Here is a 110,988-nt window from a genome sequence, read left to right as displayed (position 1 = left end):
CATGGACGTCCACCACGCCAGGGCCTTCCTGGCCGTCGCCGAGGAGCTGCACTTCGGCCGCGCCGCCGCGCGACTCCGCATGGCCCAACCGGCCCTGAGCCGGCTGATCAAGGCGCTGGAGAAGGACCTGGGCGCCCCGGTGTTCGAGCGCAGCACGCGCCACGTCTCCCTGACCCCGGCCGGTGCGGCCCTCGTGGAGGTGGCGCGGGAGCTGGTGGCTGTCTCCGAGCGCGCCCGGGACACGGTGCGCGGCGCCGTGACGGGGGAGACCGGCGTCGTCCGCCTGGGCTTCGCCGGCGCCTCCATCAACCGCAGCGTGGCACGGCTGGCGCGGGAGGTGCGGGCCCGGTGCCCGGGGGTGCGCCTCGAGCTGCACAGCTCCCAGTTCTCCCCGCAGGGTCTGGAGCGGGTGATCAGCGGGGACCTGGACCTCTCCGTGGGTCGGTGGGACTTCCTTCCCGCGGACGTGCGCTCCTACCTGGTGGGGCGGGAGCGGCTGATCGTGGCGATGCCCAGGACGCACCGGCTGGCCTCGGCGTCCTCGGTGGCCATGGCGGACCTGGCCGAGGAGGAGTGGATCACCCTGCCCGGCGGGTCCATGTCCGCCCTGAGCAACCGCCTCCAGAGCCTGGCCCGCACCGCCGGGTTCGTGCCCCGCGTGCGGGAGCACGCGCCCGACTCGTGGACGCAGACCCTGCTGGTGGACGCCGGCGTCGGGATCGCCCTGAGCCTGGACTCGGTGCGGGACAACATCGGCGCCGACGGCGTCTCGTGGCTGGCCCTCGAGCCCGGCGGCGCCCCGCTGGACGTGCGGCTCATCTGGCGGGAGCACGACCACAACCGGGCGGTCCAGCGCGTCACGCGCATCGCGGCCGCCCTGTTCCCGCCCCGCCTCGCCTCCGCCTGAGCCGTTCACTCGGCCGGGTACTCGTACCAGCCGCGGCCCGTCTTGCGGCCGAAGTCGCCCGCCTCGTACTTCTGGGTGATGGACGGGGCCGGCAGGGAGGCGGGGTCGCCGGTCTGCTCGTACTCGGCGAGGCGGATGAGGTAGACGACGTCGATCCCCACCAGGTCCATCAGCTCGAAGGGGCCCATCGGGTGCCCCAGGGCGGTCTTGGCGGCCAGGTCGATGTCCTTGAAGTCGGCGACGCCGTCCTCGTACAGGTCCACGGCCTCCCGGCGCAGCGCGTTGAGTAGGCGGTTGGCCAGGAAGCCCGGGACCTCCTTCTTCAGCTTCACGGGCGTCTTGCCCAGCGACTCGACGAAGGCCACGGCGGCCTCCACGGTCTCCGGGTCCGTGCCCTCGTGGGGGACGACCTCGACGCACGCCATGACGAGGGCCGGGTTGAAGAAGTGCAGGTTGCACACCTTGCCGGGCCGCTCGGTGGCGTCGGCCACGCGGGAGGAGACGATGTTGGAGGAGTTCGTCACCAGCAGGGCGTCCGGCGGGCACACCGCGTCCAGCTCCGCGAAGATGGACCGCTTGATGGTGAGGTCCTCCACGGCGGCCTCGATGACGAGGTCGGCGTTCGCCGCCACGGCATCGCGGTCGGTCGTCAGGGTGAGTCGCTCCCACGCGGCGTCGACGTCGGCGCGCTCCCGGCGGCCCTTCTCGACGTCGCGGTCCAGGCGCTTCGTCAGCTCGGCGCGGGCGTGGTCCAGCTGCTCCTGCCTGATGTCCACCAGGGCGGTGGTGTAGCCGGCCAGGGCGACCACGGCGGCGATCTGCGAGCCCATGGTGCCGGAGCCGAGGACGACGGCGCGGCGGATGTCGATGGTCATGGGTGTTCCCTTCGTAGCGGTGTCGTGGTGCTGTCAGCGGTACTGCGGGGGGCGCTTCTCGAAGAACGCGGAGGTGCCCTCGTCCCGCTCAGTGTGCGCGTAGAGGACGCTCACGGCCAGCCTCTCCAGCAGCAGGCCGGTCTCGCGGTCCGTGTCGAAGGCGTGCTCGAGCACGGTCTTGGCCAGGCGGTTGGCGAGGGGGCCGCGCGCCGCGATCGCCTGCGCCGTCTCCTTCGCCCGGGCCATCAGCTCCTCCGGGGGGACGACGGCGGTCACCAGGCCCATGCGCAGGGCCTCCTCGGCCGGGACGCGCCGGCCGGTGAGGATCATCTCGGTCGCGTTGCCCACGCCCACGAGGCGCGCCAGGCGCTGCGTGCCCCCGGCCGCCGGGAGGATGCCCAGGCCCGTCTCCGGGAGGGCGAACTGGGCGCGCTGGGAGGCGATGCGCACGTCGCAGGCCAGGGCCAGCTCGCAGCCGCCGCCGAACGCGTAGCCGTTCACGGCCGCCACGGTGGGCGTCTCCATCGCGTGCAGGCGGGAGTAGAGGCCCTGCATGCGCCCGACGAGTCCGTCCACGGGGCCGCGCTCCGCGAGCTCCCGGATGTCCGCGCCGGCGACGAAGGCCTTGTCCCCGGCACCGGTGACGACGAGCACGTGGATGTCCTCGCGCTCCTCCACCTCGTCCAGGACCTCACGGACCGCGGCCTGGACGGCCTGGTTCATCGCGTTGCGCGCCTCGGGGCGGTTGATCGTCATCGTGCCGATCCCGTCCTCGGCGGTGAACAGCACCAGGGGCTCGGTGGGGGTCGCGGGGTCGGGGCTCATGGGATCTCCTTCGGGGCAGGTCGGGTCGGGTCGGTGCGGGGAGCCGCGGTGCTCAGGCGTGGGCGGGGGCCGGGCGGTCTGCGCGGTCGGTGAGCCCGTCGGGGTCCACCACCGGCTCCGGGGGCAGGTCGCCGGGGACGGTCAGCCGGACGAGCACCACCACCACGGCGGTGAGGGCCAGGCCGAGCAGCGTCACCCACATCTGCGGCAGGAACATCATGAAGCCGCCGACGACGAGCGCCGCCCGGGCCCACAGGGGCACCCGGCGCTCCACGAAGGCCAGGTGGCCGCCCAAGGCGCCGGCGATGGCGTAGACCGCCACCAGGCTGAAGACGAACGCCACGGCGACCCGCCCGGGGTCGTCCTGGGCCACCAGGGCCGGATTCAGGGCGAAGCCGAACGGCACGATGTACTTCACCGCGCCCAGGCGCATGGCCTCGACGCAGGTCGCCATGGGGGACGCCTTGGAGATGCCGGCCGCCGCGAAGGCGGCCAGGCCCACGGGCGGGGTGATGTAGGAGACCGAGGCCCAGTAGATCACGAACAGGTGCGCGGCGAGGGGGTTCACCCCGAGGGCCACGACGGCCGGGACCATCACGATGGCCAGGAACACGTAGGCCGCGGAGATGGTCAGGCCCATGCCGAGCACGAAGCAGACGGCGGCGCCGGCGATGAGCAGCAGCACCACGTTGTCCCCGACCAGTGCCAGCAGGTCTCGGGAGAGGGACAGGGCGACGCCCGTGGCGGAGAGTCCGCCGAGGATCAGACCGACGCCGGCGATGATGCCGATGATCTGCGCGAGGGTGCGGCCGCAGTCCACCGCCAGGTCCAACCACTGGCGCCTGCCCATGCGCACGCGGGGGCTGAGGACGGCGATCAGCAGCAGGACTCCGGTGATCCAGTAGGGGACCTGCGCCTCGGAGTCCAGGATGAAGAGCAGGACGGTCAGCAGGACCAGCGCGGTCAGGTAGGGCCATCCCTCGACGAGGGACCGGCCGAGGCGCGGAAGGCGGTCCCGGGGGACCCCCCGCAGGCCGTGGACGGCCGAGTAGGCGTCCACCTGCAGGAAGATGCCGAGGAAGTACAGGATCGCCGGGATCGTCGCGGCGACGAGGATGGTGGTGTACGGCACGCCCACGAACGACACCATGAGGAACGCCGCCGTGCCCATGATGGGGGGCGTGATGGAGCCACCCGACGAGGCGGTGGCCTCGACGGCTCCGGCGACGCGCGGGGTGAACCCGGAGCGCACCATCGCCGGGATGGTCATCGGGCCGGTGGTCAGCACGTTGGACACGGCGGATCCGGACATCATGCCCATGGTGGCGGAGGACGCCACGGCCACCTTGGCCGAGCCGCCGCGGTACCGCCCGAAGAGTGCCGTGGAGACGTTGTGGAAGAAGTCGGCTCCGCCGGTGTGCTGCAGGACCGTGCCGAAGAGGAGGAATCCGACGAGGATCGTCCCGGCGGTCTGCAGGGGGAGGCCCAGGATGGACTCGGTTCCCATGGCGTGGATCTGGGCCAGGGTGAGGGCGTCGTAGTCGATGCCCTGGAGGATCCCGATGGGGATCTGACCGGCGATCATGGGGTACAGGGAGAACACCAGGGCCAGCGCCGCGACGATCCACCCCGCCGACCGCCGCAGCACCTCCACGATCAGGAGCCAGAACACGACCGAGAGCACGGTGGCGGTGAGGGGGGCGTTCCACTCCCACCCGTATTCCTGGATGTCCAGGCCGTTCGCCGCGAAGTACAGACAGCAGACCTCCACGAGGAGGATGAGTGCGACGTCGTACCAGGGGACGCCGGTGCGCCGGTCGGTCATCTGATCGGTGGTCTGGTCCGCCTCGACGATCCGCATCGCCCCGGTGCCGGGCGGAGGAGCGGTGCGCCGCTCCTTTCGTCCTCCGCGGCGGTGTGTGGCAGGGGTGACGATGAAGATGATGGGGAGGAAGGTGGCGAGGAGGAGATACAGGAACGTGTTCTCCAGCCGGGTCACACCCCCCAGATTCCAGAAGAACACCTGGTTCATGGTCGCGAGGACGCCCAGTACGGTCAGGACGACCGTGACGACGCTCCAGAACGGCGTGAGCCGGGGGTTGCGGCGGGTGACCGCGATGGCGTCGGCGGGGGTGGTCGTGGTCATGCGTCGTCTCCCTGCGTGTCGGCGGCGGACGCGTCGTCCTCCGGGAGGTCCTCGATGGGGGGCAGGTCCGGAAGGTTCTCCTGCTTCCAGTCGAACCACTTCTGGGCGGCGGCATCGTCCTTGCGGTGCTGCTCGAGGAACGGCGGCCAGGCGTCGAGGAGGAGCCCCTCCCGGTCCAGCAGGGCCTCGTGCCGACGCTGCATGTGCGGCGTCCACACCCCCAGGTCCAGGAACACCGACCGCGCGCCGTCGTGGAACGGGACGACCATCGGGTCGAACATGATCTTGTCCAGGGCGAACATCTTGGCGTCCTGCGTGGCGTCCTTGTAGCGGTCGAAGTTCTCGTGGATCTGGGTGGCCAGCTGCGCGACCTCGTCCGCCGGCCGGGTGGACAGCGTCGTCAGGGGGATCGAGTACTGCATGTTCACCGCGGACTCGCCCTTCGCGAGACCGGCGCCGCCGGTGAACCTGCCCGGGCGGGCGATGGGGGCCAGGCGCTCCCAGGACTCGAAGCGGCTGGGGTCCTCACTGCTCAAGTCGAGCCAGCGGATGGGGTACTGGGAGGCGAGCTCCTCGACGTTGGAGCCCACGACGTTCTGGTAGAGCGCGTCGAGCTGCCCGGTCTTCAGCATCTCGATCTGGCCTGCGTAGGTGGTGTTGACGAGGTTCGTGTCCGCACGGGTGAGACCGCCGTAGTTGAGGAACGCCTCGAGCTTGCGGTTGATGGACGTGGCACCCACGAGGTTGGGGTAGTTGCGCCCCTCGAGATCCTCGACGGTCTCGATGCCGCTGTCCTTCCGGACGAGCACGCCGTAGTTGCCGCGCGGCGTCCACACCTGACGGATGGGCTGAGGGCCCCACGTCGGCGAACAGAACTCGTCGTCGCCCTCGAAGGCGTAGTAGTACTCGTCGCCGGAGCGGGCGAAGTCGGCGGTCCCGTTGATCAGCGGGGCCATGCGGCCCATGCCGGTGGAGGAGGTCATGAGGCGCACCTGGCGGCCGTTGACCTGCGTGAGGGTGTTCGCCACCGCCGCGAGGTCGTTGTACGTGCCGGTGCCCACGCCGTAGGTGGACCACACGCTCTGCTGGGAGCCGTCCGTGGGGGAACACGCCGTCAAGGCGCCGAGGCCCGCGAGCGCGCCGGCGCCGCCGAGGAAGCTGCGGCGAGACAGGGACATGGGGGTTCCAATCGCTGGGGGACGTCGACCGGAGTGGGTCGGGCGTGATGACCATTGATGCACGTCAAACGTGATCCGCGCCACAGAGAGAGGGCACTGATGCGCAAAGAGAATGACTGGACAGAGATGAGAGCAAAACACGGCGGTCGCCAGAAGCGCCGAGGGCGCCTGGAATGGCGACGCAGAGGTGGCGGGGCAGTGAACGCCCGGGCACGGGGGTGCGTCAACTCGGCCGTCCCCAAATGCGGGAGAGTTCTCCACAGAAGTTGTCCACACCTGTGGGGAATGTGGACAGCGGTGTGGACAGATCGGCTTGTTGGGGCCGATTCGAGGGGGAGTTCCATCGGCGTGTGGCCCGGAGTGCGGGCGGCGGCGAGGTGGAGAAGTTCTTCTCCACAGTTCTCCACACCATAAAACCCCAGGTCACAAGCGGATTCTGGAGGTCGGGCCCGCGTTCTCCCCAGCTCTGTCCCCAGAGTGTGCACGCGACACGCCGAGTACTCCACACGTTGTCCCCAAGAGCTGTGGGTAACGCGGTTGCCCGGGTTCCGGGCCGGGCGTAGTGTCCCGTGGTATTCCCAACGCGAGGGCGGGTATTGGCCGCAGGTGACCACTGTTCAGGCGCGCATCCGTCCAGACCGTCGCCCGGGGACCGCCACGCCCCCACCTGCATGGGGGCGGGCGGCCGGGCGGGGATCTTCTTTGTCGAGGTAGAGGCGAGCCGGCGGTGCCGGCCGAGGGCCGGCGTCGTGAGGGCGCGGCCGTGGAAGGGAGCCCCCGCAGTTGACTGAAGGCTACGGAGACTCGGACTCCTACGACTCCGGCCGCGGGGCGGAGCGGTTCCTGCCGCCCCAGGACCTGGAGGCGGAGCGCTCGGTGCTCGGCGGCATGATGCTCTCCAAGGACGCGATCGCGGACGTGGTGGAGCTGCTGCGCGGGCACGACTTCTACCGGCCCAGCCACGAGATGATCTACGAGGCGATCATCGACCTCTACGGCCGCGGCGAGCCCGCCGACGCCGTCACCGTGGCGGACCTGCTGAACAAGCGCCAGGAGCTGAGCCGCGTGGGCGGTCCGGCCGTGCTGCACGAGCTCATCCAGTCCGTGCCCACGGCTGCCAACGCCGGGTTCTACGCTGCGATCGTGGCGGAGAAGGCCGTGCTGCGGCGCCTGGTCACCGCCGGCACCAAGATTACCCAGCTCGGCTACCAGGGCGACGGCGAGGTCGAGGAGATCGTCAACGAGGCGCAGTCCGAGATCTACAAGGTGGCGGAGAACCGCCAGTCCGAGGACTACGTGCGCCTCGCGGAGATCATGGAGCACGCCGTCGACGAGATCGAGGCCGCGGGCAACCAGGGCGAGGGCATGACCGGCGTGCCCACGGACTTCTACGACTTCGACGAGCTGACGCAGGGCCTGCACGGCGGGCAGATGATCGTGATCGCGGCGCGCCCCGCCGTCGGCAAGTCCACGCTCGCGCTGGACTTCGCGCGGGCCGCGGCGATCCACCACAACATGGCCACCGTGTTCTTCAGCCTCGAGATGGGGAAGAACGAGATCGCGATGAGGCTCTTGAGCGCCGAGGCGACGATCGCGTTGCAGGACCTGCGCAAGGGCACCATCCGGGACGACCAGTGGTCCAAGATCGCCGCGACCGTGGGGCGGCTGAACGAGGCGCCGTTCTTCATCGACGACTCCCCGAACATGACCATGATGGAGATCCGCGCCAAGTGCCGGCGGCTCAAGCAGAAGAACAACCTCAAGATGGTGGTGCTGGACTACCTGCAGCTCATGAGCTCCGGCAAGAAGGTCGAGTCCCGCCAGCAGGAGGTCGCCGAGTTCTCTAGGGCGTTGAAGCTGCTGGCCAAGGAGCTCGACGTGCCGGTGATCGCGTTGAGCCAGTTGAACCGTGGGTCTGAGCAGAGGACGGACAAGCGGCCGCAGGTGTCCGACCTGCGCGAGTCGGGCTCGATCGAGCAGGACGCGGACATGGTGATCCTGCTGCACCGCGAGGACGTGTATGACAAGGAGTCCCCGCGCGCGGGCGAGGCCGACCTGATCGTGGCGAAGCACAGGAATGGCCCGACGAAGACCATTGTGGTGGGGTTCCAAGGACATTACAGTCGGTTCAGCAACCTCGCACAGGATGGCGGGGGGAGTGGTGGTTTTTAAGCGTCAAACCCCAGATCCTAGGAGAAGAGTGAAGCTCATAATTTTGGACACAAACATCCTGTTTGGGAACTGGGAAATGGAGGGGGAAGAATTTGCTCTCCTGATTGGGATGGTGTCTGCAGGGATTGCAGAAGTTGGCGTGCCTGAAGTTGTCGTCAAGGAACTTGCGGCGCAAGAGGTTGCGAGTATAAAAGATTCTGCTGATAGTTTGAAAAGCTGGCTGATTTCGGCACATCCGTTCTGGTTGGGGCGCCTTAGGTCTCTCGAAGATGACACAACCCCAGGGCTGGGTAAGTCAAGACGACGTAAGTGGGTTGCCGAGGAGTTACAAAAATCCCAGGACTTCTCAACTACTGCTGTGAAAATTCAGGACTTCTTGTCCTCTAAGGGATTCAAAATCCTATCACATCGGATCTTCGATCATGCAAGGTTAGCAGACGACTACTTTCTCAGGCGGAAGCCTTTGAAAATCGATGGGTCAGGTGTTGCTGATTGGATAATCTGGGATACGGTCGTTAACTCGACTCCTGAGGGGTCTGATGTTGTGTTTGTCTCTAAAAATACGAATGACTTTGCAGCACCATTGGATTCTTCTGCAGAAAAGTCCAGGAGAACCCTTCATTCTGATCTGCTCGACGATGTCGGCAATTTCAATAGCTTTTCGTACGCAACTTCGCTCGAGCAATTACTTGCGGATTATCTGTCTGATGAGGTAGATCGATATATCGCCATCAGTGAAGTTGAGATGAATCCCTTGTTGTCCGTTGATCAGGGGGATGAAGCAATCGCTGAGGTCGAACGCTACTTGATGGCGCTAGAGGGTAAAGAGTTAGATAGCGGGGGTCAGCTGGCTGACATTTTGGCGTCAAACTTTAAAGGTGGTTGGAAGGTTCGAGTGGATGCTGTGGAGGTTTACTCGGGTGATGCGACATGGGAACCGGTTGAATTAATTGAAGACACAGAGTGTGCAGCCGCTATTCGAGGGAAAGTGGAGGTTCCTGTGCAAGTGGAGGCACTACTTGAGGTAAATCCTGAGGATGTCTCCGATTTTATTCTTATCAATCCAAGTGTCATGTCTATGGACTGGAACAAGGGTAGGCCGGTTTTTCGGGTCGGCATTGATAGAAACTTTGAGTTCGAAATTGAGGGAGATTCTAGAAGGCTGTCTGTCTTGGATTACAGGATTGCATGATGGGAGAGCGCAGCCTCTGCTCTATTGTTTAATACCCCTGTGTCGAAAGTCAGTAATTCTTGTTGAAAACCTGAAGAGACTGTGACAAATTTGGTTAAAAATTATCGAGGTGCCGGTATTGGCAAGAATATTAATTCTCGCCACAGCCAGTGCCTGCGTGTACCATATGACCCATGATCACAGGAAATCTTAAGAAGCAGGTCGACCGTGTCTGGGACGCCTTCTGGACGGGTGGCATCAGCAATCCGCTGGAAGTGATCGAGCAGATCACCTACCTGCTCTTCCTCCGTCGCCTGGACGAGAGGCAGACGCAGGCCGAGGCCAAAGCGCGGCACACGAACCAGCCGGTGGAGAATCCCGTCTTCGGCCCTGATCAGCAGCATCTGCGGTGGCAGCAGCTGAAGAACGAGTCCGCGGAGACGATGTTCGCCCGCATGGACCGCGAGGTGTTCCCCTTCCTGCGGCAGCTGGGCCAGCAGGTGGGCGGTGAGGACTCCACGTACGCACATCACATGCGGGATGCCCGGTTCACCATCCCGAACGCACGCATGCTCTCCACCGCGGTGGACCTGATCGACCAGCTGCCGATGGGCAGCCGAGACACGACCGGTGACCTCTACGAGTACCTGCTCTCCAAGATCGCCTCGGCGGGGGTGAACGGCCAGTTCCGCACTCCGCGGCACATCATCGACCTCATGGTGCAGATGACGGCACCCACCCCGGAGGACGTCATCGTGGACCCGGCCTGCGGCACGGCGGGGTTCCTAGTCGGCGCGTCGGAGTATCTGCGGGAGACGCACCCGGACATGTTCTACAACGCCCATGCTCGCCTGCACTTCAACAGGCGGATGTTCCACGGGTACGACTTCGACAGCACCATGCTGCGCATCGCCAGCATGAATATGCTCATGCACGGGGTGGAGTCCCCGGACATCGCCTACCGGGACTCCCTGGCCCAGGGCGCCAGCGACGGCGACGCCGGAAAGCACAGCTTGATCCTCGCCAATCCGCCGTTCGCCGGGTCCCTCGACGCTGACGCCGTGAGTTCCGATCTGCAGCGCGTGGTGAAGACGAGGAAGACGGAACTGCTGTTTCTGGCTCTGTTCCTGCGGCTATTGCAGCCGGGCGGCCGCGCGGCGGTGATCGTGCCGGACGGCGTGTTGTTCGGCTCGTCGAAGGCGCACAAGGACCTGCGAAAGATGCTGGTGGAAGACCATCATCTGGAGGCGGTGGTGAAGCTCCCCTCGGGTGTGTTCAAGCCATATGCGGGGGTCTCGACGGCGATCCTCTTCTTCCGCAATGACGGTCCCGGCAGCACGGACGATGTCTGGTTCTACGACGTTCGTGCCGATGGGTTATCGCTGGATGACAAGCGCACCCCGGTGGAGGCCAACGACCTGCCGGACGTGCTGCGGCGTTGGCAGAACCTGGCGGGTGAGAAGGATCGTCCGCGCACCGCCCAGTCCTTCCTGGTGCCCAAGGCAGACATCGTGGAGCAGGGGTACGACCTCTCGATCAACCGGTACAAGGAGATCGAGGTCGAGGAGGTCGAGCACCGGGACCCGCTCGAGATCCTCGCGGACCTCGAGAAGCTCGACGCGGAGATCGCCGCGGGGACCGCCGAGCTGAAGGCGATGCTGCAGTGAAGACGGTGGGAGATCTGCTCTTTGAAATTTCGGAACGCCCCGGGGGTCATGAGGAAATTCCGGTTCTTACTCTGACGGAGAAGAGGGGGTTCGTTCTTCAGGGTGAGCGTTTCAGCAAAAGGCTTGCGACAGAGGACACCTCAAGATATAAGCTTATCCAGCCTGGGACTTTTGCATTTAATCCATACTTGCTGTGGGCTGGCGCTCTCGCAATGAATGACCTAGGTTTCAGTGGGGTGGCGAGCCCACTCTATCCGACATTTAGGGTGCGAGAGGGGCTGGATGAATCATATGTCTACAGGATTCTCTCTGATCCAGGGATGGTGGCGAGGTATGATTCAGTTGCATTTGGCAGTGTGCCGAGGAGGCGTCGCACATCGGTAAAAGATTTTCTGAGTCTCCACGTTCCCGAACTGCCGTCACTCGATGAGCAGCGGCGCATCGCGGCGATCCTGGACCGGGCCGATGCGCGGCGGTCGCGTCGTCGTGCTCAGGTGGATTACCTGGAAGTTCTCATCCGTTCCAGGCTTGCGGCAGTCGTCGCGCATGCTCCCACTGGACCGGCTCTTGGGGATGTTGCTGGCTTTGTTCGAGGGGTCACCTTCAAGCCGGCTGATGTGTCGAATGAGGGTGTTCCCGTCATGCGGACGAAGAATGTGCAGAAGCGCCTTGACCTGTCTGATGTCATTAGAATCCCTGCGGATCTCGTCAGGAATGAGGACAAATACCTTCGCCCCGGGGACACCTTGGTCTCGAGCGCCAACAGCTACAACCTGGTGGGCAAGTGCTGCTTTGTCGGAGAGCTTCCGGAGCGGTCTGCGATCGGTGGATTCGTTGCGGCGCTCCGTCCCGGCCCGGACGTGGACCCCATGTTCCTCTACCACTGGTTCAACAGTGACCGGATCCAGGAGACGGTGCGCAGTTTCGGCAACCAGACCACCAATATCAGCAACCTGAACATCAAACGAACACTTACCCTGCGTCTCCCCGATGTTCCTCTCTCCGTCCAGCGCGAGTTCGCGGCCGTCGTCGCGAAGGTCGACGCGCAACGGGAGCGGATCGAGCGGGCGCTGGCCCTCGAGGACGAGCTGTTCGCGTCTCTGCAGTACCGGGCGTTCCGCGGAGAGCTGTGAACCCGGCAGGATAGGGCGCAGCCGCAGCGCGGCGGTGCGCATCGAAGGAGGAGCCGATGGCAAGCAACATGGACTGGGTGGAGCGGGCCCTCCCCGCCGTCCATCGGGATGCTGCCCAGGCCGAGGCCTACCTCACCACGGACCCGCGCGCCGCCGCCTTCTACGCCCGACGCTCCGTGGAACGGATCGTCGAGTTCCTCTACGCCACCCGTGGCCTGGACGACCCCTACAGCACTGACCTCGCCGGCCGCATCAACGCCCCCGCCTTCACCACGCTCACCGGGCGGGAGATCGTGGACAAGCTGAACTTCCTCCGCAAGGCGGGGAACAACGCCGTCCACAAGGACCTCGCCCTGGACTCCCGGGCCGCCCTGACGATCCTCCGTGAGCTCTTCCATGTGCTCGTCTGGACGGCCTTCCACCACGGGCCCCACCCTGAGGCCGTCCCCACCAAGGCGCAGTTCGACCCCGCACGGGCCCCGCGCCAGGCAGCCATGCCCGTCGAACAGCTCGACGCGGTCATCGCCCGACTCAAGGCCCAGGACGAGGCCAACGCCCGCCTTCGCGAGGAGAGCGAGCAGCAGGCCGCTGCCTACGAATCGGAGATCGCCGCCCTGCGGGAGCAGATCGCCGCCGCCCAGGCAGCCGCGGCTGCCAGTGACCTCACCGACCTCCATGCCTATGACTACGCCGAGGCCGAGACCCGCACCCTCTACATCGACCTGCTCCTCCACGAGGCCGGGTGGCCCCTCGACCAGAACCGCGACCGCGAATACCCCGTCACCGGACTGCCCACCCCGGGCGGCACCGGCCGGGTGGACTACGTCCTCTGGGGTGCCGACGGCCTGCCCCTTGCCGTCCTCGAGGCCAAGCGCACCACCCGCAGCCCCCACGAAGGCCAGGAGCAGGCCCGCCGCTACGCGGACGCCCTCGAAGCGCAGTACAGCCGCCGTCCGCTGATCTTCTACAGCAACGGCTACGAGCATTGGCTCTGGGATGACGCCGCCTTCGGCCCCGCCGGGGGCTACCCACCCCGCGAGATCGAGGGGTTCCTCACGGCGGACGAACTCGAGCGGCTGATCCAGCGCCGCACCGCTCGCCAGGACCTCGCCACCGTGCTTCCCAAAACCGAGATCGCCGGGCGCCCCTACCAGCTCGAGGCGATCCGCGCCGTCGGCGAGGCCTTCACCGCCCGCCAACGCGACGCCCTGCTCGTTATGGCCACCGGAACCGGCAAGACCCGCACCGCCATCGCCCTCGTCGACCAGCTGCTGCGTGCCAAGTGGGTCAAGCGCGTCCTCGTCCTCGCCGACCGCACCGCCCTGGTGAAACAGGCCGCCAAGAACTTCACGAAGCACCTGCCGAACGAGACCGTCGTCAACCTGCTCAACGACAGGACCGCCGAAGGCCGTATCTACGCCGCCACGTACCCCACCATGCTCAACCTGCTCCAGCGCGACGGGCAGGACGGGCCCCGCCGCTTCGGCGCGGGGCACTTCGACCTCGTGATCATCGACGAGGCCCACCGCTCCATCTACCAGAAGTACGGGGCCATCTTCGACTGGTTCGACTCCCTCCTGATCGGCCTCACCGCCACCCCCAAGGACGAGGTGGACCGCAACACCTACCGCCTCTTCCACCTCGAAGACGGCGTCCCCACCTTCGCCTTCGACCTCGCTGAGGCCGTGGAGCAGGGTTACCTGGTGCCGCCGGAGGGGGTGTCTGCCGGGACCGAGTTCCTCCGCCGGGGCATCCGCTACGACGACCTCTCCGAGGAGGAGAAGGCCGAATGGGATGCCCTCGACTGGGGCGAGGACGGACCTCCGGAGAACGTGGACTCCCAGGAGATCAACCAGTTCCTCTTCAACGACGACACCGTGGACAAGGTGCTCGAGCTGCTCATGGAGCGCGGGCAGAAGGTGGCCGATGGAGACCGGTTGGGGAAGACGATCCTCTTCGCCAAGAACCAGCGGCACGCCGAGTTCATCGAGCGCCGATTCAACGAGCGCTTCCCCGAACTGGGCGGTGGCTTCGCCCGCGTGATCACCAGCAGGACCGCCTACAGCGGCGCCCTGTTGGACGACTTCTCCGACCCGCACAAGATGCCTCAGCTGGCCATCAGCGTGGACATGCTCGACACCGGCGTGGACATCCCCGACGTGGTCAACCTCGTGCTGTTCAAGGTGGTCCACTCCAAGACCAAGTTCTGGCAGATGCTCGGCCGCGGCACCCGCCTGCGCCCGGACCTCTACGGTCCTGGCCGGGACAAGACCTCCTTCACCGTCATCGACGTCGGCGGAAATCTCGAGTACTTCAACCAGGACCTTCCCGAACGGGCGCCATCCCAGCAGAAGCCCCTCACCCAGCAGATCTTCGAGACGCGGGCCGCCGTCGTCGCGGCCCTGGACGCTCAGGCTGAAGCGGGGAGCGAACGGGAGGACAGAGCCGGTGCTGTGCGCCGCAGTCACGCCGACTGGCTGCACTCCTACGTGGCGGCCATGCCCGGGCAGAACCTCCTGGTGCGCAAGCACCGGCGTCAGGTGGAGCGCTGGTCCGACGCCGCAGCCTGGGGGCGCGTGAGCGCCGAGGACGTCCAGGAACTCGCCGAGCACGTGGCAGGACTGCCCTCCGCGGTGCGCGACCCCGACGAGGCCGCCAAACGCTTCGACCTGCTCACCCTGCGCTGGCAGCTCGCCGACCTGGACCAGGACCTCACCACGGCCGAACGGTGCCGCACGGCGATCCAGGACATCGCCGGGGCTCTGTTGAGCCAGGTGCGCATCCCCGCTGTGAAGCAGAAGGAGGACCTGCTGTCCCGCGTGGCCGAAGACCTCTGGTGGGAGGACGCGGGGCTCGCGGACGTCGAGGCCCTGCGCGAGGGCCTGCGTGACCTCGTGGCATTCCTGCCCTGGCGAACCTCGTCCCCCGTCTACACCGACTTCGTGGACACCCTCCTGGACTCCAGTGAAGTGGTGATCGTGCCGTCCAGGCCCGGCATGGACTGGGAGCGCTACCGGCGGAAGGCGAGGGCCTTCCTCCAGGGCGAGCGGGACACCCTGGCTCTGCGGAAGCTCCGCGGCAATCAGCCCTTGACGGAGGCGGACCTGGACGAGCTCGGCCGCATGCTGGTGGAGGCAGGCGGGTCGGAGCGTCCCGAACTGGACTGGGTGCGCGACCAGGCCGGGGACGAACTCGGCGTGTTCGTGCGAAGCCTGGTCGGCCTGGACCGCAGTGCCGCCGAGGAGGCCTTGGCCGGGTTCCTGGATGAGGGGCGGTGGAACGCTGACCAGACCCACTTCACTCGCATGCTCGTGGACGACCTGGTCCGCAACGGTGTGGTGTCTCCTGGGCGCCTCTACGAGGACCCCTATCTGGCGATGGGTGGGGTGGACGCCGTGTATCCGGGGGAGGCGGCCGACGCCGTGGTGGCCGTGTTGGCCGACGTCCGGCGGCGGGCCGAGGTGAGAGCGGGGAGGGTGGCGTGACGAGAGCATGCCCCTACCGCCTTCTACGAGACTGCGGCCATGGTCATAATTTTCCTGGCTGGAAAATTATGGTCCGTGGCATCCTGGGGGCATGACCATCACTTTCGGCCCGGACCCGGTGCGCACGCGGGTGCGAGAACTGCTGAGCCGCCTCGATGCAGGCACCGCCCTCGGCGACCCCGACGAGACGGCACTCGTCGACTTCAAGGAGGATCCCTCGCGTCGTGGTCCGCGGGGCGAGCTGCTCGAGGGCCGGAGGGAGGACGCGGACGCTGCCAAGTTCCTCGCCAAGGAAGCCGCCTGCATGGCCAACACGCCCGGCAGTGGCGCGCTGATCGTCGGGGTCTCCAAGACGGGGGAGCTGATCGGTACCGCCTTGGACGCCGAGTGGCTGCGCTTCCGCATCTTCGAGGTCGCCGGGCGTGCGCTCACGGTGGATGTGCAGGAAGTGGTCGTCCAGGGAACGCGCCTGCTCGTCCTCTACCCGCCGGCTGCCGTCGAGCCGATCCGCATGGAGGGGCGCATCCGCTGGCGCGTCGGGGATCACTGTGCTGAGGTCGACGCCAGCACCTGGCACACGCGCCAGATGTATCGCAGGCAGTACGACTGGTCGGCCGAGGCGTCCGCTGTTCCGGTGGCAGATGTGCGTTCCTCTGCCGTCGATGTCGCCCGTGCGTTCCTCTACGACAGCGGTGACGAGCGCAGTGAGGACCTCGCCAACGCGCCGACCCCGCAGCTGCTGCGCCGGCTGAACGTCGTCACTCCGGAGGGAATGCTGACGAACGCCGGCGTCCTCGCCTTCGTGGGGCGGGCCGAGCCGTCCCTGGACTACACCCACCACGAGGTGGCCGGCGCTGACAGCAGCATCCGCGTCCACCGCGGCGGACGCTCCCTCCTGGAGGAGCTGGCGGACGTCCTTCAGGCGTTCGAGGCCCGGAACACGGTGCGGCATGTGCAGACGGGCCTGGCCGTCGGGCAGCTGCGGGACATCCCTCGGATCGCCGCTCGTGAAGCCCTGGTGAATGGGGTCGCCCATCGCGAATGGGGACAGCCGGAGGCCACCCGCGTGGAGCACATCGGCCGCACCCTGCGGGTGACTAGCCCTGGCGGGTTCTTCGGCGGGGTGGAGCCGGGGAACATCATCACCCACCCCTCGGTCTCACGAAACAGGGCCCTCACTCAGTTGCTGGCGGACCTGCGCGTGGCCGAGCGGCAGGGCATCGGTGTGGACCGCATGGTCCGCGAGATGGTGCGTCTGGGGCATCCGCGCCCGGAGATCGAGGAGATCCCCGGGCCGTATGTCCGCACCACCTTGGTGGGCGAGTCCCTGGATGAACCGTGGATGGCGTGGTTGGGCAAGGTGGAGCCGCGCCATCTCACGCAGGACGTGTCCGCCGTCCTCATTCTGCGGCACCTGGTGGAGCGGGTGTGGATCGATGAGATCAGGGCTGCCCGGCTGACCCAGGTCTCTCCGACGGAGGCGCGATCGGTGCTGGACCGACTCAGGGCGGCGACCGCCGGTGATGCCTTCCTTGTGGAGCTCGCGGCAGGGACGCCGGACGTCGCTCCGCCCGTGTGGAAGCTGAGCGACCGGGCGGAGCAGCTGCTTGCAGCGCTGGACGCTGAGGTCGGCCGCCACCGCGCGGCACCGGCACGGCGTGCCGTGGCCATGGACTTCGCGCGTGAGCGCGGGCGGATCAGCACCACCGAGCTGGCCTCGCTGGTCGGCGGCCACGCCTCCAACATGGGCTCCACCCTGCGAGCGCTGGAGGAAGAAGGACACCTGGAGCCCTCCACTCCGTCGCGTCGAGGGCGAGGCTTCTTCTACCGCTGGGTGCAGGAGAGGGCCGCGGGCGGCCCGGCGGGCGTCGAGGGAGGGGCATAACTTTCTGGACGAGAAAATTATGGCTCGCCGGTGCCGGGGCGTGCAGTCATAAATTTCGGACTCGCCTCTCCCTCGGCAGCCGGCGCGCCGGCGGCGAGCACCTCGTGTGCCGCGATCTCCGGGCTCAGCTCCGGTGCGGTGCAGCGACTACAGCATGGACGCACACGAGCTCCCAGCTAACACTCCAGATCCTGCGGCCGAACATGAGGTCTGCGAAGATCGACGCACGGGGGGGGGGGGGGATGGAAGGCGAGGGCCGGAGAGGAGCGACGGTGAACGCATGGGTGGTCCGCGCGGGACAGCGCGGGGAGAACGAACACTGGAACATCGAACATGGGCGGGTGACCGTCGGGTGGCCGGAGGTCGGGGATCTGACCTCGACCGCCGCGCGGGAGGACGTCCGCGCCCGGGTGGAGAACGCCTTTCCCGGCGACGGCGCTGCGCGCTGGGCCAACTACACCGGCCAGCTCTGGGCATTCCGGGACTCCATCCGCCCGGGTGACCTCGTCATCCTGCCGCTGAAGACCAAGCCCGGCTACGTGCAGTTCGGACGCGTCACCGGCGCATACGCCCACGACGCGGCCGAGGCTGGCTGGCACCGGAGCCACTCCCTGCCGGTGGACTGGCTGGGGGAGCCGGTCTCCAAGACCGTGGTGGGCCAGGACCTCGTCCACACCCTCAATGGCAGCCTCACCGTGTTCCAACCGAGCCGGAACGACGCCGAACGCCGACTCGAGACCATTGCTCGAGGGAAGCCCGACCCCGGGTTCACAGAGGGGCTGTCCCGTCCGGTGGCGACCCCCGCGGACCACGCCACCACCGAGGTGACGGACCCCGAGACGGCACCGACCGTCGTCGCCATCCGGGACCGTATCCGCGCCCATGTGGCCGGGGAGTTCCGCGAGCACGAGCTGACCCACCTGGTCGCGGAGATCCTCACGGTGCTCGGCTTCCGGTGTGAGGTCTCGCCGCCCGGGCCCGACGGCGGCGTGGACATCATCGCGGGCACCGGACCCCTGGGGCTGGACGCGCCGACGCTGATCGTGGAGGTGAAGTCCGAGCCGACCCCGATCGGTTCCCGGGTGTTGCGGGGGCTGCACTCTGCGATGACACAGCACCGGGCGGACCAGGCACTCCTCGTGGCCTGGGGTGGGGTGACTCGACCCGCCGAGCTGGAGTTCAAACGAGACCGCACGACCATGCGCATCTGGGACGCCGACGCGCTGCTCGATCAGCTCTTCCTCACCTACGACCGGCTGCCGGCCTCCACGCGAGCGCGGATCCCGCTGCAGCAGGTGTGGGTGCTGGAGGACGAGGGGTGACGGCGCCGGAGGTGCTGGTGGCCGAGGCGCGGGGGTGCTGCTGAACGGGTCGGTGTTCCGGGTGTGGCGGGCTGGGGCCGCGCCTGGTGGCGTCAAGGCCGTCATAGCGGACGGTGTGGAGTTTCCGAAGGGGCGGGTCTGTATGCGACCCCCGAGGTGACGCCGTCGTGCGGGCATCGGCGAATGGCCGGCCCTCCCGGCCTGTTGGGGGGGGGTGCCTCTATGGTTTTCGTCAAGCCGCGAGAGCGACTGATGATGGTGCTGGCGGGGCGGTCGGATCTTGATACAGGGTGCCATCGCGGAGCATCGCGTAGAGCACGTCGGTGCGGTGCCGGGCCAGCGCAATCAGCGCCTGGTTGTGGCGTTTGCCCTGGGCTCGTTTGCGGTCGTAGTACGCCCTGGAAGGCGGGTGTGACAGCGAAGCGAACGCTGAGAGGAACAGGGCCCGCTTCAGGCGCTTGTTTCCTCCCCGGGCTACGTGCTCTCCGCGGATCGAGGTCCCTGAGCGTCGGGTGACCGGGGCGATCCCGGCGTATGAGGCCAGATGCCCGGCATCGACGAAGTCCTTGCCCACAACTTCAGTGAGGATGCGTGCGGCGGTCCTGATCCCTACTCCGGGCATCGAGATCAGGACCGGGTGAAGAGGGTGGGCCTCCACCACAGCCTCCACCTGGGAGGCCAGTCCGGCCCGCTGACGGGTCAGTCCGGCGAGTTGTTCGGCCAGGATGGGCACCACGGTGGCCGCGGCCTGCGTGCCGGCCACGACCACGGACTGCTCGTCCAGGGCTTGGAAGATCTGCTCCGTGAGCGAGCCCGCCAGTCGTGGGGCGTGCTTGCGCAGCCGGGCACGCACATGCCCCGCCCCGGCGGTCTTCAGCTGCGCCGGGGTGGGGTACCGGCCGAGAAGGTCTGCCACGGCGGGGTGGGTGATCCTGGGCCCGAGCACGCGCTCGAGCGCCGGGTGGATCTGGGTGAGGAGTCCGCGCAGCCGGTTCGAGGTCGCGGTGATCTGCGCGGCGAGGTCGTCATCGAAACCGGCGAGCATGGCCAGCTCTGCGATCTGTTCCTCATCGACTCGGATGGAGCGCAGCGTATGGGGCATCGTGCGGGCTGCTTCAGCGATGATCGCCGCGTCCTTGGCGTCGGTCTTGGCCGAGCCGGGGTGCAGGTCAGCGATCCGTCGCATCGCCAGCCCGGGCAGGTACGCCACCTCAACGCCCTCGCAGGCCTGGGCCACGGCCACGGGCAGGGCCCCAATCGTGGCCGGCTGGTCCACCACGAGCAGCACCGGCCCGTAGGTGGTGGTGAGCTCGGCGAGGATGCCGCGTAGGCGGGTCTCGTCGTTGGGCAGGGCCTTGTCGTAGACCTTCTTCCCGGCCGCGGTGAGGGCCACGGCGTGGTGCTCGGACTTGCCGACGTCAAGGCCGATGAACACGGCTGGGGGCTGGACTGTCATCGCGGTCGTCCTCCTGGGCTTGCGGGGGCCATGAGTGTGCTGGCCAGCTCCAGTGGTGATCACGCTCGGCATCCACGTTACGAAGGGCCCCGGTGAGGGGCTCGCGCCTCTATCAGCGATCCGTGGTCACCAGACCGGTCCTCGGTGACAACACCCCCCGGATCATGCAGTCGACTGGGGGCAACGATCATGCCGAGGACCGGCTGGCCGGCACCTGCTCATCCTGATCGATGGAGGAGCCACGAGAAAGGTAACGGGGGCTGGGAGCATCGGAGCGATCAACTCCCACTGGGCGTCGGAGAGCATCTCGAACCGGGACACGTCTTCGAGGAGGCCAGCCGACCCCTGGATTCATTGTCAGACGCGCCCGGGCCTCAGTACGCCTTGGCCTCCATCCAGGCGAGCACATCGAAGACGCGGAGGGTGGTCACCTCGGCGGGGAGGGCCGCCGCGCACCGGTAGGACTCGAGGTGCTGCCAGATGGTCCGCTCCTGGGCGGAGAACTCCGCATGGAGCAGTGCCCGGCCCACGTAACCGTCCTTTCGGGTCTCATGGAAGACGGTCCGGCGCAGGTCGGAGTCGATGATCGGGAAGAGACGCGGCCGTTTGCGCGCAAGAAGCTTGGAAGCGATGGTCGGACCCACGTCAGCGAGGCCTTCCAGCGCCTCGTAGAGCTCGTACACCGGTGCCATGTCCTTGCCGGACGGGTCCGGGTCGACGTCGATGAAGTCGCGGTCCGGACCGACGGCCTCCAATAGCCCAGCGAAGCGCTCCCTCTGGGTGATGAGCAGATGCACGACCGCATGACCCGGCACTGGCGTGTTCAGCAGGGCGGCGGAGGCGACGTCGTCGGAGGTGAACACGTTCGCAGACGCTGCGCGCGTCCCGCTCGGGTCGAACCCGTCCCATCGGCTGCCGATGAACTTGCAGGGCGTGAAGTAGTGCCCGAGGAGGTCGACGGCACGCTCGGTTTGATCGGAGACGACGGTGCGGGGCAGGTGCAGCTGGGGCGCGGTCATGGCTTCCTTTTCCAATAGAAGGCGTCACGGTGATTGTGGCTGTGGGCTCATCGCAGCGGAAGGGAGATCAGGGGTCCTCGGCAGAATGGGGTCCCATGGAGTCCACCCAGCCCTTCGTCCTCTCCCTCGGGGCCGTCCTAGCGGCCGCCAGCCTCGACCCGCACGACGTCCTGGCCATCCGCCACACCTACAAGGCATCGGGGCTGCCATCGCGGGTGGCAGCCACGCCGGAGCGCGTGCTCGCCTACACGCGGGAGCAGCACCACGTGGGGAAGTTCCCGAAGGAGCCCGCCCACCACTGGCTGATCTTCATGGGGGAGGGCGGGCGTCGTTCTCGCCTCACCGCCGTGTACGAGAACCGCGGGGAAGCCGTGGCTGAGCGCACGGAGCGGCACAATTTCTTCCGACAGATGGCCGAAGCGCTGCCGACAGCACCGGAGCGGCGTGCCGCGTTTGAGGCGGAGGGGTGAATCGCGTGTCAGGTCTGGGCCGTAGGTCCGCGGGCCCCGTCACCACTTCGGACGGCACCTGCCTGCATGTCCTCGACTCCGGCGGCACCGGGCCGGCGGTTCTCTTCCTGCACGGCCTGGCCGGGTACGCGGGGGAGTGGAGGCAGGTCACCGAGCGCCTGGCCGGGTCCTGCCGGGTCGTCGCGTTCGACCAGCGCGGCCACGGCGCCAGCACCCGGCGCCCCGCGGACCTGAGCCGCGCGGCCCACGTGGGCGACGTCGTCGCCGTGGCCGATGCGCTGGGACTGGAGACGTTCACCCTGGTGGGTCAGTCCATGGGCGCGCACACCGCCCTGCTCACCGCGGCCGCCCATCCGGCGCGTGTGGGGCGACTCGTGCTGATCGAGGGCGGTGTCGGCGGGGAGGGGCCCGAGGCCACCGCCGACGTCATCGACTGGTTTCGCGCCTGGCCCGTCCCCTTCGCCACCGCGGACGACGCCGTCGCCCACCTCGGCGGCGGACCCGCCGACCGGGTGTGGGCCGAGGGGCTCGAGGAGACGGACGCGGGCTGGGTGCCGCGCTTCGACGTCGACGTGCTGGAGGCCGCCCTGCGGCCCCTCCACGAGCGGGCCCGGTGGGAGGAATGGGCGCGGATCGCCGCGCCCACGCTGCTGATCACCGGGGAGGACGGGTACGTGCCCGCGGGGGAGCTGGACGAGATGCGGCGGCGGCGCCCGGAGGTGCGGCACGTGCAGGTGCCCGGCGCGGGGCACGACGTGCACCTGGACGCGCCGGAGCGGGTGGCCGAGCTCGTGCGGGGGTTCGCGGCCTGATTGATCTGGGGCAGGATCACCCCATGGACCACAAGCAGATCCTCCACGACGGGCTGCGCCGCCAGCGTGCGGCCCTCCTGCAGAAGCTCGAGGGCCTCAGCGAGCGCGACGCCCGACTGCCGCGCACTCCCACCGGCACCAACCTGCTGGGACTGGTCAAGCACGCCGCCGTCATCGAGCTGGAGTACTTCGGCGAGACGTTCGGCCGCCCCGCCGAGGTGCAGCTGCCCTGGGCGGCGGCGGGGCAGCCGGAGGAGGACAACGTGGACATGTTCGCCGCCGAGGGTGAGTCCCTCGAGGACGTCCTCGAGTTCGCCCGCGGCTGCTTCGCCCACGCGGACGCGACCATCACGGCCCTCGACGCCGACGCCCCCGGGCGGGTGGCGTGGTGGCCCGACGACAAGGCGGAGGTCACGCTCGCGCAGATCATGACGCACGTTGCCCTGGACGAGGCCCGGCACGCCGGCCATGCGGACATCCTGCGGGAGCAGATCGACGGGCAGGCCGGCCTGCGCGCCCCGGGGAACAACCTGCCCCCGTGGGACGCCGACCGCTGGGCCGCCCACGTGGACCGTCTGACCGCCATCGCGGAGGGGGTCGGGACCGGCGGCCTGAAGCGGAATTGATGGCACACGCCGCCCGTCCCGACGCTGGGCCTACGCTGTGGCCATGACGAGTACCCCTGCTGCTGCCGTCCCTTCCGCGCTCCGGCGTTCGTTCGATACGTGGGTTGCCGCCGGCAAGCCCGCCGACGAGCCCACCCGCTGGTCCATCGACCACTGGACGGCCCACGTGCCCGACCTGCCTGCCTGTCTCGAGTGCGAGCCGCTGACCCGCGCCGTTGTCACCGGCTACGCCGCGAAGGTGACCGCCGAGGACCGCGCCGCGCAGCGGGACGCCTTCATCGCCACGATGGTGTGGGGGTACGGGCGGGTCGGCTACGGCCCCTCCCGGGTGGAGCGCATCATGGCGCAGCCCGGGTTCGAGGACCAGCTCGCCGACGTCACCCGCATCGCCCTCGAGCAGGGCGGGCCCGCGGCCTTCGAGCATATCCGCCAGCAGCGCAAGACTGGGGCCGGCTGCCTCAAGCACCTCGGCGCGGCTTTCGGCACCAAGTACCTCTCCTTCCTCACCAAGGCTCACCGGGGGTCCGACATCGCCCCCGTCCTCGACTCGGTTGTGCGCGCCTGGTTCGCCGAGCACGCGAAGGACGTCGACGTCCGGATCGGCGACGGCTGGACCTATCCCGACAGGTATCGGACATACGTCGAGGCCATGCAGGCGTGGGGCAGGGAGCTCGGCGTCGACGCCGACGACGTCGAGCGGCTCATCTTCCTCCAGCAGCAGGACGCCACCCAGGGGTCCTGGCGGGAGAGCTGGAGCGCCGCCGCGGCGGACCCGGAGGCCGGCGAGCTGCTCGACGCTCTCCGCCTCGTGCTGGCCGATCTGGGCGCCGGGGACGACGCCGAACCCCACCTGCGGGCGCTCGAGGACGTCATCGCCGACGCGGAGGACCGGGCGCCCGACGAGGCATGAAGTCGGCCGGCCGACGTTGTGGGGGAGGGCCATGAAGGCGCTTGCTATCATCCAGTGATATCAGTCGGCCTGTCGCTCAGAAGGAGGAGCCCGTCATGGCATCGATCATCGTGCGCGGACTCGATGATGACGTGAAGCGGCGACTCGCCGCCCAGGCCCGGTCTCACGACCGCTCCATGGAGGCGGAGGTGCGCGCCATCCTCACCCGGGAGGTCGGCCGTCCCACGCTCGCCGTCGCGCTCATGGCCGCCGCGGACCAGGTCGGCGGCCTCGACGATCTGGAGATCCCGCCCCGGGGCGACGACGCCCGGGCGGTCGACTTCGGATGATCGTCCTGGACACCAATGTGGTCTCCGAGCTGATGCGCTCCGCCCGCGACCGGCGCGTCGAGGCGTGGGCACGGGGCCTCACCGTGGAGACCGCCATCACGGCCATCACCCTGGGCGAGCTCCTCGCCGGAGTGCGACGCCTGCCCGAGGGGACGCGGAAGGACCGCCTGTGCTCGCTCGTCCGGGATGTCACCGCCCCCTATGAGGCCCAGGGGCTCGTCCTGCCCTTCGATACCGCCGCGGCCGACCAGTACGCCGAGGTCCTGCAGGGGCGGCGCGAGCGCGGCCTCCCGATCGCCACGGCGGACGCCCAGATCGCCGCGATCTGCCGCGCCCACGGGGCGGTCTGCGCCACCCGCAACGTGAGGGACTTCGTGCACACCGGCGTCGAGCTGCTCAATCCCTTCGAGTGATCGGCGCCGCCATGACGCGCCTGCTCCCCGGGGACTCCCTCACGCTCGACCTCGCACCCGAGGATCCGGCCGACCTCCTCGCCCGCCTGCGCGCGGCAGGGGTCGCGATGAACGAGTCCGCTGAGCGCCTGATCGCCGACGCGCGGGTGTGTGCCGCGGTCCCCGAGCGGGTGACCGTCGTCGATCGCACGCTTGCCGAGCTCGGTCTGCCCGACGGCGGCACCCTCCCCGAGCTGCGGCGGGCCGTTGCGGCGGCGGGACTGCGGGAGTGTCCGCCCGCCGTCGCCCCGCTGCTGCGCCTGGCCACCCTGGGCCAGGCGAACGCGCCGGACTCCATGCTCCGGCACGGCTGCGCGCCCGCCGGCTCCGCGCATGTGCTCAGCCCGTCCCTCAGCGACGAGCCCGGCGTGCACCGCGGCCTGTACCTGCGCGTCGTGGACCACGTCCCGTGGCTGCGCGGCTTCGCGTGCGACGACCTCCATGTCTTCGGCCGCGAGGACCGCTGGATCCTGGCGCGGTGAGGGGCGCGGCGATCTGCCCAGACCCTTCCATCGGCCTGGCAGCGACACGGAGTTCTCAGGTGCTACACTGAACTCACTACATCCCCCACGCCTCTCCACGATGCGCACTTGGGGGATTTTTCTTTGCCTGGCGCCGCTTTGTGCCGGAACGGGAGGGTGAAGTGGGACGGACCATGCGGGCACGGGGGTCGGAGACCTTCGCAAAGCCTCCGCTCTCCCACGAGCGGATGCTCGGGCAGCTTGAGAGCCGGGGGCTCGTGGTTCCGGACCGGGATCGCGCTCTCCGATACCTGCGGCACCTCGGGTACTACCGGCTCTCCCCCTACACGATCCCCTTCCAGGGGGAGCGATCCACTCACACCTTCGCCCCCGGTGCCGAGTTCGACGACGTCCTGGACCTGTACGTCTTCGATCGCAAGCTCCGGCTTCACTGCCTCGACGCCCTCGAACGCGTGGAAGTCGGGGTCCGCGCAGCCCTGACCGACCACATGTCCACGACCTATGACGACGCCCACTGGTACATCGACGCCGCGCACTTCCGCGACCGACAGCGGCACGCGGACCTCCTGGACATCGTCCGCCGCCTGGTACGGGGCCGGTTGATGGGGTTGGCCGAGTCCGGTCACGACCGGATCCACCACCCCTCGGCGCTGGAGCACTACCTGATGACGTATCGGAAGCCGGAGCTGCCCCCGTCCTGGCTCATGGTGGAGTCCCTGACCATCGGGCAGCTGGCGGGCCTGTACCGCAACCTCGCGCGTCGCTCAGATCGTGTGGCGGTGGCGGCCAGCGTGGGGTCGACCGACACGGTGCTCACCTCGTGGCTGCAGGTCTACGTGCGCGTGCGGAACATCTGCGCCCACCACGGCCGCCTCTGGAATGTGGGCCTCGGCGTGACCCCCATGATCCCCAAGTCACCCGCCATCTCGTGGCTTTCCGGTGCCGAGGCCGTTCCCGAGGCGTCCCGCCAGCGTCTGTACCCGGTGCTCGTCTCGCTCCAGTCCCTTCTGGACACGGTCTCGCCGCGCAGCCGCTGGGCCGACCGCCTGTACGAGCTCCTGCATGACAGGCCCGAGATGAACCTCCACGGGATGGGCGTTCCGGTGGGCTGGTCCTCGGATCCGTTCTGGTCTCGTCACCTCCGATGAGCGCGGCCGGTGCGGGAGTCCTTCATCCCGGGGAGACGGCCGCGGCCCGCCGCCGTCGTCGGGAGGATCTGTAGGCTGACGGCCCGTGAGGATCGAAATGGAGAGGTTCCGCGTCCGCGCCGGCAAGGAGGAGCGCGCCCGCGAGTGGATCGCGTTCCTGCGGGAGAACCCCGAGGCGTTCCGCGAGACCCTGGAGCCCGAGCGGATGTACGTGGAGACGATCTTCTCCGAGACCGTCGGGGACGCCCTGTACCTGTGGTGGTACACCCTCCAGGGCGAGGACGGCGCCGAGCTCAGCGACTCCACCCACTGGCTCGACGAGCGCCACGCCGCCTACTGGGGCGAGTGCATCGACCCCGACGAGCCCAGCCTGCTGCTCACCCCCGAGGTGCACATGAGCCCCGAGCGCGTCGAGGAGGCCATGCGGCCGCTGGGGGAGTGAGGCGGGCGCGCAGAACCCGGCTGACAGCCGGCCCGTCTCCCCGGCAGAGTGACCTCATGACCCCCTCGCCCTTCACCGCGGTCGCTGGCACGTTCTACCGCGCCGTGGACGCCCGGTTCGTCGATAGCGCCCTTCGCGGCTCCCGCTCCGCCGGTCGGTACTCGCCGCCGGACGCACCCACGCTCTACCTCAGCTCCTCACCGGAGGGAGTGGACGCGGCCATGGTTGCTCACACGGACGCGACCACCCCGCCGCGCGAGCTGCTGACCTTCGACGCCCACGCCGAACGGATCGTGGATCTGCGCGACGCCGAGGCGCTCGCGGCCCTCGGCATCGACCTCGCCGACGCCATGGCCCCGTGGAAGCCGGCCGCGGAAGTGGGGGAGGAGCCGTCGTCGTGGGCGGTCCGCCGCCGCCTGGAGGAGGCCGGCGCGCACGGGCTGATCGACCCGTCCCGCACGGCCCCCGGGCTGTGGCACCTCACCCTGTTCCGCTGGAACGAGGGCGGAGCGCCCCGGGTGACGCGTGCCCCGGGCGGTGTCACTGCTGGCTCTGGAGCATCTCCACGACGTACCCGATGAACAGGGCGAGGGGGAAGCTGACGACAGCCAGCGCGCCGGACAGCAGCGCCAGCAGAACGCGTTTCGCCACAGCGAAGCAGAGCGCGGACAGTGCGTAGCAGCCGATGATCAGGGCGAAGAAGGCCATCGTCTCCCGAAGCGTCTCCGAGCCCGTGATCAGCAGGAGAACCAGGATGCCGGTGGAGACAGCGAAGGCGGCCAGTCCCGCGATGGTGAAGGCTCCCGTTCGCGTCATGGCGTCGATCCTATGTACGCGGTGAGGGTGAGTTGTCCGGGCCTTCACTCGTCTGGCCTCAAGTCCAATCCCCAGCATCACCGTCGGCGCCGTCGGCCGCGCCTCGCTCTCGGACTGGGAGCAGGAATGCAGCGGTGACCCGATCGCCGTGGGGGAAGTCCACGAGCTGATCCTGCTGCCTTCCCGGGGAGTGAGTCAGGCTGGACCCCTGGCCTCTGCAGGCTGGGTCGTCACCTATCACGACGACGGCAGCCCCGCCGGGTCGATCCCGTTGCGTCGTGTGCGGGCCGTGGTGAGGGCGGCACACGAGGTGTGGCCCTCGGGGCGGCTCGCCGAGATCGACCGCGTCCCCGGCCACGCTGACCTGACGATCCTTGAGCCGGAGGAGGCCACCGGCCTCGGCATGGGGGAGGTCGTCTACGTCGGCGCCTACGAGCCGGTGCTCCCCGAGACTCCCCGCCCTGACAAGTGGCTTCTCGACCTGGAGATCCTCGAGGATCTCGGTCCGCACACCTGGTGAGCCTCACGAGTCCATCCCCTCACGGTCTCGAGCTGCATGGGGTGAGCGTCGAAGTCCGTTCGTCGTCATAGATGGCCCCTCACTCCCGGTCGCTCGCGAGCATCGCGTAGACGAGGGTGTCCGTCCACTCGCCCTTGCTCCACAGGTCCTGCCGGTGGTGTGCCTCTCGACGCATCCCGAGCGTCTCGGCCAGTCGGGCGGACGCCGTGTTGCGGGCATCCATCTGTGCCACCACCCGGTGCAGGCCAGACGTCTCGAACCCCAGGTCCAGCAGCGCAGCCGCGGCCTCCCGGGCGAAGCCTTGACCGGCATGCCGCGGATCCAGTGCCCAGCCGATCTCCGCGACACCGCGCTCGCGGTCCGTCAGCCACAGGATCACGTCACCCACGGGGACGCCCGCGTGCTCCACCACCAGGGACACCGCCCCGGACGGGCCGCCGAGGTCGTCCCACGTGATCCGCTTGGCCAGCTTCGCCCGCGCGGTCACCTCGTCCCAGGGCTCGTCCAGCAGGTGGCGCACCACCTCGGGCTGCGTGTACATCTCCTGCAACCAGCCGAGGTCGTCCTCCCGGTGCGGCCGCAGCGTCAGCCGCACGGTGGGCAACGGCCAGTCAGGGGCGCGGCCGCCCGCAGCCGCGCCCTCCTTGCGCCCCGCCGGAGGCGGGGCGTCGACGTCGGCGGGGACCGGCGTCGTCGTGCCGGACGCCCAGTCCTGGCGCAACATTGCGTAGGCCACGGACGCGAGCGGCTCGCCGCCGTCCACGGGCCAGCCGCGCCGGTAGTGCGCCTCCTTGACCCAGCCGGCCCGGCGGAAGGTGCGCAGCATGGGGACGTTGTCCTCGCGGGTCTGGCCCTCGAAGCGGTCCACCGCGGGCATCGTCTCGAAGACGTGCCGGGTGAGCGCGGTGAGGATCTGCGCGCCGAGCCCGCGCCCGCGGAACCGCTCCGCCACGCGCAGGTCGAACAAGGGGGTGGGGTCCGTGAGGTCCTCCAGGCGCACCACGCCGACGCGGCCGTGCTCGGGATGCTCGATCCAGAAGGCGCGGTGGTCCTCATCCTCCCAGGCGCCGCCATCGACGGCCTCCTCCGCCTCCGGCCGGGTGACGCGCGGGCGCGTGTGGAACGGCCACGCGTTCTCGGTGAGCAGGGCGACGAGCGCGTCCCGGTCGGCGCCTGCCGGGTCGAGCGGAGTGAAGGTGACGTCCATGGGGCCAAGAGTAGGGGAGGAGACGTCACCGCCGCCCGTTGCCGTGACCCCATGGCCATGCCCCTCCTCGACCTCGCGGCGCACCGCGCGAGGAAGCCCGGGACGCGCAGGCCGAGATCGGCTGGACCATAGCCCCGGCCCACGCCGGCCGGGGCCACGCCACCGAGCTGGCCTGTGCCCTGCTGGACCTCGCCTTCGCGGGCCTCGGTGTCCGACCCGTGGAGGCTCACGCCTTCGCGGACAACGCGCCCATCCCGCGCGTGATGGAGAAGGTCGGCCTGCGCCACGAGGGCACCTTCAAGGAGGAGTCACTGCACCGCACCCGCTGCTGGGTGGACGGCGTCACTTGCGCGATGCTCGCCTCGGGGCATCGGGCCCGGGGCTGACGGCTTTCCACCTCACGACGCCCAGAGTTACGCAACGCTCTAGACATAACGTTGCGTAAGTTTGTGGCATGAGCAACGATCCGCGCCCGACCCCGTGGGCCGTCGGCTGGGAACAGCGCCCCTGGACTGCGGACCCCGACGACGTCGGCGTCGTCACCCGCCGCGCTCGCGTGCGCGCGTCGGGCCCGTATCGAGCCGCGCTCCCGGCCCGCATCGCCCGACTCGGGCTCGACCTGCCCTCCGATCTGGCGACCGAGGTCGAGGAGGCGACGGCCGCCGTCGTGCGCTTCGACGCCGAGATCAGCCACGCCCTCCCGGGGCTCACCGGCGAGATCGCCCCGATCGACGCGGTGCTCCTGCGCACTGAGTCCGCGTCCTCCTCGCAGATCGAGCACATCTCCGCGGGCGCGCGAGCCCTCGCCCTGGCGACTCTCGGCGAACGCACCCGCCCGAACGCAGCGCTCGTGGCGGCGAACGTGAGGGCCATGGGCGCTGCTTCCCGGCTGGCCGCCGACCTGGACGAGCCCGCCCTGCTGGCCGCCCATCGTGCCCTCATGGACGGTCAGGAGCATGCCCGGCCGGGCGCCTACCGCGATGCGCAGGGGTGGATCGGGGGCGGGGCGCCCACGCCGCACACGGCGCAGTTCGTCCCGCCCCACCCGGAGCGCCTGCGTGCCGGGATGGACGATCTCTTCGCCTACCTGCGACGCACGGACGTACCCGCCCTCGTGCAGACCGCCATCGCGCACGCCCAGTTCGAGACCATCCACCCGTTCGCGGACGGCAACGGCCGCACCGGGCGCGTCCTCGTGCACGCCGTGTTGCACCGGGCCGGCGCGATCACCCGTATGGGGGTGCCCCTCTCCGCGGGACTCCTCACGGACACGGCCGGATACTTCGACGCCCTCACCGCCTACCGCGACGGCGACCCCGCGCCCATCGTGCGCCGCTTCGCACAGGCCGCCCTGGCCGCCGTCGGCAACGGCCGAGAGCTCGTCGCGGACCTGGACGAGGCCCTGACCGGCTGGCGCGAGCGGCTCACCGCCCGGCGGGACGCGGCGGTCTGGCGGGCGCTCGCGGTGATCATCGCGCAACCCGCCGTGACCGTGGACCATCTGGCCCAGGCGCTGGGTGTCTCGCGCCCGGCCGCCCAGCGGGCCGTGGACCAGCTTGTCGAGGCCGGCGCTCTGCAGGCCGTGTCCGCTCAGCGTCGGAACCGGGTGTGGCTGGCCACCGAGGTGCTCGCCTGTCTGGACGAGTTCGCCGCGCGTGCGGGCCGGCGTGGCTGACGGGGGCGGTCTACAGGGTTGACCAGCCTCAGTGCCGTATGTAGTGCCCCGGCCATCCGGGCGGGCATCGGGTTGCGGGCGTCCATCTGCGCCACCACCCGGTGCAGGCCGTACGTCTCGAACCCCAGGTCCAGCTGGGACACCGACCCGGCAAGGACCGACGTCGTCGTGCCGGACGCCCAGTCCTGTCGCAGGACCGCGTACGCCACGGACGCGAGCGGCTCGCCGTGCCTACGGCGAGCGCGCAGGAGCTGCTGGAGCGCCTCGGGACTCAGATCGCGGCTGACAGCCGTCCCGCGTGCCCGCTTCGACAGGCGCCGGCAGCTTGGGCCCCTCCCCACCCGGACCCCTTCCGAGTCCGACACAATGCATACATCCATGCATGCATCTGATTATCCTGGCCCGCATGACTCCACTCTCCGACCCCTTATGGGGCAGTCGTGCCACGGCTGCCGGACGCCTGGCCCACGACGTCGCCTGGCGCATCGTCCGCGGTGAGATCGCCGCGGGGGAGATGCTCACCGAGGTCCAGCTCTCCACGGAGGCCGGCATCTCCCGGACGCCGGCCCGGGAGGCCCTCCTCCAGCTCGAGCGCTGGGGCCTGGTGCGGCTCCTCCCCAAGAAGGGCGCGGCCGTGCAGGCCCTCACGCCGCAGAGCGTGGCCGACCTCACGGCCCTGCGCGGCCTCCTCGAGTCCACCGCCCTCGCCACGGTCGCCGCGCGGCCCGACGCCGTCGGGCCCCTCGTCGCCACGCTCGCCGCCAACCTGGAGCAGCAGCGCGCCGCCCTGGACGCCGGCGACCTCGCGGCGTTCTCCGCGCTGGACGTGCGGTTCCACCGGGACGTGATCGCCACGTGCGGCAACGCCGCCTTCGACGAGGTCGTGCGCACCTTCGCCCCCCGCCTGGCCCGCCTGATCCACGCCGCCACCGGCGGATCCGTCGACGCCGCCCGCCGCCTCCTCGATGGGCACGCCGAGATCTGCGCTCAGCTGGCCGCCGGGCGCGCCGCGGACGCCCAGCGCGCCCTGCAGGCGCACCTCGACGCCGCGGGGAGCGGCGTCGTCCCCGGCCTGCCGCCCGTGGGCCCGTCCGAGGCAGGTGAACCCCGATGATCGAGGGCCTGCTGATCCTGCTGCTCTGCCAGCTGGCGGGCACGCTCGCGGCCGACACGCTGCACCTGCCGATCCCCGGGGCCGTGCTGGGCATGCTTCTGCTGCTCGGCCTGCTTGCGTGGCGCCGGCCGGCCGAGGACGCGCCGGTGATGACGGCGAGCCATCACCTGCTCCAGCACCTGCCGCTGCTGTTCGTCCCGGCGGGCGTCGGCGTCGTCGCGGTGCTGGGCCTCATCGGGGAACACCGGGCGCTGATGCTGGTCGGCTTCGTGGTGCCCTGGCTGCTGGGGCTGGTGGTCACCGCCGGCGTCGCCGCCCCGCTCGCCCGCCGCCTCACGGACAAGGAGGACGCACGGTGAATGCCGCCGAACTCACCGATTCCCTCACCGAGGCCTGGGACGCGCTCCTGCACACACCGCTGTTCGGCGTCGCGCTGACCCTCGCCGTCGCCGTGCTCTCCCGCCGCCTGTGGCTCGCCGCCCGGCAGACCGCCCTGCTCACGCCCGTGCTCGTGACGATCGTGCTGGTGGCCGCGTTCCTGGCCCTGACCGGCATCGACTACGAGACCTACATGATCGGCGGCAGCTACCTCACCTTCCTGCTGGGCCCCGCCACCGTGGCCCTCGCCGTCCCCCTCTACCGGGCCGGCCCTGACATCCGGAAGCTGCTGCTGCCGGTCGCCGTCGGGGTCACCGTCGGCTCGCTGACCGCCATGGTGAGCGCCGTGCTGATCGTGCGGGCGATGGGCGGGGACGCCGCGCTGGCCGCCACGTTCGCCCCCAAGTCCGCGACGACGCCGATCGCCATGGCGGTGGCCGACGCCGGCGGCGGGATCGTCTCCCTCGCCGCCGTGCTCCCCGTGCTCACCGGCGTGCTCGGCGCCGTGTTCGCCCCCTGGGTGCTCGACCGGCTGCGCGTGCGCGACCCCCGCGTGCGCGGTCTGGCCATCGGCGTGAGCTCCCACGGCATCGGCACCGCCCGCGCCCTCGCCGAAGGCCCGAAGACCGGTGCGTTCTCCGCCCTCGCCATGGCCTGCTCCGGTGTGCTCACCGCCCTGCTGGCCCCGCTGGTGCTGGCGATGACGGGGTGAGGGGCCGGGCGGCCGCCCCCCGGCCGGGCAGCCGCCTCGACCCGCTCCGGCTGCGGCGGCCTCCTTACCGTGTCCGCCCCGCCTGCCAGCCTGGTCCTCTTCCTTCCCCGCGGGCCGCCCGCCGGCCCTCGCAGGCGCGGTGACGCGGCCCGGTCCTGCGAACGAGCGGACCTCACCCATGATGGGCCCGTCCCACGCGGCCACCGGCGCCGCGGCCTGGCTGGCGCTCACGCACTGGCAGTCGCCGATCGCCGTGCTGCACCTGCCCGCCGAGCTCCAGCTGCTCGGCGCCGTGACCACCGCCGGCGCGGCCATGATCAGCGACTGGGACCACCCCCGCGCCACCGTCGTCCACGCCCTGCCGCCCCTGACCGAGTGGATGAGCCGCGGCATCCGCCGCGTGGCCGGCGGGCATCGGAGCGGCACACACTCGCTGGTGGGGATCGCGGCGTTCACCGCCATCGCGACGGCGGCCGCCTCCATCCAGGTGCCGATCGCGGGGCACGTCTACACGCCGGGGCAGGGGGTCATCGCCGCGTTCCTGGCGGCCGTGGCCGCCAAGGCCCTCCGACTGCTCCCGAACCGGGGATGAAGGGCCGCGTGGGCGCTCGGCATCCTGGTCGCGGTGTCGGCGACCGTCCTCAGCGACGGGCTGTGGTGGATCCCCGCCTCCGTGGCCGTCGGCGTGAGCGTGCACATCCTCGGCGACGCCCTCACCAACAACGGGGTGGCCCTGCTCTGGCCGCTCAGCCCGGAGCCCCCCGCGCGCCTGTGGTGGTGGCAGTCCTCCGGACGGTTCCGGCTCCCCCTGCTCGGCCGGACCGGGTCCTGGCGGGAGTGGGCGCTCGTCTCGGTGATCACCGCGTTCACCGTGGTGCGGGCCGTGCGGCTCGTCCCGCTCGCCGCTCGGGGGGTGGCGGCACTGTTCTGAGCGACGGCACCCGGCCACCGCCTCGAGCAGCTCGTCCGACCCGGGGTCGCAGGCGTCGCATCCGCAGTCCGGCAGCAGCGCGTGCACCTGCCCCGGGGCGCTGACCGCCACCCGGCGCGACGGCGGCGCCCGCCTCCGCGAGCACCTCGGCCCACACGCGGGCCCGGGCGGTCATCCCGAGATCACTCCGCCGGCGTCAGTTCCCGCTTGAGGATCTTGCCCGTGGCGGTCTTGGGCAGTCCGTCCCGCACGCTCACGGTGCGCGGGTACTTGTAGGGGGCCACCTGGGACTTCACGTGCTGGATCAGCTCCTCCTCCGTGGCGTGCGCGCCGGGGGCGAGCACCACGTGCGCGGCGACCTCCTGGCCGAGCTCCGGGTGGGGCACCCCCACCACGGCGGCCTCCGCGACGGCCGGGTGCTCGTAGAGCACCTCCTCGATCTCGCGCGGGTACACGTTGAGCCCGCCGCGCAGGATCATGTCCTTCGTGCGGTCCACGATGTAGTAGTTGCCCGCGGCATCGCGCCGGGCGAGGTCGCCGGAGCGGAACCAGCCGTCCTCGGTGATGGCCTGGGCAGTGGCCTCCGGCTTGCCCCAGTAGCCCTTCATCACGTTCTCCCCGCGGATCCACACCTCACCCAGGGTCTCCTCGTCGCCCTCGGGCACGACGGCCCCGTCCGGCGTCACCAGCTGCAGTTCGCACCCGCGGACGGCGCGTCCGATCGAGCCCGGCTGATGCGCCTCACCCGGATGGTTGAAGCACGCCACCGGGGAGGTCTCGGACAAGCCGTAGCCCTCGAGGATCTCGCAGTCGAAGGTGGCCTCGAAGCGGCGCAGCAGCTCCACGGGCAGGGCCGATCCGCCGGAGACGCCCAGGCGCAGGCTGGCCAGGTCCTCCGGATGGTCCTTGGCCGCGGCCAGCACGGCCCCGTACATGGTGGGCACGCCGATGAACACGTCCACCGCGCACTCCCGGACGGTCTGCGCGGCCACGGCGGGATCGAAGCGGGGGATCAACGCCAGGCTGGCGCCCATCGTCACGGGCGCCATGAGCGCGCACGTGAGGCCGAAGACGTGGAACAGCGGCAGGCAGCCGAGCACGGTCTCCCCGTGCTGGAGCTGGATCAGCGTCTCCGCCGCGGTGTCCGCGTTGGTGCCCATGTTCCGGTGGGTCAGCTGGGCGCCCTTGGGGCGGCCGGTGGTGCCGGAGGTGTAGAGGATGACGGCGTCGTCCTCGAGGTCCCGCTCGACGGTCTCGGTCACCGGGCCGGGGCTCTCCGCGAGGTGCGGGGCGAGGCCGTCCTCGCCGAGGGTGCGCAGCGGCACACCGCGCTCGCGGGCGCCCTCCACGGCTTCCTCGGACGGCACGGACCACAGCATCGACGCGCCCGAGTCCTCCAGGTAGTACTCGATCTCGCGGCGCTTGAACAGCGGGTTCATCGGGACGACGACGGCGCCCAGCTGCAGGGCCGCGAAGAACACCACCGGGAACGCCGGGATGTTCGGCACCATGAGCGCCACGCGGTCCCCGGGGCCGATGCCCTCCTGCCGCATGAGCCCGGCCAGACGCTGGGACTGGTCCTGCAGCTCCGCGTACGTCATGCGGTTCTCGCCGAGGATCAGGGCGGTGGAGTGCGGATGCTCGGCGGCGGTGCGCCCGAGGCGGGCGGGCAGGGTGAGGGTCACGACGGGCCTCCGAGGGGAATCGGATGTGATGGGAACCACAGCGTAACGCCCGGCGGTGCTCGTTCGCTGTGAGCCGAGCGGGGTGTGTCGGCCGACCTCACGCCAGCGACATCACCGCGGGTCTGCCCGGCGGTGATGTCGCTGGCGCGCGGTCATCCACCGGCCCCGCCCGCGGCGCCGATGTGTCGTCTTCACAGCACAGGGGCGTAAGACTGTTCCCCGCACACCGCCGCCCGGACCGCCGGGCCAGACCGGAGGACAGACCATGACCGCACAGCCCCCCGCCACCCCTGCCATCCCCGAGACGATGAAGGCCGTCGTCATGCGCGCGCCCGGCGACGTCGTCGTCGAGGAGGTGGACACCCCGCGCGTCGCCCAGCCCACGGACGTGGTCCTGAAGCTGGCCGCCGCGTGTGTGTGCGGCTCGGACCTGTGGCCCTACCGCGGCCACAACGAGGTGGACCACCGCCGCATGGGCCACGAGTACGTCGGCACGATCGTGGAGAAGGGCGAAGACGTCGCCACCCTCGAGGTCGGCGACTTCGTGATCGGCTCCTTCATGCTCTCGGACAACACGTGCGAGATCTGCCAGGCCGGCTACCAGTCCCGCTGTGTCAACGCCGGCGAGTACACGGGCAGCCAGGCGCAGTACATGCGCGTCGAGCTCGCCGACGGCTCTCTCGTGAAGGTGCCCGGGGGCGAGCCCGCGGACCCGGAGCGTCTGGCCGACTACCTGGCCGCCTCGGACGTGCTCGGCACCGGGTGGTACGCCGCCGTGGCCGCGCAGGCGGGCCCCGGCAAGACCGTCGCCGTGGTGGGCGACGGCGCCGTCGGCCTCTGCGCGGTGCTGGCCGCCAAGACGCTCGGCGCGGAGCGGGTCATCGTGTTCTCCCGTCACGAGGACCGGGCCGCGCTGGCGCGGGAGTTCGGCGCCGACGTCGTGATCGCCGAGCGCGGCGAGGAGGGCGCCGCGAAGGTCAGGGAGCTGACGAACGGCTACGGCGCGCACGGGGTGTGCGAGGCCGTGGGCACCCAGGAGTCCATGGACCAGGCGCTCGCCTCCGTGCGGCCCGGCGGGTACGTCGGGTTCGTGGGCGTCTCCCACGACCAGACCCTCGACGGCTCCGACCTCTTCGGCCGGCAGATCCACCTCGAGGGCGGACCTGCCCCGGTGCGCCGATTCCTGCCCGAGCTGATCGAGCGCATCCAGGCCTGCGAGATCCAGCCCGGCCGCGTGTTCACGGCGCGCATGCCGATCGACGACGCCGCCGAGGCCTACCGGGCCATGGACGAGCGCCGCGAGATCAAGGTGCTGCTGGAGGTCTGAGCGCGCCGAGGCGCTTACCGTGTCTGCCGCGCCTGGCATCGTGGGCCGGTCATCCCCGACCGATCCGCACCCAGGAGGCCGCACCCCCATGATGGGCCCATCCCACGCCGCCACCGGCGCCGCCGCCTGGCTGGCCCTCACCGGGTGGTTCTCGCCCGTCCAGGTCCTGCACATGCCCCCCGAGATCCAGCTGCTCGGCGCGCTCACCACCGCCGGGGCCGCCCTGATCAGCGACTGGGACCACCCCCGCGCCACCGTCGCCCACGCCCTGCCGCCGGTCACCGAGTGGATGTCCCGCGGCATCAGCCGGGTGGCCGGCGGGCACCGGCGGGGCACCCACTCCTTCCTGGGGATCGCGGCATTCACCGCGATCGCCTCCGCCGCGGCCGCCCTGCAGGTGCCCGTCGGCGAGCGCGTCTACGGCATCGGGCAGGGCGTGATCGCGGCGTTCCTCGTGGCCGTCGCGGCCAAGGCCCTCAAGCTGCTCCCGCGCCGGGGGATGGTCTCCGCGTGGGCGCTGGGCGTCGTCGTCGCGGTGCTGGGCACCGTCCTGGGGGACGGGCTGTGGTGGATCCCCGCCTCGGTGGCGATCGGCGTGACCGTCCACATCCTCGGCGACGCCCTCACGAACAACGGTGTGGCTCTGCTCTGGCCCCTCCGGCCGGATCCGCCGGGCCGCCTGTGGTTCTGGCAGTCCGGCGGACGGTTCCGGTTCCCGCTGCTGGGCACCACCGGGTCCTGGCGGGAGTGGCTGTTCGTCTCCGTGGTCACCGCGTTCACCGTGGTGCGCGCCGTGGAGCTCGCCCCGCCCGCCGCGCGCGCGGTGGCCGCGCTGGTATGAGCGGGGGCCGGGGCGCGGCTCCGGAGGGTCCCGGACCGCTCCGCGCCCCCCACCGCCCCCCGCCTCACTCCTTCGGGGCGAGCTCCCGCTTGAGGATCTTGCCGGTGGCGGTCTTGGGCAGCCCGTCCCGGACGGTCACGGTGCGCGGGTACTTGTACGGAGCCACCTGGGACTTCACGTGCTCGATGAGCTCCTCCTCGGTGGCCTCCGTGCCGGGGGCGAGCACCACGTGGGCGGCGATCTCCTGGCCCAGCTCCGGGTGCGGCACGCCCACCACGGCCGCCTCGGCCACGGCCGGGTGCTCGTAGAGCACCTCCTCGATCTCGCGCGGGTACACGTTGAGCCCGCCGCGCAGGATCATGTCCTTCGTGCGGTCCACGATGTAGTAGTTGCCCCTGGCGTCCCGGCGTGCGATGTCCCCGGAGCGGAACCAGCCGTCCTCGGTGATGGCCTGGGCAGTGGCCTCCGGCTTGCCCCAGTAGCCCTTCATCACGTTCTCCCCGCGGATCCACACCTCACCCAGGGTCTCCTCGTCGCCCTCGGGCACGACGGCCCCGTCCGGCGTCACCAGCTGCAGTTCGCACCCGCGGACGGCGCGTCCGATCGAGCCCGGCTGATGCGCCTCACCCGGATGGTTGAAGCACGCCACCGGGGAGGTCTCGGACAAGCCGTAGCCCTCGAGGATCTCGCAGCCGAACGCGGCCTCGAACCGGCGCAGCAGCTCCACGGGCATGCTCGACCCACCGGACACCGCGAGCCGCAGGCTGGCGAGGGCCTCCGGGCGATCCTTGGCGGCGGCCAGCACGGCGCCGTACATGGTGGGCACGCCCACGAAGAGGTTGACCTTCTGGTCCTCGATGGTCTGCACGGCCTGCTGAGGGTCGAAGCGGGGGATCAGGGACAGCGTGGCGCCGACGGTCACGCAGCTCATGAGCGCGCAGGTGAGGCCGAACACGTGGAACAGCGGCAGGCAGCCCAGGATGGTCTCGTCCTGCTTCAGCATGATCAGCGTCTCCACCGTGGTGTCGGCGTTGGTGCCGATGTTCCGGTGCGTCAGCTGGGCGCCCTTGGGGCGGCCCGTGGTGCCGGAGGTGTAGAGGATCACGGCGTCGTCGTCGAGCTCGCGAGGCGAGATGTCCGAGACCGGGCCGGGGCTCTGCTCCAGGTACGGGGCCACCCCGTCCGCGCCCAGCGGGTACAGGCGCACGCCCTGCGCCTCGGCGGCCTCCTCGGCGTCCGGGGACGTCATGGCCCACAGCTGCGACGCCCCCGAGTCCTGCAGGTAGTACTCGATCTCGCGCCGCTTGAACAGCGGGTTCATCGGCACGACGACGGCGCCCAGCTGCTGGGCGGCGAAGAACACCACCGGGTACGCCAGGACGTTCGGCACCATGAGGGCCACGCGGTCGCCGGGCTTCACGCCGTCCTGGCGCATCAGGCCGGCCAGGCGCTGGACCTGGTCCTGCAGTTCGGCGTAGGTGAGGCGCTCCCCACCGAGGACGAGGGCGGGGGAGTCGGGGTGCTCGTCGGCGGTGCGCTCGAGCCGGGCGGGAAGGTTCAGGGTCACGGCGGGCCTCCAGACGACGGGATGTGACTGATGCCACACTGTATCAGGGACGGTGCGTCCCGGATGGTCCCTGCCGCTGAGGAGGGCCCGGTCCGCGACGACGTCGCGGACCGGGCCGGGGCGGCATTCCTCGCTCAGGAGGCGCCGAGCACCTGGACGCCCCAGGCGGCGGGGAGGAGGGCCACCACCGCGAGGACCACCAGGATCAGCGCGATGATGTTCAGGACGAACCCGACCCTGACCATCTCGCCGATGGTGACCTTGCCGGTGCCGAACAGCACGGCGTTCGGCGGGGTGCCCACCGGCAGCATGAAGGCGCAGTTCGCGGCCATGGCGGCCGGGACCATCAGCGCGAACGGGTGCATGCCCAGGGCCGTGGCGAAGGCCGCCATCACCGGCAGGATCATGGTGGCGGTGGCCGTGTTCGAGGTGATCTCCGTGAGGAACAGCACGAGTGCCGCCGAGATGACGACGACCAGCAGCGTGTTCAGTCCCTCGAGGGTCAGCAGGCGCGAACCGATCCACTCGGACAGGCCGGTGTCCACGAACCCGGCCGCGATGGCCAGGCCGCCGCCGAAGAGCAGGAGGATGCCCCACGGGATCTTGGTCGAGTCGTCCCACTCGAGCAGCCGCGTGGCCCGGTGCCCCTGGACGTCGCGCCCCCGCGCGGGGATCGTGAACAGGGCCACGGTGGCGACGACGGCGATCATGCCGTCCGAGATGCCCGGCAGCAGGTCCGTCCAGATGAAGGTGCGGGTGATCCACAGGAAGGCGGTGAGGGCGAACACGATGCCCACGGCCTTCTCTTCGCGGGACATCCGGCCCAGCCCCGCCCGCTCCTCACGGATGACGGCGGCTCCACCCGGCAGCTCCGTGAAGCCCACACGGAAGGAGACGCGGGTCATGTACACCCACGCGAACGCCAGCATCAGGACCACCACGGGCACGCCGATGACCATCCACTGGGCGAAGCCGACGCTCTCGCCGGCGAGCTCGGCGGCCGAGCCGGCCATGATGGCCAGCGGCGGAGTGCCGATCAGGGTGCCCAGGCCGCCGATGGTGCCCGCGTACGCGACGCCGAACAGCAGTGACTTCTCGAACCGGGAGAGGTCCTGCCGATGCTCCGGGCTCTTCATCGACTGGGTGGCCTGATGGGCCACCGCGAGGGCCACCGGGGTCATCATCATCACGGCCGCGGTGTTGGAGACCCACATGGACAGGAAGGCGGTCGCCACCATGAAGCCGAGCACGATCCGTTTCGGGCTGACGCCGATCGCGCTGACGATGGCCAGCGCGATGCGCCGGTGCAGGTCCCACTTCTCCAGGGCGATGGCCAGGATGAAGCCGCCGAGGAACAGGAAGATGATGTCGTTGCCGTAGGAGGACACGACGTCCGTGCCGGACATGGCGCCGGTCAGGGGCAGCAGCACGATCGGCAGCAGGGACGTCGCGGGGATCGGGATGGCCTCGGTGATCCACCAGGTGGCCACCCACAGGGTGACGGCCAGGACGGAGCGGCCCTCGGGGGAGAGGTCGGCCGGCTGGATCACGTACTGGAACAGGATGAACAGCAGCGGGCCGAGGACCAGGCCGATGAGCTTGGCCGGCGGGTAGCTGCGCTGGTCGCGGTCGTCGCCCTCGGGCAGCAGCGACTCTCCGTCCCCGTCGTCGGCGCGCGGTGCCGGGGGTGTCGCGGTGCGGGCGTCGGCGTCGGCGCGGTTGCCGACGGCATGCGAGCCGCCGGAGGAGTCGCCCGCCGTTCCGCGGCGGAGGACCTTCAGGGTGAGCAGATCCTTGGTCTGGTGGTGGGAGTCCCAGAGTGCGTTCCACGCGGCTGCGGGGGTGAGTGACGTCATGGTGTCCCCTCTCGGGTCGGTGCGAGCATCCGGAACGCCGACCATCGCGCGGATCCGGGGATCCGCGATGCTGCAGGTCCGGCGCCGTGGCCGGGGTCGGGCGAGGATGTGCCCGGAACTATATCGAGGATGTGACACCGATCACGAAGAAGGTCGGGCCCGGGTTGTGCGCCGCCCGCTGTCGAAGCAGGGGGTCGGAGGCTCCGGGGTGTGGCCGGCGCCGCGCGGGGGCCGCCCTAGGTTCGGCCGGCCGGATCGCACCGTCGTCCCACCTCACCCCGTGGTCTAGCGTGGGCTCATGCCCCGCCCTCCGCGGCCCGCGTTCCCCGCCGCCCCTGGCCCTGCCCCCGACTCCACCCCCGCGCGAGTCCTCGGCTCCGCCCTCGGCGGGGTCCTCGCGGTCCTCGCCAACGCCCCGGCGCTCGTCCCGCGCCGGCAGCCGCTCCACGAGCGCGGTGAGACCCGGGACGCCGTGTGGCGCGTGCACACGCCGTGGCCGGAGTCCGGCGTCGAGGTCCTGGCCTCGGCGGGGGAGACCCCCGTGCTGGCGTGCACCTCCCGCGCCATGGGCCTGCCGTCCCCGTGGCCGGACTTCACCGGTCTCGCCCTGCGCTTCCCCGATGACGCCGCCCTCCTCTTCGCCTCGACCGGCACCGGGCCGCACACGCGCCGTCTCCTCGCCCTGCGCACCCCGGACGCGGTCGACCCGCTCACCACGCTGCTGCCCCTGCACACCCGGCTCGGCCGCGTGGAGCTCGGCGCGCAGGTGGACGGCCGCTCGGTCCGCATCCTGACGTCCCTCGAGGGCGGCCCGTGGGCGGACCGGGCCACGGTCCACCTCGGCGAGCGCGCCGGAGCGGTGGTGCGTTTCGACCCGCTCCATCCGCCCCGCGGGCTGGCGTGGAGCGGCTTCTGGGCCGCGGCGCGCGGGCCGGCCTACGCTCTCGCCCGCAGGATCACCCCGGGCGCGGAGTGAGGCCGAGGGCCGCGCCGCCGCACGTCAGGGGTGGGGTTCCTGTGCCGTCCTGATTACCGTCACATGATCATCGCTCTCGACCGGGGGACCCCCATGGAAGCGTTCATCGCACCCGTCAACGAGATCATGTGGAGTCTTCCCATGGTCGTGATCATCCTGCTGATCGGCTCGTACTTCACAATCCGCATGGGCTTTCCGCAGATCCGCCTGATCAAGGACATGGTGGGCCAGCTCGTCCGCGGCAGCCGCACCAGCGCCGGCATCAGCTCCTTCGAGTCCTTCGCCATGGCGCTGGGCGGTCGCATCGGCGTGGGCAACATCGCCGGTGTCGCCGTGGCCATCCACCTGGGCGGACCCGGCGCCCTGTTCTGGATGTGGGTGACCGCATTCCTCGGCGCCCCGGTGGCCGTGGCCGAGTCCTCCCTGGCGCAGCTGTACAAGCACAAGGTCCGCGGCGAGTTCCGCGGCGGCCCCGCGTTCTACATCCTCGAGGGCCTCGGCCGGCACTGGCGCTGGCTCGCCGTGGCCTACGCCGCCGCCACCGTGTTCGCGACCGTCTTCACCGGCCCGCAGATCCAGGCCAACGCCGTCACCGCCGCCACCGCGCAGGCCTGGGGCTGGGACCCGCTGTGGACGGGTCTGGGCATGGCAGCCGTCTTCCTGCTGATCGTGTTCGGCGGCATGCACCGCCTGGGCCGCACCGTGGGCCTCGTGGTCCCCTTCATGGCGGCCGCCTACATCCTGGTGGGCCTCGTCGTCGTCGCGCTGAACTGGGCCGCCGTGCCCGCCATGGTCCAGCTGATCTTCACCACCGCCTTCGCCGCGGACACCGCCTACGCGGGCATGCTCGGTGCCGCGATCTCCTGGGGCGTGCGCCGCGCCATCTACTCCACCGAGATCGGCACCGGCTCCGGCGCGCAGGCTGCCGCCGCGGCCAACGTGACCCACCCCGTCAAGCAGGGCCTGGCCCAGGGCTTCTCCGCGTACGTGGACACCCTGTTCGTGTGCACCATCACCGGCCTGATGATCCTCTCCACGGACCGCTTCAACGTCCTCGGCGCGGACGGGCAGACCCCGATCGTGGAGAACGTGCCCGGCGCCGAGGCGGGCCCGGCCTGGACGCAGCTGGCCATCGACACGGTCATCCCCGCGTTCGGCCCGTCCCTGGTGGCCCTGGCCGTGCTCCTCTTCGCGTTCACCACGCTGCTGTCCTTCGACTTCTACGCCGTGACCAACCTGGCCTACCTGATCAAGAGCACCTCCGTGCAGCGGGCGGCCACCGTGATCGCCCACCTCGTCCTCGCCGCGTCGGTGGTGTTCGGCGCCACCCAGAAGTCCTCCGCGGCCTGGGCGCTCGCGGACTTCGGCGTCGGCCTCTACACGTGGGTGAACATCGTGGCCCTCATCCTGCTCAGCGGCCTCGCCGTCCGCCTGGTCCAGGACTACGACCGCCAGCGCCGCCAGGGCCTGGACCCCGTGTTCGACCCGCGTGCCCTCGGCATCCCCAACGCCCCGCTCTGGGAGCGCCTGGCCGACGAGCACGCCCGCACCGGAGACGTGGACGTCGCCATGCAGCACGTGGCGGACACCGCCCCGGACACCCGGGCCATCGCCCTGGTGGACCCGGGCCGCCGCTGACCGCCGCCCCGCCGCCCCGCCCGCCATCCCTGACGCCCCAGGAGACCCCCGCCCATGCAGCTCGACCTGATCCTCGAGGACGCCGACGTCCTCACCATGGACCCGCGCCGCCCTCGGGCAAGCCGCGTGGGGATCTGGCGGGGCGTCGTCGTCGGTGTGGACGAGGAGCTGGACGGGCTCGCGGCGGCGGAACGCGCGGACATGCACGGGGCGTTCGTGATGCCCGGCTTCAACGACGCGCACGCCCACAGCGTGTGGTTCGGCCAGTCCCGCCTGGACGTGGACCTCGAGGGTGCCACCACCGCCACGGAGGTGTACGCGCGGATCGGCGCGCGGGCCGCCACCCAGGCCCCCGGCGCGTGGATCACATGCACGGGATACGACGCCGGCCACGTCCACGGCCCCCAGCCGGACCGGGACGGCCTGGACGCCGCGGCGGCCGGACGCCCCGTGCTGATCCGGCACAACACCGGCCACTCACTGACCGTGTCCGGCGCGGTGCTCACGTGGGCCGGCGTGGGCGAGTCCGTGGTGGAGCAGCCCGAGGGCGGGCGGATCGCCGTCGACGACGCCGGCCGCCCCACCGGGCTGCTGGACGAGACCGCCCTGCACCTCGTCACCCGGCTCGTGCAGCCGGAATCCCTCGAGCACATCGGGGCCTGCCTCGAGCGTGCGTCCGCCGAGTACGCGGCCGAGGGCATCACCTCCGTGACGGACGCGGGGATCGCCGGCGGGTGGATCGGCCACAGCCCGTTGGAGTTCGCCGCCTACCAGCGAGCCCTCGACGCCGGCCGCCTGCGCACCCGCTTCCAGACGATGGTCACGCTGGACGCCCTCCAGTCCGTGGCCGGCCATCCCGACGACGGCCCGCAGCTCACCCTCGGCGCCGGCGTGCGCAGCGGCGCGGGGGACGAGCGGCTGCAGATCGGTCCCGCCAAGGTGTTCACCGACGGCGCGATGCTGGGCCGCACCGCCGCCATGACCGAGGACTACTGCGGCGGCGCCCACGGGGGCCACGGCCGGGGCTACCTCCAGCAGGACGAGCACGAGATGCGCCGGGCGTGCCTGGCCGCGGCGGGGTCCGGATGGGCGCTGGCCATGCACGCGATCGGCGACGCCGCCCTCGACTTCTCCCTGGACGTGATCGCCGAGGCCCTCGACCGGCACGGCCGCCCCGTGATGCCGCACCGCGTGGAGCACGGCGGCGTGGTGCGGGAGGACCAGGTGGCCCGCATGGCCGCCCTCGGCGTGGTCATGACCACCCAGCCGAACTTCATCAGCGCGTTCGGCGAGTCCGTGCGCGAGCGGATCGGGGAGGACCGGGCCCTGCTGAGCTACCCGGCCGGGCGGCTGCTGCGTGCCGGGCTCGTGCTGCCGGGCAGCTCGGACCGCCCCGTGGCCGGCGGTCGGCCGCTCGAGGTGGTGCGGGACTTCGTGCTGCGCCGCACCGAGCAGGGCCGGGACTACGGCCCCGACGACCGCCTCACCGTGGACGAGGCCCTGCACGCCTACACCGTGGGCTCGGCCGAGGCCACCGGCTGGGGCGCGCGCAAGGGGCGGCTCTCGGCCGGGTGCCTGGCCGACGTCGTGGTGCTGGGCGCGGACCCGCGCGCGGTGCCGGCCGAGGAGATCGGGGAGATCCCCGTGCAGGCGACGCTCGTCGGCGGGGAGCTGGTGCACGGGACGCTCTGAGGGGCCGGGCTGGCCCCGTCGTCCTCCTCCTCGCCCGGGCGCAGTACTGCCACGCAGATCCCGGTCTACGTGGCAGTAGTGCGCCCGAGCCCGGGGCTCACGCCCCCCCAGCCGGCGCGCAGCAGGGCCCTCAGCGGCTCGGGCTCACCAGACGTCACCGGAACAGTGCCGGCACCGCCTCCCGCATCTTCTCCTCGAGGATCGGGGAGGCGGAGGCCGCGAAGTCGTTGGTCAGGTGGTGTCCGTCATGCCAGACGACCACATTGCCCACGACGGCGTCGCATTTCTCCCCGCCCTCGCGCAGCGCGGGGCAGACGTTCTCCAGCAGGTCCACGGCATGCACGCCCTCGGGGAGGTCGGCGAGCTCGAGCGGGTTCTGCTCGGCGATCTGCGCGGTGGAGGGGCCGCACTCCGCGGAGGCTCGGCCCTCGGCCAGGCAGTCGGAGACGTGGCCGAAGCGGCGGGGGGTGCCGCGCAGCAGCAGCACGTCCGTCCCCGTCTCGCTGATCTGCCGCCAGCGCTCCGGCGCCTCGTCCATGATGAACTCCCGCTTGGTGTCCATGCGCGTCCCGGGCGTGATGACGAGGTCGGCGTCGGCCGTCCGGAGCCACTCGACGAAGTTGTCCTGCCACTCCTGGCACTTGGGGTCGTCCTCGCCCTCCAGCCGGCCGAAGGGGCAGCTGGAGCGGTCCACCACCAGGACCTCCCAGTCCTGGCGGTCCGCCACCTGGCGCACCGCGGACACCCAGTGGCCCGCGTGGGAGCCGCCGGCGACGACGACGCGCGCCCGCGGCTCCTCCGGCGGGTTCGGGTCGTCGCACACGAGGACCTCCTCCGTGCCGGGCGTCTGGTGGGCGCTCTGCTTGCAGCCCCACGCGTAGTAGTCCGGACGCACGGAGGGCAGCACGTCGAGGGCGGGCACGGGGTCGACGTCGGCCGGTGCGGCGGCGGCGCCCGCGGTGACCATGGCCCCGGGGTGGAGCGGAGAGGCCTCCGCGACGGCGGACGGATCCGGCCGGGATCCGATCGCCGCCGTCGCCGCTCCGCCGCCGGCCAGCAGCACCAAGAGCCCTGCCGCGATCGAGGTCCGGTTCAGGCGCCGCAGCCTCCGGCTCGAGGCCCCGCGGGGGAGCCGGGTGAGCGGCCCCTCCACGAGCCGGTGGGTGAGCCAGGCGAGCAGGAAGGAGGCGGACAGGATCACGGCGGCGAGCCCCAGGCCCACGGACTCCCGGTCGAGGAGCTCCATGGCGAAGATGAGCAGCGGCCAGTGCCACAGATAGAGGGCGTACGAGTGGTCTCCCACCCAGGAGAACACCCGCCCGGAGAGCAGTCGGGTGGCGGTCCCGGGAGCGTCGGCCGCGCCGCCCTCGGGCCCGCCCGCCGCGAGCACGAGTGCGAGACCGGCCAGCGGCCACAGGGACCACGGGCCCGGGAACAGCTGCGCGCCGTCGAGCACCAGACCACACGAGACGACCAGCAGCACGCCCAGCCACCCGGCCGCACCGCGGACCGGACGCGGCAGGGTCAGCCGTGTACCCAGGAGGGCGAGCAGTCCGCCGAAGGCCAGCTGCCACAGGCGCGTCCCCGTGGCCAGATACGCCTCCGGCTGGTGGACGGATCCCAGATAGAGGGCGTAGGCGAAGGACCCCGCCAGGATGAGGCCCGTCAGCACGGCCATCACCGCTGCGGCGGACCGCCTCAGCCGTCGGGCGATCCCGACGGCGAGCAGCGCCACCAGAGGCCAGACCAGATAGAACTGCCCCTGCACGGAGAGGGACCAGAAGTGCTGGAACGGCGAGGTCTCCGGTCCGGCGGCGCCGTAGGCGAGCTGGGACGAGATCAGCTCGAGGTTCTCGTAGTAGAGCAGGGATGCGCGGGCCTCAGCCCACAGCTGGGCGTGCCGGGTGAAGGGCAGGGCGAGCAGACCCAGCGCCGTCGTCGCGGCCACGACGAGAGCCGCCGGCGCGAGGATGCGGCGGGCGAGGCGGCCGAAGTAGCGCCCCGCGTCGATCCGCCCGCCCCTCTCGGCGGCCTCGCGCAGGAGCATGCCCGTGAACAGGAAGCCGCTGACCGCGAGGAACAGGTCGATGCCGCCGGAGATGCGGCCGTCGCCGAAGAGTGTGGAACAGCACGACGCCGAGGATCGCCAGGCCCCGTAGGCCGTGCAGCTCGGGCCGGAAACGTCGTTCCGGGAGGCCCTGGAGGAGCCGGTCGCCCGGTTCGTCGATGGCCACGTCCGTACGGCGTCCCTGGGATCTCACATCTGCACCCTAATGGAGACGTGGAGCTCGACGAGGCTCGACTGAGCCCCCCGGCCGGGCCGGTCAGTCCGCGGTGAGGAACGCGGTCACGTCCGCCGTGAACCGCTCGGTCTCCTCGTAGGGGAGCATGTGGCCGGAGCGCTCGTAGACCTCGAACCGGGCGCCCGGGATCAGGTCCGCCACCGCGCGGCCGGCCTCCGGCGGGTTCAGGCCGTCCTCGGCGCCGGAGAGCACCAGGGTGCGGGCGGTCACCGTGGGCAGGCCCGGGCGCAGGTCGAACCCCTCGATCGACTCCTCGTTGGTCCGGCGCTCCTCGCGGGAGAGGTTCTCCGCCGCGTTCACCACGTGCAGGATCTCCCGACGCCGGTCCGCGTCCGTCGCCGAGGACCAGATGGCCTCCTGGAGGGCGGCCATCAGGTCGTCCGCGGAGGCCGTCTCCGGGTCGAGACCCGCGCGCTCCGCGGCCGTGACGGTGGACGACGTCCTCCCCGCCGCCTTCGGGCACACCAGCACCAGCCGCTGCACGTGGTCCGGCTCCTGGATCGCGGCGCGCGCCGCGATGTACGAGCCCATCGAGTACCCCACCACGTGGGCCTCCGGGTAGCCGTCGTGCACGATCAGCTGGTTCAGGGCGGTGGCCTGGTCCTCGAGGGTGAACGCGTCCAGGCGCTCCGACTCGCCGTGGCCGAGCATGTCCGGGGCGATCACGTGGAAGCGCTCGGCCAGCCGCTTCGCGAGGGCCTCGTAGGACAGGGTTCCGTGGTCGAGCTCGAGGGAGGGCACCCGGAGAGGCTAGTGCACGGCTCCGGACACGCGCTGGGCGTGGAGGCCGTCAGGCCGGGCGCGGGGCCCGCCCGTGGTCCGCCGCGTACGAGGCCACGGCCTCCTCCACCGAGTCCCCGTCCACCGTGAACCCGGACACGAGTGCCTCCCGCAGCCGTTCGAGCGCCCCGGCCAGGCGCTCGCCGCTCATGCGGACGTCCGGGGAGGCGGCGCGGCGGGCGGCGTCGCGGAGCTCGAGCGCGTACGGCAGCTGCGCGGAGAGCGCGAGGGCCGGGTCCGACTCGCGGAAGTTGTACGTCTCCGAGTGCTGGGTGAGGTCCACCCCGACGCGCAGGACCTGACCCGTGACGTCGTCGAGCACGCGGGAGACCGCCGCGGGGTCCCTCTCGTCGAGGCCCTCGTGCCACCGGGCCGCGGCGAGCCCGTGCAGCTCGGCGGCCAGCGCGCGACGCCGGCTCAGCGGCGGGTGGATCTGCGCGAACCACGTGAGTGCCGCCGTCAGCAGGGCGAAGCCGGTCAGCGCCTCCAAGGGGACCAGGAGCCGGAGGATCGGGTGCGTGGGGACCACGTCCCCCAGGCCCAGGGTGGCCAGGCTCACGAGGGAGGCGTAGACGGCCTCGGCGGGGCGGGTGTAGTCGGACGGGTCGACGCCGGGGGAGTAGGAGAAGCCGTCCGGCAGGTGCGGCAGGTAGACGAGCGCCCACCCGGCCACCTGCAGCAGGACCCACATCAGGATCACGGCCACCATGGCCGCGGGTCCCACGGTCCCGCCCAGCGCGTGGCCCGTGGCCCGGGAGAGCCGCCATGCGCCCGTGAGGACCAGGTCCGTGAGCGTGCCCTGCGAGCGGGGGTGCAGGAGGGCGTGGAACATGTCCCGCAGCCCCACCGCGATCAGCACGACGCCGATCAGCGTCAGCAGCACGTCCATGCGGTCCTCGTCCCTCGAGCCGGGCGGGCCCGGGGTGCGGGCCGCGGCGGTCCGGGCGGGCCGCCGGGCTCCACCCTGCCACGGACCCTGGCGGAGGGTGTCCCGCCGGGGTCCGGCGGGGTCAGGCCTTCTTGACCGTGATGGTCCACTCCGCGGCGCCGCGCTTGATGAAGTCCGTGACCTCGTGGCCGTTCTCCGCGGGCCGGCTCAGCCGATCGGCGTGAGCTTCACGGAGCGGGCCGCCCCGGCGTCCGCCGCCGGGCCCTCGGCCGAGGTGAGGCCGGAGGCGGGGACCGGCGTCGTGCGACCGGAGCACAATGGGCGGCATGACCGCGTTCACAGACCTGACGCCTCCCGTCCCCGCCTTCGCGCCCGTCCTGCACCACCGGACAGAGCACCTCGGCCCGGGGGAGCCGATCGCGGCGCCGCTGGTCGGCGCGAGCACGTTCGCCGTCCCCGGGGACCCGGCCCTCTCCGGCGCGGCCTACCAGTACGGCCGCTGGGACTCGCCCACGTGGACGGTGCTCGAGGAGTCCCTCGCCGCGCTCGAGGGCGCCCCCACGCTCGCGTTCCCCTCCGGCATGGCGGCCATCGCCGCCGTCCTGATGCCCCTGCTCGAGGCCGGCGACCGCGTCCTGCTGCCCTCGGACGGCTACGGCGCCGTCCGGCAGCTCGCGGACGCGTTCCTCGTGCCGCGCGGCATTCGGGTGGAGCACGTCCCGACGCCGGAGGTCGCCTCCCGCGACCTCGCCGGATACCGCATGGTGTACCTCGAGACCCCGTCCAACCCGGGGCTGCGTGTGGCGGACATCGCCGCCGTGGCCGAGCGGGCGCACGCGGCGGGTGCCGTCGTCGTGGTGGACAACACCACCCTGACCCCGCTGGGGCAGCGGCCCCTGGAACTCGGCGCGGACGTCGTGGTCAGCTCGGACACCAAGGCCGTCAACGGGCACTCGGACGCGCTCGGCGGGCACGTCTCCACGCGGGACGAGGCCGTGCTGGAGCGGGTGCGGCGCTGGCGCACGCTGGTGGGTGGGATCCCCGGCGCGCACGAGTCGTGGCTGATCCACCGCGGCCTGGAGACCCTCGAGGTCCGGTTCGCGCGCATGTGCGCCTCGGCACAGGCGCTCGCGGAGCTGTTCGCGGGTCAGGTCGGCGCCGGACGTCCGGTGGGGGCGGTGGCGTACCCGGGGCTGCCGGACCACCCGGACCGCGACGTCGTCGCCCGCCAGATGACCGCCCACGGCCCGCTCATCGGGGTCACCTTCGCGGACGAGGCCACGGCCGAGCGGTTCATCGGCGCCATGCGGTGGATGGTGCCGGCCACGAGCTTCGGCGGCACCCACACCTCGGCGGAGCGCCGAGCCCGCTGGGGCGACGACGTCGCGCCCGGGTTCGTGCGCGTCGCCGTCGGCTGTGAGCCGACCGCGGAGCTGGTCGCCGAGACCCGGCGGGCGCTGGCCGGGCTCGGCGGCTGAGTCCCCGCCCCGGCCCGCCCGTCCCGCCCGCGCGGCCACTCCCCGGCCGGTCGGCCCTGCTTGCAGCCTGGTCCCCCGCGTGGGACCGTGGCGAGAGTCATCCCCGCGCGCCGACCGCGCCCGTCACCCCGGAGGAGCACCATGACCGGCCGCCCGACCCGCCCGTCCCTGCCCGCCACGGCCCTCGCGGAGCAGGTCCCCGAGGACCGCGTGATGGACCCGGGCATCCGCCCGCTGTGGGCCGGCATGCCCGCCGTGACGGGCCCCGTGCACGCCGTGCGCTGCGCCCCCGGGGACAACCTCATGATGCACGCGGCGGTCTACCGGGCGGCCCCGGGCTCGGTGATCGTGGTCGACGCCGGCGGCTCGGCCCCGGCGGTGGCCGGCGGCAACGTGTGCGCGGTGGCCCAGCGCCGCGGGATCGCCGGGTTCGTGGTGGACGGCAACATCCGGGACGTCGCCGAGGCCCGGGAGCTCGGCTTCCCGATCTTCGCGCGGGGCGTCTTCCCCAAGCCGGGCACCAAGAAGGGCGCGGTCTCCCAGGAGGACGTGCGGGTCGGCGGCGTGGCGGTGCGCACCGGGGACGTGATCGTCGCGGACGAGGAGGGGGTCGTCGTCGTGCCGGCGGACGCTGCGGAGGAGGCGTTCGCCGCCGCCCAGGCCAAGGCCGCCGCGGAGGACGCCATGAGCCTGGACGAGTGGGAGGCCGACCACCGCCGCAAGGTGGAGGCGGGTCTCGCCGCGAACGAGGACACCGAGCCCCTGCCGCGCTGACTGCGTGCCCGCTCGGCGGCCGCGCACCTGAGGGCTGGCCCCGGCCGGAGGGGCTTCCTACGCTGGGAGGGCCGGCGCGGCTCGCGCGGCGGCCACACAGACGAAGCGAAGGAGCACGACATGTCCCAGGACGACGCGAACACCACCACCACCGACCAGCTCACCCTGCAGGACCCCACGAAGCGCTACCCCGTGATCAGCCCGCCGGAGCAGTCGCTGCCCGGCACCGGCCTGGACGCGGAGATGACGCCGAAGGCCGACCTGGGTGAGAAGTCCTACCGCGGCACCGGCCGACTCGAGGGCCGCAAGGCGCTCATCACCGGCGGTGACTCCGGCATCGGCGCGGCCACCGCGATCGCGTTCGCGCGCGAGGGCGCCGACGTCGTGATCACCTACCTGCCCGAGGAGGAGAAGGACGCCCAGCACGTCCTCGAGGTCCTGCAGGCGGAGGGGCGCACCGCCGTCGGGATCCCCGGCGACCTCCGCGACAAGACGTTCTGCGCCGACCTCGTGGCCCAGGCGGTCGAGAAGCTCGGCGGGCTGGACGTGCTGGTGAACAACGGCGGCAAGCAGGTGGCGCAGGACTCGATCGAGGACATCGACGACGAGCAGCTCGAGGCCACCTTCGACATCAACATCCTGGCCCAGTTCCGCCTGGTCAAGGCCGCCCTGCCGCACCTGAAGCCGGGCGCCACGATCATCAACACCACCTCCGTGGTCGCCTACATGGCCCCGGAGCAGCTGGTGGACTACTCCGCCACGAAGGCCGCCATCAACACCTTCACGAAGGCCCTGGGCCAGCAGCTGGCCCCGAAGGGCATCCGCGTGAACGCCGTGGCGCCCGGTCCGATCTGGACCCCGCTGCAGCCCTCCGGCGGCCAGAAGCCGGAGGCCCTGCCGGAGTTCGGCCAGTCCACTCCGCTGGGCCGCGCCGGGCAACCCACCGAGCTCGCCCCGGCGTACGTGTTCCTGGCCTCCCCGGAGTCCTCCTACGTGGTGGGCGCGACCATCCCGGTGACCGGGGGCATGCCCACGCCGTGACGCCCCCCGCCCCGGACGTCCACGCCCCCGCATCGCAGGCCCCCGCCGGCGATGCGCGGCGCGTGGACGTCCTGGTCGTCGGCGGGGGACAGGCCGGCCTCGCCGCCGGCTACCACCTGCGCCGCCTGGCCCGGGACGCCGCGCGCGGCCGGGGCGGACCGGCGCCGAGCTTCGCCATCCTCGACACGGCCGAGACCCCGGGCGGGTCCTGGCTCCACTACTGGGACTCGCTCACGCTGTTCTCCCCGGCGGAGACCAGCTCCTTGCCGGGTTGGCGGATGCCCGCGTGGCCCGGGCCCGACACGCCCTCCGCGGATCACGTGGTCGCCTACCTGACCGAGTACGAGCGCCGCTACGAGCTGCCCGTGCACCGGCCCGTCACCGTCCTCGAGGTCGCCGACGCCCCCGACGGCGGCTTCGCCGTGCGCACGGACCGCGGCGACTGGCACGCCCGCGCCGTGATCTCCGCGACCGGCTCGTGGACCCGCCCGTTCCTGCCGCACCTGCCCGGTGCGGAGGACTTCGCCGGCCGTCAGCTGCACACGGCGGACTACCGCCGCGCCGAGGACTTCGCGGGGCAGCGGGTGCTGGTGGTGGGCGGTGGCAACTCCGGCGCGCAGATCGCCGCCGACCTCGCGCCCGGGGCCCGCGCCCTCACGTGGGCCACGCGCCGCCCGCCCCGGTGGATGCCCGATGACGTCGACGGCGCCGCGCTCTTCCGTGTCGCCTCCGCGCGGGTGCGGTCCTCGGCCGACCCGGGTGGGCAGGCTGGTCCGGACGGGCGTGAGAACGGGGAGCACGCCGGCGTCGGAGCCCTGGGGGACATCGTGGTCCTGCCGCCGGTGCGCCGTGCCCGCGAGGCGGGCCTGCTCGTGGCCCGGCCGATGCCCGAGCGGCTCACCGCGGACGGTGCCGTGTGGGCGGACGGCTCGCACGAGCCGCTGGACGCCGTGGTGTGGTGCACCGGCTTCCGTCCTGCACTCGGCCATCTGCGCCCGCTCCGGCTGACCCGCCGCGGGGACGTCCCGGCCATGCGCCAGTACCCTCCCACCGCGTCCGCGGACCGGGCCGGGCTGTTCCTGCTCGGCTACGGGGACTGGTGCGGACCGGCGTCGGCCACCCTCGTGGGGGTGGGCGCCCCCGCCCGGGCGACGGCGGCCGCTGCGGCGGAGCACCTGCGGACCACCGAGGCCTGAGCCGCGGACCTCCCGCGCCGGCGACCCCTCGACGCGTGATCCGGCACACCCCTATCCTGGCTGACCAGGCGTCGGAGCGCGGCCCGGGACCCTCCGTTCGGCCGCGTCTGCTCCCGCAGCGCCCCGCCCGATGCTCCCCGACCCCCTGGAGTACCCCCGCATGATCCGGTTCGAGCACGTGGGCAAGACGTTCCCGGACGGCACCCGCGCCGTCGAGGACTTCAGTCTCGAGGTCCCGTCCCGCACCACCACCGTCCTCCTCGGCTCCTCCGGCTGCGGCAAGACCACGCTCCTGCAGATGGTCAACCGCATGGTGGACCCCAGCTCCGGCCGTGTCCTGATCGACGACGAGGACGCCGCCGCCCTGGACCCGGTGCGGCTGCGCCGCCGGATCGGCTACGTCATGCAGAACGCCGGCCTGCTGCCGCACCGCACCGTGCTGGACAACCTCCTGACCGTGCCGCGCCTGACCGGACGGGTCTCCGCCGCGGACCGGACCCGCGCGCAGGAGCTGCTCGAGCTCGTGGGGCTGTCCCCGGCGCTGGCGCAGCGCTACCCGGCGCAGCTCTCCGGCGGCCAGCGCCAGCGCGTGGGCGTGGCCCGCGCCCTCGCCCCGGATCCCGACGTGCTCCTGATGGACGAGCCGTTCAGCGCCGTCGACCCGGTGGTCCGCGGCGAGCTGCAGGCCGAGATGCGCCGCATCCAGGGCGAGCTCGCCAAGACCGTCCTGTTCGTCACGCACGACGTGGACGAGGCTGTCCTGCTCGGCGACGAGGTCCTCGTGCTCCGCGAGGGCGCCCGGATCGCGCAGCAGGGCCCCGGGGAGGAGATCCTCCTGCACCCGGCCTCGGACTTCGTGCGCTCGTTCGTGGGCGGAGACCGCCGCCGCCTGCACGTGGAGGATCGTGCGGGCACCGCCACCGTGGTGGACGCCGCCGGGCGCGTGGCCGGGACCCTGGAGGCCCGATGACCTGGATCTCCACCAACCTCGACTTCATCCTGTCCCTCGCCTGGCAGCACACCCTGATCGCAGCGCCCGCCGTCCTGCTGAGCCTGCTGATCTCCGTGCCGGTGGCCCGCCTGGCCAACGCCACCGGCTGGGGTCGGAAGCTGATCGTGGGCGGATCCTCCCTGCTCTACGCCATCCCGTCCCTCGCGGTGTTCGTGATCCTCCCGGGCCTGATCGGCACGCGGATCCTGGACCCCGTGAACGTGGTCGTGGCGCTCACCCTCTACGGCGCGGCCCTGCTGGTGCGCAGCTCCTCCGAGGCGTTCGACGCCGTCGACGACGAGCTGCTCACCGCCGCCACCGCCCAGGGCCACAGCGCGTGGCAGCGGTTCTGGCGGGTGGAGCTGCCCCTGGCGGGCGAGTCGATCCTGGCCGGCACGCGCGTGGTCTCCGCGTCCACGATCTCCCTGGTGTCCGTGGGCGCGCTGATCGGGGTGCAGTCCCTGGGCACGCTGTTCACGGAGGGCTACTCCCGCAGCTTCCTCACGGAGATCGCCGTGGGGATCGTGGGCACGGTGATCCTGGCCGTGGTCTTCGACGTGGTCCTCCAGGGGATCGCCGCCCTGCTCATGCCGTGGACCCGCCGCCAGGCCGGCCCCCGCCGGACCCGCCGCTCGGCGGCGCCGGGCACCGCCCGCGCCGACGACGCCGTCCCCACCCCCGACCCGGCCGTCGCCACCGCTGGAGGCACCCGATGATCGCCTCCCTGATCGCGTGGTTCTCGGACCCGGACCACTGGTCCGGCCCCGGCGGGGTGCCCGCTCGGGCCCTCGAGCACCTGGGCTACTCGGCCCTGGCGCTCGTGATCGCGGTGCTGATCGCCGTGCCCGTGGGTGTGTGGATCGGGCACACCGGGAGGGGGCGGCGCGTCGTCGTCGGCCTCTCCAGCGCGCTGCGCGCCCTGCCCACCCTCGGCCTGCTGACGTTCCTGGCGATCGTGCTGCAGATCGGGCTGCGGCAGGCCGTGATCCCCACGACGATCGTGCTGGTGGTGCTGGCGGTCCCGCCGCTGCTGGCCGGCACGTACGCCGGGCTGCAGGCCGTGCCCCGCGAGGTGGTGCACGCCGCCCGCGCCAACGGCCACTCCACGGGCCAGCTGATCGGCCAGGTCGAGCTCCCGCTGGCCCTGCCCATGGTGGTCGGCGGCCTGCGCTCGGCCACACTGCAGGTGCTGGCCACCACGTCGGTGGCCGCGTATCTGGGCCTCGGCGGCCTCGGCCGCTATCTGTTCGACGCGCTCGCGGTGCAGGACTACACCACCATGCTCGCGGGCGCCCTCCTGATCGCCGTCCTGGCCCTGGCCGTGGATGGTCTGCTCCTCCTCCTCCAGCGACTCCTCACCCCCACCGGCCTGCGCGCTGCCCGCGCCCGGGTCTGACCCCGAAAGGACACCGTCATGGCGACTCACCCGTTCCGCCCCGGTCCGCTCTCCGCTCGCCTCCCCGAGGCCGTCACCCCGCGCCGCCGGGCCGTGCTCGGCATGCTCGCGGCCGCGCCCCTGCTGGCCGCCTGCGGCGGCGACCCCCTCTCCTCCGCCTCCTCCACCCCGGCCGCGGACGGCGCGTCCCCGGGCGGGGCCGGCGGCGTGGTGCGCGTGGGCTCGGCCAACTTCCCCGAGTCCGAGATCCTCGGCGAGCTGTACGCGCAGGCCCTCGAGGCGGAGGGCCTGCAGGTGGAGCGCAAGATGCAGATCGGCGCCCGCGAGGTGTACATCGCCGCGCTGCAGGACGGCTCGGTGGACGTGGTCCCCGAGTACAGCGGCAACCTGCTGGGCTACTTCGACAAGGAGGCCACGGCGTCGTCCTCCGAGGAGGTGGCCGCCGCCCTCGAGGGCGCGCTGCCCGAGGGGCTGACGGCCCTCACCCCCGCCGAGGCGGAGAACAAGGATTCCTACAACGTCACCGCCGGCTTCTCGAAGGAGCACGGCATCACCTCGCTCGCAGACCTCGCCGGGTACGCGGGCACCCTGCGGATCGGCGGCCTGCCGGAACTGGCGGGCCGGGACTACGGCGCCGGCCTGTCCGGGCTCACCGAGATCTACGGGGTCCCGCAGGAGAAGATGGCGTTCACCCCCATCAGCGACGGCGGCGGCCCCCTCACGGTGCGCGCCCTCACCGACGGGGACGTGGACGTGGCGAACATCTTCTCCACGACGCCGGCCATCCAGGAGAACGGGTTCGTGGTCCTGGAGGACCCGAAGGGCATGATCACGGCCCAGAACGTGGTGCCCCTGGTGTCCTCGGAGAAGGTCACGGACCGTCTGCGCGCGGCCCTGGACGCCGTCCAGAAGAAGCTCACCACGGACGACCTGCTGGCGATGAACGCCGCCACCATGGGGGCGGAGAAGAAGCAGGCGCGTCAGGTGGCCGCCGACTGGCTCCGCCAGAAGGGCCTCGTCTGAGCCGGGTGTCCGGCTGACGGGCGTCCTCCTTCGGCGGGCGTCGGCGGGACCTCCCGTCTCGGGCCACACTGTGCCAGCGTGGGAGGCCGACGCGGCGCATGCCGCAGGACGAAGGAGGACGGCATGACCGGACCCATCCGTCTGGACATCGCCCCGGGCCGGTCCACGGCCGACCACGCGGGCCCGCGCCTGGCCCTGCGCAAGAGCGGCTTCGCGGACGACGCCGCCGCCGTCCGCTGGGTGGACAGCCTCACCCCGCTCGGGGCGTGCCGCCCGCGGGGCCTGGCCCTGCGGTCCCGGATCCGTCAGGCCCGGCCCACGCTGACGCACGAGGCGGTGGCGCACCTGCAGCGGCTGGCGGAGGACGGGGAGGACTGAGTCCTCCGCCGGGGAGTCTGCCTGCAGGCGGACGCACATCGTTCACATCCGCGCGGGCGAGGATGAGCCCGGCGCGTCGTCAGCGCGCACAAGTGCCCTCGCCGCTGCCGCTCCCCCCTGACCTGGACTTCTCCCCGTTGCCCTTGTTCAACAACGCCAAGGGCAGCTACCGTTCGTTCCTGGCACACAGCGTCGTGGCCAGCCCGGCCGTCCACGCCCGACCCGCACCCGTCCCGACGGGCGGCGAGCCGACGTCGGACGATTCCCCGGTGGTCCATGCGCGCCCTCGCCCAGCGGACCGCCCGGCACCCTCGGACCGGTCCGCACGGTGAGCACATCCCGCTCCACCAGACCCAGAAGAGGACCCCATGACCTCCGCATCGTCCCCGTTGGCCAACGCACTGGCCCAGCTCGAGAGGGCCGTCGAGACCCTCGGCTGCGACGAGGGCACCCACCAGCTCCTCGCCAACCCCCGCCGCGAACTCTCCGTCAGCATCCCGCTGCGTCGTGACTCCGGGGAGGTGGAGGTGTTCCACGGCTACCGCGTGCAGCACAACTTCTCCCGCGGCCCCGCCAAGGGCGGTGTGCGCTTCGCCCCGTCGGTGGACCTGGACGAGGTGCGCGCCCTGGCCATGTGGATGACCTGGAAGTGCGCCCTCGTGGACGTGCCCTACGGCGGCGCCAAGGGCGGCGTGGCCATCGACCCGCGCAACTACTCCCAGGCCGAGCTGGAGCGCGTCACGCGGCGCTACACCACCGAGATCCTGCCGGTCATCGGCCCGGACAAGGACATCCCGGCCCCGGACGTGGGCACGGACGAGAAGACCATGGCCTGGATGATGGACACGTACTCCGTGGCCATGGGCCACACCGTGCAGGGCGTCGTCACCGGCAAGCCCGTCTCCCTGGGCGGCTCCCTGGGCCGCGCCGAGGCCACCTCCCGCGGCGTCGTCCACATCGCGCTCGCCGCTCTGAAGCACAAGGGCATCGACCCGAAGGGCGCCACCGCGTCCGTGCAGGGCTTCGGCAAGGTCGGCGCCGGCACCGTGGAGTTCCTCTCCGACGCCGGCCTGAAGGTCCTGGCCGTGTCTGACCAGTACGGCGCCGTCCGCCGCGCCGAGGGCGTCGACTACGCCGCCCTCGCCGCCCACGTGGCTGAGACCGGCTCCGTGGTCGACTGCCCCGGCACCGAGGCCATGGACCCCGCGGAGCTGCTCACCATGGACGTCGACGTCCTGGTGCCCGCCGCCGTCGAGGGCGTCCTCACCGCGGACAACGCGGCCGACGTCCAGGCGACGATCGTGGTGGAGGGCGCCAACGGCCCCACCACCGGTGCGGCCGACGCGATCCTCAACGAGAAGGGCGTGCTCGTCGCCCCGGACATCCTGGCCAACGCCGGTGGCGTGATCGTGTCCTACTTCGAGTGGGCGCAGGCCAACCAGGCCTACCGCTGGACGCTCCAGGAGGTCAACGACCGCCTCGCCGAGCGCATGCGCACCGCGTGGGACGGCGTCCTGGCCGCCAGCCAGAAGCACGGCGTGTCCCTGCGCGAGGCCGCCACCGTCACCGCGGTGAAGCGCGTCAAGGAGGCGCACGAGATCCGCGGCCTCTACCCGTGATCTGACGCCGGCCCCGGCGCTGACGACGACGCCCCCGCACCTTCCCTCCGGAAGGGCGGGGGCGTCGTCGAGCAGCACGGGCGGCCGGCCCGCCGGCGGGCCGGACTCAGGCGTCCACGACCACCACGGTCACGAGCGGGGCGCGCCGGTAGGTGCGGTCCAGGTGACGGTGCACGGCGTCGCCGATCACGCGCTCGAGCTTGTCGATGTCGTCGATGTCCTGGACGTCGGACTTCGCCAGCGCGGACTTGACCTTCTCCGCGGCGCCCTTGAACACGGCGGCGTCCTGGATGAAGCCCTTGGTCATGAACTCGAGCGGCTCGGCGAGCTGGTTGGTGTCCGGGTCCACGATCGCGACCACGGTGACCACGCCGGCCTCCTGCATGGTGCGGCGCTCCTCGAGGGTGCCCTCGGTGACCTTGCCGATCGTGTCCCCGTCCACGTAGACGAGCCCGGCCTCGACCTTGCCGGCCACGGTGACCTGGCCGTCCACGAGGTCCACCACTTCGCCGTCCTTGACGATGATGACCTTGTCCTCGGGCACGCCCGTCTTCTTGGCGAGCTCGCCGTTGGCCTTCAGGTGCGCGGACTCGCCGTGCACGGGCATCACGTGGGTGGGCTTGACGATGTTGTAGCAGTACACGAGCTCGCCCGCGGAGGCGTGGCCGGAGACGTGCACCTTCGCATTGCCCTTGTGCACCACGTTCACGCCCAGGTCCGTGAGCTTATTGATGATGCCGGTGATGGAGGTCTCGTTGCCGGGCACCACGGAGGAGGCCAGCAGCACCGTGTCGCCCGGGTTGAGCTTGATCTGGTGCGTCTGGTTGGCCATGCGGCCCAGCGCGGCCATCGGCTCGCCCTGGGAGCCGGTGGAGATCAGCGCGATCTTGTCATCCGGCATGTCCTGCAGCTTCTTGAAGTCCACCACGAGGCCCTTGGGGATCTTGAGGTAGCCCAGGTCCCCGGCGATCCCCATGTTGCGCACCATCGAGCGGCCCACGAAGGCGACCTTGCGGCCGGAGGCGTGGGCGGCGTCGAGCACCTGCTGGATGCGGTGCACGTGGGAGGCGAAGGAGGAGACGATGATCCGCTTCGGCGCGGTGCGGAAGACGGTCTCGATCGCGGGGGTGAGCTCGCGCTCGGAGATGGTGAACCCGGGCACCTCCGCGTTGGTGGAGTCGGTGAGGAACACGTCCACGCCCTCCTCGCCGAGGCGGGCGAAGTGGCGCAGGTCCGTGATGCGCCGATCCAGCGGGAACTGGTCCATCTTGAAGTCGCCGGTGTGCAGGACCAGGCCCGCGTCCGTGCGGATGGCCACGGCGAGCGCGTCCGGGATGGAGTGGTTCACGGCCACGAACTCGAGCTCGAACGGGCCGAGCCGGCGCTTGTCCTCGGCCACCACCAGCTCGGTCTTCGGCACGATCCGGTGCTCCTGCAGCTTGGCGGAGATGAACGCGAGCGTGAGCTCGGAGCCGATCAGGGGGATGTCCGGGCGCTCCTTGAGCAGGTACGGCACACCGCCGATGTGGTCCTCGTGGCCGTGCGTCAGCACGATGCCCACGATGTCCTGCAGGCGGTCCCGGATGGAGGTGAAGTCCGGCAGGATCACGTCGATGCCGGGCTGGTGGTCCTCCGGGAAGAGCACGCCGCAGTCCACCACCAGGAGCTTGCCCTGGTGCTCGAACACGGTCATGTTGCGGCCGATCTCGCCCAGGCCGCCGAGCGGCGTGATGCGCAGGCCGCCCTTGGCCAGACGGGTCGGGGCGGCGTTGCCGCTGCGGGGCCGGCGGCCGGTGTTGCCGCCGCGGCGGCGGGAGGAGGTGTTGCGCGAGGAGGAGTTGCGGGAGGAACGGGTCAAGTCAGCATGCTTTCGTCGATCGGACAGGGAGGGGCACGGACTCGGTCTCGAGGCGTGCGGGGCCCCGTCCCGGACACGCGGCCGTCGAGGGCGCGGGCGGGGAACGGGTGAAATCTTCGCCTAGACTACGGGGTTTTCTCCGCGCTCGGGCCCGCGGCTCACCGCGCCCCGCGACGACGTCGACGCAGACCGACGGGCAGCTGCGGCGTGGAGGCGACCACCATCGCCACGAGCGCCCCCAGCGTGCCGGCCACCGTCAGCCAGGTGACGTGTGAGCCCGGGGCGGGCGCGACGACGTCGAGCAGGAGCGAGCCCATCAACTGGCCGCCCACCATCCCCAGGGTGGTCAGGAACGCGCCCACACGCGGGACCAGGAACGCGCCCAGCCCGATGAACACGCAGCCCAGCGGCCCGCCGGCGTACATCCACCACGTCGTCGGGAGCGGCGCCAGGGCCCCGGAGGCGCCCGCCACGACGCCCGTGGCCGCCGCCAGCAGCGCCGTGCCCGCGACGAAGTTCAGGAGCGTGGCCGGGATCGGGTTGCCGTAGTGGGCGGTCTGCTGCCCGTTCATCACCTGCTGGCCGCTGGTCGCCATGCCGGCCGCCATCGGGACCAGGGCCAGCAGCAGCCACGCCCCGGGGCTGCCCGCCTCCTGCAGGCTCGGCCACACCACGGTCACGACGGCGGCGAACGCCAGGGCCGCCCCGCCCAGCCGGCGCGGGCTGATCCGCTGCACGCCCGCCGGGGTCCACCCGAGCCGGTCCAGCGTCATGCCGCCGAGCATCTGCCCCGTCACGACGGCCACGGTGAACACGGCCACGCCGATCACCGGGATGGCCAGCGCCTGCGCGAAGACGAACACCGCACCGATCATGCCGGCGAGCATCTGCCACCAGCGCACGTGCCCGCCGCGCACGGCCGCGGGGATCCGGGCCACCGAGCGACGGCCCGCGGGCAGCAGCAGCCACACCAGGAGCATGACGGCCAGGCCGGAGGAGAAGGAGACCAGGGCCGCGTGCGCCGGCGAGCCCAGTTCGAGCCGCAGCGCCGAGTTCACCCGCCCCTGCAGCGGCATCGCGGCGCCGGCGAGCAGGGCCAGGGTCGCCAACAGGACGGTGGAGGCGCGGGAGGTGGACATGGCATTCAGTATCCCCGTCCTCGCCCCGGGCATTGATGCCGGGATCGGGGAGGATTGATCACCATTCCCTCTGAGGGGTGAAGTGTGATCCGTCTCTCTCTAGAGTCCCGGGGTGGGACCCCTCGTCCGTCGAGGGGGCCTACCCGGAGCCCCCGCCCCGGGGACCCGCGCGAGAGGACCGCACTGCGATGATCGCCAACACCTCCTTCGTCCTGCCCGAGGCCGACACGAAGCAGATCGAGGAGCAGGAGCTCCAGATCGAGGAGCCCACGGGTGCCGGGCTGGTCGTGGACATCACCCACGCCGGCGTCTGCCACACGGACATCCACGTCCGTGAGGGCGGCTACGACATGGGCAGCCTCGGCTTCCGCCGCACGCCGGGGACCGAGTACCCGCTGACCATGGGGCACGAGATCGCCGGCGTCGTCTCGGCGGTGGGGCCCGACGTGACGGAGCGCCAGGTCGGGGACGAGGTCGTCGTCTACCCGTGGCTGGGCTGCGGCGAGTGCGAGGTCTGCGCCACCGGCATGGAGAACCTCTGCATGAACGCCTCCCGGTACATGGGCATCATGCGCCCGGGCGGCTATGCCGCCAAGGTGCCCGTGCCGCACGAGAAGTACGCCGTCCCCCTCGACGGCGTCGACCCGGCCTGGGCGGCCACGCTCGCCTGCTCGGGCCTGACCGCCGTGAACGCCGCCGAGCAGGTCGCCGGCGTGGAGGGCCTCCAGGCCGACGACCCCATCGTCGTGATCGGCGCCGGCGGCGTGGGCCTGATGGTCGTGGCCGCCCTGGCGGCCCAGGGCCAGCGGAACGTGACCGTGTTGGACCGCTCGGACGCCAACTTCGACAAGGCCGTCGAGCTGGGCGCCGTCCGCGGTCTCGTCACCACGGATGAGACGACCTCCCGGGACGTCCTCGCCGAGCTGGGCGCCGCGCCGGCGGCCGCGGTCGACGTCGTGGGCGCCGGCCCCACCATGACCCTGGCCTACGACCTGATCCGCAAGGGCGGCCGCGTCGTGCCGATCGGCCTGTTCGGCGGCGAGCTGGTGCTGCCCACCCCGAGCTTCGCGCTGGGCCAGAAGTCGATCGTCGGCAACTTCGTGGGCGGCCGCCGCCACCTGGACACCGCCCTGGAGCTGGCCCGCGAGGGCAGGCTGCCCCGCGTGCCGATCCACGAAGAGCCGATGTCCGCCGAGTCCGTCCAGACCGCGCTGGACGAACTCGAGGCGGGCCGCTCCCGCGGCCGCACCGTGCTGACCCGCTGAGCCCGACGGAGCGCCGGGCATGAGCCGCTGCACCACCACCACCCACCCCGCCACGGGCCAGACCCGGGCCACCGTCGACGTGCTCACCGACCAGCAGCTCGAGGAGCGGCTGGGCGCCCGCCTCGAGACCGGCATGGTGGGGGTCGACTCCCCGTCGTCCTCGTCCGCGGAGCTGCCGTTCGGCGGCGTCGAGTGCTCCGGCTTCGGCCGCGAGCTGGGCACACTGGGCGTGGACGAGTTCGCCAATCGCAAGCTGATCCGCATCGTCGGCTGACCGCCGGGGACGGACAAGGAAGGACACCATGAGGGAAGCCGTCATCGTCTCCACCGCGCGCACGCCGATCGGCAAGGCGTACCGGGGGGCGTTCCACGACCTGCAGGGCCCGACCCTGGCCTCGCACGCCGTCCGCGCCGCCGTCGAGCGGGCCGGCCTGGAGGGCGGCGAGGTCGAGGACCTCGTCATGGGCTGCGCCATGCCCGAGGGCGCCACCGGGTTCAACGTGGGCCGTCAGGCCGCGCTGCGCTCGGGGCTGCCGGTCACCGTGCCCGGCACCACCGTCGATCGCCAGTGCGCGTCCGGCCTGATGGCCGTGGCCATCGCGGCCAAGCAGATCATCGTGGACGGGATGGACGTGGCCGTCGGCGCCGGCGTCGAGTCCATCTCCCTGGTGCAGAACGAGCACCGCAACCGGTACCGGTTCAAGGACGACTGGCTGGAGGAGAACATCTCCTCCACCTACCTGCCGATGCTGCACACCGCGGAGATCGTGGCCGAGCGCTACGGGATCAGCCGGGAGGTCCAGGACGAGTTCGCCCTCCTCTCCCAGCAGCGCACCGCCGCCGCCCAGGAGAAGGGCGTGTTCCGTGACGAGATCGTCCCCGTGGAGGGCTCCCGCCTGGTGAAGGACAAGGAGACCGGGGAGCTCGCGGAGGAGCGGGTCCGGCTCGAGCTGGACGAGGGCAACCGCCCCTCCACCAGCGCCGAGGGCCTGGCCGGCCTGACGCCCGTGCTGAAGGACGGAGAGGTCACCGCGCACTCCACCGTCACCGCCGGCAACGCCTCCCAGCTCTCCGACGGCGCCGCCGCGCTCGTGCTGATGGAGGCGGAGGAGGCCTCCCGGCGCGGTCTCGAGCCGCTCGGGGCCTACCGCGGCATCGCCGTGGCTGGCTGCGAGCCGGACGAGATGGGCATCGGCCCGGTCTTCGCCGTCCCGACTCTGCTGGAGAGGAACGGGCTGTCGGTGGAGGACATCGACCTCTGGGAGCTCAACGAGGCCTTCGCGTCCCAGGCCGTGTACTGCCGCGACCGGCTGGGCATCGACCCGGAGAAGCTCAACGTCAACGGCGGCGCCATCTCCATTGGCCACCCCTACGGCATGTCGGGGGCGCGCATGACCGGGCACGTCCTGCTCGAGGGCCGCCGCCGCGGCGCGAAGTGGGGCGTCGTGACCATGTGCGTGGGCGGCGGCATGGGCGCCGCTGGCCTGTTCGAGATCTTCTGATCCCCGCCCCGGCGCGACGTCGGCCCGGTCGCCGCGCGGTGACCGGGCCGCCGTCGTGGGGGTGGTGATCCCCGGAGGCCAAGCCGGGAGCGCGGCGCAGCCGGGACGCTGACGCCCTGCGGGCCGCGCCGGTAGCGTCGAAGCAGTCCCCGAACCAAGGAGCACCGTCATGACCTCTGTCCTGTTCGTCGTCAGCGCCGCCGCGGGGTGGACGCTCAAGGACGGCACCGTGCACCCCACCGGCTTCTGGGCCGAGGAGCTCGTGGTGCCGCACCAGGTGTTCACCACGGCCGGGTGGCAGGTGGACATCGCCACCCCGGGCGGCAAGACCCCCACCGTGGATTCCATCAGCCTGGGGATGATGGCGGGCTCGAAGGACCGCCGGGAGAAGATCGAGCGGCGCCTGGAGCGGCTCGCCCCGTGGCTGCAGGCGCCGCTGACGCTGGCCGACGTGGACGAGTCCCGCTACGACCTGGTGTTCTACCCCGGCGGCCACGCCCCCATGGAGGACCTCGCCTACGATCCGGTCTCCGGCGCGCTGATCGCCCGCCGCCTGCTGGAGGACCGGCCGCTCGCCCTGCTCTGCCACGCCCCAGCCGCCGTGTTCGCGGCCAAGCGCGAGGACGGCACGATCGTCCCGGCGGGCCGCCGCATGACCGCCTTTTCCGACCTCGAGGAGAGGCTCAACCTCTTCTCCTGGAAGGCCCGGTGGACGGTGGAGGCGCAGCTGCGCCACGGCGGCGTGCGGTATGAGAAGGCCCGCTTCCCGCTGCAGTCCCACGTGGTGGTGGACGGCGCCCTCTACACGGGCCAGAACCCGCAGTCCTCGGCGGCGCTGGCCGAGCGCCTCGTCCGGGACCTGGGGGCCGCGGCCGTCTCCCGCTGACGACGGCGGGGCCGCTCGGAGGCTGCGGAGGGTCGCCGGTCAGCCCCGCCCGATCCGCTCGGCCAGCTCCGCGGTGCCGTGCTCGTCCAGCACGAGCCCGGGGTGCGGGCCCGCGGCGGCCAGCGCGTCCCGGTCCAGCTCCCGGAGCCCCGGCCCGGCCGCGAGCACCGCGTTGCCCAGCTCGAGCCGCTCCAGCACGGGTGCGGGCCCGAGCGTCCACGGCCCCGGCACGCCCGCCTCGGCGCATGCCGTCTCCAGGGCGGCGAGCTGCGTGCCCAGGTGGGCGAGGCCGTCGTCGTCGCCGACGTTCACCAGCAGCGCCCCGCCGGGGGCCAGCAACGCGAGCAGCTCCGCGTGGAAGCCCGCTCCGGTCAGGTGCGCCACGGCGCCGGCGTCCGTGTCGATGTCCAGCACGACGGCGTCCCACGCGCCCGCGGTGGTCTCGCCGTCCAGGGGGTCCAGCAGGTCGTCGACGGCGGCTCGGGCGTCCGCGACGACGACCTCCACGTCCGCGTCCGCGGGCAGCGGCAGCTCCTGCAGGACCAGGCCCATCAGCTCGCGGTCCAGGTCCACCGCGGTCTGAGGCGAGCCGGGGCGGGTGGCCGCGACGTACCGCGGCAGGGTCAGCGCACCCCCGCCCAGGTGCAGCACGCGCAGGGGTTCCCCGGCCGGGGCGAGGAGGTCGAGGACGTTCGCGATCCGGCGCAGGTACTCGTGGCGGACCTCCGTGGGGCGGGCGAGGTCCACGTGGGACTGCACGTGCCCGCCGACCTCCAGGACGTGCCCGTCCCCGTGCGGGTCGGGCAGGATCCGCGCGTCGACCCCGGAGGCGGCCAGGTGGACGGTGCGGGCTGCGGGGGAGGGGACGTCGTCGTGGGCCATGGGGCCATTCTCCCGCCCCGGCTCACCCCTCGCCCCCTCGCCGTCGCGCCGTCGCCCCGTCGCGAATCCACTGCACTTCTGACCCTTCTGAGCGGCGACATCGGGTCCAGAAGGGTCAGAAGTGCAGTCGATTCGTTGAGGGGGTCACGGCAGGGCGAGCCGGCAGACCTTCTTCCACGCCGAGCCGACCTGCGTCAGCAGGGGGCCTGTGGTGTACGGCAGCCCGTAGCGGCGGCACACGTCCCGCACCTGCGGGGCCACCTCGGCGTACCGGTTGGAGGGCAGGTCCGGGAACAGGTGGTGCTCGATCTGGTGGGAGAGGTTGCCGGTCATGAAGTGCATGAACGGGGAGCCGGAGATGTTCGCCGAGCCCATCATCTGCCGCACGTACCAGTGCCCGCGGGTCTCGCCGGCGGCCATCTCCTCGGAGAACGTCTCCACGCCGTCCGGGAAGTGGCCGCAGAAGATCACGGAGTGAGCCCAGATGTTGCGCAGGAGATTGGCGGTGGTGGTGCCGGCCCACGCGGCCGTGCCCGAGCCGGTCAGCGCCTGCGCCACGAGCGGGGTGGCCACGGTGTCCTTGGCCAGCTGGCGGGCGGCCTTCACGCCCACGGAGCGCAGGTCCCGCCACAGGGCGGCCTTCGGCTTCTCGCCGGACTGCACCTGCGCGAGCTCGAGGTCGTAGATGGCGATGCCCCACTCGAAGAACGGCGCCAGGATCCCGTTGATCACGGGGTTGAGCAGGTGGCGGGGCCTCCACGGCTCGGAGGGGTCCATGCGCAGGACGTTGTAGCCGAGGTCGTGGTCCTTGCCGGAGACGTTCGTCCAGCGGTGGTGCGCGTCGTTGTGGGTGTTCTGCCACGCGCTGGAGGGGGTCACGAAGTCCCACTCCCACGTGGTGGAGTGGATGTCCGGGTCCCGCATCCAGTCCCACTGGCCGTGCAGGACGTTGTGGCCGATCTCCATGTTCTCGATGATCTTGCCCACCGTGAGCATGGTGGTCCCGGCCAGCCACGCGGCGGGGTTCCTCGCGTTCAGCAGGCACACGCGCCCGCCGACCTCGAGGCCGCGCTGCAGGCGGATGACGCGGCGGATGTAGGCCGAGTCCTTCGCCCCGCGCGTGGCCAGGACGGACTCCTGAATCGCGTCCAGCTCGCGGCCGATCTCGGCGATGTCCTCGTCGGACAGGTGGGCGGTGAGCGGGTGGCGGGCCACGGGTCCGCCGGCGGCGGCCAGGGCGTCGCTGCGGCGGGCGCTGCCGGTGGGTGCGGGCGACGACGGCGCGGCGGCCGGGGCGTCGTCGAGGGGGGCCCAGCTCGTGGTGTCGGCGACGTCGTCGGTGAGGACGTGGTGCAGGGGGTTCCGGACCGCGGTGCCGGGCAGCGTGGGCGTGGCGGAGGCGGCGGTGCCGATCGCCATCCGCAGGGGACGGGCCTCGGCGGGCAGGTGCGGGCGGTCGAGGATGCTTGTCATGGTGGCTCCTTCGTCGTGGGGTGGCGGAGATCGTGGGACGGCGCCGGGCGGGTGGGGCCGGCGCGCCGTGGCGGGACTACAGGTCCAGGGAGACGGGGCCGGCCGCGGCGGACACGCATGTCTGGACGAGGTCGCCGGGCTCGCCGTGCACCTCGCCGGAGCGCAGGTCCGTGACCTGCCCGGAGCGCAGCGGGGTCAGGCACGCGTGGCAGATGCCCATGCGGCAGCCGTACGGGGCGGCGATGCCGGCGTCCTCGGCCACGTCCAGCAGCGGGGCGTCGCCGGGGCCGGGGGCCTCCACGTCCGAGCGCTCGAACGTGACAAGCCCGCCCGCACCGGCCTCGCCGCCCACGAGGTCCACGCTGAACCGCTCCAGCAGCAGCTCCTCGGGCGCGTGCTCGGCCCAGAGCGCCTCGGCGGCGTCGAGGAACTCCGTGGGGCCGCACGCGTAGGCGGTGCGGTCGCGCCAGTCGGGGCACAGGGCGTCCATGGCGTCCGGGCCGCTCAGGTCCAGGCGGCCGTCCTGCGCGGTCAGCCGGTGGTGCACGGTGAGCCCCGGGAACTGGTCGGCGAGCTCGGCGAGCTCTTCACGGAACGGGATGTCCTCGAGGGTGCGGGCGGAGTGGACCAGGACCACGTCCGCGTCCTGCCGGCGCGGCACCAGGGTGCGGATCATGGACATCACGGGGGTGAGGCCGGAGCCGGCGGTGAGCATCAGCAGCGGGCGGGGATGGCCCGGGAGGACGAAGTCGCCCTCCGGCGGGGCCAGGAACAGGACGTCGCCGGGCTTGGTGCGGCGCACGAGCGTGCCCGAGACGAGGCCCACGTCCCGCACGGTGATCTCGGGCTGCTCGCCCGCGGCGGCGGAGAGCGAGTAGGAGCGCCAGCGGCGCACGCCGTCCACGTCCACGCCGATCCGGGCCCACTGGCCGGCCTCGTGGGCGTGCCAGCCGGGGCCGGGGCGGAAGCGGACGGTCACGGTCCCGGCAGCGGGGTGCTCGACGGCGGTCACCACCCCGCGCAGCTGGCGCGAGGAGTGGACGGGGTCGAACAGGGCCATCACGTCCTGCGGGGTGAGCGGGTGCAGGAGCGTGGACGCCAGGCGGGACAGCAGGGGGGAGGCGGCCATGGGGCCGAGCGTAGGCATCAGCGGGGTCACGATTCTTCTCCTCCGACGTACGATCGTGCCGAAGAGTTCATCGTCTGGAGATGAAGAATGCCGCGCACCGGTGCCCCCGCCCCGCCCTGGCAGTCCCTGCCTGCCGATCTCGCCGACGCGCTCGCACCGGCGGTGCCCGACGTGGTCGAGCGCATCATCCGCACCGTGCCGGAGCAGATCCCGGCGTACGCCGCGGCCCGGGAGGGCGGCTACGGCAAGAAGATCGCGTTCGGCGTGCGCACGGCCTTCGGGCAGCTGCTCAGCCTGCCGGGCACCTCCCGCCGCACTCTCAACCCGGAGACCCGCGACCTCATGGCCTCCCTCGGCGCCGGCGAGTTCCGGGAGGGCCGCACGATGGACCACCTCCTGGGCGCCTACCGCCTCGCGGCCCGGATCGCCTTCCGCGAGCTCTCCGAGGAGTGCGCCCGCCAGGGGATGGCGATGGGCGTCGTCGTGGACCTGGGGGAGTCCATCTGGGCGTACATCGACGAGCTGTCCGCCGTGAGCGCCCAGGCGTACGCGGCGGAGCAGTCCGCGCGCGCGGGGGCGCTGGAGCGGCACCGGGCGGAGCTGGCCGCGGCGCTCGTGAACGGCACGGCGGGTCCCGCGGAGCTCGAACGGCTCGCCCTGGTGGCGGACTGGCCCGTGCCCGAGCGGCTCTCCGTGGTGGTCCTGCCCGCCGAGGCGCATCCCGCCGTCCGTGCGCGGCTCGCGCAGCGGGGGCTGCTCCTCGAGCGCGGCGGGGAGACCGTGCTCCTGGCGCCGCCGCCGCGCTCGCCGGCTGCCCGGCGTCGCCTGCTGGACGACCTGGCCGGCACGGGGGCCGTGGTGGGACCCGCGGTGATCCCGTCCCGCGTGCCGGCCTCCCACCGGGTGGCCCGGGCGCTCGCGGCCCAGCGGCCGGGCCTGCCGGGCGTGGCGGAGGGTGAGGCGATCCTCGTGGAGGAGCACCTGGGGGCCGTGGTCCTCGGCGCCGCCCCGGAGGTCCTGGGGCAGCTCGCAGACCGCGTGCTGGCCCCCCTCGACGGGCTGACGGACGGGAAGCGGCAGACCATGGAGGCCACCCTGGCCGCCTGGCTGCGCCATTGGGGCCAGCGGGCACCCATGGCGCACGAGCTGAGCGTCCACCCGCAGACCGTGGGGTACCGCGTGGGCCGCCTGCGGGAGCTGTTCGGGGACGTCCTCGAGGACCCCGACGCGCGGTTTGACCTGGAGCTGGCCCTGCGGGGGCGGGCGGTCGTAACCGGTGGACTTTGATGGTGTGCGTCGGATAGGAATAGGTCCGGTGTGGGTCCCGTCACCCGCATCCGTGCGCATTCCCCGTCTCGTCCGCCCGACCCTGAGGACACCATGAAGAAGACCGCCACCGGCCTCACCCTGGCCGCAGCCCTGTCCCTGACCGCCTTCTCCGCCGCCCCGGCCTCCGCGCTGGACCGCAACGGCAACTTCCAGAACTGCGACGAGGTGTACGCTGCCGGGTTCTCCCACATCGGTCCCGAGCACCCGCAGTACGACTCCGGGCTCGACAACAGCGATGACGACCTGATCGGCTGCGAGAACCCGGAGAACGCGGGCTACTACGACACGAAGAAGTGGGCCCCCTCGGCGCCCTCCGTCGATGTCGACTCGGACCTGCCGGATCACGTCACCCAGCCGGACTCGATCGACAACCAGTTCACCTACCCCGACTGCAAGGACGTCTTCGCCGCCGGCCTGGCCAACCTGCCGGAGTCCTCGGAGTACTACCACGCCGATCTCGATGCTGACCTGGACGGCATCGGCTGCGAGGTCAATGGCGACGACGCCGCCGACGTCCCCGCCGAGATCGTGGCCAAGTACACCAGCAAGAAGTCCGAGGACGAGGACGCCTCCGACGACGAGCCGCAGGTCACCGTGGTCCCCGAGGGCACCCCGGACACCGGCGCCGAGGGCACCCCGCTGGCCCCGTTCGCGGCGGGCGCGCTGGCCCTGGCCGCCGTCGCCGGCACGGGCGTGGCCCTGCGCCGTCGCCAGGCCTGACCCAGGGACATCCTCCGGATGAGCCCCGCCGCACCGTGCCGCCGCGGACGCCTCGTCGCGTCCGCGGCGGCGCTGTGTCTGCTCCTGGCCGGCTGCGCCGGGCCGGAGACGACGCCGGTCGCCGCCCCCGCGCCGCAGCCCGCCCCGGGCACGACGTCGGCCCCGGCTCCGGCGAGCCCCTCGCCCTCCGCTGAGCCGACCGCCTCAGCGTCACGGTCCGCCGAGGAGTGGTCCCGCGAGGAGGCGGTGGAGGAGTACTGGGCCGAGGGCGCCGAGACGTCCGAGCCCTCGACGGAGTCCGGACCAGAGCCGGAGCCCGAGCCGACCGAGGACGCGGAGGAGACGACGCCGTCCTCGGAGGGTGCCGCTCCGTCGTCGTCCGACGAGGAGCCGGACGCCGCCGCGCCCGAGGCCGGCGTCCTGCCTGCCGCTGTGCCCACCCGCGTGCGCGTGCCCTCCGTGGACGTCGACTCGCCCCTGCTGGAGCTCGGACTGCAGGAGGACGGCACGGTCGAGGTCCCGCCCACGGGCGAGGGCTCCCCGGCCGGCTGGTACCGCAACTCCCCGACGCCCGGTGAGCGCGGCCCGGCGATCCTCCTGGGCCACGTGGGGAACGCGCACGGTCGGCTCGGCGTCTTCGGCCGGCTGGAGGAGCTGGGGCCGGGCGACGTCGTCGAGGTGGACCGCGAGGACGGCACCACCGCCGTCTTCACCGTGGACCGCGCCGTCTCCTACGAGCGGGCCGACTTCCCGAAGGACGAGGTGTACGGGAACACGGACGACGCCCAGCTGCGCCTGATCACCTGCGAGGACTACAGCGCCTGGACCGGACGCTGGGAGGCCAACCACGTCGTCTACGCGCGCCTGACGGGCTGACCGCCCGCCTGCGCGCCCCGGCGCCCCGCGCGTCCCGCACCCCGGCCCTCGCCGTGCCCGGCTGGACCGGGATACGCTCCGCGCGGCACCCCGCGGATCAGCCCGGGGGCCGACACCCCGGAGGAGACCGCCATGCCGATCAACCACGACCTCGACGAGCAGCTCGCCGACGCCGAGACGTACCTCATCCACGTGCTCACCGAGGCCGTGCCGCCGCAGGACCCCACCAACTTCGAGATCACCGCCGCCGCGCGGGACCACTTCGAGCAGCACGGCGACTACGACGTCCGCTCCCTCGGCGCCGAGGCCGCAGAGGAGCTCCTCGCCCGGCACCGCCGCGCCGTCCGCTGATCCGGCCGCGCCGGCGGCGGGGATCGACTGGGCGGGCGTGGGCGCCGTGATCCTGGACGGCCGGACCGAGCACCACGCCGCGCAGGTGCGGGCGGCGCGAGTTCACCGTTCGCGCCGACTGGACCTCCGGCGCCGGCGTCCCCACGTGGGAGGTGCGCGGCGGCACCCTGTTCCGCGACGGGCGCCACGTGCTGACCGGCCAGGGCCCCGATGCGGCGATCGCCGCCACCGCCTTCCTGGACGCCGTCACGGGGGAGCCGTCCGAGCTGGGCACCACCGACGCCACCGAGGCGCCGGCGGTGCAGGAGCTCGTGGAGGCGCTGCTGAAGCTGGCGTGAGCGTGATCCCCCCTCGGATCAGGCCAGCGGCATCCCCATCATCGTGCGGGAGGTGATCCCGAGCTCCGCGAACGCCTCGGCGGGCATGCCGGAGACGTCGTCGTCCACGTGGGTCATGCCGATCTTCTCGGCCACGCGCCGCGACGCCGTGTTCTCGGGGTGGATGATCGCCACAAGCTGGTCCGCCAGGGCGCGATCGCGGGCGAGGTCGCGGCACGCGGCGGCAGCCTCCGTGGCGTAGCCGCGGCCCTGCTGGTCCGCGCGCACGTGGTACCCCACCTCGAGCCGCCGCTCCCCGTTCACGGACTGCCACGTCAGACCGCAGTCGCCCAGGAACCCGCCCTCGAGGGTCTCGATGATCCACAGCCCGTGCCCGTCCCGCAGGTACCGCGTGCGGTTGCCGGCGATCCACAGGGCCGCCTCCTCGGGCGTCTTGGGGGCCGGGTAGTAGGCCATCACGGCCGGGTCACCGAGCAGCGCGGCCATGGGCACGACGTCGGACTCCGTCATCTCGCGGAAGCGCAGGCGGGCGGTGGGGGCGGGGAGCATGGGGCGAGCGTAGCCCCGGCGCCTCAGGCGACGCGCGTGAGGCGGCCCAGCGCATACGCCATCAGCGGCCGATAGGCCGCCAGCAGCCACCCCGGCCCGGTGACGGTCACGCCGGCGCGGGTGCCGGCGTCGTGGTGGTCCGGAGAGGTCCCGGCGGGCTCCACCGTGTGCTCCAGGGCCATGCGCCACGGCCCGAGGCGGACGTCCCACGCCCACGCGCGGGCGGCCGTGTCCACGGCGGTCACCCGGAACGGGACGGGCACCGCCCACGCCACACGGACCGTGCCCGTGGTGCCGGGGCGGATGACCGCGTCCGCGGTCTCGACGCCGGTCAGGTGCGGCGCCCAGGACGGCCAGCGGTCCGGGTGCAGGTAGGCGGCCCAGACGTCGTCGGGGTGGGACGGGCCGGTGCGGGAGGTGTGGATCCGGCGGGCGCGGAGGAGCATGGCCCCACGATGCCATGGGAGCGGGGCGGCCGGGCAGCCGGGGTGTCCGAGGAGTGGGACCATGTCCACATGCTGGGCACGGATCCATCGGGGGTGATTCGGTGAATCATCATGAACCCATGAGGACCCCGCACCCCGCCTTCACCCCCAGCCCGGCCACGGGCGCCCTGCTCGCGCTGTCCGCCGCCCGGGCGGTGCCCCACGCGGAGTTCGTCGCAGCCGCCCCGGACGTCCCCGGCGTGGTGGGCGTGCACGTGGACCTCGACGGCGCCCGTCGCCTCGGACTGCCGGAGCGCGCCCTGACGGGCGGGCTCGTCTACGTGATCGCGGCGCCGGTGTCCCTGCGGGACCGGGCGGTGCGCGCCCACTTCCAGTCCGGCCGCACGGCCGCGTCCCATCTGCGCGCCGGCGTGGCCGCGCTGCTCTCCGAGGACCTCGAGCTGGACGGCGTGCCCCGCAGCCCCGGCGTGTCCGGCCGGCGCGGGCTGACCTCCGACGCCGAGGAGGAGCTGACCGCCTGGATGCGCGCCCACCTGCGGCTGAGCTGGTGGGAGGCGCCGGAGGGCGTCGACGCCGCCGAGGTGGCCGCCGCCGTGACCCGTGAGCTCTCCCCGGCGCTGCACTCCACCGGCGTGGACCGCCCGTGGGACCGTCTCACCGAGCGCCGCCGGGCGATCGTCGAGCGGGCCCGCCGGTCGGCGACGCTCTGAGCCTCGCCCGCCGTCTTCTCCTCCCGTCCCTCGGGCCGTGACGCCCGTCGCGCTCACCTGAGAGGATGATGCGCGTCACAGGGAAGACACTGCCGCGTGTCACCTGTTCGCCGTCTGCTTCGGAGGTCCCATGACTCGCCCCCGCACCCCCTTGCTCCTGACGACCGGCGCCATGGCAGCGCTCGCCGTGGCGACCGGTTGCGCGGCCGAGGAGGAGGTCCCGGCACCGCCGACGATGACGGCGTCCTCCTCATCCACCATGGCCGCGCCGTCGACCGAATCCAGCACGCCCGGCGCCATCGCCTCGAACTCCGCGGCGGCCTCCTCGGCCTCGACATCGACTGCGGCCTCCTCCGAGGACACCGCCGGCACGGAGTCGGAGGCAGACGCCCCCACGACGTCGGCGACGACCGCGGGTCCGACGGGGGGCGGGGAGTCCCGGCCTGAGGACGACAAGGAGTCCGCCGAGGCCTCGGTGACCGCGGAAGCCGGGACCGGGTCGGATGAGGGCGACGACTCCGACGGAGGATCCGTGACCTCCGGTGACACGGCCGACTCGGGCGAGCTGGCCTCGGCGCGCAGCCAGGCGCGTTCGTACCTCGAATTCACGGGATTCTCGCGCACCGGTCTCATCGACCAGCTTGAATACGAGGGCTACTCGAACGCCGTGGCCACCGAGGCGGTCGACGGGATGGACATCGACTTCGACGCGGAGGCTCTCCAGTCTGCGGAGTCCTACCTCGAGCACACCGCGTTCTCCGAGGAGGGTCTCCAGGGGCAGCTCGAATACGAGGGGTACACCCTGGAACAGGCGGCCGGAGCGGTGGCCGCCGTCGGCGTGGACACCGCGTCCGAGGCCGTGGAGTCCGCGCGGTCGTACCTGAAGCACTCCGGCATGTCCGAGTCCGGCCTGATCGATCAGCTCGAGTACGAGGGCTTCTCCGCTGAGGAGGCCGCGTCCGCCGTCGAAGGTCTGGATGTGGACTGGACCGCCGAAGCGGCGGAGTCGGCGGCGTCGTATCTGAAGCACACGTCCATGTCGCGGTCCGAGCTGATCGATCAGCTCGTCTTCGAGGGCTTCACGACGTCCCAGGCGGAGGCGGGGGTGTCGGCCGCCGGCCTCTGACGCGTCCGCGCCACGACGCCGGGTGCCCCTCAGGGAGCACCCGGCGTCGTCGTCAGCCCTTCACACCGCCGGCGGTGAGGCCGGAGACGATGTACTTCTGCAGGAAGAGGAACAGCGCCATCACCGGGAGCGCGGCCAGGACGGCGCCCGCCGCGAACACGCCCCAGTTCTCCGACCGGGTCTCCGAGACGTACCCGTACAGGCCTACGGCCAGGGTCTGCGCCTGCGGGTCGGTGAGCACCACCGAGGCGATCACGAACTCGGACACCGTGGAGATGAAGGACAGCAGCGCCACCACCGCGAGGATCGGCGTGACCAGGCGCAGGATGATCCGGAAGAAGATCTGCACGTGGGAGGCGCCGTCCAGCTTCGCGGCCTCGTCCAGGGACGTGGGGACCGTGTTGAAGAAGCCGTACATCAGGTAGGTGTTCACGCCCAGCGCGCCGCCGAGGTAGACCATGATCAGGCCCAGGTGCGTGCCGATGCCCAGCGCGGGCACGATGTCCCCGATCCAGTTCAGCAGCAGGAAGATCGCGACGACGGCCAGCAGCTGAGGGAACATCTGCACCAGCAGCAGGGTCAGCAGGCCCACGCGCCGGCCCCGGAAGCGCATCCGGGAGAACGCGTAGGCGGCCAGGGCGCCGAGGAACACGGTGGCCACCGAGGTCACCACACCGATGATCAGGGTGTTCAGGAACCACCGGCCGAACGGGCGCTGCTGGTCCTGGAACAGGTCCACGTAGTTCTGCGTGCTGAACGCGCTGAACAGCGTGTTGGAGCTGGCCATCGTGCCGGTCGGGTCGAAGGACGCCGAGAGCACGTACAGCAGCGGGAAGAGGGAGAACGCGCTCGCCAGCACGCCCACGGCGTGCCGCCAGCCGTCCTCCCTGAGCCAGCGGCCGACGCCGCGCTGGGAGCCGGAGGGGCCGTCGTCCCAGCGGATCGGGTCGGCCTCCTGGGCGGCCAGCGCCGCGGCCATGCCGGTGGCGGCCGGGGCGGGGGCGGCGGACGCCGTGGCGGTGGCCGTGTCCGGCCCGGGGGTCTCCAGGGGTCCGCGCGGGTCCTGGGGTGCGGGGGAGCTGCTCACGAGTTGATCTCCTCGAGGGCCTTGGTGCGGCTGAAGCTGAGGGCGGAGACGGTGGCCACGATCAGGAAGATCACGATCGACAGGGCCGAGGCGAGGCCGAAGTCACGGCCCACCCCGGAGAAGGCCGTCTTGTAGACCACCGTGATCAGGATGTCCGTGGCGCCGATGTTGCCCGAGGCGTCCGGGAACTGCGGGCCGCCGCCGGTCAGCATGTAGATGATGTTGAAGTTGTTGAAGTTGAAGGCGAACGAGGAGATGAGCAGCGGGGCCACCGACACCAACAGAAGGGGCAGCTTGATGGAGCGGAAGATCCGCCACGCGCTCGCGCCGTCCATCTTGGCGGCCTCGTCCACGTCCTCAGGAAGCGACTGCAGGGCGCCGGTGGTCACGAGGAACATGTAGGGGAAGCCGAGCCACAGGTTCACCAGCAGCACGGAGAGCTTGGCAAGCCACGGGTCCGTGAGCCACTGGATGTCCGCCCCGCCGAACAGGGTGGTGTTGACGAAACCGAACTCCGGGTTCAGCAGGCCGGACCACACGAGGCCGGACAGGAACGCCGGGAAGGCGTAGGGGAGGATCATCAGCACGCGGTACACGCGGCGCCCGCGCATGGTGGCCTTGTTGAAGGTGATGGCCAGCAGCAGGCCGAGCACGAAGGTGCTCGCCACGGACAGCAGAGCGAAGGCGAAGGTCCATACCGTCACCCGGATGAGCGGGTCCCGGAGCTGGGGGTCGGTGAAGGCCTTGGTGAAGTTCTCCATGCCCACGAACACCCGCCAGCCGTTCTGCAGGGTGCTCCCGTCCTCCGCCGCGAACTGCCCCTCGCCGTTGTCGCGGTAGACGGTGCCGTCCTGGGTGTCCGTGAAGGTGTCCGTGGCTTCGTCATACCTCAGGGCGGGGGCGTAGGCGTAGGCGACGGAGCCGTCCTGGGTCTTCAGGGAGCCCGCGGCCGGGTCGTCCGTGAGCGGGACGTCCAGCTCGGCGACCTCGCCCTGCCGGCTCAGCAGATCGCCGAAGGTGAGGGAGGTGTACCCGTCCGCGGCGACGGGGCGGTCCCCGGAGACCTGCGCCTCCACGGGCTCCAGGGGGCTCTCCGAGGAGCCGACCAGGGTCTGCCCGTCCTGGACGGTGAGCAGGTGCAGCTCTCCGCCGCGGTCCACCACCGTGACCGGGTAGGCGGGGGAGTCCGGCACGCGCACGCTCGAGGACCGTTGGATGGCCTCGATGGCGGCGGGCTTGTCCGAGTTGTGGCCGTCACCGTAGTTCGTGAAGGCGATGTAGGAGGAGTACAGCACCACGAACACCTGGAACAGCACCAGGAAGAACACGCCCGGAGCCAGGTACTTCGCCGGCAGGCCGCCCCGGCGGAGGTAGATCCAGTTGATCAGCAGGGTCACGGCCATCGTCACCGAGAAGACCACCCAGTCGCCGGCGGCGGCGAGCTGGAACATGACGAAGCCCGCGAAGGCGTCCACGAGTCCCAGCAGGACGATCTTGACCAGAGTGCCCGCCAGTCCGTCGGGGCCGCGCCCGGAGGCTCCGCGACGTTCGGCGGGCGCGTCGTCGTCGGTGGCGCGAGTTCGGTCCGGCGCTGTGGAAGTCGTGCTCATGGTCCCTCATCCGGCCCGGACGGGCCCTCGGTGGTGTGCGGCGGAGTGCGTGTCCGGTGACCGTCATAGCCGCCGGAGGCGAGCGTCCCGCCGCGGGCCCACACCGTGGCCCGTGACGGGACGGGGCGGGTCACGTCCCGAGCTTGCCCTCGATGTCGGACACCATCTTCCGCCAGGCCTCGGCCGGCTGGGCCTCGCCCTTGATGATGCGCAGCTCGGCGGATCCCCAGAACTCGAACACGGCACCCATCTCCGGGGCGGCGGGCATCGGGACGCCCTCCTTGCCGATCTCGCCGAAGGCCTTGACGACCTCGTCCTGCGCCGCCTTGTCGAAGGAGGCCTTCAGGGCGGGAGCGCGCCTGCCCTCCTGGTACAGGGCGTCCTGCGCCTGCTCCGTGGAGAGGTAGTTGATCACGAACTCGTTGGCGGCCAGCTTGTTCTTGGACTCGGCGGAGACGAAGAACGCGTTGACGCCCACGAACGGCTGCGCGGGCTGGTCACCCATGGCCGGAATGGGGTCGACGGCGAACTCGACGCCCGCCTTCTGGGCGTCCTCGACGTTCCAGGGGCCGGTCAGGAAGTACGCGGCCTGGCCCTTGAAGAACTGCTCCTTGGCGATGTCGCCGGTCATGTTGGGGTTGAACATGCCGGTTCCCTCGGGGCCGTGCTCGGCCAGCTTGGCGGCGAAGGCCTCGCCCTCGGGGCCGCCCATGGCCAGGGAGCTGACGTCGTAGGAACCGTCGGCCTTCTGCGCGAAGACGGGGGCGCCCATCGAGGTCTGGAACGGGTACAGGTGGTAGGGGTCGCCCTGCACCGGGTCCAGGCCGACGACGAAGCCGTACTTCGCCCGGCCGCCGTCGACGACCTTCTTGCTCTCGGCGACGAGCTCGTCGAAGGTCTTCGGGGCGGTCTGGGCGAGCGTGGTGTTCCGCAGGAGCGCGATGTTCTCGACCGAGTAGGGAACGCCCCACGTCTTTCCCTGGTAGGTCACGGCCTGCACGGCGGCCTCGGAGAAGGCGCCGGACTTCTCGCCCATCTCGAGGGGCTCGATGACGCCGTTCTGCACGAGTGCGCCGATCCAGTCGTGGGCGCCGACGATCACGTCAGGGCCCTCGCCGGTGGGCGCCTGGGTGATGAAGTCGTCCCGCATGGAGGAGTTGTCCTTCACCACCAGATCGACGGTGATGCCCTTCTCCTCCTTGAACTTCTTGGCCACGGCCTCCAGGGGGCCCTGGCGGTTCTGGTCCACCCACATGGTGATGGTGGTGGCACCGCCCTGGGTCAGGTCCTGGGAGGAGGACGCCGCTCCGGCGGACGCAGAGCCCGCCGAGGAGGACGGTGCGGAGGAGGTGCCGCCCGAGCAGGCGCTCAGAGCCAGCGCGGAGACCGCTCCGGTGAGGGAGAGGGCGAAGGTGCGGCGGGACATGCCGCCGGGGATGTTCGCAGTCATGGCTGCCTTTCGGTGCTGGGCGACCTCGTGGGATCGCCGTACGGCAGAGCCGCGGGCGGTCGCGCAGTCGCGACCGGGGTCGAGGCCGTCCTGGGTCGGACTGGCCGGGCCCGGACGGGATGGATTCAGTGTAAGCGTTTCCAGTGTGGCGGTCCACACATGAGTTGACGTCGCCGCTCGTCCCCCACTTCTTCCGGGCGTCGCGGCCATGGGGGCGGGGCGGGGCCGATGGAAACGTTTCCACTCGGGCGGGGCCCGGGCCTAGGATGTGGACCAGTCCTCCCCGCCTGGCGGCGGCCCGGTTCGAGAGAAGCAGAGACCCCATGGCCGGCATCAAGGACGTCGCGCACATGGCCGGCGTCTCCACCGCGACGGCGTCACGCGCCCTCACCGGCTCCGGCGCGGTGGCGGCGGCGACTCGTGAGCGCGTGCAGGACGCCGCGCGGGTGCTGGGCTACGTGCCGCACGCCTCGGCCGCGTCCCTCGCCTCGGGGCGCACGGGCACGGTGGGCGTGGTGGTCCCGGATGTGAATCGGTGGTTCTTCGCCGCCGCCTTGGAGGGGATCGCCCACGAGCTCATGGAGGGCGGGCTGGACCTGACGCTCTTCAATGCCGGGGTCTCCCCGGGGCATCGCGGCACGATCTTCTCCGAGCTGGTCCACCGGGGGCGCCTCGACGCGCTCGTCACCGTGTCCTTCAAGCTCAGCGGCTTCGAGCTGGCGGGGCTGGCGCGACTGGGCCGGCCCGTCGTCGCACTCGGCGGCCTCGTGGACCCGGGCGTCGCGCTGCCCGACTGGTACACGGCCCTGCAGGTGGACGACGTGGCCGCGGCGACCCTCGCCGCCGAGCACCTGGTCGAGCTCGGGCACCGGGACGTCGCCTTCCTGGGCACCGTGCCCGAGGATGTGGAGTTCCGAGTGAGCACCGAGCGCACGCGCGGGTTCGAGCGCACCATGGCGCGGGCCGGGGTGCTCGTCCCGCCGGAACGGATGATCGAGGCCGACTTCACCCTCGGCGGAGCCTGCCACCGGGTGCGCACCCTGCTGGAGCGGCCCGGCCCGCGGCCGACCGCGATCCTCGCCATCTCGGACGAGATGGCGATGGGCGCCTGGATGGCCGCACTCTCGCTGGGGCTGCGCGTGCCCGAGGACCTGTCCGTGATGGGCGTCGACGGCCATCCGGACGCTGCCCGGCTCGGCCTGACCACCGTGGACCAGACCCCCCGCGAGCAGGGCCGTCGCGCGGCCCGGCTGGTGGCCGAGACCCTGCGCGGCACGCCCGAGCCCCGCCGCATCCTGCACCGGCTGCACCTGCGCCGTCGCGCCAGTACGGCCCCGCCGCCCTAGGCGGCCGGCCCCGACGGCGGTCCCGTCGTCGTCCCCCAGACCCCTTTCCACCCCGGATCGTCGGGCACGTGCCTGCCCGTGAAAGGACCCCCCATGGCCTCCGTGACGTTCAAGTCCGCCACTTGTCAGTACCCCAACGCCCCCCGCCCCTCCGTGGACCGGCTGGACCTGGAGATCGCCGACGGCGAGTTCCTCGTGCTCGTGGGTCCCTCGGGCTGCGGCAAGTCCACCTCGCTGCGCATGCTCGCCGGCCTCGAGCCCCTCACCGGGGGACGGGTGTTCCTGGGCGACCGTGACATCACGGACGTGGAGCCGAAGGACCGGGACATCGCGATGGTGTTCCAGAACTACGCCCTCTACCCGCACATGACCGTGGCGGACAACATGGGCTTCGCCCTGAAGATCGCGGGCGTCCCCGCGGACGAGCGCCGCCGACGTGTGGAGGAGGCGGCCAGGCTCCTCGACCTCGAGCAGTTCCTGGACCGCAAGCCCAAGGCCCTCTCCGGCGGCCAGCGGCAGCGCGTGGCCATGGGCCGCGCGATCGTCCGGAACCCGCAGGTGTTCCTCATGGACGAGCCGCTGTCCAACCTGGACGCCAAGCTGCGCGTGCAGACCCGCGCCCAGATCGCGCAGCTGACCCGCCGGCTGGGGACCACCACCGTCTACGTGACTCATGACCAGACCGAGGCCATGACCATGGGCGACCGGGTGGCCGTGCTCAAGGACGGCCTGCTCCAGCAGGTGGACACGCCGCGCAACCTCTACGAGCGCCCGCGCAACGTCTTCGTTGCCGGCTTCATCGGCTCCCCGGCCATGAACATCCTGCGCCTGCCTCTGGCCGAGGGCGGCGTCCGATTCGGCTCCGCGGTGCTCCCGGTGGAGCGCGAGGTGCTGGCCTCCGCCGGCCGCGAGGTGGACCTGGGCGTTCGCCCGGAGGACCTGGAGATCACCTCGGGCGACGGCCTCGAGGTGGAGGTGGACACCGTGGAGGAGCTCGGCGCCGACGCCTACGTCTACGGCCACACCGTCCTGGACGGGCAGGAGCGCATGATCACCCTCCGCACCGGCGGCTACACCGCTCCGGGCAAGGGCTCCGTTGTCCACGTGGTCCCGCGGCAGGAGCGCGTGCACCTGTTCCATGCCGAGGGCGGCGAGCGCCTCAACGGCTGATGCCGCCCTCCCGCGGCCAGGGCTGCTCGCGGAGGTCCTCCACCGACTCGTTGAACCGCCGCATCAGCGCGGCCAGGGCGGCCACGTCCTCCGCGGGCCACGCGGCCGTCACCCGGGCGGCGGCCGCGCGGCGGGCGGCGAGCTCGTCCTGCAGGGCGGCCCGGCCGGCGTCGGTGGGGCGGAAGCGGCGGGCCTGGCCGCCGTCGGGGTCCCGGATCCGCTCCACGAGGCCGGCCCGGCCGGCGGCGGTGAGCTGACGCTGCAGGGTGGAGACGTCCAGGCCGAAGGCCGCCGCGAGCTCGGCCATGGTCATGGGCCCCTGCGCGTCCAGGCGGGCCAGCAGGATCACCGCGCTGCGGTCCAGCGCGTCGGGACGCCGGTAGGCGCCCAACCCGTGCACCGCGTGGCGCAGCAGCAGCATGTGCTCGTGGACGAGGGCGTCCAGCCCCGGCGTGGAGCCCTCAGCCCCCTCGGCGGGTCGTGCAGGGGGTTCGGCGCGGTCGGGCAGATCGGGCATGGGGGGACTCCGGGGTCGACGTCGGGGCGGGGCCCCGGCCCGGTGGCACACCGGGGCGGCGAGAGGAGTCTAGACTGCCGTGTGCATCATGAACATTGCATGATGCACATCCGGCGGGCGGGCGTGTGGCCCGGCCCGCGCACGTCGTCGCAGAGGACTCCCATGCAGCACCCCGACACCGAGGGCGCCGTCGAGGCCGAGTCACGGGTGGTCACCCCCACCTTCGTCGTGGCCTGGCTGGTGAACTTCGCCCAGTACCTGACCTTCTACCTGCTCACCACCACCATGGCGCTCTACGCGGTGCGCCAGTTCGGGGCGGGGGAGTCCGCGGCGGGCTTCGCGGCCAGCTCCTTCGTGGTCGGGGCCACGGCGGCGCGCGTCGTCGCCGGCCACGTGGTGGACAGCCTGGGCCGGCGCCGCGTGCTGCTGGCCTCGCTCGTCGTGGTCACCCTGGCGTGCCTGGCCTACCTGCCCACCGCGTCCCTCGGTGCCCTCGTGGCGCTGCGGATGGTCCACGGCGCTGCCTACGCCCTGGCCAGCACGGCCGTCATGACGCTCGTGCAGTCCGTGATCCCCCCGTCCCGACGCGCGGAGGGCACGGGGTACTTCGCCCTGGGCACCACCCTGGCCACCGCCCTCGGCCCGGCGCTGGGCCTGCTCATCGTGGACGCCGCGGGCTACCCGGGGATGTTCTGGGCCACCGCGGCCGTCGCCGCCCTGGGCCTCGTGTTCGGCCTGGTCCTGCGGATCCCGGACACGCCCGCGGCCGCGCGGCCGCACCTGCTCCGCGACTTCCGTCTGGGCGGGATCCTGCACCCGGCCGTCCTGCCGATCGGGGTGTTCATGCTGCTGGTGGGCGTCGGCTACGCGGGCGTGATCACGTATCTCAACGGCTACGCGGAGGAGCGGGGGCTCACCGCCGGTGCGGGGCTGTTCTTCCTGGCCTACGCCGCCGTCATGCTCGTGATGCGCTTCGTGCTGGGGCGGCTGCAGGACCGGCGCGGGGACAACATCGTGGTGGGGATCGGCGTCGTGGCCTTCGCCGCGTCCCTCGTGGTGCTCGCGGTGGCCCGGCAGGACGCCGTGGTGGTGCTCGCCGGCGCGCTGGCCGGGCTGGGGTACGGCACCCTGATGCCGGCCGCCCAGGCGATCGCCGTGCGGCTGGTCCCGCCCACCCAGCTCGGCACCGGCATCTCCACGGTGTACCTGGGCGTGGACGTGGGCATCGGCCTGGGCCCGGTGGCGCTGGGCGGACTGCTGGCCGCGGCGGGCTACCTCTGGATGTACCTGGTGCTGGCCGCGGTGGTGGCGGTGGCGGGGGTGCAGTACGCGCTCGTGCACGGGCGCACCCCGGCCGCCCGCCCGGTCGCGGCGGGCTGATCCGTCGCTCCGCCCCTCCCCTCCGTCGTCGGTCGACTTTTCGGGGGTGTTGCGGCCGGACACCCCCGAGAAGTCAACCGAGGACGCTCGGGGAGGGGGCGGGTGGAGCAACCGGGGTTGACGGCACGCCCGCCGTCAACCATGGTTGACGCATGGCATCCCCCGGCATCCCCGATCCGACGACGACGGCGCACCCCGCCGCCGGCACGGACCTCGCCGCCACGGCCGCGGACGTGCAGGACCCCCAGCGGGGTCTGCGCGCCGTGGCCGCCCTGCGCCGTCTCACCGACGAGCTCGAGCTGAAGCAGGTCGAGGCCGCGCTCGCCGCGGGCCTCGGCTGGCCGGAGATCGCCGCCGCGCTCGGCGTGACCCGCCAGGCCGCGCACAAGAAGTTCAGCCGCCGCGTCAGCACCGAGCTGCGCCGCCCCCGACGGACGGAGACCCGATGACCCGCCTGACCGACACCCTCACCGCCCTGCCTGGCCGGCTCGCCGCCAAGCCCGCCGCCGCGCGTCGGACCCTGGCCACCGCCCAGGACCTCGCCGCCGCGGCGTGGCACGAGGCCGACGCCGCCGGCCGCGACGCCGTCACGCTCGACGACCTGCTCGTGGCCTTCGCCCTGGTCGGCGGGCCGGTAGGCCGGACGCTCGCCGCCCACGGCCTGACCGCGGAGGCGCTGCGGGCCGGTGTCCGCGAGCGGGACACCGCCGACCTGGCCGCCTTCGGCATCACCCCGCCGCCGTCGGCCGAGCCGGTCCGCGTGCCGGGCCGGCTGGATCCGCGGCGCTCCTTCCGCATGGACCCCGAGGCCGCCCGGTTCCTGGAGAAGGCCACCGGGTCCCCGGCGGCGCTCCTGATCGGTCTGGCGGACCACCCCTCGGGCCGCCCGGCCGCGGCCCTGCGCGCCGCGGGCGCCGACCTGCCCGGCCTGCGCGCGGCCCTGGCCGACCTCGGCGACGCCCAGGCCGAGGACAACGCCCCCGCCGCCCCGATCCCCGGCCTGCTCGACGGCCTCCGGGAGACCACGCGGCGGGGCCGGCGCTGGGTGCCGGTGTCCGCGGAGGCGGTGGGCGCCGTCGTCGGGGACGCGGAGGCGATGCGGCCCCTGCTGTTCCCCGACGCCGAGACCGCGGGGCAGGACGTGCGGGTCGCCCCGGGCCTGCTGGCGAGCAGCCTGAAGGGCCGGCCCTTCGAGCACCGCCTCGTCCGGGACGGGGAGGTCGACGGCGGCCGCGAGGTGGTCTGGCAGATGTTCTGGCCCGAGGGCGTGCGCCCCCGCGGCGAGGACGGCGACCCGCGCGGCGCCTACCTGCACGCCCGGATCGAGCCCGCCGAGGGCGGGTCCGTCCTCACCCTGACCCGGGGCGTGCGCGGCTTCGGGCGGCTCGGCGGGCTCGTCGCGCCGCTGATGGCGGTCTTCGGCGGCTCCGGCCACCGCGGCATGGTCCGCGGGATCCTGGAGCAGGCGCGCCGGGGCTGAGATGCCCGGCGATCCCCGTTCGCCTACGGTGCTCGCATGAGTGGAACACAGGGCACGCGGTCGTCGTTGGGATCCCGATCAGTCCCCGGGAGGGGGCCAGGGGCCGGGGTGCGGGCCGCCGGCGTGCTGGCGGGCGGAATGCTTGCATTGACCGGCTGCGGGGTCGGCGAGCGCCTGCTGTGGGGCGGGGACGGGTACGCCGTTAAGCAAGCCACGCGCTCGGTGATCGACGCCGCGGCCGCGGGCGAGGCCCCTGCGGTGTGCGACGGCGTCGACGTGGACCTCGGTGAGCCCGACGACTGGCGCGGGGCCGGCGCGGGGGAGCCCGAGCGGATCGACGGGCGGTGGCACATCAACGTGGAGGTGCGCGAGGGTGTGCCCCGAGGGGGGGGGGGGGGAGCCCATGCCGGGCGACCTCGTCTTCGGCGAGACCCCCGGCGGCCTCTGCCTCCAGGAGCACCTGCCGGCCACCCCGATCGAGGTCAGTCCGGGCTGACCCGGCGTCCCACCCCCCAGCCCTTCCCCGGTCGCGGAGACCGAGGAGATGAACCGCCTGCCCTAGGGTGGCCGCCATCTCAGACGCCGCCTCCGCCGCCCCCGGCCACGTCGCGGAGGTGCGGCGCGTCGTCGTCGACCCCCTCACCCGGGCCCAGCTCCGCCAGCTCACCGCGATCGGTCGGCGCATCATGGCCCAGATCGACCCCGCAGACCGCTGCCTGGGGGAGTGAGGCGCGCCCCACCGGCTCAGCCGAACCACGCCCGGCCCACGGTGACCTCCGTGCCTGAGGGCAGATCCGGCTCCTCGCCCCGCATGAGGCGCTCGGCCGCCGCGCCCAGGTCCTCGAACGACACGGGCGCCCGGCCAGACAGGCCGCTTCCCGTCCGCCCCGGCGTCCAGTGGAACGTCCACGTGTCCGGGCGGCGAGGATCGGGTCCCCTCGGCCGCCGAGGACCGCCCCGCAGGCTGACCGCGGGGCCGAGCAGGCGCAGCATCGTCGCGTCGATCGCCTGCAGCAGGTCCTCGGAGCCCTCGTCGCAGGCATCGCAGCCGCAGTCCGGGAGGGCGGCCCACACGTCCTCCGGGGCGGACAGGCTGATGCGGACCACGGGCAGCACCCCCTCCGGAACGGTCACGTCCGCCTCGAGCAACAGGATCGGCAGCGCGCCGGCGGCCCCGGTCGGCGGGTCCAGGCGCACGCCCCGGTCCACCGGACCGGTCCCGACGTCAGCACCGGTCCCGACGTCCGGGGCGACATCGACCGGCGTGACCCTCGCCCCCGCCGCCACGAGCGCATCCCGCCACAGGCGCGCCCGCAGCTGCACGACCCGATACCGCCCCGGATCGCTCACGCGCTCGTACTCCTCCGCCCGCGGCTCGCGGTGGGGATGGGGTGGCGCCCAGGCGGGCGCGTCGAGGCGGCTGTGCGCGAGGGCGACGGCGTCGCGCAGATCGGCGGGCGAGGTCATGGCCTGACCCTAGGAGCCTGCCCCCGTGGCGCGGCGTGTCGCCCCGGCCCGCCGCCCCGCCGCGTCCACGCCCGCAGCGGCGGCCACGCCCACCAGATACAGCAGCAGGTCGGACCACAGGAAGCCCGTGCCGAGCACCAGCCGCGCCGGCGGGAACGCCTGGCCCAGCGCGGCGGGCACGCCGGTGAGCTGGAACAGCTCGATCCCCGCGCAGATCCCGAACGCCGCCGCGGCCACCGTGCCGACCCGCGCCCGCGGCGTGCAGAACGCCACGAGCACGTAGATCAGCACGGCGTACAGCGCGTCGCCGGCCGGGCCGGTCCACCCGGCCGTCCCCTCGACGCCGCGCAGCCCCAGGCGCATCGTCAGCCCGGCGGCCACCGTGGTCACGGCCGCGACGGAGAGGCCCGAGCGGCGGCGGCCGGCCGACCTCGTGGGTGGCGTCGTCGGGACGGGGGAGGGCCCGGAGGCGGGGGAGCGCATGGCACCGAGACTGCCGCCTGGTCCGCGCGGCCGCATCCACCCCGGGGACCATCCCCGCGCCCCCTCCCTCCTCCCGGGGGAGGAGCGGGTCAGGGCGATGGGACACTGGTCCCATGGGCCTGATCGCGGTGGTGCTGCTGTGCACGCTGGTCGGCGGCGCCCTCCAGCGCGTGAGCGGCATGGGCGTGGGCATGATCGCCGCGCCCGCGTTCGCCCTGCTGCTCGGCCCGGCCGCGGGGGTGTCCCTGAGCAACGCCGCCGCGGTGGTGTCCGCGGTGCTGCTCACCCTGGTCCTCCGCCGCGACGTCGACTGGCACCGCTTCCTGCGTCTGGCCCCGCTGCTGGCGGCCGGCTCGCTCGCCGGGGCATGGGCCGTGCGGGTGCTCGACGTCGCCTGGCTCGAGGTGGTGCTGGGCGCCTCGATCCTCGTGGCGATCGCCGCCTCCCTCGGCCTCCAGCGTCGCCTGGCCGTGCGCGGGCCCGGCGCGGCACTCGCCTCCGGAGCCGTGGCCGGGTTCATGAACACCACCGCCGGGGTGGCCGGGCCGGCGCTCGCGGTCTACGCGGTGGCCTCGCGCTGGGACCAGCGGTCCTGGGCCGCCACGCTGCAGCCGATCTTCCTGCTGGCCAACGTCACCTCGCTGGCCACCAAGTCGCTGCTCGGCTCGGCGGGCCTGGATGCGGGCATGCCCGTCGGCGTGGGGGCGGCGGTGCTCGTGGGGGTCTCCTCAGGGATCCTGCTGGGCGGACGGGTGGCCCGGCGCGTGCCGGCCGCGCGGGCCCGCGGGCTGGCGCTGACCCTGGCGGGCGCCGGCGGCGCCGTCACGCTGGTGCGGGGCCTGCTGGCCCTCTGACGGCCCGGGTCAGCAGCCGCGCGGGGCGCGCCAGCCGTCGCCGAGGACCACGCCGCGCGCGGCGAGGAACGGCGCGGGGTCCCGCGGCTCGCCGGCCACGCGCAGCTCCAGGTGCAGATGGGGCGCCGTGGCGGTGCCCGTCTCGCCGACCTCCGCCAGCACGTCACCGGCCGAGACCCGCTGCCCCTCCTCGACGACGGCGCTGCCGGTGCGCGCGTGCGCGTAGAGCCACTGCCGCCCACCAGGCTCGTCCACGAGGATCACGTTGCCGCCGGCCTCCCCGCCGAGGTCCACGCCCGCGACCACGCCGTCCGAGACCGCGCGGAACGGGGTCCCCTCCGGCACGCGGCCCAGGTCGATCCCCCGGTGGTCCGTCAGACGGTCCTCGTCCGTGGCGCCGGGCGGCACGCTGCCCTCGCCGAAGGGGTTGGCGCGCGGGCCGAAGCAGGACGTCACCGGCCCCAGGAACGGCGCGGAGTAGCCGTGGGCGGACAGCGGCGGCACCGCGGTGGGCTCGGGCGCCCGGGAGCGGAGCAGGCCGCGCTCCCACCCGGCGGCCGAGGACTCGCCGCCGCCGTCGGGGGTCCGGCCCTCGGGGCGGGAGCCGGGGCCGGACGCGAGCACCAGGGAGACCACGAGCAGCAGGAAGGCCATGGCGGCCAGGGCGGAGAGCACGGCGGCCGCGGCGGAGGCGCCGCGGGGCGTCGAGCGGGTCATCCGCCCAGTGTGGCACCCCCGCCACATCGGGACGCGGCGCCGCCGTGGGAGGCCCGGCTCGCTACGGTCGTGCCCATGACCGTGCCCTCCGAGACTCCCGCGCCCGTCCGCATCCGGCCCGCCACCCTCGAGGACGTCCCCGCCGTCGCGCTTGTGGCCGCGCTGACCTTCCCGGACGCCTGCCCGCCCACCACGCCCCAGGAGGCCAAGGACGAGCACATCGCGCGGAACCTCAACGAGCAGGTCATCGCCGGCTGGATCACGGGCGCCCGCCACGTGGTGCACGTGGCGGTCCGTCCCGAGGGGCACGACGACGCCGGCGCCGTGCTCGGCTACGTCATGGTGGACCTGGCACCGGAGGAGGAGCCGGACGTGACGGCCGCCGTCGGTCCGGACGCCCGCGTGGGCTGCCTGTCCAAGCTGTACCTGCTGCCCGAGGCGCGGGGCACCGGTGCCGCGGCGGCCCTCCTGGCCGCGGGGCTGGACGCGATGCGGGAGCACAGGCTGACCCACGCGTGGCTCGGCACCTCCGTGGCCAACCATCGCGCCAACGCGTTCTACGAGAAGGTCGGCTTCCGCCGCGTGGGCGCGCGCCGGTTCATGGTGGCCGGCACTCCGGAGGAGGACAACGTCCGTCTCACCGCCCTCTGAGCCCCGCAGGGGGGACGCGATCGTGACGCACCTGTGACGAGGCGGGCGTGGCGGGGGCGGCCTGCCTCCGGTCATCATGGAGGGTCGGCCCCCGACGCGTCCCGGGCCGGCAGAAAGGTGATCCCGTGTCCCCCTCGCGCCGTCACGTGCTCTTCGGCGGATCCGCCCTGTCCCTGACCGCCCTGCTCGCCGCGTGCGCGCCGGGCCGGGAGGGGGCGCCGTCGTCGTCCGCTGCCCCGGACGGGAGCACCGCGGGCACGCCCGCGCCGGCCTCGTCCAGCCCGGCGGGCCCGCCCCCGGCCGGGCCGCCCACGCCCTGGGCGGACGTCACGCGCGTGCCACACCTGTTCTTCCATTCCCTCGTGGTGGACACGGACCGCGCGTTCCACGCGCATGGGAAGGCGGACGGCTACCTCGACTACATGGTCACCCTCGAGGAGTTCCAGCGGATCCTGCCGCAGCTGTGGACCAACGGCTACGTGCTGGTCTCCCCGCACGAGCTCTACGAGGTGGGCGCGGACGACGTCGTGCGTCCCCGTGAGCTGATGGTCCCGGAGGGGCGCACCCCCCTGATCCTGTCCCTCGACGACTGCTCGTACTACGAGTACATGGAGGGGGACGGGTTCGCCTCCCGCCTCGTGGTGGCCGACGACGGGCGCGTGCGCACCGAGTACACGGACGCGGCGGGGAACACGGAGATCGGCGCGCACGACATGGTCCCGGTGCTCGACGACTTCGTGGCCGCGCATCCGGACTTCACGCTCACCGGAGCCAAGGGCGTCCTCGGCCTGACCGGCTACAACGGCGTGCTCGGCTACCGGTCCTCCCCGTCCCAGTACGCGAACAGCCCCACGCTCCAGGAGGACATCGCCGCCGCCCGCCGGGTCAAGGAGGTCATGGCGGCGGACGGCTGGGAGTTCGCGTCCCACTCGTGGAGCCACCGCTCCCTGGGCGCCATGGACCTGGCGGAGCTCAAGGAGGACTGCGAGATGTGGATCGCGGACGTCCAGCCGGTCCTGGGGGAGACGGACATGCTGATCTACCCGTTCGGCGCGGACATCGCGGGCACGGAGACGTACTCCGGCCCCAAGTACGAGTACCTGCGCTCGATCGGCTTCCGCTCGTTCTTCCTCGTGGACGGCTCCGCCAAGGCCTGGGGCCAGCTCGAGCCCGGGTACTACCGGGGCTCCCGCATCAACGTGGACGGGATCAGCCTGGCCGCGGCCCTGGACGGCTCCCGCCCCGTCCTCGACGAGTTCATCGACTCCTCCTCCGTGGTGGACGACGCGCGGCCGGAGACGATCCACAGCCCGAGCTACGTCCCGCCGGGGAAGCGGCCCTCGCCCTCCGCATCGGCATCCCCGTCCGCCTGACGCTGACCCCGATTGGCACCGGCGAGCGGTGGGGGACACAATGGGCGGGCCCGGCGACGGACTGCCCGGCCCGCACCGGATCACCAGGAGGACGCCCATGACCGCCGAGACCGCCATCGAAGGCCGCTGGAAGGACTGCGCCGAGCCCTTCACCCAGCTGGTGCGCTCCGTCGCCGACTGGGAGGCCCCCACCCCGTGCGAGGGCTGGAACGCCCGTGACCTGCTGGACCACGTGATCACCTCTGAGCGGGACTTCGCCGCCCGTCAGGGTCGGGAGATCCCCGTGTTCGACGGCTCCCGCAACGAGCTGTGGACCCAGTGGGTCAAGCACGCCTCCGCCGTCAGCGCCCTGGCCGGGGACCGCACGTTCGTGATGCAGGCGCTGACCACCGCCACCGGGGAGATGACCGTGGGTGAGGCGCTGCTGCACTTCCACGGCTTCGACCTGCTGGTGCATCGCTGGGACCTGGCCCGCTCGCAGGGCCAGGACGTCCGGTTCACCGACGCCGAGCTGGACACGATCGAGCGCGCCCTGGACAGCTTCGGCGAGCAGGCCTACCAGCCCGGCATCCTCGCCGGTCCCCTGCAGGCGCCGGACGGTGCTGACCGCCAGGCGCGCGTGCTCGCGCGCCTGGGCCGCTCCGCCTGAGCGGTCAGCGCGCGCCGGAGACCTCCCGCCAGAACGCGTCCACCCGGTCCTCGATCTCGGCGACGATCTCCTGCAGCCGCTCCCAGTCGGCCTCGGCCGGGTCGCCGACCGGCCAGTCCCGCGCGTCCTGATGCGGGGAGACGGGGCAGTCGTCCCCACAGCCCATCGTGATGACGTAGTCCGCCGCGGCGAGCACCTCGGCCGTGAGCGGCTTGGGGAACGCGTCCGCGGGGTCCGCGCCCATGTCCGAGAGCACCGGGGCCACGTTCTCGTGGATGCGATCGGCGGGCTGGGAGCCGGCCGAGCTGATCCGCAGGGCGTCACCGGCCCGGGCGGCCAGCAGGGCGGCCGCCAGCTGAGAGCGTCCGGCGTTCTGGACGCACACGAACAGCACGTGGGGGGCGGGGCGGGGCTCGAGTCCCCGCGCGTCAGCCAGGGCCTCGAGCCGTTCGGCCGCGAACCGCACCGCGATGGACTCCCGGTGGGCCGGATCCGGGGCCATGGCGAGGAGCTCCTCGTGGGACTCCGCCACCACGCGCTCCACGGTGTCCTCGCCCAGCGTCGGCCCGAAGGTGCGCCGCAGCTCGGCGGTCCCGTGGGCCAGCATGCCCGCGTGCTCGCCGATCCGGGGGAGGGGCCCGGAGAGGGGCGGGGGCTCGGAGGTGCGGCCCTCGGCGTCAGGCCAGGGCGTGGGAGGGGGCACGTCGGTCGTCATCAGGGGACTTCCTCGAGGGCCGATGGGGATGTCTTTGGGCGCACTCCACGGTACGCCAGCGGTCCGGCCCCGCCCAGGTGAGGTGCACGACCTCGGAGGGGCGCGCCGTCCCGGGTCAGCGGCTCGGCGCGGCGGGAGACGCCAGGAAGGCGCGGGCGGCGTCGAGGGCCGAGGGGACCGCGGTGTAATGCGCCCAGCGGCCGCGCTGCTCCCGGGTCACCAGGCCCGCCTCGGTGAGCTTCTTGAGGTGGTGCGACAGGGTCGGCTGGCTGATCCCGAGCGGCTCCGTCAGGTGGCACGCGCACACGGTGCCCTCGGGGGAGGCGGCCACGTGGGCCAGCACCCGGACGCGCGTGGGGTCGCAGAGCGCCTTGAACACCGCGGCCAGGTCTGCGGCGGTCGCGGCCGGCAGCAGTGGGGGGCCCGCGGGGGCACAGCAGGGCCCGGCGGATCCGTCCCCGGGCGCGACGACGTCCACGTCCGTGACGGCGGCGGTGAGGGGGAGGGCGGTCATGGCGGACGAGTCTAGCCCGTTGAATTGACAGTGTTCAATACGAATGTCAGGATCATGCCGTCCCCACGCATCGACGAACGTCGATGTGGCACCCCATCGGCCGGAGAGGTCCGCGTGAGCCACGCACCCCAGTCCCCCGTCTCTGCTCCCACGGCCCCTCCGGCCGATGCGGGCGCGCCCGTCGCCGCCCGCCTCTCCACCCTCGACCGCTGGCTCCCGCTGTGGATCGGCCTGGCCATGGTGGCCGGCCTGGTCCTCGGGCGGCTGGTGCCGGGCCTCGGCGAGGGTCTCGCCGCCGTCGAGGTGGACGGCGTCTCCCTGCCTATCGCGCTCGGCCTGCTCGTGATGATGTACCCGGTCCTGGCCAAGGTGCGCTACGACCGCCTGGACACCGTCACCGGGGACCGCCGCCTGCTCGTGGCCTCGCTCGTGCTCAACTGGGTCCTCGGTCCGCTGCTGATGTTCGCGCTCGCCTGGATCTTCCTGGCGGACCTGCCCGAGTACCGCACCGGCCTGATCATCGTGGGCCTGGCCCGCTGCATCGCCATGGTGATCATCTGGAACGACCTCGCATGCGGGGACCGGGAGGCGGCCGCCGTCCTCGTGGCCCTCAACTCGATCTTCCAGGTCATCGCCTTCGCGGCCCTCGGCTGGTTCTACCTCTCCGTGCTGCCCGGCTGGCTGGGCCTGCCGCAGACCGGCCTGGACGTCTCGCCGTGGGACATCGCCCGCTCCGTGCTGATCTTCCTGGGCATCCCGCTGCTGGCCGGCTTCCTCACCCGCGTGATCGGCGAGCGCCGTTGGGGCCGCGCCGCCTACGAGGGCTCGTTCCTGCCGAGGATCGGCCCGTGGGCGCTCTACGGCCTGCTCTTCACGATCGTGGTGCTCTTCGCCCTCCAGGGCGAGCAGATCGCCGCCCGCCCGTGGGACGTGGCCCGGATCGCCCTGCCGCTGCTCGTGTACTTCGCAGTGATGTGGGGCATCAGCTACGCCGTCGGCCGCGGCCTCAGCATGGGCTACGAGCGCACCACCACGCTCGCCTTCACCGCCGCCGGCAACAACTTCGAGCTGGCCATCGCCGTGGCCATCGCGACGTTCGGGGTCACCTCCGGCCAGGCGCTGGCCGGCGTCGTCGGGCCGCTGATCGAGGTCCCCGTGTTGGTGGGCCTCGTGTACGTCAGCCTCTGGCTGCGCCGCCGCTTCCCCCACACCGCCGACACCCCCTCCGTCCACCACACCCGTCAGGAGACCGCCCGATGACCGCCGACCGCCCCTCCGTCCTGTTCGTCTGCGTCAAGAACGGCGGCAAGTCCCAGATGGCCGCCGCACTGATGCGCCAGGCCGCCGGCGGCGCCGTCGCCGTCCACTCCGCGGGCACGCGCCCCGGCTCCGCGATCAACGAGGGCTCCCGGGCCGCCGTCGAGGAGGTGGGGGCCACCGTCGAGGGCGAGCACCCCAAGCCGATCGACCCGGCTCTGCTGGACTCCGTGGACCGCGTGGTCCTCGTGGGCACCGAGGCGCAGCTCGAGCGGACCGGCGCCGCGCCCGTCGAGGTGTGGGTCACGGACGAGCCCTCCGAGCGCGGCATCGAGGGCGCCGAGCGCATGCGCCTGATCCGCGAGGACCTCGCCGGGCGCGTCCAGGTCCTCCTGGCCGAGCTCACCGGTGATGCCGGGCACGCCGACGGCGCCGCCACCGCGACCGCCGCTCCGTCCGACGACGCCGGGCGCCCCTCCGTCATGTTCGTCTGCGTCCACAACGCGGGACGCTCCCAGATGGCCGCCGCGTATGCCCGTCACCTCTCCGGGGGCGCCGTCGAGGTGCGCTCGGCCGGATCCGCCCCGGCGGACACCATCAACCCGGCGGTGCACGAGGCCATGCTCGAGGAGGGCATCGACCTGACCGGTGAGCGCCCGAAGATCCTCACTCCTGAGGCCGTCCATGCCTCCGACGCCGTGATCACGATGGGCTGCGGCGACGCCTGCCCCTTCTACCCGGGCAAGCGGTACGAGGACTGGAAGCTCGAGGACCCGGCCCGCCAGGGCGTGGACGCCGTGCGTCCGATCCGCGACGAGATCCGGGCCCGCGTGGCCGCGCTCCTCATGGACCTGGGGGTGGACGTCGTCGCGTGAGCGGGCGCCAGCCTGACCTCGGAGCCCGGGCCGGCTGCCCGCCGTCCCGGGCCGCCGGACGCCGTCACCCCACTCCCAGGAGGCCCCTCATGTCCGAGTCCGTCGGCTTCAGCGAGGCCGAGAAGGCCGCCATGGCCGAGCGCGCCGAGGAGCTGCGCGCCCAGCGTGGCGGCAAGAAGAAGGCGGAGGCCCTGCAGGACCTCCTCGACAAGATCGAGGCGATGCCGGAGCAGGACCGCGCGATCGCCGTCGCCCTCCACCAGATCGTCGGCGAGGTGGCCCCGGACCTCGAGCCGCGGACCTGGTACGGCATGCCCGCCTACGCCCGCGGCAAGGACGTGGTGGTGTTCCTGCAGGTGAGCAGCAAGTTCGGGGTCCGGTACACGACGCTCGGCTTCAACGAGTCCGCCGCCCTCGACGACGGCGACATGTGGCCCACCTCCTTCGCCGTCACCGCCCTGACGGACGACGTCCGCGCCCGGATCGCCGACCTCGTGCGACGCGCGGTCGGCTGAGCCCGGCTCAGCCCTCGGCGGGGGCGGCGTCGTCGGCCGGCTCCCGGCGGGCGGCCCGCCACCCGCGTAGCCCCCACACGGTCATGCCCAGGACCACGAGCCACGCCGTGCCCACGATCGCCCCGGTGAGCACGCTGGGCTGCGCGGCGAACGCGCCCACCGCCACCAGGGCGACCTGCCCCGGCAGCGAGCCGAGCGTGGACGCGGAGGCGAACGTGCCGAAGGGCACCCCGAGCGCCCCCGCGCCGTAGTTCACCGGCCAGTACGGCAGGCCGGGGGCCACGCGCAGGGTGAGGACCGCCAGGAACCCGGCGCCCTCCATCTGCTCCTCCACCCGGCCCCGGTGGCGGCCGAGCATGCGCAGGACGGTCTCCTTCCCCAGCAGCCGGGCCAGCCCGTAGGCGGCGGCGGAGCCGAGCATCGCGCCGGCCACCGAGTACAGGGAGCCCTCGACCGCGCCGAAGAGCACCCCGGCCGTGAGTGCCATGACGGTCACGGGGATCGGGGTCACGGCCACCACGGCGTAGAGGGCCGTGAACGCCGCCCCGCTCCAGAAGCCGAACGCCTCCAGGCGGCCGCGCAGCGTGTCCAGGTCCGGCAGGCGCACGTGGAACGCCACCCAGATCAGGGCGATCACCACGACGACGAGCGCCGCGTTGCGCACGAGCGTGCCCCATGCGGGGGTGCTGGGGTCGGCGGGGGAGCTCACCGGGTCAGCCTAGGGCGTGCGGGGGCCGCCCCGCGGCACCGGACCCGGACCGTTGTCCCCAGGTGTGGACAACCGTGTGGACAACCCTGTGCACGAGGGGCCGGCATGTGTGGAGGACGTGTGGACGGCGGCCTCAGGCGTGGCCGTGCCAATCCTCCTCGTCGTCGTGCTCGGGCGGTGAGGCGACGTCGTGCACCTGGTGGTGCAGGTGCTCCATGCGCCCGTCCAGATCCGCGGCCACGCGCGCCGCGGCGGCCAGCTCCGTGGTGATGGACGGGGGCACGTCCCCGGCGAACTTGTAGTTGATCTTGTGCTCCAGCGACGCCCAGAAGTCCATGGCGATGGTCCGGAACTGCATCTCCACGGTCACCGGCAGCGTGCCTGTGGACAGGTGCACGGGCACCTGCACGAGGCAGTGCAGGCTCCGGTAGCCGCTGGGCTTGGGGCGGCGGATGTAGTCCTCCACCTCGAGCACGCGGATGTCCGGCTGGGAGGTGAACAGGCGGAACACCCGGTAGACGTCCTCCGTGAAGCTGACGATCACGCGGGCTCCCGCGATGTCCGTGACGCCGCGGCGCAGGGCCTCCAGGTCCAGGGACAGCCCGCGCTCGGAGGCCTTGCGCAGCAGGGACTCGGGGGACTTCACCCGCGTGGCGATGTGCTCGATGGGGTTGTACTCGTGCAGGTGGGCGAACTCGTCCTGCAGGGTCTCCAGACGGGTCTCCACCTGCAGCAGCGCGGAACGGTACTCGAGGTCGAACCGCTCCACGTCCCCGCGCAAGGTCTCGAGCGCCTCGGCCACGGGCGGCGGCAGGCGGGTCAGGTCTGCCAACGGGGTGGTCTGCAGGGCCTCGAGTGCCGTGGAGGCGGGCACGCGGCGGTCCCCGGGGCCGGTCTCCGGCGCCAACGCGGCGTGTTCCTCATCACCAGCCATGCGCTCGAGACTAGGGGCGGATCCTGAGAGTCGTCTGAGCCGTCCACAGGCTCAGGCGGCACCCCCGGACCCGTCCCCGGCCCCGTCGGGATCCGATCCCCCGTCCTCCGGCGCGATCAGCACGGCCTCCAGAAGGGCGCGCCGCGCGTCGGAGTGGGGGACAGGACGCGTGGTGGCGGCGTCCACCACCACCATGACGGCGTCGCTGGTGAGGCACCGGCGGCCGTCCTGCCACAGCTCGTGGTGCAGCGTGTAGGAGGTCCGGCCGATCGCGCGGACCCACACCCGGGCGGTCAGCGCGGGGCCGTACTGCACGGGGGCCTCGTACTCCGTGGTCATGGAGCGCACGAAGCGCAGCACGCCGTCGTCGGCCTCCTCGCCCCAGGCCTGGGCGGCGCGCACACGCGCCTCCTCCGTGAGGGTCAGCAGGCGCACGTTGTTCACATGGCCGTAGGCGTCCTGGTCGGACCAGCGCAGCTGGATCGGGCCCTCCCAGGGCGTCTCCGGGCGTGGGGCGGGGGTCTGCTCGCTCATGGTCGCCAGGCTACCGCCGTTCCGGCCCGGCCCGGTCAGGGCAGCGGGGTGAACACCTTGCCGGGGTTGAGGATCCCGTGCGGGTCGAACACCGCCGTGTTCCGCTCCTGCAGGGTGTGCTGCGCGTCGCCGAGCTCGTCCCTCAGGAACGCCCGCTTGAGCAGCCCCACGCCGTGCTCGCCCGTCAGCGTGCCGCCCAGCTCGAGGCCCGCGCGGAACAGCATCCCTGCGGCCTCCCACACCTCGGCCGGGATCTCCCCGCCGCCCTCTCCGCCCACCCGGGACGCCTCCCCGAACAGCAGGATGGGGTGCAGGTTGCCGTCCCCGGCGTGCGCGGTGGTGGGGATCCGCAGCCCCGTGGCCCGCTCGATCTCCCGGATCCGCGCGAACATCTCCACCATCCGCGAGCGAGGCGGGGGAGTGCGGCGCGGAGCCGGTCATGCCCCCAGCATCCCACCGCCGTTGCCTAGGGTGGACCCCATGTCAGCCGACGCCCGCCCGCCCCGCCCCCTGGTCACCTCCCTGCGCCCGGACGGGCTGGACGACGACGCCGTCGCCCGGGTGGCCGGCGTCCTCGCCGAGGCGTTCCTCACCGACCCGTACACCGTGTCCTTCCTGCCCCGCAGCCGCCGGCGGGAGCGGCTCGCGGACATGTTCGACCGCGTGGTCCGGGACACCCTGCGGCCGGATCCGGCCCGCGGCGGGCAGGCCCCCGGCGTGGTGGACGTGGCCGTGGACCCCGCGGACGGGACCATGCTCGGCGCCGCGGTCTGGGGCCGCCCCGAGGCGCCCCGGGGCGTGGACCTGTGGGGCACCGCGGCCTCCGCCCCGCGTCTGGTCCGCGTCATGGGCCGGCACACCCTGGACCACGTGCGCACCGTGGCCGCGTGCGAGCGGGCCCGCCCGCGCGTGGCGCACTGGTACCTGCGGGACGTGGGCGCGCGCCCGTCCGCCCGGGGCCGCGGTGTGGCCCGGGCCCTCGTGGGGCGTCGCCAGCGGGACGCGCGGCAGGCCGGCGTCGGCGTCTACCTCGAGTCCTCCACACGCGCCAACGTGCCCCTGTACGAGCGGCTCGGGTTCCGTGAGACCGGGCCCGTCACCGCCCACGGCACCGAGGACCTCACCGGCATGTGGTGGGAGGCCTGACGACGCCCACCCGGCGCGTGGCCGCCGCGTGCATACCCGAGGCCCGAAGGTGACATGGTGGACCTCAGCTCGTGCTGATACCGAATGTCGTGATGTGACATCAGGTATCGTGAGCCACGCCACTACACTGTGCCTCCACCGATAAAGGAGCAACCCCTCCATGCCGACCCTGCGAACCGTCCCCCTCTCGGCCGCCACGCGGGAGGATCACCTCGCCCGCCTCCGGACCACCAGCCCGGAGGCCCCCCTCGACATCCTGATCGTGGGCGGCGGCTCCACCGGCGTGGGCGCCGCGTTCGACGCGGCCACCCGCGGCCTCGACGTCGGCATCGTCGAGGCCCGCGACTGGGCCTCCGGGACCTCGTCCCGCTCCTCCCGCCTCATGCACGGTGGCCTGCGCTACCTCGAGATGCTGGACGTCAAGCTGGTGTACGAAGCGCTGCGTGAGCGCGACCTGCTGCTCACCCAGACCGCACCCCACCTGGTGCGCCCCCTGCGCTTCGTCTTCCCGTTCTTCCACAAGGTGATCGACCGCGGCTTCATCGGCGCCGGCGTCACCATGTACGACGCCATGCAGTCGCTCGGCCGCCGCCGCGCGATGGGCGCGCACCGCCATCTCAGCCGCCGCTCCATGGCCGCGACCTTCCCCTCCCTCGACGACGAGAAGATCGTCGGCGCGGTGGAGTACGCCGACGCCCAGTTCGACGACGCCCGCCTGGCCATGATGCTCGTGCGCTCCGCCGTGGACCACGGCGCCGTGGCCGCCAACTACACCGCCGTCGTCGACTACCTGCGCGGCGATGACGGCCGTGTGCGGGGCGTGCGTGTCCGCGAGGAGACCTCCGGCGAGGAGTTCGACGTGCACGCGCGCGCCGTCATCCTGGCCGGGGGCGTCTGGACCCAGGAGCAGCAGGAGCTGGCCGAGGCCGACGGCGGCCTGGAGGTGCTCGCCTCCAAGGGCGCCCACATCACCGTCCCGCGCGAGCGCATCCGCGCCGACGCCGCCACCGGCGTGATCACCAAGACGGAGAAGTCCGTGCTGTTCCTCATCCCGTGGGACGAGTACTGGGTGATCGGCACCACGGACACCCCGTGGGCGGAGGACGTGGCCCATCCGGCCACCACCGCGGACGACGTCGACTACATCCTCGAACACGCCAATGCGGTGCTGAAGGAGGACCTCACGCGAGACGACGTGATCGCCACGTACGCCGGCCTGCGCCCGCTGCTGCAGCCGGTCACCGGCTCCGACGGCGCCTCCACCAAGATCTCCCGTGAGCACACCGTCACCGAGGTGGCCCCCGGCCTCACCGCCGTGGCCGGCGGCAAGTGGACCACGTACCGGGCCATGGCCGAGGACGTCGTGGACTTCGTGGTGCGCGAGACCCACCCGACCCGTCCCAGCCTCACCGAGCACACCCCCGTGCTCGGCGGCCTCGGCTACTCGGAGATCGAGGCGGAGGCGGACCGCATCGCCGCCGACTACGGCCTGGACGAGGCCCGCGTGGACCGGCTCCTGTTCCGCTACGGCACCGTCCTGCGCCACGTGCTCGACCTGATCGACGCCGACCCGTCCCTGGGCGTCCCGCTCGCCGAGGCGCCGCGCTACCTGCGCGCCGAGATCGTCTACGCGGCCCGGGCCGAAGGCGTCGTCCACCTGGACGACGTCATCGAGCGCCGCACGCGCCTGTCCACCGAGGTCCGCGACCGCGGCGTCGCGGCGGCCGAGGAGATCGCGTCCCTCGTGGCCCCCGAGCTGGGCTGGGACGCTGAGCGCATCGCCGGTGAGATCCGCGCGTACAAGGACCTCGTCGCCGCCCGCCTCCGCGGCGAGACCGCCCACGACGACGTCACCGCCGCCGCCGCGCTCGCAGCCGCCGACGCCGCCCCCGTCCACTGAAAGGAGCCCGTCCATGGGCACGATCTTCCTGCATGAGATCGCGGGCACCGCAATGCTGCTGCTGCTCGGCGTCGGCGTCGTCGCGAACGCGATCCTGACCAAGACCAAGGGCAACGGCGGAGGCTGGCTCCTGATCAACTTCGGCTGGGGCCTGGGCGTCTTCGCGGGCGTCTTCGTGGCCGCCGCCTCGGGCGCCCACCTCAACCCCGCCGTCACCGTCGGCCTGCTGGTCAGCGGCGCCGAGGAGTACGCCCCCGGGATCGCCGTGAACGCCGGCACCACGCTCGCCTACTTCGCGGCGCAGCTGATCGGCGCCTTCCTGGGCGCCGCCCTGGCCTGGCTGGCCTACCGCGACCACTACGCGGCGGAGACGGACCAGGGCGCGATCCTGGGCACCTTCGCCACCGGCCCGGAGATCCGGAACCCGCTGTCGAACATGATCACCGAGATCATCGGCACCTTCGTGCTGGTCCTCGTGGTCCTCATGTTCGGCAACACCCCCTCCGGCCTCGGCCCGCTGGCCGTCGCCCTGCTCGTCGTCGCGATCGGCGCGAGCCTCGGCGGCCCCACCGGCTACGCCATCAACCCGGCGCGTGACCTCGGGCCGCGCCTGTTCCACGCCGTGGCACCGATCCCCCACAAGGGCGGCTCCGACTGGGGCTACGCCTGGGTGCCGGTCGTCGGCCCCCTGATCGGCGCCGTGCTCGCCGGCCTCGCCTCGATGGCGCTCGTCTGAGCACCTCCGAGACACCCGTCCACCGCATCCTCGCTTCAAAGGAGAGGCCCATGTCAGCCCAGAAGTACGTCATGGCGATCGACCAGGGGACCACGTCCACGCGTGCGATCCTGTTCGACCACGAGGGCACCATCGTGTCCACCGGCCAGCTCGAGCACGAGCAGATCTTCCCCCGCGCCGGGTGGGTCGAGCATGACCCCCAGGAGATCTGGCGGAACACCCGCGAGGTCATCGGCCAGGCCCTGTCCCGTGCCGAGATCACCCGTCACGAGATCGTGGCCGTCGGTGTCACGAACCAGCGCGAGACCGCCGTCGTGTGGGACCGCCGCACCGGCAAGCCGGTCTACAACGCGATCGTCTGGCAGGACACCCGCACGCAGAAGATCTGCGACCGGCTGGCGGGGGAGGAGGGCCCGGAGAAGTACAAGGAGCGCGTCGGCCTGCCGCTGGCCACCTACTTCTCCGGCCCCAAGGTGGCCTGGATCCTGGAGAACGTGGAGGGCGCCCGGGAGGCGGCCGAGCGCGGCGACCTGCTGTTCGGCACCACGGACTCGTGGGTCATCTGGAACCTCACGGGCGGCGTGGACTCGGGTGTGCACGTCACGGACGTCACCAACGCGTCCCGCACGATGCTCATGAACATCGACACGCTCGACTGGAACGAGGACATCTGCCGGGACATGGGCATCCCGATGTCCATGCTGCCGCGCATCGCGAGCTCGTCCGAGGAGGTCGGCCGCGCGGCCGGCCACCAGCTGCTCCGCGAGGCCCCGATCACCGGCATCCTGGGCGACCAGCAGGCCGCGACCTTCGGCCAGGCCTGCTTCGAGGTCGGCCAGGCCAAGAACACTTACGGCACCGGCAACTTCGTGCTGATCAACACTGGCGAGGAGCTCGTCCACTCCGAGAACGGCCTGCTCACCACCGTGTGCTACCGGATCGGCGACGAGAAGCCGGTGTACGCGCTCGAGGGCTCCGTGGCCGTGACCGGCTCGCTGGTCCAGTGGGTGCGCGACAACCTGAACCTCATCAGCAGCGCCCCGGAGATCGAGGAGCTCGCCCGCGAGGTGGAGGACAACGGCGGCGTCTACCTGGTGCCGGCGTTCTCCGGCCTGTTCGCCCCGCACTGGGACTCCACGGCGCGCGGCACGATGGTGGGCCTGACCCGCTACGTGACCAAGCACCACATCGCCCGCGCCGTCCTCGAGGCCACCGCCTACCAGTCCCGTGAGGTCGTCGACGCGATGAACGCGGACTCCGGCGTGGACCTCACGGAGCTGAAGGTCGACGGCGGCATGGTCATGAACGAGACCCTCATGCAGTTCCAGGCCGACCTGCTGCGGGTCCCCGTGGTCCGCCCGAAGGTCATCGAGACCACCGCGCTGGGCGCCGCCTACGCGGCTGGCCTCGCGGTGGGCTTCTGGACGTCCACCGAGGACGTCGTCGCCAACTGGCAGGAGGACCGCCGCTGGGAGCCGACCATGGACGAGGAGAAGGCCGAGCGCCTGCTCCGCCTGTGGAAGCGCGCCGTGGAGCGGGCCCGTGAGTGGATCGACGAGGACGTGGAGGCGCTCGAGGGCTGAGCCCGGGCCTCCCTGTCGACCGGCCGGGGCCGGGGGCGTCGTGCCCCCGGCCCCGGCCGCGTCGTGAGGCGCCCCACGTCGGGGCGCCGGCGGGAGGGCGGGTCAGTAGGCTGGTCCGGCCGGTCCCGTGCGCCCCGGGCCGGTCCGTGCCGACCCGGCCCCTCCGGAAGGACCCCATGCAGCACCCCGTGCAGGACTACCTCTCCTCCCTCGTCGACCGCCTGCGCGCGGAGCGGGGCGGCGAGCTCGCCACCTACATCCCCGTGCTGGCCGAGGCGGACCCCGAGCGCCTCGGCGTGGCGATGGCCACCGTCACCGGGCGCGTGCACTGCGCCGGGGACGCGGACACCGAGTTCACCATCCAGTCCGTGTCCAAGCCCTTCGCCTACGCGGCCGCGCTCGTGGACCGCGGCGCGGAGAACGTGGACGCCGCCGTCGGCCTCAACCCCTCCGGTGAGGCGTTCAACGAGCTCTCCCTCGAGGAGCAGTCCAAGCGCCCGGACAACGCGATGATCAATGCGGGCGCGCTCGCGGTCCACCAGCTGCTGGTGGGCCCGTTCGCGGGCAGGCAGGAGCGGATCGACCGGGTGGTGGGGCTGATGTCCCTGCTCGCCGGCCGGCGGCTCACCGTGGACCGGGCCACCTACGAGTCGGAGATGGGGGCCTCGGACCGCAACTTCGCCCTTGCGCACATGCTGCGCAGCCACGGGATCCTGCACGACCGCGCGGAGGACGTGGTGGCCGGCTATGTGGCCCAGTGCTCGGTGCTGGTCACCGTCCGGGACCTGGCGGTCATGGGTGCGTGCCTGGCCTCCGGCGGCGTGCACCCCCTCACCGGGGAGCGGGTCCTGCCGTCCCTCGTCTGCCGGCAGGTGCTCTCCGTGATGTCCTCGGCCGGCATGTACGAGGCTGCCGGCCAGTGGATGGCGCACGTCGGGATCCCCGCGAAGTCCGGCGTGTCCGGGTCGGTGCTCGGCGCCCTGCCCGGCCAGGCGGGGATCGCCGTGTTCTCCCCGCCCCTGGACGCCGCGGGCAACTCGGTGCGCGGCGTGCTGGCGTTCGAGCGCATGTCCGAGGACCTGAACCTGCACGTCATGGAGGCGGACGCCCTCGGTGGCACCGTGGTGCGGTTCGTCCGCCGCGAGGGGGACACCGTGCTCATGCACCTGCAGGGCGTCATCCGCTTCGGCGGCGCCGAGGCCGTGGCCACCGCCATGGCGGACCTGGGCACCGGCGACGAGCCCGTCGCGGGGGACTGGCAGACCCCCGCCTACCCCGAGTGGGAGCACGAGGTGCTCCGCGCGGTCGACGGCGTGGCGGCCGAGCACGGGGACCGCGTGCCCCGCGAGGACGAGGACCCCGCCCTGGCCGTGGCCGCCGCAACCGGCGACGGCTCCGTGCGCGAGGCCACCGCCGCGCGCGAGGAGGAGGGCTCCATCCGCACCGTCGTGCTGAACCTCGAGCGCGTGGACCGGATGACGCGCGTGGGACGGCACCTGGTCTCCGAGGGCATCCGCCGGCTCCAGGGCGACGGCGTGGAGGTCCAGGTCGTCGACCCCGACGGGATGCTCGGCGTCGCCTGACCGCCTCGGTCCAGGGGTCGGGGGGCCGCTCGGCGCCCGGCGCCTCCCTGCACTCGCCACCGCGGAGACGATTTCCGTTCATCGGCTGTTCACCTTAGGCTGGGGTGTCGACCCCCAGCTCATCCCCGAACCGCCGAGGTCCCCCATGCCCGCCTGGCTCCGCCGCATCGCCGAGAGGTCCGCGCCCGTCGCGCGCCGTCGTCGTGCCGTGCCCGCACCGGGACGGGCCGCACGCGTGGGCTGGTGGGCCGCCGGTGCGCTGCCGCTGGTCGGCTGCCTCACCTCGTTCCCGATCGGGGCGTCCAAGCCGACCCTCGTGATCCCCGGGGTGGGGTACCAGGGCGGCTTCCCGGCCGGCTGGCAGCACGCGCTGAACCAGCCCGCCTACTTCACGTGGGTCTCCAACGCGTTGGTGGCCGGCACCTCCCTCACCCTCGCCGCCCGGCGCACCGCGCCCACCTCGGACGCGTTCTGGGCGGTCCGCACCGCGGGCCTGGGCTCCGTGATGGTCACGGGGATCGTCTACAACGGGCTGCTGCGCGGCATGGAGCAGGACACCGTGCTGTACCGGTTCAACGACACGCTCCAGCACATCGTGAACCCCGTTCTGGCGCCCGCCGTGTGGGCGGCGTTCGACCCCCGCGGGCAGATCACCGTCCGTCGTGCCGGCCTGGCCGCCGTCATCCCGCTGGTCTGGGCCGCCGTCACCCTCGCCCGCGGGGCCCGGATCGATTGGTACCCGTACCCGTTCCTCGACGTGCCGCGGATGGGCTACCGGGACGTCGGCGTCGTCCTGTCCGTGGTGCTGGCGGGCTTCTCCGGCCTCCTGGGCGTGCTCGGCCAGGTGGACCGGCGCCTCGCCGTCCGCTGACCCGGGGTCACGGCGACGACGGCGTCGGCCCGGGCGGCCGAGTGCGCCGACCCGGTCAGCAGCAGGGTCTCGCGGTCCTTGAGCAGCTCGTAGAGGTCGGCCGCGTCGGCCGGGCGCAGCGTCACGTCCTCGTCCGCGAGGAGCGCGGGGGAGTAGGGGTGCGCCTGCTCGGGCGTGCGATCCCAGGGCCGGCACTCGGCGGGGACGTCATCGGCGCGGTCCGTCTGCGCGGGCGCCACGGTCAGTCCGCCAGGGCGCCCTGGATGCGCCGCACGGTCGTCAGGTCCTGCCTCATGGACCCCGTGAGAGCACATCGGGGCGCCCGGGGTGGAGGCCCCTCACACGCCGGCGGCGAACACCTCGGGGATCGGGGTCGGCCCGTCGGTGAACTCGACGTGGCGGCCCGCGGCTGCCTCGGCGTCGAGCGCCGCCACGATCATGCGCGCCACGTTGGCCCGCGAGGTGGACTTGTCCTCGTCGTCCGTGAGGCGCGGGTCCACGGCCACGGCCCCGGTGGGCTCGTCCAGGGTGAGGGCGCCGGGGCCGAGGATCGTCCAGTCCAGCGACGATGCACGCAGGTACTCGTCCGCCTCGGCCTTGGCCTGCGCGTACGCGTGGAACGGGTGGTCCTCCGGGACGCCGTGGTCCAGGGAGGCGCCCAGGTAGGACACCATCACGTAGCGCGGCACGCCCGCGGCCTCGGCGGCGTCCATCGAGGCGATCGCGGCGTCCCGGTCCACGGCCTTCGTGCGCGCCGCATCCCCGCCGCCCGCGCCGGCGGCCCAGACGACGGCGTCGCGTCCGCGCAGGGCCTCTTCGAGCTCCTCACGGGAGGCCCGCTCGACGTCCAGCACGAGGGGCTCGGCGCCCGCGGCGCGCACGTCCTCGGCGTGGTCGGGGTTCCGGACGACGGCCGTGACCGTGTGGCCGGCCTCCGTCAGCAGGGGCGTGGCGAGCAGGGCCACCTTGCCGTGTCCGCCGATGATCAGCACGTCCGCCATGGGGGTCTCCTCCCTCTCGGGGTGGTCGTTGGTCCCCGGCACAACGGCTCCGGCGGCGGGGATATTCCGGCTCACCGGGGCGACGACGACGGCGCCGCTCCCGGCGGCCCGGCCCTCAGCACTGCGCCCGCCCCTCAGCCCTCCGCCTGCCCCTGCCGCCAGTAGCCCATGAAGGAGATGTTCCGCTTCGGGATCCCGCCCTCGCCCACCGCGAGCCGCCGCAGGGCCCGCACCATCGCGGACTCGCCGGCCAGGAACACGTAGGTGTCGGGGCGGTCGGCGCCGGATACGGGCTCCGCCAGGGACCACTCGCGCGCCTCGCCCTCGGCCGGAGGCGGCTCCACGGGGTCGGCGTCGCGCAGGCCGAGCAGGGCGGCCAGACGGGCCTGCGCCCAGCTGCCCGTCGCCGCGCCGGGGGACCCGGCGTCGTCGTCCCCGTCCCGGTGGCCGACGTGCAGGCGGACCCGGCCGTGCCGCGCCACGTCCAGCGGGCGGGAGGCGTCCCAGGCGGCGGGCACGCTGAGGCGCTCGGCGATCAGGTCGCCCAGCTCCGCGCCGGCCGGCAGCTCGAGCACCAGGTCGGCCTCGCCGTCGAAACCGCCGAACGGGTCGGCGAGCTCCTCGGCCACGGAGATCAGGGCCGGGGCGGCGGTCTCGTCCCCCACGGCCAGCACGCGGCGGGCCCCGGTGGGGCTCCAGCCGGCCCACGCGGGCGCGTCGGCGGAGGGGACCAGCACGTTGACGTCGTCGCCGGCGGTCACGGTGCGCGCCCAGCGCAGCCCGGGGCCCTGGTGGGGGTCGTCGGCGTCGTCCGGGTCGCCGTGGAGGACGACGTCGATGGTCAGCGCCGGGACGTCGTGCCCGTCCACGCGGGTGCGCCCGGCCGAGCGCACCGTGTAGGTGCGCATCCAGCCGCGCTCGGCCTCGGGGATGGCCAGGAACCCGGCGCGGAAGCCGGCCGAGAGGTCCGGGTCGGCGGACACCCCGCCCGGCGGCGGCACGAGGACCTTCACGTAGGCGTCCCGGCGGGGGCGGGCACCCCGGTACAGCTGGTGCAGGTCCGGCACCCCCGGCGGCAGGGTGCCCAGCAGGTCCGGGCTGGCCCGGCGCAGATCCTCGCCGGCCAGCACGATGCGCCGGAACCCCCGGCAGGGCTGGTCCACCGTCACCACCCGGGTGTGCGCCACGAACATCGACTCCGCGCTCATGCGGCTCCCTCTCGTGCTCCTCGGTCCCCGGCCCCGCGCGGCAGCACCACCGGGTGCCCGAGCAGGGGGTCGGGGACCACGTCCGCGTCCAGTCCGAACACCGTCGCCAGCACCTCGGGCACGAGAACCTCGGCCGGGGTGCCGGCCGCGGCCACGCGCCCGCCGGCCAGGGCCACCATGTGGTCGGCCACGCGGGCGGCGAGGCTCAGCTCGTGCAGGACCGCCACCACGGTGGCCCGCGGCGCCCGGCCGGTGGGGTCCGGCAGGCCCCGCACGAGGTCCAGGAGCTCCACCTGGTGGTTCAGGTCGAGGTAGCTGGTGGGCTCGTCGAGCAGCACCACGGGGGTGGCCTGGGCGAGCACGAGCGCGAGCCACGCGCGCTGGCGCTGCCCGCCGGAGAGCGTGCTCACGTCCCGGTCGGCCAGCCCCAGCAGGTCGGCGCGCTCGAGCGCCGAGGCGACGGCGTCGTCGTCGCCGGGGGCGCGCCCGCCGAGCAGCCCGCGGTGCGGGTTCCGCCCGCGCTCCACGAGCTGGGCCACCGTCATGCCCTCGGGGGCCACGGGGTGCTGCGGCAGCAGGGCCACCGTCCGGGCGTAGGCGCGCGCCGAGAGGGCGGCCGCGTCCCGGTCCAGCACGTCGATCGAGCCCGCGCGCAGCGGCAGCTGGCGGGTGAGCCCGCGCAGCAGGGTGGACTTGCCGCACGCGTTGGCGCCGATCACGGCGGTCACCCGGCCCGCGGGCAGGTCCAGGTCCATGGGTCCCACCACCGGCGGTGCGGAGGCCGGGCCGTAGCCCAGCTCCACGCCGCGCAGCCGCAGGCCCGCCGGGTCCGCCCCGGGGGTCGGGGCAGGGGTCGTCGTCGTCATGGTCCTCCTCAGGCCGGCCTCGCGCCGGCACGGACGGCGCCCTGGCGCAGGAGCAGCCAGAGCATGAGTGGGGCGCCCGCGGCGCCGGTGAGCACTCCGGTGGGCAGGGCGGCGCCGCCGGCCAGCAGGCCCACCGCCTCGGCGGCCACGACGTCGGCCAGGACCACGAGCACGGCCCCCGTCAGCGCCGCGACGGGCAGGGACGGGCGGCCGCCGGCGATCCCGCGGGCCAGGGGCGTGGCCAGCAGTGCCACGAACGCCAGCGGGCCCACCGCGGCGGTCGCGGCGGCGGCGAGCGCCGCGCCCACCGCCAGTGCCGCCGCCCCCGTGGGACCGGGGCGGGCGCCCAGGGCGTGGGCCAGGTCGGGGCCGACGTCGGCCGGGGCCAGCGCCGCGTGCAGGGCCGCGCCGAGGGGCAGCAGCACCGCCAGCGCGGCGGCCATCAGACCGATCCGGCCCCAGGTCACGCCGTTGAGCGAGCCGGCGATCCACACCGTGGCCGACTGCAGGTCGTGCTGTGCCAGGCTGAGCATGGTCCCGGCCACGACGGCCTGCCCCGCGGCCGACACCGCGATGCCGGCCACCACGAAGCGCTCCCCGCCGATCGACCGGGCCGCGAGGAACACGGCCGCGGCGGCCGCCGCCCCGCCAGCCAGGGCGGCCCCGGCGCGGGCGAGGTCCGTGGAGCCGCCGGCCTGCCCCGCCGTGACGGCCAACAGCAGCACGACGCCGGCCGCAGCCCCCGAGGTCACCCCGAGGATGTCGGGGGAGGCCAGGGGGTTGCGCAGGGTGCGGCGGTACAGGGCGCCGGCGGCACCGAGCGCAGCGCCGGACAGCATCGCCGCCACGGCGCGGGGCAGCTTGGACTCCAGCACGATGAAGCTCGCGCCTGGGATCACCTCCCCGCCGAGGATCCGCACGAGGTCCGGGACGGTCACCTGGTAGGTCCCCCACGTGACCCGCAGCAGCACCAGGCCGACCAGCAGCGCCGCCAGCCCGGCCGTGGCGAGTGTGAGGCGGCGGCGGCCCGCGCGGCGCAGGCGCGCGACGGCGTCGCGGGCGTCCGCGGAGGGCCCGGTCGGGGCGGCGGTCAGGGGGAGCGCGGGGCTCATGCGCCCACCCCCGGCCGGCGCAGGAGCGCGAGCAGCACGGGCACGCCGAGGACCACGGTGGTCACCCCGAGGTGGATCTCGGCGGGGGCGAGCACGATCCGGCCGAGCACGTCCGCGAGGACCACGAGCACCGCTCCCCACAGGGCGCAGCCGAGCACGAGCGCGCGGGCGGTGGCCGGGCGCAGGCGCCGCAGCGCGTGCGGGGCCAGCAGGCCCACGAACCCCACGGGGCCGGCCAGGGCCACGGCCGCGCCCGTCAGCAGCACCACCGCCGCCAGCAGCGCGGCGCGCGTGCGGCCGGGCCGCCGGCCGAGGCCGTGGGCGAGGTCGTCGCCGAGGGCGAGCGCGTCGAGCCCGGGCGCCGCCGCCGCCGCCAGCAGGATCCCGACGCCGACCACGGG

Annotated in this window: 106 protein-coding genes and 6 pseudogenes (1 of these 112 only partly in view); 71 read left to right on the top strand and 41 right to left on the bottom strand. The window is 72.5% G+C overall.

From position 1 onward, the window contains the following. The first annotated feature begins 1 nt into the window (after window position 1). Window positions 2-907, top strand: coding sequence for a LysR family transcriptional regulator (locus MA879_RS01105; RefSeq protein ID WP_248122550.1), 906 nt, complete (start codon window positions 2-4; stop codon window positions 905-907). A gap of 5 nt (window positions 908-912) precedes the next feature. Here the strand turns inward: MA879_RS01105 and MA879_RS01100 are convergent, their stop codons facing one another. The 4 genes from MA879_RS01100 to MA879_RS01085 are packed head-to-tail and all read right to left on the bottom strand — an operon-like array spanning window position 913 to window position 5,931. Beyond that, window positions 913-1,782: a 3-hydroxyacyl-CoA dehydrogenase family protein gene (locus tag MA879_RS01100; protein WP_248122548.1), complete on the bottom strand. Its 870-nt coding sequence runs from the start codon at window positions 1,780-1,782 to the stop codon at window positions 913-915. A gap of 33 nt (window positions 1,783-1,815) precedes the next feature. Continuing rightward, window positions 1,816-2,607, bottom strand: a complete 792-nt coding sequence (locus tag MA879_RS01095) for an enoyl-CoA hydratase/isomerase family protein (RefSeq protein ID WP_248122546.1) — start codon at window positions 2,605-2,607, stop codon at window positions 1,816-1,818. A gap of 52 nt (window positions 2,608-2,659) precedes the next feature. Beyond that, window positions 2,660-4,753, bottom strand: coding sequence for a TRAP transporter permease (locus MA879_RS01090; RefSeq protein ID WP_248122545.1), 2,094 nt, complete (start codon window positions 4,751-4,753; stop codon window positions 2,660-2,662). Beyond that, window positions 4,750-5,931: a TAXI family TRAP transporter solute-binding subunit gene (locus MA879_RS01085; protein ID WP_248122542.1), complete on the bottom strand. Its 1,182-nt coding sequence runs from the start codon at window positions 5,929-5,931 to the stop codon at window positions 4,750-4,752. The genes MA879_RS01090 and MA879_RS01085 overlap by 4 nt, the downstream gene beginning before the upstream one ends. Window positions 5,932-6,714: 783 nt before the next feature. On the opposite strand from MA879_RS01085, the gene dnaB reads away from it, so the two are divergent. The 7 genes from dnaB to MA879_RS01050 all read left to right on the top strand — a co-directional run bounded on the left by dnaB (window position 6,715) and on the right by MA879_RS01050 (window position 18,766). Next, window positions 6,715-8,103, top strand: coding sequence for a replicative DNA helicase (gene dnaB, locus MA879_RS01080; protein ID WP_248122540.1), 1,389 nt, complete (start codon window positions 6,715-6,717; stop codon window positions 8,101-8,103). Between the two features lie 28 nt (window positions 8,104-8,131). Next, window positions 8,132-9,295 (top strand): PIN domain-containing protein, encoded by a 1,164-nt coding sequence (locus tag MA879_RS01075; protein WP_248122538.1) that lies wholly within the window; start codon window positions 8,132-8,134, stop codon window positions 9,293-9,295. A 173-nt stretch (window positions 9,296-9,468) separates the two neighbouring features. After that, a complete protein-coding gene (locus MA879_RS01070; protein WP_248122536.1) occupies window positions 9,469-10,941 on the top strand; it encodes a type I restriction-modification system subunit M in 1,473 nt (490 codons plus the stop codon). 5 nt (window positions 10,942-10,946) lie between these two features. Next, complete coding sequence (locus MA879_RS01065) at window positions 10,947-12,074, top strand: restriction endonuclease subunit S (protein ID WP_248122535.1); 1,128 nt, start codon at window positions 10,947-10,949, stop codon at window positions 12,072-12,074. A gap of 56 nt (window positions 12,075-12,130) precedes the next feature. Next, the gene (locus MA879_RS01060; protein WP_248122533.1) at window positions 12,131-15,559 is read left to right on the top strand and encodes a DEAD/DEAH box helicase family protein; all 3,429 of its coding nucleotides are present in this window, start codon (window positions 12,131-12,133) and stop codon (window positions 15,557-15,559) included. A 91-nt stretch (window positions 15,560-15,650) separates the two neighbouring features. Beyond that, window positions 15,651-17,444: an ATP-binding protein gene (locus tag MA879_RS01055; RefSeq protein WP_248122531.1), complete on the top strand. Its 1,794-nt coding sequence runs from the start codon at window positions 15,651-15,653 to the stop codon at window positions 17,442-17,444. A 272-nt stretch (window positions 17,445-17,716) separates the two neighbouring features. Continuing rightward, entirely contained in the window at window positions 17,717-18,766 is a 1,050-nt protein-coding gene (locus MA879_RS01050) for a restriction endonuclease (protein WP_248122528.1), read from the top strand. A gap of 232 nt (window positions 18,767-18,998) precedes the next feature. Here MA879_RS01050 and MA879_RS01045 read toward each other — a convergent pair whose 3' ends face one another. After that, complete coding sequence (locus tag MA879_RS01045) at window positions 18,999-20,222, bottom strand: IS110 family RNA-guided transposase (RefSeq protein WP_248122526.1); 1,224 nt, start codon at window positions 20,220-20,222, stop codon at window positions 18,999-19,001. Between the two features lie 374 nt (window positions 20,223-20,596). After that, a complete protein-coding gene (locus MA879_RS01040) occupies window positions 20,597-21,241 on the bottom strand; it encodes a DUF6308 family protein (protein ID WP_248122524.1) in 645 nt (214 codons plus the stop codon). A gap of 95 nt (window positions 21,242-21,336) precedes the next feature. On the opposite strand from MA879_RS01040, the gene MA879_RS01035 reads away from it, so the two are divergent. From MA879_RS01035 to MA879_RS00990, 10 genes are all read left to right on the top strand, one after another. After that, complete coding sequence (locus MA879_RS01035) at window positions 21,337-21,711, top strand: hypothetical protein (protein ID WP_248122522.1); 375 nt, start codon at window positions 21,337-21,339, stop codon at window positions 21,709-21,711. A gap of 5 nt (window positions 21,712-21,716) precedes the next feature. Beyond that, window positions 21,717-22,523: an alpha/beta fold hydrolase gene (locus tag MA879_RS01030; protein ID WP_248122520.1), complete on the top strand. Its 807-nt coding sequence runs from the start codon at window positions 21,717-21,719 to the stop codon at window positions 22,521-22,523. Window positions 22,524-22,546: 23 nt separating this feature from the next. Then, entirely contained in the window at window positions 22,547-23,149 is a 603-nt protein-coding gene (locus tag MA879_RS01025) for a DinB family protein (protein ID WP_248122518.1), read from the top strand. Window positions 23,150-23,192: 43 nt separating this feature from the next. After that, the gene (locus tag MA879_RS01020; protein ID WP_248122516.1) at window positions 23,193-24,059 is read left to right on the top strand and encodes an 8-oxoguanine DNA glycosylase OGG fold protein; all 867 of its coding nucleotides are present in this window, start codon (window positions 23,193-23,195) and stop codon (window positions 24,057-24,059) included. Between the two features lie 95 nt (window positions 24,060-24,154). After that, on the top strand, window positions 24,155-24,388 hold the full coding sequence (locus MA879_RS01015; protein ID WP_248122514.1) for a FitA-like ribbon-helix-helix domain-containing protein: 234 nt from the start codon (window positions 24,155-24,157) through the stop codon (window positions 24,386-24,388). After that, on the top strand, window positions 24,385-24,801 hold the full coding sequence (locus MA879_RS01010) for a type II toxin-antitoxin system VapC family toxin (RefSeq protein ID WP_248122512.1): 417 nt from the start codon (window positions 24,385-24,387) through the stop codon (window positions 24,799-24,801). Before MA879_RS01015 ends, MA879_RS01010 begins: the two co-directional genes overlap by 4 nt. A gap of 11 nt (window positions 24,802-24,812) precedes the next feature. Then, complete coding sequence (locus MA879_RS01005; RefSeq protein ID WP_248122510.1) at window positions 24,813-25,322, top strand: hypothetical protein; 510 nt, start codon at window positions 24,813-24,815, stop codon at window positions 25,320-25,322. 227 nt (window positions 25,323-25,549) lie between these two features. Then, window positions 25,550-26,470, top strand: a complete 921-nt coding sequence (locus tag MA879_RS01000) for an Abi family protein (protein ID WP_248122507.1) — start codon at window positions 25,550-25,552, stop codon at window positions 26,468-26,470. Between the two features lie 97 nt (window positions 26,471-26,567). Beyond that, window positions 26,568-26,912, top strand: coding sequence for a DUF6176 family protein (locus MA879_RS00995; protein WP_248122505.1), 345 nt, complete (start codon window positions 26,568-26,570; stop codon window positions 26,910-26,912). Between the two features lie 56 nt (window positions 26,913-26,968). Further along, window positions 26,969-27,493: an RES family NAD+ phosphorylase gene (locus tag MA879_RS00990; protein ID WP_248122502.1), complete on the top strand. Its 525-nt coding sequence runs from the start codon at window positions 26,969-26,971 to the stop codon at window positions 27,491-27,493. Here MA879_RS00990 and MA879_RS00985 read toward each other — a convergent pair. Further along, on the bottom strand, window positions 27,453-27,728 hold the full coding sequence (locus MA879_RS00985; protein ID WP_248122500.1) for a hypothetical protein: 276 nt from the start codon (window positions 27,726-27,728) through the stop codon (window positions 27,453-27,455). The two genes, MA879_RS00990 and MA879_RS00985, sit on opposite strands and share 41 nt — an antisense overlap. 190 nt (window positions 27,729-27,918) lie before the next feature. On the opposite strand from MA879_RS00985, the gene MA879_RS00980 reads away from it, so the two are divergent. Beyond that, window positions 27,919-28,248, top strand: a complete 330-nt coding sequence (locus tag MA879_RS00980; RefSeq protein WP_248122492.1) for a hypothetical protein — start codon at window positions 27,919-27,921, stop codon at window positions 28,246-28,248. Window positions 28,249-28,327: 79 nt separating this feature from the next. Here the strand turns inward: MA879_RS00980 and MA879_RS12595 are convergent. Next, window positions 28,328-28,780, bottom strand: a pseudogene (locus tag MA879_RS12595) (GNAT family N-acetyltransferase); the annotation flags it as partial. A 147-nt stretch (window positions 28,781-28,927) separates the two neighbouring features. Continuing rightward, window positions 28,928-29,455 (bottom strand): annotated as a pseudogene (locus MA879_RS12590) (GNAT family N-acetyltransferase); the annotation flags it as partial. 110 nt (window positions 29,456-29,565) lie between these two features. Here MA879_RS12590 and MA879_RS00965 point away from each other — a divergent pair. From MA879_RS00965 to MA879_RS12585, 6 genes and pseudogenes are all read left to right on the top strand, one after another. After that, window positions 29,566-29,841: pseudogene (locus tag MA879_RS00965) on the top strand (GNAT family N-acetyltransferase); the annotation flags it as partial. A 68-nt stretch (window positions 29,842-29,909) separates the two neighbouring features. Then, a complete protein-coding gene (locus MA879_RS00960) occupies window positions 29,910-31,130 on the top strand; it encodes a Fic family protein (RefSeq protein ID WP_248122490.1) in 1,221 nt (406 codons plus the stop codon). A gap of 406 nt (window positions 31,131-31,536) precedes the next feature. Further along, on the top strand, window positions 31,537-32,244 hold the full coding sequence (locus MA879_RS00955; protein WP_248122488.1) for a GntR family transcriptional regulator: 708 nt from the start codon (window positions 31,537-31,539) through the stop codon (window positions 32,242-32,244). After that, window positions 32,241-32,603 carry a CidA/LrgA family protein gene (locus tag MA879_RS00950; protein WP_248122486.1) on the top strand — a complete coding sequence of 121 codons (363 nt, stop codon included), beginning with the start codon at window positions 32,241-32,243 and terminating at the stop codon, window positions 32,601-32,603. Before MA879_RS00955 ends, MA879_RS00950 begins: the two co-directional genes overlap by 4 nt. After that, entirely contained in the window at window positions 32,600-33,334 is a 735-nt protein-coding gene (locus tag MA879_RS00945; protein WP_248122484.1) for an LrgB family protein, read from the top strand. Before MA879_RS00950 ends, MA879_RS00945 begins: the two co-directional genes overlap by 4 nt. A 178-nt stretch (window positions 33,335-33,512) precedes the next feature. Further along, window positions 33,513-34,265, top strand: a pseudogene (locus MA879_RS12585) (metal-dependent hydrolase). A gap of 182 nt (window positions 34,266-34,447) precedes the next feature. Here MA879_RS12585 and MA879_RS00930 read toward each other — a convergent pair. After that, window positions 34,448-35,950 carry a long-chain-fatty-acid--CoA ligase gene (locus MA879_RS00930; protein WP_248122477.1) on the bottom strand — a complete coding sequence of 501 codons (1,503 nt, stop codon included), beginning with the start codon at window positions 35,948-35,950 and terminating at the stop codon, window positions 34,448-34,450. Between the two features lie 265 nt (window positions 35,951-36,215). On the opposite strand from MA879_RS00930, the gene MA879_RS00925 reads away from it, so the two are divergent. Together MA879_RS00925 and MA879_RS00920 are read left to right on the top strand one after the other, a co-directional pair. Next, the gene (locus MA879_RS00925; RefSeq protein WP_248122475.1) at window positions 36,216-37,277 is read left to right on the top strand and encodes a zinc-binding dehydrogenase; all 1,062 of its coding nucleotides are present in this window, start codon (window positions 36,216-36,218) and stop codon (window positions 37,275-37,277) included. An 88-nt stretch (window positions 37,278-37,365) separates the two neighbouring features. Continuing rightward, a complete protein-coding gene (locus MA879_RS00920; protein WP_248122473.1) occupies window positions 37,366-38,118 on the top strand; it encodes a metal-dependent hydrolase in 753 nt (250 codons plus the stop codon). A 64-nt stretch (window positions 38,119-38,182) separates the two neighbouring features. Here the strand turns inward: MA879_RS00920 and MA879_RS00915 are convergent, their stop codons facing one another. Continuing rightward, a complete protein-coding gene (locus MA879_RS00915; RefSeq protein ID WP_248122471.1) occupies window positions 38,183-39,685 on the bottom strand; it encodes a long-chain-fatty-acid--CoA ligase in 1,503 nt (500 codons plus the stop codon). Window positions 39,686-39,819: 134 nt separating this feature from the next. Continuing rightward, complete coding sequence (locus MA879_RS00910; RefSeq protein ID WP_248122469.1) at window positions 39,820-41,541, bottom strand: SLC13 family permease; 1,722 nt, start codon at window positions 41,539-41,541, stop codon at window positions 39,820-39,822. 298 nt (window positions 41,542-41,839) lie between these two features. Between MA879_RS00910 and MA879_RS00905 the strand changes: the two genes are divergently transcribed. The 3 genes from MA879_RS00905 to MA879_RS00895 all read left to right on the top strand — a co-directional run bounded on the left by MA879_RS00905 (window position 41,840) and on the right by MA879_RS00895 (window position 45,847). Then, window positions 41,840-42,517 carry a phosphodiesterase gene (locus tag MA879_RS00905; RefSeq protein ID WP_248122467.1) on the top strand — a complete coding sequence of 226 codons (678 nt, stop codon included), beginning with the start codon at window positions 41,840-41,842 and terminating at the stop codon, window positions 42,515-42,517. Between the two features lie 93 nt (window positions 42,518-42,610). Continuing rightward, the gene (locus tag MA879_RS00900; protein WP_248122465.1) at window positions 42,611-44,155 is read left to right on the top strand and encodes an alanine/glycine:cation symporter family protein; all 1,545 of its coding nucleotides are present in this window, start codon (window positions 42,611-42,613) and stop codon (window positions 44,153-44,155) included. Window positions 44,156-44,209: 54 nt separating this feature from the next. Next, a complete protein-coding gene (locus tag MA879_RS00895) occupies window positions 44,210-45,847 on the top strand; it encodes an amidohydrolase (protein WP_248122463.1) in 1,638 nt (545 codons plus the stop codon). Between the two features lie 154 nt (window positions 45,848-46,001). Here the strand turns inward: MA879_RS00895 and MA879_RS00890 are convergent, their stop codons facing one another. From MA879_RS00890 to MA879_RS00880, 3 genes are all read right to left on the bottom strand, one after another. Next, the gene (locus MA879_RS00890; RefSeq protein WP_282447475.1) at window positions 46,002-47,930 is read right to left on the bottom strand and encodes an acyltransferase family protein; all 1,929 of its coding nucleotides are present in this window, start codon (window positions 47,928-47,930) and stop codon (window positions 46,002-46,004) included. Window positions 47,931-48,171: 241 nt separating this feature from the next. Further along, on the bottom strand, window positions 48,172-48,891 hold the full coding sequence (locus MA879_RS00885; RefSeq protein WP_248122459.1) for an alpha/beta fold hydrolase: 720 nt from the start codon (window positions 48,889-48,891) through the stop codon (window positions 48,172-48,174). A 49-nt stretch (window positions 48,892-48,940) separates the two neighbouring features. Continuing rightward, window positions 48,941-49,819, bottom strand: coding sequence for a potassium channel family protein (locus MA879_RS00880; protein ID WP_248122457.1), 879 nt, complete (start codon window positions 49,817-49,819; stop codon window positions 48,941-48,943). Window positions 49,820-50,145: 326 nt separating this feature from the next. Between MA879_RS00880 and MA879_RS00875 the strand changes: the two genes are divergently transcribed. From MA879_RS00875 to MA879_RS00830, 10 genes are all read left to right on the top strand, one after another. After that, a complete protein-coding gene (locus tag MA879_RS00875) occupies window positions 50,146-51,297 on the top strand; it encodes a cystathionine gamma-lyase (RefSeq protein WP_248122455.1) in 1,152 nt (383 codons plus the stop codon). A gap of 141 nt (window positions 51,298-51,438) precedes the next feature. Further along, window positions 51,439-52,071: an RraA family protein gene (locus MA879_RS00870; protein ID WP_248122453.1), complete on the top strand. Its 633-nt coding sequence runs from the start codon at window positions 51,439-51,441 to the stop codon at window positions 52,069-52,071. Window positions 52,072-52,191: 120 nt separating this feature from the next. Then, window positions 52,192-53,112 (top strand): SDR family oxidoreductase, encoded by a 921-nt coding sequence (locus MA879_RS00865; RefSeq protein ID WP_248122451.1) that lies wholly within the window; start codon window positions 52,192-52,194, stop codon window positions 53,110-53,112. After that, a complete protein-coding gene (locus MA879_RS00860) occupies window positions 53,109-54,308 on the top strand; it encodes an ArsO family NAD(P)H-dependent flavin-containing monooxygenase (RefSeq protein ID WP_418001201.1) in 1,200 nt (399 codons plus the stop codon). The genes MA879_RS00865 and MA879_RS00860 overlap by 4 nt, the downstream gene beginning before the upstream one ends. 160 nt (window positions 54,309-54,468) lie before the next feature. Then, complete coding sequence (locus MA879_RS00855) at window positions 54,469-55,278, top strand: ABC transporter ATP-binding protein (RefSeq protein WP_248122655.1); 810 nt, start codon at window positions 54,469-54,471, stop codon at window positions 55,276-55,278. After that, the gene (locus tag MA879_RS00850; RefSeq protein WP_248122449.1) at window positions 55,275-56,015 is read left to right on the top strand and encodes an ABC transporter permease; all 741 of its coding nucleotides are present in this window, start codon (window positions 55,275-55,277) and stop codon (window positions 56,013-56,015) included. Before MA879_RS00855 ends, MA879_RS00850 begins: the two co-directional genes overlap by 4 nt. After that, the gene (locus MA879_RS00845) at window positions 56,012-56,695 is read left to right on the top strand and encodes an ABC transporter permease (protein WP_248122430.1); all 684 of its coding nucleotides are present in this window, start codon (window positions 56,012-56,014) and stop codon (window positions 56,693-56,695) included. Before MA879_RS00850 ends, MA879_RS00845 begins: the two co-directional genes overlap by 4 nt. 18 nt (window positions 56,696-56,713) lie before the next feature. Next, window positions 56,714-57,718, top strand: a complete 1,005-nt coding sequence (locus MA879_RS00840; RefSeq protein WP_248122428.1) for an ABC transporter substrate-binding protein — start codon at window positions 56,714-56,716, stop codon at window positions 57,716-57,718. 123 nt (window positions 57,719-57,841) lie between these two features. Further along, window positions 57,842-58,096, top strand: coding sequence for a hypothetical protein (locus tag MA879_RS00835; protein ID WP_248122426.1), 255 nt, complete (start codon window positions 57,842-57,844; stop codon window positions 58,094-58,096). A gap of 368 nt (window positions 58,097-58,464) precedes the next feature. Then, a complete protein-coding gene (locus MA879_RS00830) occupies window positions 58,465-59,715 on the top strand; it encodes a Glu/Leu/Phe/Val family dehydrogenase (protein WP_248122424.1) in 1,251 nt (416 codons plus the stop codon). A 106-nt stretch (window positions 59,716-59,821) separates the two neighbouring features. Here MA879_RS00830 and MA879_RS00825 read toward each other — a convergent pair whose 3' ends face one another. Both MA879_RS00825 and MA879_RS00820 read right to left on the bottom strand, forming a co-directional pair. After that, window positions 59,822-61,408 carry a ribonuclease J gene (locus MA879_RS00825; RefSeq protein ID WP_248122653.1) on the bottom strand — a complete coding sequence of 529 codons (1,587 nt, stop codon included), beginning with the start codon at window positions 61,406-61,408 and terminating at the stop codon, window positions 59,822-59,824. Window positions 61,409-61,731: 323 nt separating this feature from the next. Next, entirely contained in the window at window positions 61,732-62,712 is a 981-nt protein-coding gene (locus MA879_RS00820; RefSeq protein ID WP_248122422.1) for a DMT family transporter, read from the bottom strand. A gap of 188 nt (window positions 62,713-62,900) precedes the next feature. Here MA879_RS00820 and MA879_RS00815 point away from each other — a divergent pair, with 188 nt between their 5' ends. The 4 genes from MA879_RS00815 (at window position 62,901) to MA879_RS00800 (ending at window position 66,365) form a co-directional block, all read left to right on the top strand. After that, the gene (locus tag MA879_RS00815) at window positions 62,901-63,977 is read left to right on the top strand and encodes an alcohol dehydrogenase catalytic domain-containing protein (RefSeq protein ID WP_248122420.1); all 1,077 of its coding nucleotides are present in this window, start codon (window positions 62,901-62,903) and stop codon (window positions 63,975-63,977) included. A 19-nt stretch (window positions 63,978-63,996) separates the two neighbouring features. Further along, window positions 63,997-64,251 carry an aldehyde dehydrogenase family protein gene (locus MA879_RS00810; RefSeq protein ID WP_248122418.1) on the top strand — a complete coding sequence of 85 codons (255 nt, stop codon included), beginning with the start codon at window positions 63,997-63,999 and terminating at the stop codon, window positions 64,249-64,251. A gap of 28 nt (window positions 64,252-64,279) precedes the next feature. Then, window positions 64,280-65,479 carry an acetyl-CoA C-acyltransferase gene (locus MA879_RS00805; protein WP_248122416.1) on the top strand — a complete coding sequence of 400 codons (1,200 nt, stop codon included), beginning with the start codon at window positions 64,280-64,282 and terminating at the stop codon, window positions 65,477-65,479. A 169-nt stretch (window positions 65,480-65,648) separates the two neighbouring features. Then, on the top strand, window positions 65,649-66,365 hold the full coding sequence (locus MA879_RS00800) for a type 1 glutamine amidotransferase domain-containing protein (protein ID WP_248122413.1): 717 nt from the start codon (window positions 65,649-65,651) through the stop codon (window positions 66,363-66,365). A 39-nt stretch (window positions 66,366-66,404) separates the two neighbouring features. Here MA879_RS00800 and MA879_RS00795 read toward each other — a convergent pair whose 3' ends face one another. From MA879_RS00795 to MA879_RS00785, 3 genes are all read right to left on the bottom strand, one after another. Next, window positions 66,405-67,247 (bottom strand): spermidine synthase, encoded by an 843-nt coding sequence (locus MA879_RS00795; protein ID WP_248122411.1) that lies wholly within the window; start codon window positions 67,245-67,247, stop codon window positions 66,405-66,407. Between the two features lie 144 nt (window positions 67,248-67,391). Next, window positions 67,392-68,720: a fatty acid desaturase family protein gene (locus MA879_RS00790; RefSeq protein ID WP_248122409.1), complete on the bottom strand. Its 1,329-nt coding sequence runs from the start codon at window positions 68,718-68,720 to the stop codon at window positions 67,392-67,394. A 76-nt stretch (window positions 68,721-68,796) separates the two neighbouring features. Then, window positions 68,797-69,849, bottom strand: coding sequence for a ferredoxin reductase (locus tag MA879_RS00785; protein WP_248122408.1), 1,053 nt, complete (start codon window positions 69,847-69,849; stop codon window positions 68,797-68,799). Between the two features lie 87 nt (window positions 69,850-69,936). Between MA879_RS00785 and MA879_RS00780 the strand changes: the two genes are divergently transcribed. The 5 genes from MA879_RS00780 (at window position 69,937) to MA879_RS00760 (ending at window position 73,463) form a co-directional block, all read left to right on the top strand. After that, the gene (locus MA879_RS00780; RefSeq protein WP_248122406.1) at window positions 69,937-71,136 is read left to right on the top strand and encodes a PucR family transcriptional regulator; all 1,200 of its coding nucleotides are present in this window, start codon (window positions 69,937-69,939) and stop codon (window positions 71,134-71,136) included. A 93-nt stretch (window positions 71,137-71,229) separates the two neighbouring features. After that, window positions 71,230-71,898 carry an excalibur calcium-binding domain-containing protein gene (locus MA879_RS00775; protein WP_248122404.1) on the top strand — a complete coding sequence of 223 codons (669 nt, stop codon included), beginning with the start codon at window positions 71,230-71,232 and terminating at the stop codon, window positions 71,896-71,898. An 18-nt stretch (window positions 71,899-71,916) separates the two neighbouring features. Beyond that, the gene (locus tag MA879_RS00770) at window positions 71,917-72,774 is read left to right on the top strand and encodes a class F sortase (protein WP_248122402.1); all 858 of its coding nucleotides are present in this window, start codon (window positions 71,917-71,919) and stop codon (window positions 72,772-72,774) included. 132 nt (window positions 72,775-72,906) lie between these two features. Continuing rightward, window positions 72,907-73,125, top strand: coding sequence for a hypothetical protein (locus MA879_RS00765; RefSeq protein WP_248122401.1), 219 nt, complete (start codon window positions 72,907-72,909; stop codon window positions 73,123-73,125). 152 nt (window positions 73,126-73,277) lie between these two features. After that, a complete protein-coding gene (locus MA879_RS00760; protein WP_248122400.1) occupies window positions 73,278-73,463 on the top strand; it encodes a hypothetical protein in 186 nt (61 codons plus the stop codon). 18 nt (window positions 73,464-73,481) lie between these two features. Here the strand turns inward: MA879_RS00760 and MA879_RS00755 are convergent, their stop codons facing one another. Then, window positions 73,482-74,012 (bottom strand): GNAT family N-acetyltransferase, encoded by a 531-nt coding sequence (locus tag MA879_RS00755; protein ID WP_248122398.1) that lies wholly within the window; start codon window positions 74,010-74,012, stop codon window positions 73,482-73,484. Between the two features lie 23 nt (window positions 74,013-74,035). After that, on the bottom strand, window positions 74,036-74,458 hold the full coding sequence (locus MA879_RS00750) for an SRPBCC family protein (RefSeq protein WP_248122396.1): 423 nt from the start codon (window positions 74,456-74,458) through the stop codon (window positions 74,036-74,038). Window positions 74,459-74,577: 119 nt separating this feature from the next. Here MA879_RS00750 and MA879_RS00745 point away from each other — a divergent pair, with 119 nt between their 5' ends. Continuing rightward, window positions 74,578-75,168 carry a GIY-YIG nuclease family protein gene (locus MA879_RS00745; RefSeq protein WP_248122394.1) on the top strand — a complete coding sequence of 197 codons (591 nt, stop codon included), beginning with the start codon at window positions 74,578-74,580 and terminating at the stop codon, window positions 75,166-75,168. A gap of 99 nt (window positions 75,169-75,267) precedes the next feature. Here MA879_RS00745 and MA879_RS00740 read toward each other — a convergent pair whose 3' ends face one another. Next, a complete protein-coding gene (locus tag MA879_RS00740) occupies window positions 75,268-75,531 on the bottom strand; it encodes a hypothetical protein (protein WP_248122392.1) in 264 nt (87 codons plus the stop codon). Between the two features lie 169 nt (window positions 75,532-75,700). Between MA879_RS00740 and MA879_RS00735 the strand changes: the two genes are divergently transcribed. Beyond that, window positions 75,701-76,294 (top strand): Ltp family lipoprotein, encoded by a 594-nt coding sequence (locus MA879_RS00735; protein WP_248122390.1) that lies wholly within the window; start codon window positions 75,701-75,703, stop codon window positions 76,292-76,294. A gap of 52 nt (window positions 76,295-76,346) precedes the next feature. Here the strand turns inward: MA879_RS00735 and MA879_RS00730 are convergent, their stop codons facing one another. The 3 genes from MA879_RS00730 to MA879_RS00720 all read right to left on the bottom strand — a co-directional run bounded on the left by MA879_RS00730 (window position 76,347) and on the right by MA879_RS00720 (window position 80,441). Continuing rightward, window positions 76,347-77,273, bottom strand: a complete 927-nt coding sequence (locus MA879_RS00730) for a sugar ABC transporter permease (RefSeq protein ID WP_248122651.1) — start codon at window positions 77,271-77,273, stop codon at window positions 76,347-76,349. Window positions 77,274-77,377: 104 nt separating this feature from the next. Continuing rightward, window positions 77,378-78,991: an ABC transporter permease subunit gene (locus tag MA879_RS00725; RefSeq protein ID WP_248122388.1), complete on the bottom strand. Its 1,614-nt coding sequence runs from the start codon at window positions 78,989-78,991 to the stop codon at window positions 77,378-77,380. Between the two features lie 130 nt (window positions 78,992-79,121). Next, window positions 79,122-80,441, bottom strand: a complete 1,320-nt coding sequence (locus MA879_RS00720) for a sugar ABC transporter substrate-binding protein (protein ID WP_248122386.1) — start codon at window positions 80,439-80,441, stop codon at window positions 79,122-79,124. 323 nt (window positions 80,442-80,764) lie between these two features. Between MA879_RS00720 and MA879_RS00715 the strand changes: the two genes are divergently transcribed. Together MA879_RS00715 and MA879_RS00710 are read left to right on the top strand one after the other, a co-directional pair. Further along, window positions 80,765-81,787 carry a LacI family DNA-binding transcriptional regulator gene (locus MA879_RS00715; RefSeq protein WP_248122384.1) on the top strand — a complete coding sequence of 341 codons (1,023 nt, stop codon included), beginning with the start codon at window positions 80,765-80,767 and terminating at the stop codon, window positions 81,785-81,787. Between the two features lie 93 nt (window positions 81,788-81,880). Then, window positions 81,881-82,957 carry an ABC transporter ATP-binding protein gene (locus MA879_RS00710; protein ID WP_248122382.1) on the top strand — a complete coding sequence of 359 codons (1,077 nt, stop codon included), beginning with the start codon at window positions 81,881-81,883 and terminating at the stop codon, window positions 82,955-82,957. On the opposite strand, the gene MA879_RS00705 is transcribed toward MA879_RS00710, so the two are convergent. Beyond that, window positions 82,947-83,474, bottom strand: coding sequence for a MarR family winged helix-turn-helix transcriptional regulator (locus MA879_RS00705; RefSeq protein ID WP_248122381.1), 528 nt, complete (start codon window positions 83,472-83,474; stop codon window positions 82,947-82,949). The two genes, MA879_RS00710 and MA879_RS00705, sit on opposite strands and share 11 nt — an antisense overlap. Window positions 83,475-83,636: 162 nt before the next feature. Here MA879_RS00705 and MA879_RS00700 point away from each other — a divergent pair, with 162 nt between their 5' ends. The 4 genes from MA879_RS00700 to MA879_RS00685 all read left to right on the top strand — a co-directional run bounded on the left by MA879_RS00700 (window position 83,637) and on the right by MA879_RS00685 (window position 87,062). Next, window positions 83,637-84,854: an MFS transporter gene (locus MA879_RS00700; protein WP_248122379.1), complete on the top strand. Its 1,218-nt coding sequence runs from the start codon at window positions 83,637-83,639 to the stop codon at window positions 84,852-84,854. 152 nt (window positions 84,855-85,006) lie between these two features. Continuing rightward, entirely contained in the window at window positions 85,007-85,303 is a 297-nt protein-coding gene (locus MA879_RS00695) for a hypothetical protein (RefSeq protein ID WP_248122377.1), read from the top strand. Next, entirely contained in the window at window positions 85,300-86,334 is a 1,035-nt protein-coding gene (locus tag MA879_RS00690; protein ID WP_248122375.1) for a Clp protease N-terminal domain-containing protein, read from the top strand. Before MA879_RS00695 ends, MA879_RS00690 begins: the two co-directional genes overlap by 4 nt. A 563-nt stretch (window positions 86,335-86,897) precedes the next feature. Beyond that, a complete protein-coding gene (locus MA879_RS00685) occupies window positions 86,898-87,062 on the top strand; it encodes a hypothetical protein (protein ID WP_248122373.1) in 165 nt (54 codons plus the stop codon). 16 nt (window positions 87,063-87,078) lie between these two features. On the opposite strand, the gene MA879_RS00680 is transcribed toward MA879_RS00685, so the two are convergent. Continuing rightward, complete coding sequence (locus MA879_RS00680; RefSeq protein WP_248122371.1) at window positions 87,079-87,801, bottom strand: DUF6226 family protein; 723 nt, start codon at window positions 87,799-87,801, stop codon at window positions 87,079-87,081. Between the two features lie 9 nt (window positions 87,802-87,810). Beyond that, window positions 87,811-88,284 (bottom strand): ribosomal maturation YjgA family protein, encoded by a 474-nt coding sequence (locus tag MA879_RS00675; RefSeq protein WP_248122369.1) that lies wholly within the window; start codon window positions 88,282-88,284, stop codon window positions 87,811-87,813. Between the two features lie 113 nt (window positions 88,285-88,397). Here MA879_RS00675 and MA879_RS00670 point away from each other — a divergent pair, with 113 nt between their 5' ends. Beyond that, window positions 88,398-89,138, top strand: a complete 741-nt coding sequence (locus MA879_RS00670) for a sulfite exporter TauE/SafE family protein (protein ID WP_248122367.1) — start codon at window positions 88,398-88,400, stop codon at window positions 89,136-89,138. 9 nt (window positions 89,139-89,147) lie between these two features. Here the strand turns inward: MA879_RS00670 and MA879_RS00665 are convergent, their stop codons facing one another. Next, a complete protein-coding gene (locus MA879_RS00665) occupies window positions 89,148-89,855 on the bottom strand; it encodes a M23 family metallopeptidase (RefSeq protein ID WP_248122365.1) in 708 nt (235 codons plus the stop codon). A gap of 75 nt (window positions 89,856-89,930) precedes the next feature. On the opposite strand from MA879_RS00665, the gene MA879_RS00660 reads away from it, so the two are divergent. From MA879_RS00660 to MA879_RS00650, 3 genes are all read left to right on the top strand, one after another. Next, on the top strand, window positions 89,931-90,506 hold the full coding sequence (locus MA879_RS00660) for a GNAT family N-acetyltransferase (protein ID WP_248122363.1): 576 nt from the start codon (window positions 89,931-89,933) through the stop codon (window positions 90,504-90,506). A gap of 125 nt (window positions 90,507-90,631) precedes the next feature. Next, complete coding sequence (locus MA879_RS00655; protein ID WP_248122361.1) at window positions 90,632-91,879, top strand: polysaccharide deacetylase family protein; 1,248 nt, start codon at window positions 90,632-90,634, stop codon at window positions 91,877-91,879. A gap of 97 nt (window positions 91,880-91,976) precedes the next feature. Then, on the top strand, window positions 91,977-92,528 hold the full coding sequence (locus MA879_RS00650; RefSeq protein ID WP_248122359.1) for a TIGR03086 family metal-binding protein: 552 nt from the start codon (window positions 91,977-91,979) through the stop codon (window positions 92,526-92,528). Window positions 92,529-92,532: 4 nt separating this feature from the next. Here the strand turns inward: MA879_RS00650 and MA879_RS00645 are convergent, their stop codons facing one another. Both MA879_RS00645 and MA879_RS00640 read right to left on the bottom strand, forming a co-directional pair. After that, window positions 92,533-93,243: an arsenate-mycothiol transferase ArsC gene (locus MA879_RS00645; RefSeq protein WP_248122358.1), complete on the bottom strand. Its 711-nt coding sequence runs from the start codon at window positions 93,241-93,243 to the stop codon at window positions 92,533-92,535. A 115-nt stretch (window positions 93,244-93,358) separates the two neighbouring features. After that, on the bottom strand, window positions 93,359-93,757 hold the full coding sequence (locus MA879_RS00640; RefSeq protein WP_248122356.1) for an ArsR/SmtB family transcription factor: 399 nt from the start codon (window positions 93,755-93,757) through the stop codon (window positions 93,359-93,361). 114 nt (window positions 93,758-93,871) lie between these two features. On the opposite strand from MA879_RS00640, the gene arsB reads away from it, so the two are divergent. From arsB to MA879_RS00620, 4 genes and pseudogenes are all read left to right on the top strand, one after another. After that, a complete protein-coding gene (gene arsB, locus MA879_RS00635) occupies window positions 93,872-95,017 on the top strand; it encodes an ACR3 family arsenite efflux transporter (protein ID WP_335342021.1) in 1,146 nt (381 codons plus the stop codon). Continuing rightward, window positions 95,014-95,268 (top strand): annotated as a pseudogene (locus MA879_RS12345) (arsenate-mycothiol transferase ArsC); the annotation flags it as partial. The gene arsB and the pseudogene MA879_RS12345, both read left to right, overlap by 4 nt. A gap of 228 nt (window positions 95,269-95,496) precedes the next feature. Then, window positions 95,497-95,889, top strand: a complete 393-nt coding sequence (locus MA879_RS00625) for an arsenate reductase ArsC (protein ID WP_248122647.1) — start codon at window positions 95,497-95,499, stop codon at window positions 95,887-95,889. 89 nt (window positions 95,890-95,978) lie between these two features. After that, on the top strand, window positions 95,979-96,404 hold the full coding sequence (locus MA879_RS00620) for an iron chaperone (RefSeq protein ID WP_248122354.1): 426 nt from the start codon (window positions 95,979-95,981) through the stop codon (window positions 96,402-96,404). A gap of 7 nt (window positions 96,405-96,411) precedes the next feature. On the opposite strand, the gene MA879_RS00615 is transcribed toward MA879_RS00620, so the two are convergent. From MA879_RS00615 to MA879_RS00600, 4 genes and pseudogenes are all read right to left on the bottom strand, one after another. Further along, window positions 96,412-97,113, bottom strand: a complete 702-nt coding sequence (locus MA879_RS00615; RefSeq protein ID WP_248122352.1) for a TVP38/TMEM64 family protein — start codon at window positions 97,111-97,113, stop codon at window positions 96,412-96,414. 133 nt (window positions 97,114-97,246) lie between these two features. Beyond that, window positions 97,247-98,047 (bottom strand): GTP pyrophosphokinase, encoded by an 801-nt coding sequence (locus tag MA879_RS00610; RefSeq protein ID WP_248122350.1) that lies wholly within the window; start codon window positions 98,045-98,047, stop codon window positions 97,247-97,249. Window positions 98,048-98,098: 51 nt separating this feature from the next. Then, window positions 98,099-98,581 carry an acyl-CoA thioesterase gene (locus MA879_RS00605; RefSeq protein WP_248122349.1) on the bottom strand — a complete coding sequence of 161 codons (483 nt, stop codon included), beginning with the start codon at window positions 98,579-98,581 and terminating at the stop codon, window positions 98,099-98,101. A gap of 35 nt (window positions 98,582-98,616) precedes the next feature. Continuing rightward, window positions 98,617-98,994 (bottom strand): annotated as a pseudogene (locus MA879_RS00600) (FAD-linked oxidase C-terminal domain-containing protein); the annotation flags it as partial. A gap of 67 nt (window positions 98,995-99,061) precedes the next feature. On the opposite strand from MA879_RS00600, the gene MA879_RS00595 reads away from it, so the two are divergent. The 6 genes from MA879_RS00595 (at window position 99,062) to MA879_RS00570 (ending at window position 106,400) form a co-directional block, all read left to right on the top strand. After that, a complete protein-coding gene (locus tag MA879_RS00595; protein WP_248122347.1) occupies window positions 99,062-99,727 on the top strand; it encodes a GNAT family N-acetyltransferase in 666 nt (221 codons plus the stop codon). Window positions 99,728-99,887: 160 nt separating this feature from the next. Next, window positions 99,888-101,627, top strand: a complete 1,740-nt coding sequence (locus tag MA879_RS00590) for a glycerol-3-phosphate dehydrogenase/oxidase (protein ID WP_248122345.1) — start codon at window positions 99,888-99,890, stop codon at window positions 101,625-101,627. 13 nt (window positions 101,628-101,640) lie between these two features. Beyond that, window positions 101,641-102,363 carry an MIP/aquaporin family protein gene (locus MA879_RS00585; RefSeq protein WP_248122343.1) on the top strand — a complete coding sequence of 241 codons (723 nt, stop codon included), beginning with the start codon at window positions 101,641-101,643 and terminating at the stop codon, window positions 102,361-102,363. A 50-nt stretch (window positions 102,364-102,413) separates the two neighbouring features. Beyond that, window positions 102,414-103,946, top strand: coding sequence for a glycerol kinase GlpK (gene glpK, locus MA879_RS00580; protein WP_248122341.1), 1,533 nt, complete (start codon window positions 102,414-102,416; stop codon window positions 103,944-103,946). A gap of 176 nt (window positions 103,947-104,122) precedes the next feature. Then, the gene (gene glsA, locus MA879_RS00575; RefSeq protein ID WP_248122339.1) at window positions 104,123-105,529 is read left to right on the top strand and encodes a glutaminase A; all 1,407 of its coding nucleotides are present in this window, start codon (window positions 104,123-104,125) and stop codon (window positions 105,527-105,529) included. A 145-nt stretch (window positions 105,530-105,674) separates the two neighbouring features. Next, window positions 105,675-106,400 (top strand): Pr6Pr family membrane protein, encoded by a 726-nt coding sequence (locus tag MA879_RS00570; RefSeq protein ID WP_248122338.1) that lies wholly within the window; start codon window positions 105,675-105,677, stop codon window positions 106,398-106,400. A gap of 338 nt (window positions 106,401-106,738) precedes the next feature. Here the strand turns inward: MA879_RS00570 and MA879_RS00565 are convergent, their stop codons facing one another. The 5 genes from MA879_RS00565 to MA879_RS00545 all read right to left on the bottom strand — a co-directional run. Continuing rightward, window positions 106,739-107,401 carry an SDR family oxidoreductase gene (locus MA879_RS00565; RefSeq protein WP_248122336.1) on the bottom strand — a complete coding sequence of 221 codons (663 nt, stop codon included), beginning with the start codon at window positions 107,399-107,401 and terminating at the stop codon, window positions 106,739-106,741. A 134-nt stretch (window positions 107,402-107,535) separates the two neighbouring features. Continuing rightward, window positions 107,536-108,609: a siderophore-interacting protein gene (locus MA879_RS00560; protein ID WP_248122334.1), complete on the bottom strand. Its 1,074-nt coding sequence runs from the start codon at window positions 108,607-108,609 to the stop codon at window positions 107,536-107,538. Continuing rightward, window positions 108,606-109,475: an ABC transporter ATP-binding protein gene (locus MA879_RS00555; protein ID WP_248122332.1), complete on the bottom strand. Its 870-nt coding sequence runs from the start codon at window positions 109,473-109,475 to the stop codon at window positions 108,606-108,608. Before MA879_RS00555 ends, MA879_RS00560 begins: the two co-directional genes overlap by 4 nt. Before the next feature lie 8 nt (window positions 109,476-109,483). After that, complete coding sequence (locus MA879_RS00550) at window positions 109,484-110,587, bottom strand: iron chelate uptake ABC transporter family permease subunit (RefSeq protein WP_248122330.1); 1,104 nt, start codon at window positions 110,585-110,587, stop codon at window positions 109,484-109,486. Continuing rightward, window positions 110,584-110,988 carry the 3' end of a FecCD family ABC transporter permease gene (locus MA879_RS00545; RefSeq protein ID WP_248122328.1) on the bottom strand. It continues 678 nt past the right edge of the window, so the window shows 405 of its 1,083 coding nt (coding positions 679-1,083); its start codon lies off the right edge, out of view — the gene reads right to left on this strand; its stop codon occupies window positions 110,584-110,586. Before MA879_RS00545 ends, MA879_RS00550 begins: the two co-directional genes overlap by 4 nt.

Source organism: Micrococcus lacusdianchii, from assembly GCF_023155805.1.
Lineage (GTDB): Bacteria > Actinomycetota > Actinomycetes > Actinomycetales > Micrococcaceae > Micrococcus > Micrococcus lacusdianchii.
The sequence above is the reverse complement of the archived record's forward strand: the minus strand, read 5'-3'. Positions and strand labels throughout refer to the sequence as shown.

What these genes read in the sequence shown, in the direction of transcription:
- MA879_RS01105 (WP_248122550.1), top strand. Translation starts at nt 2, where the DNA reads ATGGACGTCCACCACGCCAGGGCCTTCCTGGCCGTCGCCGAGGAGCTG.
- MA879_RS01100 (WP_248122548.1), bottom strand. Translation starts at nt 1,782, where the DNA reads ATGACCATCGACATCCGCCGCGCCGTCGTCCTCGGCTCCGGCACCATG.
- MA879_RS01095 (WP_248122546.1), bottom strand. Translation starts at nt 2,607, where the DNA reads ATGAGCCCCGACCCCGCGACCCCCACCGAGCCCCTGGTGCTGTTCACC.
- MA879_RS01090 (WP_248122545.1), bottom strand. Translation starts at nt 4,753, where the DNA reads ATGACCACGACCACCCCCGCCGACGCCATCGCGGTCACCCGCCGCAAC.
- MA879_RS01085 (WP_248122542.1), bottom strand. Translation starts at nt 5,931, where the DNA reads ATGTCCCTGTCTCGCCGCAGCTTCCTCGGCGGCGCCGGCGCGCTCGCG.
- MA879_RS01070 (WP_248122536.1), top strand. Translation starts at nt 9,469, where the DNA reads ATGATCACAGGAAATCTTAAGAAGCAGGTCGACCGTGTCTGGGACGCC.
- MA879_RS01060 (WP_248122533.1), top strand. Translation starts at nt 12,131, where the DNA reads ATGGCAAGCAACATGGACTGGGTGGAGCGGGCCCTCCCCGCCGTCCAT.
- MA879_RS01055 (WP_248122531.1), top strand. Translation starts at nt 15,651, where the DNA reads ATGACCATCACTTTCGGCCCGGACCCGGTGCGCACGCGGGTGCGAGAA.
- MA879_RS01045 (WP_248122526.1), bottom strand. Translation starts at nt 20,222, where the DNA reads ATGACAGTCCAGCCCCCAGCCGTGTTCATCGGCCTTGACGTCGGCAAG.
- MA879_RS01040 (WP_248122524.1), bottom strand. Translation starts at nt 21,241, where the DNA reads ATGACCGCGCCCCAGCTGCACCTGCCCCGCACCGTCGTCTCCGATCAA.
- MA879_RS01035 (WP_248122522.1), top strand. Translation starts at nt 21,337, where the DNA reads ATGGAGTCCACCCAGCCCTTCGTCCTCTCCCTCGGGGCCGTCCTAGCG.
- MA879_RS01025 (WP_248122518.1), top strand. Translation starts at nt 22,547, where the DNA reads ATGGACCACAAGCAGATCCTCCACGACGGGCTGCGCCGCCAGCGTGCG.
- MA879_RS01020 (WP_248122516.1), top strand. Translation starts at nt 23,193, where the DNA reads ATGACGAGTACCCCTGCTGCTGCCGTCCCTTCCGCGCTCCGGCGTTCG.
- MA879_RS01015 (WP_248122514.1), top strand. Translation starts at nt 24,155, where the DNA reads ATGGCATCGATCATCGTGCGCGGACTCGATGATGACGTGAAGCGGCGA.
- MA879_RS01010 (WP_248122512.1), top strand. Translation starts at nt 24,385, where the DNA reads ATGATCGTCCTGGACACCAATGTGGTCTCCGAGCTGATGCGCTCCGCC.
- MA879_RS01005 (WP_248122510.1), top strand. Translation starts at nt 24,813, where the DNA reads ATGACGCGCCTGCTCCCCGGGGACTCCCTCACGCTCGACCTCGCACCC.
- MA879_RS01000 (WP_248122507.1), top strand. Translation starts at nt 25,550, where the DNA reads ATGCTCGGGCAGCTTGAGAGCCGGGGGCTCGTGGTTCCGGACCGGGAT.
- MA879_RS00995 (WP_248122505.1), top strand. Translation starts at nt 26,568, where the DNA reads ATGGAGAGGTTCCGCGTCCGCGCCGGCAAGGAGGAGCGCGCCCGCGAG.
- MA879_RS00990 (WP_248122502.1), top strand. Translation starts at nt 26,969, where the DNA reads ATGACCCCCTCGCCCTTCACCGCGGTCGCTGGCACGTTCTACCGCGCC.
- MA879_RS00985 (WP_248122500.1), bottom strand. Translation starts at nt 27,728, where the DNA reads ATGACGCGAACGGGAGCCTTCACCATCGCGGGACTGGCCGCCTTCGCT.
- MA879_RS00960 (WP_248122490.1), top strand. Translation starts at nt 29,910, where the DNA reads ATGAGCAACGATCCGCGCCCGACCCCGTGGGCCGTCGGCTGGGAACAG.
- MA879_RS00955 (WP_248122488.1), top strand. Translation starts at nt 31,537, where the DNA reads ATGACTCCACTCTCCGACCCCTTATGGGGCAGTCGTGCCACGGCTGCC.
- MA879_RS00950 (WP_248122486.1), top strand. Translation starts at nt 32,241, where the DNA reads ATGATCGAGGGCCTGCTGATCCTGCTGCTCTGCCAGCTGGCGGGCACG.
- MA879_RS00925 (WP_248122475.1), top strand. Translation starts at nt 36,216, where the DNA reads ATGACCGCACAGCCCCCCGCCACCCCTGCCATCCCCGAGACGATGAAG.
- MA879_RS00920 (WP_248122473.1), top strand. Translation starts at nt 37,366, where the DNA reads ATGATGGGCCCATCCCACGCCGCCACCGGCGCCGCCGCCTGGCTGGCC.
- MA879_RS00910 (WP_248122469.1), bottom strand. Translation starts at nt 41,541, where the DNA reads ATGACGTCACTCACCCCCGCAGCCGCGTGGAACGCACTCTGGGACTCC.
- MA879_RS00905 (WP_248122467.1), top strand. Translation starts at nt 41,840, where the DNA reads ATGCCCCGCCCTCCGCGGCCCGCGTTCCCCGCCGCCCCTGGCCCTGCC.
- MA879_RS00900 (WP_248122465.1), top strand. Translation starts at nt 42,611, where the DNA reads ATGGAAGCGTTCATCGCACCCGTCAACGAGATCATGTGGAGTCTTCCC.
- MA879_RS00895 (WP_248122463.1), top strand. Translation starts at nt 44,210, where the DNA reads ATGCAGCTCGACCTGATCCTCGAGGACGCCGACGTCCTCACCATGGAC.
- MA879_RS00880 (WP_248122457.1), bottom strand. Translation starts at nt 49,819, where the DNA reads ATGGACGTGCTGCTGACGCTGATCGGCGTCGTGCTGATCGCGGTGGGG.
- MA879_RS00875 (WP_248122455.1), top strand. Translation starts at nt 50,146, where the DNA reads ATGACCGCGTTCACAGACCTGACGCCTCCCGTCCCCGCCTTCGCGCCC.
- MA879_RS00870 (WP_248122453.1), top strand. Translation starts at nt 51,439, where the DNA reads ATGACCGGCCGCCCGACCCGCCCGTCCCTGCCCGCCACGGCCCTCGCG.
- MA879_RS00865 (WP_248122451.1), top strand. Translation starts at nt 52,192, where the DNA reads ATGTCCCAGGACGACGCGAACACCACCACCACCGACCAGCTCACCCTG.
- MA879_RS00855 (WP_248122655.1), top strand. Translation starts at nt 54,469, where the DNA reads ATGATCCGGTTCGAGCACGTGGGCAAGACGTTCCCGGACGGCACCCGC.
- MA879_RS00850 (WP_248122449.1), top strand. Translation starts at nt 55,275, where the DNA reads ATGACCTGGATCTCCACCAACCTCGACTTCATCCTGTCCCTCGCCTGG.
- MA879_RS00845 (WP_248122430.1), top strand. Translation starts at nt 56,012, where the DNA reads ATGATCGCCTCCCTGATCGCGTGGTTCTCGGACCCGGACCACTGGTCC.
- MA879_RS00840 (WP_248122428.1), top strand. Translation starts at nt 56,714, where the DNA reads ATGGCGACTCACCCGTTCCGCCCCGGTCCGCTCTCCGCTCGCCTCCCC.
- MA879_RS00835 (WP_248122426.1), top strand. Translation starts at nt 57,842, where the DNA reads ATGACCGGACCCATCCGTCTGGACATCGCCCCGGGCCGGTCCACGGCC.
- MA879_RS00830 (WP_248122424.1), top strand. Translation starts at nt 58,465, where the DNA reads ATGACCTCCGCATCGTCCCCGTTGGCCAACGCACTGGCCCAGCTCGAG.
- MA879_RS00825 (WP_248122653.1), bottom strand. Translation starts at nt 61,408, where the DNA reads ATGACCGTGTTCGAGCACCAGGGCAAGCTCCTGGTGGTGGACTGCGGC.
- MA879_RS00820 (WP_248122422.1), bottom strand. Translation starts at nt 62,712, where the DNA reads ATGTCCACCTCCCGCGCCTCCACCGTCCTGTTGGCGACCCTGGCCCTG.
- MA879_RS00815 (WP_248122420.1), top strand. Translation starts at nt 62,901, where the DNA reads ATGATCGCCAACACCTCCTTCGTCCTGCCCGAGGCCGACACGAAGCAG.
- MA879_RS00810 (WP_248122418.1), top strand. Translation starts at nt 63,997, where the DNA reads ATGAGCCGCTGCACCACCACCACCCACCCCGCCACGGGCCAGACCCGG.
- MA879_RS00805 (WP_248122416.1), top strand. Translation starts at nt 64,280, where the DNA reads ATGAGGGAAGCCGTCATCGTCTCCACCGCGCGCACGCCGATCGGCAAG.
- MA879_RS00800 (WP_248122413.1), top strand. Translation starts at nt 65,649, where the DNA reads ATGACCTCTGTCCTGTTCGTCGTCAGCGCCGCCGCGGGGTGGACGCTC.
- MA879_RS00795 (WP_248122411.1), bottom strand. Translation starts at nt 67,247, where the DNA reads ATGGCCCACGACGACGTCCCCTCCCCCGCAGCCCGCACCGTCCACCTG.
- MA879_RS00790 (WP_248122409.1), bottom strand. Translation starts at nt 68,720, where the DNA reads ATGACAAGCATCCTCGACCGCCCGCACCTGCCCGCCGAGGCCCGTCCC.
- MA879_RS00785 (WP_248122408.1), bottom strand. Translation starts at nt 69,849, where the DNA reads ATGGCCGCCTCCCCCCTGCTGTCCCGCCTGGCGTCCACGCTCCTGCAC.
- MA879_RS00780 (WP_248122406.1), top strand. Translation starts at nt 69,937, where the DNA reads ATGCCGCGCACCGGTGCCCCCGCCCCGCCCTGGCAGTCCCTGCCTGCC.
- MA879_RS00775 (WP_248122404.1), top strand. Translation starts at nt 71,230, where the DNA reads ATGAAGAAGACCGCCACCGGCCTCACCCTGGCCGCAGCCCTGTCCCTG.
- MA879_RS00770 (WP_248122402.1), top strand. Translation starts at nt 71,917, where the DNA reads ATGAGCCCCGCCGCACCGTGCCGCCGCGGACGCCTCGTCGCGTCCGCG.
- MA879_RS00765 (WP_248122401.1), top strand. Translation starts at nt 72,907, where the DNA reads ATGCCGATCAACCACGACCTCGACGAGCAGCTCGCCGACGCCGAGACG.
- MA879_RS00755 (WP_248122398.1), bottom strand. Translation starts at nt 74,012, where the DNA reads ATGCTCCCCGCCCCCACCGCCCGCCTGCGCTTCCGCGAGATGACGGAG.
- MA879_RS00750 (WP_248122396.1), bottom strand. Translation starts at nt 74,458, where the DNA reads ATGCTCCTCCGCGCCCGCCGGATCCACACCTCCCGCACCGGCCCGTCC.
- MA879_RS00745 (WP_248122394.1), top strand. Translation starts at nt 74,578, where the DNA reads ATGAGGACCCCGCACCCCGCCTTCACCCCCAGCCCGGCCACGGGCGCC.
- MA879_RS00730 (WP_248122651.1), bottom strand. Translation starts at nt 77,273, where the DNA reads ATGGCCGCGGCGCTGGCCGCCCAGGAGGCCGACCCGATCCGCTGGGAC.
- MA879_RS00725 (WP_248122388.1), bottom strand. Translation starts at nt 78,991, where the DNA reads ATGAGCACGACTTCCACAGCGCCGGACCGAACTCGCGCCACCGACGAC.
- MA879_RS00720 (WP_248122386.1), bottom strand. Translation starts at nt 80,441, where the DNA reads ATGACTGCGAACATCCCCGGCGGCATGTCCCGCCGCACCTTCGCCCTC.
- MA879_RS00715 (WP_248122384.1), top strand. Translation starts at nt 80,765, where the DNA reads ATGGCCGGCATCAAGGACGTCGCGCACATGGCCGGCGTCTCCACCGCG.
- MA879_RS00710 (WP_248122382.1), top strand. Translation starts at nt 81,881, where the DNA reads ATGGCCTCCGTGACGTTCAAGTCCGCCACTTGTCAGTACCCCAACGCC.
- MA879_RS00705 (WP_248122381.1), bottom strand. Translation starts at nt 83,474, where the DNA reads ATGCCCGATCTGCCCGACCGCGCCGAACCCCCTGCACGACCCGCCGAG.
- MA879_RS00700 (WP_248122379.1), top strand. Translation starts at nt 83,637, where the DNA reads ATGCAGCACCCCGACACCGAGGGCGCCGTCGAGGCCGAGTCACGGGTG.
- MA879_RS00695 (WP_248122377.1), top strand. Translation starts at nt 85,007, where the DNA reads ATGGCATCCCCCGGCATCCCCGATCCGACGACGACGGCGCACCCCGCC.
- MA879_RS00690 (WP_248122375.1), top strand. Translation starts at nt 85,300, where the DNA reads ATGACCCGCCTGACCGACACCCTCACCGCCCTGCCTGGCCGGCTCGCC.
- MA879_RS00680 (WP_248122371.1), bottom strand. Translation starts at nt 87,801, where the DNA reads ATGACCTCGCCCGCCGATCTGCGCGACGCCGTCGCCCTCGCGCACAGC.
- MA879_RS00675 (WP_248122369.1), bottom strand. Translation starts at nt 88,284, where the DNA reads ATGCGCTCCCCCGCCTCCGGGCCCTCCCCCGTCCCGACGACGCCACCC.
- MA879_RS00670 (WP_248122367.1), top strand. Translation starts at nt 88,398, where the DNA reads ATGGGCCTGATCGCGGTGGTGCTGCTGTGCACGCTGGTCGGCGGCGCC.
- MA879_RS00665 (WP_248122365.1), bottom strand. Translation starts at nt 89,855, where the DNA reads ATGACCCGCTCGACGCCCCGCGGCGCCTCCGCCGCGGCCGCCGTGCTC.
- MA879_RS00660 (WP_248122363.1), top strand. Translation starts at nt 89,931, where the DNA reads ATGACCGTGCCCTCCGAGACTCCCGCGCCCGTCCGCATCCGGCCCGCC.
- MA879_RS00650 (WP_248122359.1), top strand. Translation starts at nt 91,977, where the DNA reads ATGACCGCCGAGACCGCCATCGAAGGCCGCTGGAAGGACTGCGCCGAG.
- MA879_RS00645 (WP_248122358.1), bottom strand. Translation starts at nt 93,243, where the DNA reads ATGACGACCGACGTGCCCCCTCCCACGCCCTGGCCTGACGCCGAGGGC.
- MA879_RS00640 (WP_248122356.1), bottom strand. Translation starts at nt 93,757, where the DNA reads ATGACCGCCCTCCCCCTCACCGCCGCCGTCACGGACGTGGACGTCGTC.
- MA879_RS00625 (WP_248122647.1), top strand. Translation starts at nt 95,497, where the DNA reads ATGTTCGTCTGCGTCCACAACGCGGGACGCTCCCAGATGGCCGCCGCG.
- MA879_RS00620 (WP_248122354.1), top strand. Translation starts at nt 95,979, where the DNA reads ATGTCCGAGTCCGTCGGCTTCAGCGAGGCCGAGAAGGCCGCCATGGCC.
- MA879_RS00610 (WP_248122350.1), bottom strand. Translation starts at nt 98,047, where the DNA reads ATGGCTGGTGATGAGGAACACGCCGCGTTGGCGCCGGAGACCGGCCCC.
- MA879_RS00605 (WP_248122349.1), bottom strand. Translation starts at nt 98,581, where the DNA reads ATGAGCGAGCAGACCCCCGCCCCACGCCCGGAGACGCCCTGGGAGGGC.
- MA879_RS00595 (WP_248122347.1), top strand. Translation starts at nt 99,062, where the DNA reads ATGTCAGCCGACGCCCGCCCGCCCCGCCCCCTGGTCACCTCCCTGCGC.
- MA879_RS00590 (WP_248122345.1), top strand. Translation starts at nt 99,888, where the DNA reads ATGCCGACCCTGCGAACCGTCCCCCTCTCGGCCGCCACGCGGGAGGAT.
- MA879_RS00585 (WP_248122343.1), top strand. Translation starts at nt 101,641, where the DNA reads ATGGGCACGATCTTCCTGCATGAGATCGCGGGCACCGCAATGCTGCTG.
- glpK (WP_248122341.1), top strand. Translation starts at nt 102,414, where the DNA reads ATGTCAGCCCAGAAGTACGTCATGGCGATCGACCAGGGGACCACGTCC.
- glsA (WP_248122339.1), top strand. Translation starts at nt 104,123, where the DNA reads ATGCAGCACCCCGTGCAGGACTACCTCTCCTCCCTCGTCGACCGCCTG.
- MA879_RS00570 (WP_248122338.1), top strand. Translation starts at nt 105,675, where the DNA reads ATGCCCGCCTGGCTCCGCCGCATCGCCGAGAGGTCCGCGCCCGTCGCG.
- MA879_RS00565 (WP_248122336.1), bottom strand. Translation starts at nt 107,401, where the DNA reads ATGGCGGACGTGCTGATCATCGGCGGACACGGCAAGGTGGCCCTGCTC.
- MA879_RS00560 (WP_248122334.1), bottom strand. Translation starts at nt 108,609, where the DNA reads ATGAGCGCGGAGTCGATGTTCGTGGCGCACACCCGGGTGGTGACGGTG.
- MA879_RS00555 (WP_248122332.1), bottom strand. Translation starts at nt 109,475, where the DNA reads ATGACGACGACGACCCCTGCCCCGACCCCCGGGGCGGACCCGGCGGGC.
- MA879_RS00550 (WP_248122330.1), bottom strand. Translation starts at nt 110,587, where the DNA reads ATGAGCCCCGCGCTCCCCCTGACCGCCGCCCCGACCGGGCCCTCCGCG.